General features: G+C 39.8%; 102 protein-coding genes (2 of these 102 running past the window's edge). 55 read left to right on the forward strand and 47 right to left on the reverse strand.

All coding sequences use genetic code 11. The features are described 5' to 3' along the window. The 3 genes in view from EHO58_RS00610 to EHO58_RS00620 are tightly spaced (at most 57 nt apart) and all read left to right on the forward strand, a layout consistent with a single transcriptional unit that may run on beyond the window. Positions 1-1,338: the 3' portion of a BatD family protein gene (locus tag EHO58_RS00610; protein WP_135677998.1), read on the forward strand. It extends 258 nt beyond the left edge of the window; the window shows 1,338 of its 1,596 coding nt (coding positions 259-1,596); its start codon lies beyond the left edge, outside the window; the stop codon is at positions 1,336-1,338. Continuing rightward, positions 1,335-3,164, forward strand: coding sequence for a molecular chaperone HtpG (gene htpG / locus EHO58_RS00615; RefSeq protein WP_135626884.1), 1,830 nt, complete (start codon positions 1,335-1,337; stop codon positions 3,162-3,164). The genes EHO58_RS00610 and htpG overlap by 4 nt, the downstream gene beginning before the upstream one ends. Before the next feature lie 57 nt (positions 3,165-3,221). Further along, positions 3,222-3,743, forward strand: a complete 522-nt coding sequence (locus tag EHO58_RS00620; RefSeq protein ID WP_135678000.1) for a hypothetical protein — start codon at positions 3,222-3,224, stop codon at positions 3,741-3,743. Here the strand turns inward: EHO58_RS00620 and EHO58_RS00625 are convergent. After that, positions 3,724-4,218 carry a hypothetical protein gene (locus tag EHO58_RS00625; protein ID WP_135626882.1) on the reverse strand — a complete coding sequence of 165 codons (495 nt, stop codon included), beginning with the start codon at positions 4,216-4,218 and terminating at the stop codon, positions 3,724-3,726. The two genes, EHO58_RS00620 and EHO58_RS00625, sit on opposite strands and share 20 nt — an antisense overlap. Before the next feature lie 109 nt (positions 4,219-4,327). Here EHO58_RS00625 and EHO58_RS00630 point away from each other — a divergent pair, with 109 nt between their 5' ends. Then, positions 4,328-5,998, forward strand: a complete 1,671-nt coding sequence (locus tag EHO58_RS00630; RefSeq protein WP_135678002.1) for a PhoX family protein — start codon at positions 4,328-4,330, stop codon at positions 5,996-5,998. Here EHO58_RS00630 and EHO58_RS00635 read toward each other — a convergent pair. From EHO58_RS00635 to EHO58_RS00645, 3 genes are read right to left on the reverse strand one after another with little or no spacing between them, the layout of a single operon-like run. Further along, positions 5,995-6,342 carry an STAS domain-containing protein gene (locus EHO58_RS00635; protein WP_086445757.1) on the reverse strand — a complete coding sequence of 116 codons (348 nt, stop codon included), beginning with the start codon at positions 6,340-6,342 and terminating at the stop codon, positions 5,995-5,997. The genes EHO58_RS00630 and EHO58_RS00635 overlap by 4 nt on opposite strands. Beyond that, positions 6,335-7,237 (reverse strand): diacylglycerol kinase catalytic domain-containing protein, encoded by a 903-nt coding sequence (locus tag EHO58_RS00640; protein ID WP_135678004.1) that lies wholly within the window; start codon positions 7,235-7,237, stop codon positions 6,335-6,337. Before EHO58_RS00640 ends, EHO58_RS00635 begins: the two co-directional genes overlap by 8 nt. 47 nt (positions 7,238-7,284) lie before the next feature. Then, positions 7,285-9,666, reverse strand: a complete 2,382-nt coding sequence (locus tag EHO58_RS00645) for a SpoIIE family protein phosphatase (protein WP_135626879.1) — start codon at positions 9,664-9,666, stop codon at positions 7,285-7,287. A 221-nt stretch (positions 9,667-9,887) separates the two neighbouring features. On the opposite strand from EHO58_RS00645, the gene EHO58_RS00650 reads away from it, so the two are divergent. Beyond that, on the forward strand, positions 9,888-10,367 hold the full coding sequence (locus EHO58_RS00650) for a hypothetical protein (protein WP_135626878.1): 480 nt from the start codon (positions 9,888-9,890) through the stop codon (positions 10,365-10,367). Positions 10,368-10,418: 51 nt separating this feature from the next. Here the strand turns inward: EHO58_RS00650 and EHO58_RS00655 are convergent, their stop codons facing one another. From EHO58_RS00655 to EHO58_RS00675, 5 genes are all read right to left on the reverse strand, one after another. Continuing rightward, positions 10,419-11,225, reverse strand: a complete 807-nt coding sequence (locus EHO58_RS00655) for an acyl-CoA desaturase (RefSeq protein WP_135626877.1) — start codon at positions 11,223-11,225, stop codon at positions 10,419-10,421. Between the two features lie 179 nt (positions 11,226-11,404). Next, a complete protein-coding gene (locus EHO58_RS00660; protein ID WP_135678007.1) occupies positions 11,405-12,637 on the reverse strand; it encodes an ankyrin repeat domain-containing protein in 1,233 nt (410 codons plus the stop codon). Positions 12,638-12,714: 77 nt separating this feature from the next. Further along, positions 12,715-14,421, reverse strand: a complete 1,707-nt coding sequence (locus EHO58_RS00665) for a hypothetical protein (protein WP_135678009.1) — start codon at positions 14,419-14,421, stop codon at positions 12,715-12,717. 48 nt (positions 14,422-14,469) lie between these two features. Further along, the gene (locus EHO58_RS00670) at positions 14,470-15,423 is read right to left on the reverse strand and encodes a P-loop NTPase family protein (RefSeq protein ID WP_135678011.1); all 954 of its coding nucleotides are present in this window, start codon (positions 15,421-15,423) and stop codon (positions 14,470-14,472) included. Between the two features lie 2 nt (positions 15,424-15,425). Beyond that, positions 15,426-17,441 carry a protein meaA gene (locus EHO58_RS00675; RefSeq protein ID WP_135626873.1) on the reverse strand — a complete coding sequence of 672 codons (2,016 nt, stop codon included), beginning with the start codon at positions 17,439-17,441 and terminating at the stop codon, positions 15,426-15,428. A gap of 108 nt (positions 17,442-17,549) precedes the next feature. On the opposite strand from EHO58_RS00675, the gene EHO58_RS00680 reads away from it, so the two are divergent. From EHO58_RS00680 to EHO58_RS00700, 5 genes are all read left to right on the forward strand, one after another. Continuing rightward, positions 17,550-18,881, forward strand: coding sequence for a hypothetical protein (locus EHO58_RS00680; protein WP_135678013.1), 1,332 nt, complete (start codon positions 17,550-17,552; stop codon positions 18,879-18,881). Then, positions 18,878-19,558: a class I SAM-dependent methyltransferase gene (locus EHO58_RS00685; protein ID WP_135626871.1), complete on the forward strand. Its 681-nt coding sequence runs from the start codon at positions 18,878-18,880 to the stop codon at positions 19,556-19,558. Before EHO58_RS00680 ends, EHO58_RS00685 begins: the two co-directional genes overlap by 4 nt. Positions 19,559-19,666: 108 nt before the next feature. Continuing rightward, a complete protein-coding gene (locus EHO58_RS00690) occupies positions 19,667-20,194 on the forward strand; it encodes a hypothetical protein (protein WP_135626870.1) in 528 nt (175 codons plus the stop codon). A 302-nt stretch (positions 20,195-20,496) separates the two neighbouring features. Beyond that, a complete protein-coding gene (locus EHO58_RS00695) occupies positions 20,497-21,681 on the forward strand; it encodes a sensor histidine kinase (RefSeq protein WP_244241022.1) in 1,185 nt (394 codons plus the stop codon). 3 nt (positions 21,682-21,684) lie between these two features. Further along, positions 21,685-22,296, forward strand: a complete 612-nt coding sequence (locus tag EHO58_RS00700) for a LuxR C-terminal-related transcriptional regulator (protein WP_135678017.1) — start codon at positions 21,685-21,687, stop codon at positions 22,294-22,296. Position 22,297: 1 nt separating this feature from the next. On the opposite strand, the gene EHO58_RS00705 is transcribed toward EHO58_RS00700, so the two are convergent. Further along, positions 22,298-23,425, reverse strand: a complete 1,128-nt coding sequence (locus EHO58_RS00705) for an MBL fold metallo-hydrolase (RefSeq protein WP_135678019.1) — start codon at positions 23,423-23,425, stop codon at positions 22,298-22,300. A 162-nt stretch (positions 23,426-23,587) separates the two neighbouring features. Here EHO58_RS00705 and EHO58_RS00710 point away from each other — a divergent pair, with 162 nt between their 5' ends. Next, the gene (locus EHO58_RS00710) at positions 23,588-24,487 is read left to right on the forward strand and encodes a haloalkane dehalogenase (protein ID WP_135678021.1); all 900 of its coding nucleotides are present in this window, start codon (positions 23,588-23,590) and stop codon (positions 24,485-24,487) included. Between the two features lie 2 nt (positions 24,488-24,489). Here the strand turns inward: EHO58_RS00710 and EHO58_RS00715 are convergent, their stop codons facing one another. Then, the gene (locus EHO58_RS00715; protein ID WP_135678023.1) at positions 24,490-25,242 is read right to left on the reverse strand and encodes an enoyl-CoA hydratase/isomerase family protein; all 753 of its coding nucleotides are present in this window, start codon (positions 25,240-25,242) and stop codon (positions 24,490-24,492) included. 119 nt (positions 25,243-25,361) lie between these two features. On the opposite strand from EHO58_RS00715, the gene EHO58_RS00720 reads away from it, so the two are divergent. Beyond that, complete coding sequence (locus tag EHO58_RS00720; RefSeq protein ID WP_135678025.1) at positions 25,362-25,838, forward strand: hypothetical protein; 477 nt, start codon at positions 25,362-25,364, stop codon at positions 25,836-25,838. Here the strand turns inward: EHO58_RS00720 and EHO58_RS00725 are convergent. Continuing rightward, on the reverse strand, positions 25,835-27,223 hold the full coding sequence (locus tag EHO58_RS00725; protein WP_135626863.1) for an OmpP1/FadL family transporter: 1,389 nt from the start codon (positions 27,221-27,223) through the stop codon (positions 25,835-25,837). The genes EHO58_RS00720 and EHO58_RS00725 overlap by 4 nt on opposite strands. A gap of 98 nt (positions 27,224-27,321) precedes the next feature. Between EHO58_RS00725 and EHO58_RS00730 the strand changes: the two genes are divergently transcribed. The 4 genes from EHO58_RS00730 to EHO58_RS00745 all read left to right on the forward strand — a co-directional run bounded on the left by EHO58_RS00730 (position 27,322) and on the right by EHO58_RS00745 (position 35,974). After that, on the forward strand, positions 27,322-28,446 hold the full coding sequence (locus tag EHO58_RS00730) for an oxygenase MpaB family protein (protein WP_100723797.1): 1,125 nt from the start codon (positions 27,322-27,324) through the stop codon (positions 28,444-28,446). Positions 28,447-28,449: 3 nt separating this feature from the next. Beyond that, on the forward strand, positions 28,450-29,130 hold the full coding sequence (locus tag EHO58_RS00735) for a transmembrane-type terpene cyclase (RefSeq protein ID WP_135626862.1): 681 nt from the start codon (positions 28,450-28,452) through the stop codon (positions 29,128-29,130). Positions 29,131-29,189: 59 nt separating this feature from the next. Next, positions 29,190-34,466, forward strand: a complete 5,277-nt coding sequence (locus EHO58_RS00740; RefSeq protein ID WP_135678027.1) for a trifunctional serine/threonine-protein kinase/ATP-binding protein/SpoIIE family protein phosphatase — start codon at positions 29,190-29,192, stop codon at positions 34,464-34,466. An 83-nt stretch (positions 34,467-34,549) separates the two neighbouring features. Further along, positions 34,550-35,974: a high affinity choline transporter 1 gene (locus EHO58_RS00745; protein WP_135678029.1), complete on the forward strand. Its 1,425-nt coding sequence runs from the start codon at positions 34,550-34,552 to the stop codon at positions 35,972-35,974. Here EHO58_RS00745 and EHO58_RS00750 read toward each other — a convergent pair. After that, positions 35,939-37,054, reverse strand: coding sequence for a GGDEF domain-containing protein (locus EHO58_RS00750; protein ID WP_135626859.1), 1,116 nt, complete (start codon positions 37,052-37,054; stop codon positions 35,939-35,941). The genes EHO58_RS00745 and EHO58_RS00750 overlap by 36 nt on opposite strands. Before the next feature lie 271 nt (positions 37,055-37,325). Here EHO58_RS00750 and EHO58_RS00755 point away from each other — a divergent pair, with 271 nt between their 5' ends. The 4 genes from EHO58_RS00755 (at position 37,326) to EHO58_RS00770 (ending at position 42,311) form a co-directional block, all read left to right on the forward strand. Beyond that, positions 37,326-38,546, forward strand: a complete 1,221-nt coding sequence (locus tag EHO58_RS00755) for an MFS transporter (protein ID WP_135678031.1) — start codon at positions 37,326-37,328, stop codon at positions 38,544-38,546. Positions 38,547-39,087: 541 nt separating this feature from the next. Further along, positions 39,088-39,972, forward strand: coding sequence for a patatin-like phospholipase family protein (locus EHO58_RS00760; RefSeq protein WP_100710752.1), 885 nt, complete (start codon positions 39,088-39,090; stop codon positions 39,970-39,972). A 6-nt stretch (positions 39,973-39,978) separates the two neighbouring features. Next, positions 39,979-41,880, forward strand: a complete 1,902-nt coding sequence (locus EHO58_RS00765) for a glycoside hydrolase family 5 protein (RefSeq protein WP_135678033.1) — start codon at positions 39,979-39,981, stop codon at positions 41,878-41,880. 152 nt (positions 41,881-42,032) lie between these two features. Continuing rightward, positions 42,033-42,311, forward strand: coding sequence for a TIGR04454 family lipoprotein (locus EHO58_RS00770; protein ID WP_100723791.1), 279 nt, complete (start codon positions 42,033-42,035; stop codon positions 42,309-42,311). 46 nt (positions 42,312-42,357) lie between these two features. Here the strand turns inward: EHO58_RS00770 and EHO58_RS00775 are convergent, their stop codons facing one another. Beyond that, positions 42,358-42,666, reverse strand: coding sequence for a hypothetical protein (locus tag EHO58_RS00775; protein ID WP_135678035.1), 309 nt, complete (start codon positions 42,664-42,666; stop codon positions 42,358-42,360). Positions 42,667-43,101: 435 nt separating this feature from the next. Between EHO58_RS00775 and EHO58_RS00780 the strand changes: the two genes are divergently transcribed. From EHO58_RS00780 to EHO58_RS00830, 11 genes are all read left to right on the forward strand, one after another. After that, on the forward strand, positions 43,102-43,626 hold the full coding sequence (locus EHO58_RS00780; protein ID WP_135626855.1) for an RNA polymerase sigma factor: 525 nt from the start codon (positions 43,102-43,104) through the stop codon (positions 43,624-43,626). Positions 43,627-43,652: 26 nt separating this feature from the next. Continuing rightward, on the forward strand, positions 43,653-44,681 hold the full coding sequence (locus EHO58_RS00785) for a FecR domain-containing protein (protein WP_208728662.1): 1,029 nt from the start codon (positions 43,653-43,655) through the stop codon (positions 44,679-44,681). A 63-nt stretch (positions 44,682-44,744) separates the two neighbouring features. Further along, positions 44,745-45,308 (forward strand): hypothetical protein, encoded by a 564-nt coding sequence (locus EHO58_RS00790; protein ID WP_135616228.1) that lies wholly within the window; start codon positions 44,745-44,747, stop codon positions 45,306-45,308. Between the two features lie 101 nt (positions 45,309-45,409). Beyond that, on the forward strand, positions 45,410-46,492 hold the full coding sequence (locus EHO58_RS00795) for a DNA-methyltransferase (protein WP_135678038.1): 1,083 nt from the start codon (positions 45,410-45,412) through the stop codon (positions 46,490-46,492). Between the two features lie 85 nt (positions 46,493-46,577). After that, positions 46,578-47,312 carry a FecR family protein gene (locus tag EHO58_RS00800; protein ID WP_135678039.1) on the forward strand — a complete coding sequence of 245 codons (735 nt, stop codon included), beginning with the start codon at positions 46,578-46,580 and terminating at the stop codon, positions 47,310-47,312. A gap of 82 nt (positions 47,313-47,394) precedes the next feature. Next, positions 47,395-47,925 carry a DUF1564 family protein gene (locus EHO58_RS00805; RefSeq protein WP_135678040.1) on the forward strand — a complete coding sequence of 177 codons (531 nt, stop codon included), beginning with the start codon at positions 47,395-47,397 and terminating at the stop codon, positions 47,923-47,925. Between the two features lie 110 nt (positions 47,926-48,035). Next, positions 48,036-49,076 (forward strand): ArsR/SmtB family transcription factor, encoded by a 1,041-nt coding sequence (locus EHO58_RS00810; protein WP_135678041.1) that lies wholly within the window; start codon positions 48,036-48,038, stop codon positions 49,074-49,076. Further along, the gene (gene ahcY, locus EHO58_RS00815) at positions 49,076-50,389 is read left to right on the forward strand and encodes an adenosylhomocysteinase (RefSeq protein ID WP_135678042.1); all 1,314 of its coding nucleotides are present in this window, start codon (positions 49,076-49,078) and stop codon (positions 50,387-50,389) included. The genes EHO58_RS00810 and ahcY overlap by 1 nt, the downstream gene beginning before the upstream one ends. 17 nt (positions 50,390-50,406) lie before the next feature. After that, positions 50,407-50,706 (forward strand): DUF362 domain-containing protein, encoded by a 300-nt coding sequence (locus EHO58_RS00820; protein ID WP_135626845.1) that lies wholly within the window; start codon positions 50,407-50,409, stop codon positions 50,704-50,706. After that, complete coding sequence (metH, locus tag EHO58_RS00825) at positions 50,703-54,440, forward strand: methionine synthase (protein WP_135678044.1); 3,738 nt, start codon at positions 50,703-50,705, stop codon at positions 54,438-54,440. The genes EHO58_RS00820 and metH overlap by 4 nt, the downstream gene beginning before the upstream one ends. Before the next feature lie 6 nt (positions 54,441-54,446). Continuing rightward, positions 54,447-54,761: a hypothetical protein gene (locus EHO58_RS00830; protein ID WP_135678045.1), complete on the forward strand. Its 315-nt coding sequence runs from the start codon at positions 54,447-54,449 to the stop codon at positions 54,759-54,761. 70 nt (positions 54,762-54,831) lie between these two features. On the opposite strand, the gene EHO58_RS00835 is transcribed toward EHO58_RS00830, so the two are convergent. Both EHO58_RS00835 and EHO58_RS00840 read right to left on the reverse strand, forming a co-directional pair. Continuing rightward, positions 54,832-55,455, reverse strand: a complete 624-nt coding sequence (locus tag EHO58_RS00835) for a hypothetical protein (protein ID WP_135678046.1) — start codon at positions 55,453-55,455, stop codon at positions 54,832-54,834. A 67-nt stretch (positions 55,456-55,522) separates the two neighbouring features. Further along, positions 55,523-56,461, reverse strand: a complete 939-nt coding sequence (locus tag EHO58_RS00840) for an LIC_20087 family outer membrane protein (RefSeq protein WP_244241023.1) — start codon at positions 56,459-56,461, stop codon at positions 55,523-55,525. A 219-nt stretch (positions 56,462-56,680) separates the two neighbouring features. On the opposite strand from EHO58_RS00840, the gene EHO58_RS00845 reads away from it, so the two are divergent. Then, positions 56,681-57,976, forward strand: a complete 1,296-nt coding sequence (locus tag EHO58_RS00845; protein ID WP_135678048.1) for an ATP-dependent 6-phosphofructokinase — start codon at positions 56,681-56,683, stop codon at positions 57,974-57,976. 60 nt (positions 57,977-58,036) lie between these two features. On the opposite strand, the gene EHO58_RS00850 is transcribed toward EHO58_RS00845, so the two are convergent. After that, positions 58,037-59,785: a GAF domain-containing SpoIIE family protein phosphatase gene (locus EHO58_RS00850; protein ID WP_135678049.1), complete on the reverse strand. Its 1,749-nt coding sequence runs from the start codon at positions 59,783-59,785 to the stop codon at positions 58,037-58,039. Positions 59,786-59,883: 98 nt separating this feature from the next. Further along, the gene (gene argB, locus EHO58_RS00855) at positions 59,884-60,756 is read right to left on the reverse strand and encodes an acetylglutamate kinase (RefSeq protein ID WP_135626838.1); all 873 of its coding nucleotides are present in this window, start codon (positions 60,754-60,756) and stop codon (positions 59,884-59,886) included. 43 nt (positions 60,757-60,799) lie between these two features. Between argB and EHO58_RS00860 the strand changes: the two genes are divergently transcribed. Then, complete coding sequence (locus EHO58_RS00860; RefSeq protein ID WP_135678051.1) at positions 60,800-61,516, forward strand: SDR family NAD(P)-dependent oxidoreductase; 717 nt, start codon at positions 60,800-60,802, stop codon at positions 61,514-61,516. On the opposite strand, the gene EHO58_RS00865 is transcribed toward EHO58_RS00860, so the two are convergent. Both EHO58_RS00865 and EHO58_RS00870 read right to left on the reverse strand, forming a co-directional pair. Then, positions 61,503-63,269: a M61 family metallopeptidase gene (locus tag EHO58_RS00865; RefSeq protein WP_135678052.1), complete on the reverse strand. Its 1,767-nt coding sequence runs from the start codon at positions 63,267-63,269 to the stop codon at positions 61,503-61,505. The two genes, EHO58_RS00860 and EHO58_RS00865, sit on opposite strands and share 14 nt — an antisense overlap. Before the next feature lie 3 nt (positions 63,270-63,272). After that, positions 63,273-63,752, reverse strand: coding sequence for a peroxiredoxin (locus tag EHO58_RS00870; RefSeq protein WP_100723773.1), 480 nt, complete (start codon positions 63,750-63,752; stop codon positions 63,273-63,275). Between the two features lie 128 nt (positions 63,753-63,880). On the opposite strand from EHO58_RS00870, the gene EHO58_RS00875 reads away from it, so the two are divergent. From EHO58_RS00875 to EHO58_RS00905, 7 genes are all read left to right on the forward strand, one after another. Then, the gene (locus tag EHO58_RS00875) at positions 63,881-66,148 is read left to right on the forward strand and encodes an adenylate/guanylate cyclase domain-containing protein (protein ID WP_135678053.1); all 2,268 of its coding nucleotides are present in this window, start codon (positions 63,881-63,883) and stop codon (positions 66,146-66,148) included. A gap of 52 nt (positions 66,149-66,200) precedes the next feature. Beyond that, positions 66,201-66,569 carry a hypothetical protein gene (locus EHO58_RS00880; protein ID WP_135626833.1) on the forward strand — a complete coding sequence of 123 codons (369 nt, stop codon included), beginning with the start codon at positions 66,201-66,203 and terminating at the stop codon, positions 66,567-66,569. Positions 66,570-66,652: 83 nt separating this feature from the next. Next, a complete protein-coding gene (locus EHO58_RS00885) occupies positions 66,653-67,759 on the forward strand; it encodes an MBL fold metallo-hydrolase (protein ID WP_135678054.1) in 1,107 nt (368 codons plus the stop codon). 9 nt (positions 67,760-67,768) lie between these two features. Further along, on the forward strand, positions 67,769-68,575 hold the full coding sequence (locus EHO58_RS00890; protein WP_135678055.1) for an SDR family oxidoreductase: 807 nt from the start codon (positions 67,769-67,771) through the stop codon (positions 68,573-68,575). Between the two features lies 1 nt (position 68,576). Further along, the gene (locus tag EHO58_RS00895; protein ID WP_135678057.1) at positions 68,577-69,197 is read left to right on the forward strand and encodes a trimeric intracellular cation channel family protein; all 621 of its coding nucleotides are present in this window, start codon (positions 68,577-68,579) and stop codon (positions 69,195-69,197) included. A gap of 46 nt (positions 69,198-69,243) precedes the next feature. Next, the gene (locus tag EHO58_RS00900; RefSeq protein ID WP_135678058.1) at positions 69,244-70,533 is read left to right on the forward strand and encodes an alanine racemase; all 1,290 of its coding nucleotides are present in this window, start codon (positions 69,244-69,246) and stop codon (positions 70,531-70,533) included. A gap of 45 nt (positions 70,534-70,578) precedes the next feature. Beyond that, entirely contained in the window at positions 70,579-71,991 is a 1,413-nt protein-coding gene (locus EHO58_RS00905) for an MFS transporter (RefSeq protein ID WP_135678059.1), read from the forward strand. 4 nt (positions 71,992-71,995) lie between these two features. Here EHO58_RS00905 and EHO58_RS00910 read toward each other — a convergent pair whose 3' ends face one another. The 4 genes from EHO58_RS00910 to EHO58_RS00925 all read right to left on the reverse strand — a co-directional run bounded on the left by EHO58_RS00910 (position 71,996) and on the right by EHO58_RS00925 (position 75,029). Next, the gene (locus EHO58_RS00910) at positions 71,996-72,889 is read right to left on the reverse strand and encodes a tyrosine-type recombinase/integrase (protein ID WP_135626827.1); all 894 of its coding nucleotides are present in this window, start codon (positions 72,887-72,889) and stop codon (positions 71,996-71,998) included. A 241-nt stretch (positions 72,890-73,130) separates the two neighbouring features. After that, positions 73,131-73,670 (reverse strand): shikimate kinase, encoded by a 540-nt coding sequence (locus EHO58_RS00915; RefSeq protein WP_135626826.1) that lies wholly within the window; start codon positions 73,668-73,670, stop codon positions 73,131-73,133. Further along, positions 73,667-74,518 carry an HDOD domain-containing protein gene (locus tag EHO58_RS00920; RefSeq protein WP_135626825.1) on the reverse strand — a complete coding sequence of 284 codons (852 nt, stop codon included), beginning with the start codon at positions 74,516-74,518 and terminating at the stop codon, positions 73,667-73,669. The genes EHO58_RS00915 and EHO58_RS00920 overlap by 4 nt, the downstream gene beginning before the upstream one ends. A gap of 4 nt (positions 74,519-74,522) precedes the next feature. Further along, on the reverse strand, positions 74,523-75,029 hold the full coding sequence (locus EHO58_RS00925) for a chemotaxis protein CheD (RefSeq protein WP_135626823.1): 507 nt from the start codon (positions 75,027-75,029) through the stop codon (positions 74,523-74,525). A 211-nt stretch (positions 75,030-75,240) separates the two neighbouring features. Between EHO58_RS00925 and EHO58_RS00930 the strand changes: the two genes are divergently transcribed. The 6 genes from EHO58_RS00930 (at position 75,241) to EHO58_RS00955 (ending at position 82,461) form a co-directional block, all read left to right on the forward strand. Further along, positions 75,241-76,437 carry a TraB/GumN family protein gene (locus EHO58_RS00930; protein WP_135626822.1) on the forward strand — a complete coding sequence of 399 codons (1,197 nt, stop codon included), beginning with the start codon at positions 75,241-75,243 and terminating at the stop codon, positions 76,435-76,437. A 23-nt stretch (positions 76,438-76,460) separates the two neighbouring features. Further along, positions 76,461-78,599 (forward strand): 7TM diverse intracellular signaling domain-containing protein, encoded by a 2,139-nt coding sequence (locus tag EHO58_RS00935; protein WP_135678060.1) that lies wholly within the window; start codon positions 76,461-76,463, stop codon positions 78,597-78,599. Positions 78,600-78,612: 13 nt separating this feature from the next. Beyond that, positions 78,613-79,158: a CsgG/HfaB family protein gene (locus tag EHO58_RS00940; RefSeq protein WP_135678062.1), complete on the forward strand. Its 546-nt coding sequence runs from the start codon at positions 78,613-78,615 to the stop codon at positions 79,156-79,158. Between the two features lie 48 nt (positions 79,159-79,206). Next, positions 79,207-79,614, forward strand: coding sequence for a hypothetical protein (locus EHO58_RS00945; protein WP_135678063.1), 408 nt, complete (start codon positions 79,207-79,209; stop codon positions 79,612-79,614). Beyond that, the gene (locus EHO58_RS00950) at positions 79,602-81,032 is read left to right on the forward strand and encodes a UTP--glucose-1-phosphate uridylyltransferase (protein WP_135678064.1); all 1,431 of its coding nucleotides are present in this window, start codon (positions 79,602-79,604) and stop codon (positions 81,030-81,032) included. Before EHO58_RS00945 ends, EHO58_RS00950 begins: the two co-directional genes overlap by 13 nt. Positions 81,033-81,111: 79 nt before the next feature. Then, entirely contained in the window at positions 81,112-82,461 is a 1,350-nt protein-coding gene (locus tag EHO58_RS00955; RefSeq protein WP_135626996.1) for an EAL domain-containing protein, read from the forward strand. Between the two features lie 169 nt (positions 82,462-82,630). Here the strand turns inward: EHO58_RS00955 and EHO58_RS00960 are convergent, their stop codons facing one another. The 15 genes from EHO58_RS00960 to EHO58_RS01030 all read right to left on the reverse strand — a co-directional run bounded on the left by EHO58_RS00960 (position 82,631) and on the right by EHO58_RS01030 (position 98,660). Then, a complete protein-coding gene (locus tag EHO58_RS00960) occupies positions 82,631-85,030 on the reverse strand; it encodes a C1 family peptidase (RefSeq protein WP_135678065.1) in 2,400 nt (799 codons plus the stop codon). Between the two features lie 11 nt (positions 85,031-85,041). After that, positions 85,042-85,494 (reverse strand): LIC_20196 family exoprotein, encoded by a 453-nt coding sequence (locus EHO58_RS00965; RefSeq protein WP_135626816.1) that lies wholly within the window; start codon positions 85,492-85,494, stop codon positions 85,042-85,044. A 127-nt stretch (positions 85,495-85,621) separates the two neighbouring features. Then, complete coding sequence (locus EHO58_RS00970) at positions 85,622-86,173, reverse strand: SCO family protein (RefSeq protein ID WP_244241024.1); 552 nt, start codon at positions 86,171-86,173, stop codon at positions 85,622-85,624. 171 nt (positions 86,174-86,344) lie between these two features. Then, positions 86,345-87,001, reverse strand: coding sequence for an energy transducer TonB (locus EHO58_RS00975; protein ID WP_135678067.1), 657 nt, complete (start codon positions 86,999-87,001; stop codon positions 86,345-86,347). 9 nt (positions 87,002-87,010) lie between these two features. Next, the gene (locus EHO58_RS00980) at positions 87,011-87,415 is read right to left on the reverse strand and encodes an ExbD/TolR family protein (protein WP_135626813.1); all 405 of its coding nucleotides are present in this window, start codon (positions 87,413-87,415) and stop codon (positions 87,011-87,013) included. Positions 87,416-87,442: 27 nt separating this feature from the next. Next, positions 87,443-88,060 (reverse strand): MotA/TolQ/ExbB proton channel family protein, encoded by a 618-nt coding sequence (locus EHO58_RS00985; protein WP_135626812.1) that lies wholly within the window; start codon positions 88,058-88,060, stop codon positions 87,443-87,445. A gap of 78 nt (positions 88,061-88,138) precedes the next feature. Next, on the reverse strand, positions 88,139-88,636 hold the full coding sequence (locus EHO58_RS00990; RefSeq protein WP_135678068.1) for a hypothetical protein: 498 nt from the start codon (positions 88,634-88,636) through the stop codon (positions 88,139-88,141). After that, positions 88,636-91,182: a TonB-dependent receptor plug domain-containing protein gene (locus EHO58_RS00995; RefSeq protein ID WP_135626810.1), complete on the reverse strand. Its 2,547-nt coding sequence runs from the start codon at positions 91,180-91,182 to the stop codon at positions 88,636-88,638. The genes EHO58_RS00990 and EHO58_RS00995 overlap by 1 nt, the downstream gene beginning before the upstream one ends. Continuing rightward, positions 91,179-91,520 (reverse strand): hypothetical protein, encoded by a 342-nt coding sequence (locus EHO58_RS01000; protein ID WP_135626809.1) that lies wholly within the window; start codon positions 91,518-91,520, stop codon positions 91,179-91,181. Before EHO58_RS01000 ends, EHO58_RS00995 begins: the two co-directional genes overlap by 4 nt. After that, the gene (locus tag EHO58_RS01005; RefSeq protein WP_135626808.1) at positions 91,517-91,927 is read right to left on the reverse strand and encodes a hypothetical protein; all 411 of its coding nucleotides are present in this window, start codon (positions 91,925-91,927) and stop codon (positions 91,517-91,519) included. Before EHO58_RS01005 ends, EHO58_RS01000 begins: the two co-directional genes overlap by 4 nt. Positions 91,928-91,939: 12 nt before the next feature. Then, positions 91,940-92,320 carry an LIC20211 family lipoprotein gene (locus EHO58_RS01010; protein ID WP_135626807.1) on the reverse strand — a complete coding sequence of 127 codons (381 nt, stop codon included), beginning with the start codon at positions 92,318-92,320 and terminating at the stop codon, positions 91,940-91,942. Positions 92,321-92,553: 233 nt separating this feature from the next. Next, positions 92,554-93,597 (reverse strand): methylmalonyl Co-A mutase-associated GTPase MeaB, encoded by a 1,044-nt coding sequence (gene meaB, locus EHO58_RS01015; RefSeq protein WP_135678070.1) that lies wholly within the window; start codon positions 93,595-93,597, stop codon positions 92,554-92,556. A gap of 7 nt (positions 93,598-93,604) precedes the next feature. Further along, positions 93,605-95,782, reverse strand: a complete 2,178-nt coding sequence (scpA, locus tag EHO58_RS01020) for a methylmalonyl-CoA mutase (RefSeq protein ID WP_135678071.1) — start codon at positions 95,780-95,782, stop codon at positions 93,605-93,607. Continuing rightward, on the reverse strand, positions 95,779-97,656 hold the full coding sequence (locus EHO58_RS01025; RefSeq protein WP_135678072.1) for a methylmalonyl-CoA mutase family protein: 1,878 nt from the start codon (positions 97,654-97,656) through the stop codon (positions 95,779-95,781). Before EHO58_RS01025 ends, scpA begins: the two co-directional genes overlap by 4 nt. A gap of 11 nt (positions 97,657-97,667) precedes the next feature. Then, on the reverse strand, positions 97,668-98,660 hold the full coding sequence (locus EHO58_RS01030) for a TerC/Alx family metal homeostasis membrane protein (protein WP_135678073.1): 993 nt from the start codon (positions 98,658-98,660) through the stop codon (positions 97,668-97,670). Positions 98,661-98,763: 103 nt separating this feature from the next. Here EHO58_RS01030 and EHO58_RS01035 point away from each other — a divergent pair, with 103 nt between their 5' ends. The 7 genes from EHO58_RS01035 (at position 98,764) to EHO58_RS01065 (ending at position 105,306) form a co-directional block, all read left to right on the forward strand. Continuing rightward, the gene (locus EHO58_RS01035; protein WP_135678074.1) at positions 98,764-99,393 is read left to right on the forward strand and encodes a lysoplasmalogenase; all 630 of its coding nucleotides are present in this window, start codon (positions 98,764-98,766) and stop codon (positions 99,391-99,393) included. A gap of 66 nt (positions 99,394-99,459) precedes the next feature. Then, on the forward strand, positions 99,460-100,197 hold the full coding sequence (locus tag EHO58_RS01040; protein ID WP_135678076.1) for a ferritin-like domain-containing protein: 738 nt from the start codon (positions 99,460-99,462) through the stop codon (positions 100,195-100,197). 128 nt (positions 100,198-100,325) lie between these two features. Beyond that, complete coding sequence (locus EHO58_RS01045) at positions 100,326-101,471, forward strand: aminotransferase class V-fold PLP-dependent enzyme (RefSeq protein ID WP_135678077.1); 1,146 nt, start codon at positions 100,326-100,328, stop codon at positions 101,469-101,471. Between the two features lie 4 nt (positions 101,472-101,475). After that, positions 101,476-102,441 carry a bile acid:sodium symporter family protein gene (locus EHO58_RS01050; protein WP_135678078.1) on the forward strand — a complete coding sequence of 322 codons (966 nt, stop codon included), beginning with the start codon at positions 101,476-101,478 and terminating at the stop codon, positions 102,439-102,441. A gap of 125 nt (positions 102,442-102,566) precedes the next feature. Further along, the gene (gene rpmG, locus EHO58_RS01055; RefSeq protein WP_010514486.1) at positions 102,567-102,719 is read left to right on the forward strand and encodes a 50S ribosomal protein L33; all 153 of its coding nucleotides are present in this window, start codon (positions 102,567-102,569) and stop codon (positions 102,717-102,719) included. Between the two features lie 12 nt (positions 102,720-102,731). Next, on the forward strand, positions 102,732-103,184 hold the full coding sequence (locus EHO58_RS01060) for a TraR/DksA family transcriptional regulator (protein WP_086445833.1): 453 nt from the start codon (positions 102,732-102,734) through the stop codon (positions 103,182-103,184). Between the two features lie 154 nt (positions 103,185-103,338). Continuing rightward, positions 103,339-105,306, forward strand: coding sequence for an O-antigen ligase family protein (locus EHO58_RS01065; protein ID WP_135678187.1), 1,968 nt, complete (start codon positions 103,339-103,341; stop codon positions 105,304-105,306). Here EHO58_RS01065 and EHO58_RS01070 read toward each other — a convergent pair. From EHO58_RS01070 to EHO58_RS01080, 3 genes are all read right to left on the reverse strand, one after another. Further along, positions 105,303-106,643, reverse strand: coding sequence for a PrsW family glutamic-type intramembrane protease (locus EHO58_RS01070; RefSeq protein WP_135678079.1), 1,341 nt, complete (start codon positions 106,641-106,643; stop codon positions 105,303-105,305). The genes EHO58_RS01065 and EHO58_RS01070 overlap by 4 nt on opposite strands. A gap of 83 nt (positions 106,644-106,726) precedes the next feature. Further along, on the reverse strand, positions 106,727-108,718 hold the full coding sequence (locus tag EHO58_RS01075; RefSeq protein ID WP_135678081.1) for an LruC domain-containing protein: 1,992 nt from the start codon (positions 108,716-108,718) through the stop codon (positions 106,727-106,729). 58 nt (positions 108,719-108,776) lie between these two features. Beyond that, positions 108,777-109,523: a ubiquinone/menaquinone biosynthesis methyltransferase gene (locus EHO58_RS01080; RefSeq protein WP_135626796.1), complete on the reverse strand. Its 747-nt coding sequence runs from the start codon at positions 109,521-109,523 to the stop codon at positions 108,777-108,779. Positions 109,524-109,619: 96 nt separating this feature from the next. On the opposite strand from EHO58_RS01080, the gene EHO58_RS01085 reads away from it, so the two are divergent. Together EHO58_RS01085 and EHO58_RS01090 are read left to right on the forward strand one after the other, a co-directional pair. Further along, positions 109,620-110,096, forward strand: coding sequence for a MotA/TolQ/ExbB proton channel family protein (locus tag EHO58_RS01085; protein ID WP_135626795.1), 477 nt, complete (start codon positions 109,620-109,622; stop codon positions 110,094-110,096). Between the two features lie 11 nt (positions 110,097-110,107). After that, a complete protein-coding gene (locus tag EHO58_RS01090; protein WP_135678083.1) occupies positions 110,108-110,506 on the forward strand; it encodes an ExbD/TolR family protein in 399 nt (132 codons plus the stop codon). A 4-nt stretch (positions 110,507-110,510) separates the two neighbouring features. On the opposite strand, the gene EHO58_RS01095 is transcribed toward EHO58_RS01090, so the two are convergent. The 5 genes in view from EHO58_RS01095 to EHO58_RS01115 are tightly spaced (at most 7 nt apart) and all read right to left on the reverse strand, a layout consistent with a single transcriptional unit that may run on beyond the window. Then, entirely contained in the window at positions 110,511-110,843 is a 333-nt protein-coding gene (locus EHO58_RS01095) for a nucleotide pyrophosphohydrolase (RefSeq protein ID WP_100710813.1), read from the reverse strand. Continuing rightward, the gene (locus tag EHO58_RS01100; protein ID WP_135678085.1) at positions 110,840-111,910 is read right to left on the reverse strand and encodes a DUF1574 family protein; all 1,071 of its coding nucleotides are present in this window, start codon (positions 111,908-111,910) and stop codon (positions 110,840-110,842) included. Before EHO58_RS01100 ends, EHO58_RS01095 begins: the two co-directional genes overlap by 4 nt. Positions 111,911-111,913: 3 nt before the next feature. Further along, positions 111,914-113,311, reverse strand: coding sequence for an MBOAT family O-acyltransferase (locus EHO58_RS01105; protein WP_135678087.1), 1,398 nt, complete (start codon positions 113,309-113,311; stop codon positions 111,914-111,916). Positions 113,312-113,313: 2 nt separating this feature from the next. Further along, entirely contained in the window at positions 113,314-114,471 is a 1,158-nt protein-coding gene (locus EHO58_RS01110) for an SGNH/GDSL hydrolase family protein (RefSeq protein WP_135678089.1), read from the reverse strand. A 7-nt stretch (positions 114,472-114,478) separates the two neighbouring features. After that, positions 114,479-115,343, reverse strand: the 3' portion of a protein-coding gene (locus tag EHO58_RS01115; RefSeq protein ID WP_135678091.1) for an MBOAT family O-acyltransferase. Its footprint extends 644 nt past the window's final position; only the last 865 of its 1,509 coding nucleotides appear in the window; its start codon lies off the right edge, out of view; its stop codon occupies positions 114,479-114,481.

A 115,343-nucleotide genomic window follows, 5' to 3' on the forward strand; every position in this document is an offset into this window, starting at 1 on the left:
CTAACAGTTTCTGCTCCAGGACGCTTTTCAGTTCCGGAAATAGAGATAGAAGTAGACGGACAAAAAGTAGAGTCAGGAATGATGGCCTTGGAAATTTCTCCCAGAAGTTCCACGGCTAACAAGTCTTCCGGATTTTTTTCCAATCGTTACTTTTTCAGCGAAGAAACGGAAGGACCTGAAGATGGAGACTTAAAGGTATTATTCAGGACAAACAAAGACCAGGTCTGGGTAGGGGAGCCAATTTTAGGATTTTTCACTCTATATTACAGAAACGCGATACGTCCTTATATAGACCGGGATTTTTCCAGCTCTATCGAATTTCCTTATTTCAGGAGTGAGGCCCTTTCAGGGATCAATCTTTTGATACCGGAACAGGTGATTTACGAAGGATTAGAATTCGAGACTGCGGTTTATAATAAGGAAACCTTTATCCTGACACCATTGAGAAAAGGGGAGTATTCTTTAGGCTCTACCGTATTTCATTTGGAAGGAAGACAACAATCGTTCTTTCATATGAGAAGTATTAAGACTGTCCCGAGTAAAATTTTCGTAAAGGATCTACCTTCTCCTTCTCCCTCCGAGTTTAAAGGTGCGATCGGTAATTTTAAAATAGGTTTAGAAGAATACCCAAAGGCCGCATTTTTAGGGGAACCGTTCCAGTTTAAGCTCACTATTTCAGGGAATGGAAATTTATCTTCTATTAAAGATCCTTTATTAAGTGTATGCGATCCTAGTTGTTATCCCGAGATTACATATTTGCAAACAAGACAGCAAAGAGATTTCAGGGAGCTTGGTCCGGGAGAATTCGGATTTTATCTAAATCATTCTTATCATTATTCTGTTCTTCCTAAAAAAGAAGGTGTCTGGAAACCGGAAGATCTGAAATTTACTTTTTTTAATCCGGGTTCCGGAAGATATGAATCGGTTTCTCTTCGTTTTCCAGGCTTGGAAATTGGACCTCCTAGACCGAAACAGGAGATAACCGCAGAAGATACCGGAAACAAGGGAGGACCTTTTCTATTAGTTTCCATTCTTCTTTCTTTCGTATTTATTGGAACCGGTGCATTTACTGTTTTGACACTGCGTAAGAAGTATCAAGCTGAAGCAATATTGAAACGGCTTGACCTCTGGATAGGTTCCAAAAGAGGTTTTGTTTTGAAACATTCTATGATGACCAAGGGATTACCCGAGGAAGAAGCAAGTCTTCTCGCAGGTTGGAAGTCCGACACGGCCCCATTGACCGAAACCTATAAAAGTTTGGGACCTTCTTCCAAGGCTACTCTAATTAGGATCTCGAATTGGTTGTCTGATAAATTGAAAGAGGAGGGATCCGAATGAGCGAAGAAGTAAAAGGTAGGATTTCCGTAGAAACGGAAAATATTTTCCCTATCATTAAAAAATGGTTATATTCTGAAAAAGATATATTTTTGAGAGAGTTGGTTTCCAACGCGTGTGATGCGATCGCTAAACTTAGAAAAATCTCCTTGAATGAAGAATTCGAAGGTGGGACCGACTATCGGATCGATTTGGACTTCGACCAAGAAGCCAGGATCTTAACAATTCAAGATAACGGGATCGGGATGACCGACGAAGAAGTGAACCGTTATATCAACCAGATCGCATTTTCCGGTGCAGAAGAATTCGTAAAAAAATACCAATCGGAAGGGGATAAACCTGAGATCATAGGCCATTTCGGTTTAGGGTTCTATTCCAGCTTTATGGTTTCTTCTAAGGTAAAAATAGAAACCAAATCGTATAAGAAGGGAAGTGTTCCCGTCGTTTGGGAAAGTGAATCGGGTACTGAGTTTTCCCTAAAACAGGGTGATAGATCCGAAAGAGGGACCAAGATCAGTTTGTATTTGGACGGAGACTCCGGAGAATATTTAGATTCTTGGAAACTGAAAGAGTTGGTTCGTAAATATTGCGACTTTCTACCTGTTCCGATTTATGTAAAAGAGGAAAAGGCGAATAAGCAGACCCCATTATGGAGTGAACAACCTTCTTCCGTAAAAAAAGAACAGTATGATGAGTTCTATCAGTATCTATTTCCTTTTGCAGGAGAACCACTGTTTCATGTTCACTTAAATGTGGATTATCCTTTTAGACTACAAGGGATCCTGTATTTTCCAAGACTCAAACATGAGTTAGATGCGAATCGAATGGGGATCAAACTCTATTGTAATCATGTGTTTGTATCGGATGAAGCTAAAGAGTTAGTTCCTCAATTTTTAACCGTTCTTCAGGGAACTCTGGACATCCCGGATCTTCCTCTGAATGTTTCCAGATCTTATCTACAAAATGATCCTTTGGTAAAAAAGATCTCTTCTCATATCGTCAAAAAAGTTTCGGACAAACTACAAGAAGAATGGACCAAAAACCCCGAAGAATTCCGTAAGAACTGGGATGAAATCTCCCTATTCGTTAAGTACGGAATGATGACGGATGAGAAATTTTACGAGTCCGCAAAAGATCTGATCTTTTTCCGATCATCTAACGGTGATTTAACGAAACTGGAAGAATATGTAGAAAGAAATAAAGAAAAGAACTCAGGCAAAGTATATTATGCGGGAGAAGCTGAACTTTCTTCCGTGTATATGGACCTTCTTAAATCCCAGGGACTGGAAGCTTTACTTGTAGATTCCCGTATAGACAATCATTTCCTGCAGTTTTTAGAAGGCAAAAATCCGGATTGGAAATTCCAAAGAGTGGATTCTGAACTGGCCGATCAAGTTTTAGATAAGGATGCAAGTCCCGATCTTGCGGACCAAGATAACAAAACTACTGAAGATAGACTTAAGGAAATTTTCACTAAGGCCATTGCTAGAGAAGGTGTGGAGATCAAAACGGAGGCGTTAAAATCCGAGGATATTCCTTCGGTGATTTTATTGCCCGAACACCTGAGACGTTTGGCGGAGATGGGCCAGATGTACGGCCAAAAGCCCGGGGATTTCCTGAAGAATCATACTCTTCTTCTGAACCGCCAATCTAAATTGGTCAAAAACATACTTGGTCTTTCTAAAAGTATTCATCCGGAGAAGGCGGAAAAATTGGCCCGTTCTGTGTACGATCTGGCTTTGTTAGGTGCTAAGCTGGTTGGGGAAGATGAATTGAGCGATCTGATCCGCCGCCAAAGGGATCTACTGGAAGATCTTTCCTCGGATTAATCCCGAAAAAAAAGGGGGGAAATCGGGTATCGTACCGATATCTTTATTGGTACCGGTATGCGGACACCGATTTTCCCGATTTTAATTATTTCTGTTTTATCGTCTTTTGGCGATTTGTATTCGCAAGATGCGGGGAAAGGGAAACCTGTCGAAACGGACGGAGAAGTCCATAACGATCTAAAGTCCTTGGACAAGGAATATTACGAATATTATTTCAAAACTCTCCCAAATACGGATATTATCGAAAAAGAGAAATTAGAATATAATTTGATCCGTTCTCTAAAATTCGAACTAAGAAAGATCGATCCGGAAAAGATGAGTCCGGAAGAATTGAAAAAGGTTAATTCGAGTTCGGTGCGTTATGAAAGGGTGTTTGAGGATTCTATTTGGATGCGCGGTATACGCAAACAAATGGGGTTTATACGTTTTAGAGAATATATGTACGTGATCGTGTATGACAAATACTATTGTTTTATTTCTTATGAGATGAACCCTTCCAGATATATCCAAACTCCGTTCCAAGTTCAATTGATCTTTAAAAGAGATAGTAATTATAATACTACTCTACCTCAGCCTTAAACGTTCTGAAATATAGACTGACTAAAACCAGTCCGAAAGAGAACAAGATCCCGAATAATAAAAAGTTCTGCATAAAGCCGAAGCCGGGAGGCGGGGCAGTGTTCCCTACAATCCTGCCTAGGATCTTTGTTTTTCCGAAACTATTCCAAACTAAGGTGCGGACCTGAACCGTATCTCCCACTCTCATTCTTCTGTTGGTGGTTTGATCTACTTCTTCAGTCACCTCGTGTTTTTTACCTTGTTCGTCGGGTACCAAGTAAGTGTACACGTTTACGGTTCTGCCTAACTTATTGAGCTTTGTATTTTCCACCAAAACACCGAACTCTTTGTTTCCGGGAAGAGATAAGTTCTTATAGATCGATTCTAAACTTTTGTTTTCCCAATAAACTGCGACCGAAAGAGGAAGAAAGAACGCAAGAGAAATCCAGCCCATGATAAAAAGGATTTTATAGAATGGGGTAGAGTTCGTTTTCATTCTCAGGCTTTATCATCTTTTTTGATAGGGATTATTACAACCAAGTTTCCTTTTTCTGTAGGAAGAAAAAACGAATGGTCCAAAGAGTCAGGTGCATTATTTTTAGGATATGAAGGTATCTAGATCCGACTTTTTGAAATATATGGGAAAAGGAATGCTTGCTTTGACTGCAGTCCGGACTTTGGATCTGTTCTCGGAACCGACAAAACAACCTTCTAAAAAAGTTCATTCTACACATACTACTTCTCCAAAAACAAAAAAGGAGATTTCTTCCAAAATCCCAGGAAGTAATTTTAAACCTCTAAAACCTAACACTCAGGACGATCTGATCTTAGCGGCCGGTTTTACATACGATCTTATCGCAGTCTATGGAGATAAGATCAATTCTAAGGGAGATACTTTCGGTTACGCCGCTGATTTTAACTGCTTCTTCCAATTCCCGAATGATCCAAACTCGGCTCTCCTTTGGACCAATCACGAGTATTTAAACGAATTAGAATATTATGTAACCGGTTATGATTATAACCAAAAAGGTCCGAATAATAGAACACCCGAACAGATCGAAAAATATCTATACTCGTTAGGCGGTTCAGTGATCGGACTACATAAATCTAAGGGGACTTGGGTATTAGATCCGGAATCTAAATACGGAAGAAGGATAAACGGAAGGTCGGAATTCCAACTTAAAGGCCCTGTGGCAGGCTCTGAAGCTATCTCGGGTAAAACAAAAGTGTATGGGACATTTGCAAATTGTTCCGGTGGGCAAACATTATGGAATACTGTCCTTTCCTGCGAAGAAAATTATGAAATGGTGGTAGAAGACTGTAAGCTGGAAGACTCTAAAGAATACGGTTGGATCATAGAAATAGATCCTTTTGATCCTTCTTCCACACCGATAAAACATACTGCACTCGGAAGATTTTCACATGAGAATGCAGCATTAACTCTTTCTCCTTCCGGAAAGTTAGTCGTGTATATGGGAGACGATTCCAAGGATCAATGTGTTTATAAATTTGTCTCCGACAAAAATTACGATCCTAAAAAAGGAAAATCGAATTCAGAACTTTTGGATGAAGGGACTTTATACGTAGGTAATTTCGAAAAATGTGTATGGGTTCCATTAGATCTGGAAAAAAATCCGAATCTTAAAAATGCAAAAGATAAAGAAGGAAATCCTAAATTTAAGACCCAAGCGGATATCTTGGTATCATGTAGAGATGCTGCAAAAACCGCAGGCGGGACCCCGATGGATAGACCGGAAGATCTGGAAGTCCATCCATTAGATAAATCTGTTTTTGTATCTTTTACCAATAATGATTCTCATGGGAATTTTTACGGGCAGATAGTTCGTATCAAAGAAGAAAATTCCGATGCCGAATCTGTTCGTTTCGAGTTCGAAGTTTTTGTCGCTGGGGGAGGGAAGAGTGGATTTTCTTCTCCCGATAATTTGGCTTTTGATTCTTCCGGAAATCTATGGATGGTGACCGATATGACAACTCGTTTGCTTGGTAAATCCATCTTCAAAAAATTCGGGAATAACGGTATGTTCTTTATACCTACAAGCGGAGAAGATTCTGGAAAAGCATTCCAATTTGCTTCTGCCCCGATCGGAGCCGAGCTCACTGGGCCATGGTTTACACCCGACGAAGAATTTTTATTCTTATCCGTGCAACATCCAGGAGAAGATACCAGAGATTATGATCTTCCTACAAGCCGTTGGCCTGGAAGAACGAAGGGTGATATGCCTAGACCAGGAGTGGTCTCGATTAGGAGAGCTTAGTTTTTAAGACAAGCAGCGATTGCGTCTTCTTCTTTTTCGAAATGTGCAAAAGGTTTCCAAAGACCTAATAGATTAAAGATCTGTATAACCTTCTCTCCTGCTTCGGTAAGTAGAAGTTTTTTGCCTTCGCTAGTAAGTCTGTTCTTTAATTCGAAGATTGCACGAATTCCGGAACTGGAAACATATTTAAGATCGGATAAGTTCAGGACAGTATTGTTTGCATGACTTACATCCAATACTTTTTCCTTAAATAGAGGGAAGGTGGATTCGTCTAGTCGGCCGGAAACCAAATACACTCTGATCTCTTTGCCGGCATCCTGTTCTAGAATTTTCAAACTATCCATGTTTTTGCACCACCACCCGCAATCTTTCCGGAGAAACGGAAAAGTCCGCTTTGGCCCCGGGAGGGAAATCGTAAATACGTTCCGCCAAGGAATCGATTGAGATCCCCCCGCGCATTTCGGATATCAGACGGAAAGAGTTGTGAACGGTGAAGTGATCCAGCTTGTACTGGAAACTTTCCTTCTTACGCAACTCTCTACAGTACACTTTGAAATAAGGCTCCTGCTTGTCAAAGCTTACGTCTTTATTTTCGCAAGACATAACCCAACCGGTAGAACCCGCTCCGGTATATACCAGAAGGCCCGAACATTTCTGTTCTTCCGAGACTTGCTCGTGAGAGATCAGAAATCTACTCGTTAAGTCTGGGCTATTATTACGGATAGAAATCTCGCTGATCCCTTGGAATGTTTCGATGGCTTGGCCATTCGGGTATTCGATCCTAACATTGATCCTGGGCCATTCTTCTATGATTATGTTTTCCCAATTAAGAGAAACTGCCTTTGAGATATCGGATGTATGAAAGGATAGAAGGGCGCCTACCGAAGTTTCGGGATCCGAATTACAACCTAGAACTAAATTGTCCAAGGCATGATGTGCAACGTAAGTGAAATGATTATCTCCACCTAACGCGATCACCAGATCGTAATCTGCAATATTTATATTTTCTAATTCTTCTCGGAAGATAAACTTTCCATTCGGGAAAGTAAGTTTCAATTCTTCTCTGCTTTGGACTTGTCTGAGATGGGAATTATAGATCCGAGAGAAGGAATCGTTTTGGATCTCCGCTACTCTTTTGAATTCATCCAGAGAGCCGTAACTCTCCAGATCTAATTCGTATTTTGTTCTTTTGATGACTACCAGAACAGATTCGATTTTTTTTCGCTTTTCCGCCGACATGGATTACCAATTTGGACGGATCTAGGTCTCCTAGAAAACGAAAAAAATCAAACCAATGCGGGTTCCGAAGAATTATTTGCCTTAGGATCCGAGTCTGCCAGGATCAATTTTAGAACGGACATAGTAGCCCTAAACTTCATTCGATTTCCGGTAAGTCTGTAAAGAGCCACTAAATGTTTTAGATTCCTAATATTTTCAGGCTCTCTCGATCTAAGTTTTTCTGCGAATTCCAAAGACTTCCAATAATCTTTGGTTTTTCTAAGACAATAGGAAAGATAGAAGATATACTCGTTGTCGAACGGGATCTTAGAAAGATAAGCCTCGGTATATTTTGCACCTTCTTCGAATTCTTTCGCGTTGATACATATCCTGGCCATCTGTTTATAAAGAGCAGGATCTGAATCGTCTATTGCTAATGCTTGTGCAAAAACTTCCTTAGTCTTTTCGGTATTTCCCTTTTTGTATTCTTTGATACCGATCTGTAGAAGCCTATTGTATTCTTCCGAAATTGCTTTTGTGCGAGAAGAAGAAACTTCTGCTTCTTTATAACCGATGCTTAAAAGACTTAGATCGTCTGAAATTTCTCCGGCAGCGCTGATCAATCTTTCTAGATCTTCCAGATTTCCACCGGAAAGTTCTACAAATCTTAAGAATAAGAACTCATCTTCGTTCATCACAGGCTCGGGAGAATTCGGATCATAAAGTAGAATATCATCTCTACCGTCGGATCCTAAGAAGATCTTATCTCCAGCTTCTAGTTTATCCACTCTTACCAATGGTTCTGTGGTGTTTTCTGAGAAACCTAATTTGCGGATAGGGAAGTCGGAATCTAAGAAGCCCGCTTTTGCATCCCTATATAATACCATATTAGGATGTTCTGCATTAATAGAATATAATGCTCCTGTTTCTTCATCCAGAAGGCAAAGTAATGCGGAAACAAGCATCGTACCGTCGAATGTAACGAATACGTTTTGTAATTCCGTATAGCAGTCTTTCAGCCATTTTTCAGGAGTTTTTTTCTGGTTACTTCTGGAGAGTTGGGTCCTTGTTACGATTGCCTTGAATACTGTTCCCATAACAAGTGCACCGCCGGCTCCTTGTATGGATTTACCCATCGCGTCCGAGTTCATGATACTCAGATATTTTTTGCCGTACAATGTGATCTCGCTGATGGAAACTAAGTCTCCACCGATATCCGCTTCTCTCTTTCTAAATACGAAGGTTTTCTTTTGTCTTAAAATACCGCTGATCTTAGTATTTGGACTTTCATATTTAGTAGTAGCAAGAGGACGAAGTAATAGGGAGGTTAGATAATAATCCCCGTCTTGTTTTTCTTTTAACGCTCGAAGATCATCCAGAGTTTCCTGCAATTCTTTAGTCTTCTCTTCCACCTTCTTTTCCAAGAACATTTGGTGGTCTAAAAGATCCTTTTTCATTTCGATAAAAACTTCCGCCATCTCTCCCAATTCGTCGGAACGATTTAAATCCACAATTTTGGATTCGTCCTCGTTCGGGTTTTGCATTGCGAAATTAAGTGCCTTAACTGCGTCTATAATATCCCTGGAAAATCTATAAGATGCGAATAAGATCCCGCCGAAAACCGCGAGGGCGATTAACCCGCAATACAACCAAAGGTTCCTAGTGGATTCGTAAAGTTCGGTTTCATCTATCAAAAGAACGAAATCTAATTTAAGATTACTTAATCCTTGGTTTTCGTAAGGGACCTGAGTGAGATAATAATGTCTTCCTTCCAAAGTGAATCTGGAAATTCCCGATAGGTCCTTCGGCTTTCTATCTCCTAAATATTTGGAGATTGTAGCGTCTGAAAATGAGATCAGTTTATCTTTTTCATAAATGGCAAGATGAACATCTTCTGAACCAGTGATAGTTTGGATAAACTTATCATCCACTACCTGGCCCACCATCATGATCCCGCCGTTTTTCAGTGGGGCAGTGACCCTAAGACCAAGGCCGCTATGACCGATCTCTAAGGTAGAAGCAATTCTACCTTGCAGAGCTTCTTGTACGATCTTCTGCCCGGATTTATCGTCTCCATAATCTGCCGGTCTATGAAATCTAAAGTAAACATGTCCAGTCTTATCATGGATCTCGAAGATAGAAAGACCATACTGAGTCATGATCCCTTTGATATATTCCAGGTTCCCCTGGAGGATACCTCTGTTTCCCAAACCGTTTTCTAAAATGGAAAGAGTCTTTTGGTTTCTTTCAATTTCTTTGAGAAGAAGTCGGATCACTTCTTCCTTATGTTTGAGTTCCTTCCTGAACTCCAGGGAGCGGTCTAATGCTCTTTTGTCCTGAGGTTCATTTTTAACTTGGTCGATCATTTGGATGAATGTGATCGCAAGAATGAGTACTAATAGAAGCTGACTTGCTCCCAGAATGAGAAAAATTTTTTGTCTAAAGCTCATAAATTGTTCCGGAAATGGAATCTCCCTAGATCGGGAAGGCGCGCTTTGTATTTTTAGCCTTTTTCTCTTCTTTAAAAAAGAGACCCAAAACTTACACTGGGAAGATCCCATTCGTACTAAGGTTTCGTGAAATTCAGGTTACAAAAATGTTCGCCTAATGAGTAGTTAGCCGGTTGTTCTCTCTGCTTGACCGGAATACGGTCGGTGGAGACCCTAACAAGATGGAAGATCAGGAACCTAAAAAACAGGGATTTCCGTTTCACCCTCTGGAAGACTTCGTATTAGGAGAGGTCCTTGGTCGGACCTTAGTCAAATTAGGACATTCTAAAGAAGACATTGATAAGGCGATTTTATCTCATTTGCCTGTCGGGCAGTCCGAATTCCTTTTTACCCCGAACGCAAAAAAACAACTTCTATTACAAAGTATGCCGGTCGAACTCAGAAGTTTTCTGGAAGCAGGAAAAGAAAAAGAAGTTTTGGACATCTTCCGCAAAACAATCCAGGCAGAAGGTAGACTGGACCTGGCATTGGAACTTTTAGAGTGGATCTTTACGGGTTTTGATAAACAGGAACTAGTCCGTTCCTTATTTTCCTTAGTCTTAAATAATAAAATAGAATTAAGCCCGGAATTTTATCCTCTCTTAATGGAAGAATACGACAAAGAGATGAGAGGGGACTTGGACAGGATTCGAGAAGAATAAAAAAGCCGCCTGTTTCCAAGCGGCTTACAAAACTCACTAAGTTAAAAAATCTTAAGCTACATCAGCCAAAGGAGAAGGTGCCGTACCGGAAAGTTCTTTTCTTCCTTTCTCGGTCCATACCGCTCTCTGGATGGTGATGATTCCCATAAAATGTAGTACCTTCATCACTTGGTAAGTAAGATCCAACTCGAACCAACGGAACGCGAAGTTTGGAGAGTTCGGGTGAGCGTGGTGATTGTTTTGGTATAATTCTCCCATGATCAAGAAGTCCACAGGAAGAGTATTTTTGGAATTGTCCGGATTTTTTGCGTGGTTGCGGTAACCATACATATGTCCACACCAGTTTACCACTGCACCATGAGTTGGTCCCATTAGATAATGGATTGGTAATAAAGCATATAACCAAACTGCGTCTGCAGGAACGAAAGCCATATAGAATAGAGTATAGCCGGTTCCAAAGAATAAACGAATAAACCAAGAATCAGCGAAACGATCGAACCAAGGGATTTCCGGATAATTTCCTTTGAACTCCTTCTCCACTTCTTCTTTACGATCTAAAATGTTTTCATAAACGACTGCGGTGGTCCACATCATATCTAAAAATCCTTTAGAAGCTACAGGAGAATGAGGATCTTTTGCGGTGTCACTGTAAGCATGGTGTCTTCTGTGAAGAATTGCATACGCTCTCGGATTCAAGAATGAAGAACCTTGCACAACAAAAGTAAAGAAATAGAAGAACTTTTCCCAGAAACGGTTCAGTTTGAACATCTGGTGAGCAGAATAACGATGTAAGTAGAACGATTGAACGAAAGCGGCTAAAATCCAGTGTGCCGCAAAAAAACTTAGAATGATTGCCATGGAGGGCTCCCTTTTTTTCTAAATGATACGAGTCATTTTGGGAGGGTAGGTTGCAAAAAATGTGAGGGGGAATTTGAGATTTATAGGCGATTATGGTCTCATTAGAGGGATCCCCCCGCAAAAAAGGCAGATTTTGAGCGACGCCTGCCCGGGACCGGGCGGCTATAATGTAGTACCTTCTACTTTTTTAAATTCGGGATATTCGGTTTCTTAAATGCGGCCCTACTTCTGGTTCCGCCTTCTTTTTCCAAAAACTCAGCGATTTCTTTACGTTCATAAGCGAGAGCCATGGACAGAGGAGTGTAACTTTCTGCCTGAGCATTAATAGATGCCTTTTTACGGACGAGTTCTTTCACTACATTCGGAAGATCGAATACGATCGCAAGATGGATAGGCTTCCATCCTAAATAATCTGCATTTGGATCTGCACCTTTTTCGAGAGACTCCAAGGATTTGTTTTCATTCTTATCATATAGGCTCGAGATCAAGATACGATTTTGTTTTAGTCTCTCTTCTTCTGTTATTTTAGTTTCAGTATCAGTGTTAGAATTTTCGGATCTTAAAATATTAGAAGGATTTCCCGCGAAAGCATAATCATAAACAGGTTTAGAAGCGGGAGGTTTAGTGTGATAATATAAAGAAGATCCGGAAGAACTAGGATGAGAAATTTTAGTCACTTCCTGAGGATTGGTCTGACTGAAATAAACATCCCCATAGTTTTTATTCGTAAATAATAAAGCTAGAATTGTCTGAGCCGTCCAAGGTGCCCAGGTAGCATAATAACCTTTGAATCCTGTCTCCAGAAAAGGAGAAGAATACATAGAGATCCTTTTTTTAGTTTCTTCGTCTCGGATCACTCCCATATCGTAGGCCATATTTCCTGCAGTAAAACAAGCACCTAAAAATAGGACGATTGCACCTGGCGCAGGTTTAAGTCCCGAAGAAATTTGTTCATTGGAAACGAATTCTTTTCCTAAATAAAATCCACCCACCGATCTTTGGTCGTAAGGAGGTTGGTCCAAATTGGTTCCAACTCCATGTCCGGCATATAAAACTATATTCACATTTTGTGATGCTTCTTTAATTCCGGACCATGGATTATTAGGAGGATAAAATTCACTGACAGAGACCCCTCTGTCTTTTAAAACTTTTACAAGACCTTTGATATTATTTACATATTCTCTGGTTTTTGGGCCTTCGTTCCCGTCCACTTCTCCAACTATGGCTACCGCTTTTAAACCTGAACCGGAAATAGTAGGGGAGGGGAGTTCCGCTCTTTTTTTGATCCCGGAGAGATTTTCACCGATTGCGGTTTTTGGATGCGCTTGTTGTGCTGAGAGAGGTTGTAGATTGAAAGAAAATAATAAAAGGACTGAACATCTTAATAGATAGGTTTTATCAATAAATTTCATTCGCAAAACCCTATATGGATTTTACCGGATGTCAAGACAGAAGTAGTAAATATTATGATGAAAATTATAAAGAGAATTTAATCTAAAATCCGGATCGCAGGCAAATTACCGATTTTAAATCTTTCTTTTTCATTCTTGGAAATGAAAGTTTCTAAACGATCTAAAACTTTCAAATTACACATCTCGGAAAAATTCTCGATTTCACCTTCGAAAACTATATATTTGATCTTATATTTTAGAATGTTCTCAATCATCCTAGATTGAAATACTTCATGATGTTCTTTAAATTTATCGGACGGGATTGTAAGGTCGGTGTGAAACCAAAGAGCAGGAAAGAAGGATTGTTTTCCTGATAAGCCCAAGAGGATAGTCATATCACCCAGGTATAAAATATTGTCCGGATTTTTTCGGGAAAAATTTAAAAAAGAATTATAGTCGGAGTATGAGATTTTTTTCTCATAGATAGTCGGTAATTTCCATTTAAGATCAAGATATCCTAAAGAGATCTTTGTCTCCGAATGTTCGTACATCATATCATTTGCCATACGGGTACGATTTACATTAGAATGGAATTCACGGGCTATTAAGAGGGCGAAAATTAGGAATATAAAATAGAAAGGATACTTTGAAGTATTTGTATTTGCCAAACAAATAAATGCAAAGAAAAAGAAGAATTGAATAAATCCGATTTGTGGTTGGTTCTTGCTGACCATTGAATAGAAAATCGCAGAAAAAAAGAACAAACCTCCTAAAACTATTTGAGATAAATATTTTTTCGTATTTATCTGCTCGTTTCTTGCCTTCCAAGCTGTATAAAGAATTACACATACGGAAATTATTAGAAGGTAAAACAGTTTTACCGAATATTTAGAAGGATCGAAGATCAAAATATAATCGAAAAGGAATTTTAGTATAAAAAGTAAAGAGCTTAGGTTTATACCTGCACCTCCATTCGATTGAGAAAGCGCTTGGATCCCTGAAAATCTATCTTGGCCCGTACCTAAAGTGATTTGGAATAAATAGAAGAACTCTTCTTTCCAATCTATTCCGAAAATTAAGTTTATTAAAAGAACAAATGCAAAAATACCGATGATTGTCGCTACGCTATAAAGTAAGAATTTTTTAAGATCCTTCCTTTGTAAGCGGGTCATCAATATAGGAATGCCGAATATAAGCAATGCGGTTGGTATTTGTTTGCTTAAAAACCCTAAAAAGAATGAAACAAAAATCCCAACGATATAGATCCATCTAACGTTTTGTACCGCTAAACTTGTTAGAAATAATGCTAATATCGAAAAGAAAAAAGAATGAGTTTCAATAAACGGAAAACCGACAGGCGGATAAAATAAAATAACGGATAATAAAGAAAGTAGAGTTGATAATAATACATTACCTCCTTCTTTTCGGAACCAGATATAAGAAATCGCTCCTAACAGTCCGTTAAATAAAGAAGAGTGAATTAAATAAGAAATCCAATTCACCCCGAAAATTGAAAAAAAGAAAGCCTGGATTAACGAAGGTGTCGTTCCCGCAGGAGCAGAAAAATCTTTAAAGGGTATTTGCCCGTTTAATATTCTCCATCCGCCATCGAATACTATGGAACCATCCAAAGGTTGAAATCCGATCAAAGCAAAATATAAATTATAAAAAAAACCGAATATAAGGATAAAACATGGAATAAGTATATTTGAAAAGGGAGGGTTCCAGGATTCGATACTAGTATTTGTTTGAAATAATTTCTCTTTTAGAAAATCGATTCGGCTTTGTGCCCAAGAACTCGTCATTTACACTTTTCCTTTGAAATAATCGTATTATCCGGAGGATTGAGAGGATTATTTATAATTTTTTTCGATTTCGATTTTAGCTGATGCTTCTACTTCTTCGAAAGATCCCTTTGGATCGAAATGAGTTTGAGATAGGATATTTAGTCCGAAATTCCCATACTCGGTCTTGATCCATTTTTCGATCTGGACTTTGGTTTCCCCAGATCTTTTAGTATGAGGTTTACTCTTCAAAACAAAATCTAATAGTTCTTGGATCCCTTTTTTGGTTTTTACGCTGGTCAGAAAAATAGGGGGGATACTTCCTCCAGGGACAATATCTCGTAAAAACTCTAGAGTAGTAGAAAGAGTATGGTAACTTGCTCTGGCAAGATTTTCTTCATCACATTTGTTTAATATGAATGCATCGGGGACTTCCATAATCCCACTTTTCATGAATTGGATCTGGTCTCCGCCTAAAGGAACCATGACTAAAAAGGAAAGATCTGCCAGTTTGGAAACTTCTATCTCATTTTGGCCGATCCCTACTGTTTCTACGAATATAAGATCGAAAAAACAACGTAGTAATCGGATCACATGATATGTATAAGGATTCAAACCTCCCAGCTCCAATTGGCTTGGTTGGGATCTGAAAAAAATCCTCTTCTCTCTTACCGGTAGAGAAAGTCTGGTTCTATCTCCGAGTAAAGATCCTCCGCTGATATGACTGGAAGGATCTATGGCGACTACAGCCATTTTTTTGTCAGGTACTGTTTGTAAGAAGTTTGTGGAGATCTCTCCTAAAAGGGAGGATTTTCCTGCTCCGGGAGTTCCTGTAAATCCGATGGTGACTGATTTGTCTCCATTGAAGCCGGAGTTTTCTAACTGTTTGAATAGAACTTTACGAAATTCGAATGAATCCGGTTTTTCCAGTTCGCTGATCAGCTTCGCAAGAGGATATTTTTCCCCTTGGGAAGCTTCTTGGATCAGTTCTTTGAGTTCCTTTTCTGCAAACCGTACGGTCATGCCTAAACGGAAGCTGGGATCTTCGCGGATACGATGTCTATGATACGATCCATTACATCCATTAGATCATAATCTTTAGGTGTGAAAATAGCTTTCACTCCGATGGAATGTAGTTTTTCGAAATCAGGCTGAGGGATAATTCCTCCGAAGACCACAGGTATATCTGCTTTATAATGTTTTAATTCTGCGAATATTTGTTCTGCAAGCTCCACATGGGATCCGGAAAGTATGGATACTCCGATCACATTTGCGTTTTCTTCCACAGCGGATTGTACGATCTCTTCTGGAGTGAGTCTGATCCCTGAATAGATCACATCGAATCCTGCATGTTTTGCGGATACTGCGATCATTTCTGCGCCGTTTGAATGGCCGTCTAACCCAGGTTTACCGACTACTATCTTAGGTCTTGCACCGGTTGCTTTTTGGAATTTCTCTACTTTAGTTCTGACATTAGCAACTTTGTCGGATTCCAAATTGAGTTTTTGTCCTTCTACTCCGGTAGATGGACGATATTCTCCGAATATTTTTCTGAGTGTATCTGCCCATTCTCCAGTAGTCACAAGAGCCTTAGCACATTCTACGGAAGCGAACATCAGGTTCTTTCCGTTTTTAGCGTCGTCTTCCAATCTTGCTAGAGTTTCCGCGACCTTCTTCGCATCTCTTCTTGCTTTTACATCGGAGAGTACTTTGAGAGTTTGTTCTGCGGATTTAGGATCTACTTTGAAAATCCCTCCGTCAGGATCGTTGGTAAGAGGGGAAGGGATCCCGTCTTTCCATTTGTTTTTTCCTACGATGATTAATTCGTCGTTATTGATCTTAGCGAGTCTTTCTGCCTGGGATTTTACGAGTTGGGCTTTCATGTAACCGTTCTCGATCGCTTTAATAGCTCCGCCCATTTCTTTGATCTTTTGGATCTCTTTATTTGCGTTCTCGATCAGATCTTTTACTTTACTTTCTACAACTCTGGAACCTTCGAATAGGTCCGGATATTCGAGTAAGTCTGTTTCGTAAGCGAGTACTTGTTGTAAACGAAGTGACCATTGTTGGTCCCATGGGCGAGGAAGTGAAAGTGCCTCGTTCCAAGCCGGAAGTTGGAGTGCTCTACATCTTGCATCTCTACTTAAGGTGACTCCTAAAGCTTCGATCAAAATTCTCCATGCGTTGTTTTCAGGTTGTTCTTCCGTTAATCCGAGTGAGTTTACTTGGACTCCATAACGGAATCTGCGGTATTTTTCGTTTTTAACCTGATAGATCCCTACAGTGATCTCTTCCCACATATCGGAGAAGGCACGCATCTTGCACATTTCTTCGATGAATCGGATACCTGCGTTTACGAAGAAGGAGATCCTACCAACACATTGTTCGAATTCTTCGTGAGTAAAACAGTTTCTTTCTTTCACTGCATCTAAGATTGCCATCCCTGTTGCGAGTGCGAATGCTAGTTCCTGGACAGGAGTAGCTCCTGCTTCTTGTAAATGGTAAGAACAAATATTGGATGGGTTCCATTTCGGAATTCTTTTCAAACAATATTCATACATATCCACGATGATACGGATAGAATGTTCAGGAGGGAAAATATAGGTCCCGCGAGCCAGATATTCTTTGATTATGTCGTTTTGAGTGGTCCCTTGGAGTTTAGAAACGTCTTCTCCTCTTTCTTCCGCCAAAGCCACATATAGCGAAAGTAACCACATGGAAGTGCCATTGATGGTCATTGAAGTGTTCATTTCTTCGATCGGAATCTGATCGAAGAGGATCCGGAAGTCCTCGAGAGTGTTGATTGGAACTCCTACTTTTCCGATTTCCGGCCTAGCAATTGCGTGATCTGAGCTATAACCGCATTGTGTGGGAAGATCAAAGGCGATGGAAAGGCCTGTTTGACCCTTTGCCAGGTTTTTTCTAAAGAGTTCGTTGGACTCCTTTGCGTTTGTATGACCCGCGTAAGTTCTGAAAATCCAAGCCGGCTCTTTGCTAGGATTTCCGGTCTTATCGTAAAGGATATGGTCTTTTTTTTCCATCTTCTTGCCCTCGGAATATGCCTCTTAGTTTAGTTCAAAATGTGTTGGTATAATTTCACCTAAATTTTTAACGTAGCTCCGAAATACGTAGGAGAAGAATTCCGCCGCATGGACTTGGAAAGAAACAGAAAAGCAAACCCCGCGCTCATTTCACTCTCGACGCTGTTTCTCACCGGTCTTCTGACCCTTCTCTATTCCTGGCACGGCGACCCGTCCAACGGAGAAAGTTTCCGGACATTGGCAGAATTACGTTCTCTTTCGGAGGACGGAAAATTTTTCTCCTTCACCGAACCTCTTCCATTTTTGCTTTTATCTTTTTGGAAATCCGTTTTTGGTTTAAATTATATACCTGCTTATCTCTCTTTTGCGGCATTTGCCTTAAGTTTAGGGATCCATCTTTGCGCATATATCATGGAAAGAGAAACCTGGAAGCTGAATCATTATCTGTTCTGTTATTTAGCTGCGATCAATCCATTCTCCTATTTAGTTCCTTTGAATATGTTGGGAGAATTAGTTAGCTTTGCGTTTTTATTAGTGTTATTTCTTTCCTTCCGAATGGAAACAGTGGTGGATCTTTTGATCTTAGTCTCCTGCACTGTCCTTGGGTTTTTCTCTCATTTCACTTTTTTCCTGATCGGATTTACAATTTTTGTGATCAAGGCTGGAACAGTAGGAATAAGAGAGAAGAAAAAACAACAGTCCGTATTCTTCAAACGAAGAAACCTTCCTAAACTTTTCCTATTCGGGTATCTTTCCGTTCTTGTGCTCGGAATTATTTTATTAGGAAATCTTAATTTTTACGGAGCCCATTCTTTCGGATATATGGGTGGGGCTGTTTGGAGATATCTTTTAGGTTTCGGCTCTTTTATTTTAATTTTGTTTATAGCGAATTTTTTACTACGTTCCGAGAAAGAATTAAATTCTCTTCCTGCTTCTATCGGGATATTTGCGTTAATTGCAGTTTCCGGTTATTTTACGATCCGTCCTATTTTAGGAGTGGATAAAATAAAGTTAAACTCTCTTGCTAAAGACGTAACATCTTTAAAAGGAAGATTGATCGTAGATCAGGACGAAAGGATTTATGTTTCTCCTGAAACTTCCGCCTATCTATATTTTGTTTCTAAACAAAAGACTCATTTTACTTCTTATCCTGAAATAAGAGAGAAAGATTATATTCTTTTATCTGAAGTTTGGGCAGTAGACAGAAAACTTTTACAAAGAGAAGTAAAAGCGAAGAATACTCCTTACCTGTTTTTATCCGGAGAAAGAGTGTTGATCAATGGATTCTTATGGAAAAGAATACAAACGGATCCTAGTTTAAAAACTCTAAAGGCCAGATCCATCGAAGCTAAGTCCGAACTTTCCGACCAAAAAGGTTATGATGATCTGAAAGCATTCTTTATATCTTGGCTCTCTTCTTCCAAGGCTCCTGATGTATGAGTAAAAAACCGCAAGACTCCGATTATATCGCTTACGGAGCTAACGGTCTACCATTCGAAACTTCCTATTGGGACGAAATTTATGGAAGCGGGAAGGACGTAGATGCTTCTTTCAACGCGAAAGAACATGCAAAATATATAAAATCTGTTTTTGATCTAATGCAGGTCCATCCTAGGAGTATTGCAGATTTCGGTTTTGGGAAGGCTCTACTTTTAAAAGAATTTGTAAAAATATTCCAGCCAAATCGCGTATTTGCAGTAGATCCTTCTGAAGATATGATAGATGCCATTGCAAAACAAAAATGGATCCGTTCTTATAATCTTTCTTTTTTACATTCTACTATCCAGGATCTGGAGTTGAAACATATTCATCTTCCTCCATTCACTCTGGGTATTTGTAATTCGGTAGTTCAGTATATTGAAGATAAACATCTTCCTAAGGTTTTTGAAAAACTACATAAGATCACGAATTATCTCTATTTTACGGTTCCTACCAAAAATGATTACACAAGAATGAAGAAGGAAATCTATTTTACGGATCCTTATGCCCATCAAAGATCCAAAAAGTATTACGAAAAACTAATTCGTCCTTATTACAGAAGAGTTGCCTTCAATCTTCTGGAGAGTAGGATCACGAAAGATAGCCCGTTTTGTGACGAGCTGTTCGTGGATGATTGAATTTACTTATAGGCCTAACGTTACATCTGATTATATTCTAAAATACGGATTTATTTTCATTGAAAAAAGAGTTTTCCGAGTGAGCGAGCATATAGTAATTTGCTCTCTATGAAATCCAAAATCTCTGATTATAGATTGTTCTATAATTTTTTTATCATTATTTCTTTTTTAGTTTTATTTTCCTGTAAAACAGCGGATACGAAGCAAGGTCGCTTCAAAAACCTTCCTCCTGATGTTAGTCCTGATAGTCCTGTGAGTTTGCAATATAATGAAGAGCTGGAATCCGACAGTCAATTTCGTTATGTTACTGTTAAAGGCAAAACGTACATGGTAGGTAGCCGAATCCCTACAAATCTGGACGGAGTGAAATTTATCTGTCCGAGATACAATATGGTGATTCCGTTTATAACGGAGCTAAATGAGTTATTTGAAGCAGGAGAATTTAAAGAGGATCATTATAAACTTCCAAATTCACAGGTATGGACTGCTCATAAGCCTACAAAAGAGACCGGCTATTTCCATTTTATCACTTCTAATGGAGGGATTAGCCAATTGGATACCCCTTTAGCGCGAGTGTATTTCGTTTGTGTGAAAGTGGCTCCTAAAGACCTCTTTCCCCAAAATCGACTTAAATAATATAATTTATTCACGAAAGACAGCCCATTTTGTGACGAGCTGTTCGTGGATGATTAGATTCTTGCTCTCTTTGAATATTAAGTTTCGATTATATACTTTTCTTTCGAAAGAAATACACTTCTCCCTTTCGAGACCCTAAAAAGAAAAAAATATCGACGTATGACTTAAGTGCTAAACCAAAAATCGGATTATATGTCGCTAAAACCCTGTAAGAGGTAAATATTCGAATAGAGTTTTATTCTTCGATGGATACCATGTGCCAAAAGATGTCTGCAAATTAGCCCGGAACGAATATAGAAATTGTGAAAGAAAATGAAATAGATAGATTTGTAAGGGAAGAATTCTACTCCCAAAATTATAGGATAGCCTCATATTTTTTCGGGATCGTATGCGCGATCACCATCTGGGGAGCGATCCTGGAATATGTTCGATCCAATTTCCTTCTACTCTATTTGGATCTGATTTCCGCCTTTATCTGTTTGTTCAGTCTAGGAGTGATACGGTTTTACTCCGAAAATTTCTTTAGAAAGAACCTAATCGTATTCGGTGGACTTTTTATTCTATTAGTTTTAGAAGTAGAAACACAGTTCCACGACAACGAATATTATTTTTATGATAATAATATGTGGATCACCAACCAAGTGATCCTGTTTTTGGTAAGCCTGTTCTTTAACGGAAGACCGATCTTCTATACGATCTATTCTTTTTCTGTAGTTGCATTTTATATTCTTAGGATCTTTCCGGAAGGAAGCGGATATTTTTCCGATCGAACTCTGTGGGTGCAGATCAGCAATATGAGCGCACTACAATTGTTTATTTGTTTATGTAATACTTGGTGGTACGGCTATAGAATTGAACATCTGAAGAAGACCAAAAAACTTCAGGAAAGATTATACGACGAAAGAGAGGCGATCACTAGGGACCTTCATGATTACCTAGGAGCAAAAGTAACCGATCTGAATCTTTTAGTTCGTTCTATCCAAGGTTATAAAGACGGAGATACGGATGCGCTTCTCCAGCTAGAAAAATTATCCGAAGATATTTTTAAAGGGATCAGAGAGATCACTGCAAGTATCGCAGATGTTAAGCTGATCTCAGAAGATATCTGGAGTGGGATCAGGGTATTATTATTGAGAAGGTACGGTAACGCGGGAAGAAAAGTTAGATTCACTAGAGAAGGAGAAGAAGATTTCCATATAGATACTGAAAAGGCAGAACAAATATTAGGGATAGTAACGGAGATATGTTCTAACGACCTAAAATACGGTTCGGGCACTTCTCATTGGATCTTTTCTCCTAAAAAAGATTCTATAGAGATATCAATTCGAACCCGCACAAATTTCCAAGAAATGAGAATAGGCTCCAAGGGAAATAAAACCATCCAATTCAGGACCTCTGCTATCGACGGAGAATGGAAAGAAAATTTAGAAAATCGGGATTTTAAAGGATTTCTGGAGATCCCGATCCGTCAATTGCGGAGAATTTGATTCGTGAAATTATACAAAATTGCGATCTTAGAAGACGACCCTGCATTTGCGAGTCAGTGCAAAGAAAGATTAAAAAAAATGAATAGAGTTACTAAGGTAGAAGTTTATAATTCTGCCGAGGAGTTTCCTAATGAGGGAGATGCTCCTTATGACTTAGTGTTCGTAGATGTAGATCTTCCTGGCAAAAGTGGCTTGGATTTTATTTTAGAAAGACACTCGACCGATTCCAAAACAAATTATGCGATTTTATCCGCATTTGAATCCGAAGAAGCATTATTCAAGGCTCTAAAAGCGGGAGCAATAGGATATATATTAAAAAAAGATGTAGGAGATATCCAAGAAAAAGCGGAGATACTTTTAGAAGGGGGAGGGATACTTTCTCCAGGGCTTGCTGCAAGAGTCATCCATTCCTTCCGTAAAACTTCCCAAAAAGAAGTGGAGATATTATCCAATCGAGAAAAGAAAGTGTTGGATATGATCGTAGACGGCAAAAAAACCAAGGAAATTGCGACTTTCTTGGGTACTAAAGAAGGGACAGTAAGAGTCCAGATCAAAAGTATATTCAGAAAATTGCATGTTAATTCCAGATTGGAATTAGTTAGAAAATTTTCTTAAACTATTTTACTTTTTCCCACCAAGATTCGGAAATTAGATCCTTTTGTAAATCCAGCCATTCTCCCGGTTTAGGCGTTGCTAAACGGACCCCATTTTGATCCGCTCCTTGTTTTGTTCTTAAAATAGGTTCATCCCAAGAGTGAATTGCAAGATTGAAAGTTGCCCAATGTACAGGGAGCATCGTTTTGCCTTTTAGATCTAAATGAGCTTGGACTGCACTTTCAGGATTCATATGAATTCCTTCCCAGGTCCAATCATAAGCTCCCACTTTTATAGAAGTCAGATCGAAAGGTCCTAATTTTTTGCCTATCTCGGTGAAATGAGGGGAATAACCTGTATCCCCGCTGTGAAAAAATTTATGTTTAGGTCCGATCAGGCTCCATGAAGACCAGAGTGTGGACTTACCGTTGAAAATACCTCGTCCGGAATAATGAACTGCGGGTGTACAGACAATTTCAATATTCTTAATATTTCCTTTCTCCCACCAATCCAATTCTATGATCTGGTTTTCCGGAATTCCCCAAGATTCCAAATGAGCGCCGATACCTAAGGGCACGAAATATTTTGTACCCTTCTTCGCTAAAAATTGAGCAACACTCATATCTAGATGATCATAATGATCGTGTGAGATTACAACTGCATCTATATTAGGAAGTTCTGATAGTTCTAATGGTAAAGGAAAAAGTCTTCCGGGTCCGATACTTTCGAAAGGAGAAACTTTTCCGGAAAAAACAGGATCGGTGAAGATGCGTATCCCGTCTATTTCAACCAATACGGAAGAATGTCCAAACCAAATCGCTCTTAGTCCGGGTGATACAGGATCTGAAAAAGTTTTTAAGTCGGGTTTTTGAACGGGAATAGGAGCAGGGGGGGTCCTTACCTCCGAACCGAAAAATTGTCTTTTTAAAACTCCTATATAATCTCCGGAGCTAAGCATAGGAACGAACGGATCATTTTCGAACTTACCATCATGGAACATCTTAGAAGTTTTCATTCTTTCCAGTCTAGTTCCGCTAGGGCTTCCTCCGAAGGAACTCAGACAAGCTGTTTGGCATAAAACCAATAAGAATAAACCGAATAGAACGAAAGAAGTGTAAATCGTGACTTTCCGTGCTTTTTTTCCGAACATATAACTCTCTCTGTAGGAGGTCCTACAAGATCTTATTTTCTAATTTTTTAAAATCAGAAAATTTGAGTTAGCCGACTTTTTTGGGAAGAAGTTTGACAAGATTTTTAGAGAAACTATGATCTGGGCCCTTGTATAAATTACATCAGCTCCGGTAGATTTGGTATGCAAACTTATTTAGAAACCCCTTCCGAATGTTTTTCCGACCTAAAGGATTATCCTTTTTCTCCTAATTATATTTCCATAGGGGAATTCAAAATGCATTATGTGGATGAAGGTCCTAAGAATGCAAAAGAAACGCTTTTATTATTACATGGAGAACCGAGTTGGTCTTATCTTTATAGAAAGATGATCCGTCCTTTATCAGAAAAAGGTTATAGAGTGATTGCACCTGATCTGATCGGTTTTGGAAAATCGGATAAGCCTACGGATCTAGAAACTTATACTTATAAAAACCATGTAGACTGGCTTAAAAATTTTATTATCGGTTTAGATTTACAAAATATTACTCTCTTCTGCCAAGATTGGGGAGGTTTATTAGGTTTAAGAGCGGTAGCGGAATTGGATTCTCGGTTTGCAAGAGTATGTGCTGCGAATACTTTTTTACCTACCGGTGATATTCCTCCTAAAGAGGATTTTTTTAAATGGCTTCGTTTTTCCCAAGAAGTCAGTAAACTTCCGGTAGGAAAGATAATCCAAAACGGATGTGTGAGTAAATTGAGTCCTGATATTATTCATGCTTATGATTCTCCTTATCCGGATGAATCTTATAAAGCGGGGGCTCGAAAATTTCCGACTCTTGTTCCTATATCTCCTGATAATCCTGAAACGGAAAGGAATCGTCAGGCTTGGATGTTTTATAAAAATTTCAAAAAACCTTTTATTACAATGTTTAGTGATGGTGATCCTATCACAAAAGGTGGAGATATATTTTTTAGAAGGACCATCCCGGGAGCAAAAGGACAGAAGCATACGGTGATCCAAGGTGCAGGTCATTTCCTTCAGGAAGAGAAGGGTGAATTACTTGCAGAACTTCTCTCTGAATTTATCCGTGACAATCCCTAGATTCAGGCTTTCTGTTTAATCGATTTTGCATATTCCGTAACTATTTTTAAGAAGTTCGGATTTTCTAAAAATTCTTTGAATAGATCGAATTCCTTTTTTAAATTTTCATAAAGATTGCCCTGAAAAAAATTATTCGAGATCTCTTTTTCGGCTCGGATTAGTTTTGGATCCCACTGAGAGAGCTTTTCCAATACTTTTAAACCTTTTGCGATTGGATCGCCTTCCGTTACGATTTCATCTATGATTCCTAATTTTAATGCGTCTTGGGAACGTAGAGGTTCTCCAAGTAATGTAAGAGATAATGCTTTTGTAGGACCAACTTTTCGAGCCAGAGTGGTGATCAAAGGTGGACCTCCGAATCGAATTTCTGGTCGGAATAGGAATGTTTTCTTTTCTGAAAGAATATAATCTCCTGAAAGTGCCAGATCAAAACCTCCAGCAGAACAAAAACCCTTTAATACGCAGACTAGGGGTTTTGGAAAAGAATAAAGCCTATAATGATATTCTAAAATACGGTGTCTGAAAGAACCTAGTTTTGTTTCGACTACTTCTTCTAAATCATAGCCGCTACAGAAGTTTTTGCCGTTTGCTCCTAAAAGTATTCCTCTGATCTTAGGATCTTTTTTAGATTCCGAAAAGACGTTTTCTAATTCGTCTCTAATCCTTATATTCAGCGCATTATTGGATTCAGGACGGTTTAATAATACGATCAGCAATCCATCCTTGTTTTCTACACTCAGATGTTTATAATCCATAGTGAGCTTTGATAAGACTTATTTCTAAAAATTCAAATGAAAATGGATCCTTTTTTTACATAAATTCGGTAACCTTTTTGGTTCGGAGTAGAAACTAAAGGAAATGAAAGGAGCCTGCTATGTTATCTAAGATCCGATTTTTTGCTTTAATTTTAGCCGCACTGACCCTTGGAATGAGATTTGCACATGTGATGGAAGCTGCACCCAAATTGCATTGGGAAGCTGAATTATATTTTCAAGTGCAGACTAGTTTGTATAAATATTTTGCGATCGTTGGTCCTATTGTGCAGATAGGTTCTATTCTTCTTATTTTTACGATTGCTTATCTTTCTAAAGGTACGAAGTCTTTTCGTTATACGATTTTGAGTGCATTCTCCTTTATTTTTTCTTTAGGAGTTTGGTTCTTTTTTGTGGCACCTGCTGCTTCTCAAATCAAAGAATGGACCGTTACTAATACGATCCCGGAACATTGGAATAGTATAAGATCCGCATGGCAATTCGGGCAAGTAGGAGCATTCAGCTTTGATCTGATCGCATTTTGTCTTCTGGTAAGTTCCGTCCTTTTTACAAAAGAAGACTCTATTCAAAAATCTTAATCAAAGGAATAGCTAGCTCCTAATAATATCGCAGGGATATCCGATCTTAATGAATGTTTGAATTCATTTACTCGGATATCATCTTTGGAAAAGACGGCATGGTTGAAGTTCCAATCTGCCGAACCTCCATTATAAACTCTTACCGGAAGATAATATAAAAGTGTAAAATCGAATTTCCATTTTCCGGTAGAATATCCGAATCCACCGGAGACCAGATCTTGGACCATGATACCTGCTTGGAGTGCATTTGTCCCTTCTGATCTTAAAACTCCAGAGTTATGCCTTGCACCTAATCTATAGGTCCAATCGTTTACGATCCATTCTCCTCCGATTCCTAACGCCCAAGAATCATGATAACTTAAATTTTGAGGGATCACATTCGTTTGCCCGAATGCGGTCGGGAAAATTGGAGCGGCCAATGTTTGTTTATAGGTAGAAGTATAAGAAGCATAATTATAATATAATGCATCTACTCCGATCTTGAACGTATCTGTTCCATAAGAAAAACCTAAACCATGTCTTTCTGGGACCGCAAATGTTGCAGAAACTCCGGTACGGCTCGGATAAGAACCGACTTGCATACTTCCGTCCAAGGGAATTTTTGCAGAAGTTTGGTAAGAATAAGCAATTTTTAATGTATCAGTGATCTGATAAGTAGTTCCGAAAATGCCGCCTAGTGCATATGCATTTTTACTTTTATAATCGAAACCTTGGCCGGGAACTTCGATATTTCCCGTAATATCATGAAACTTTTGGTAAGCGATCTGCCTAGAATAAATTCCTTCTATTCCTAGAGCTATTGAAAGTCCGCCGATCTTATAAGAGAGTGCATGTGTGGATTTGACTAGATAAAAAGTAGAAGAATAACTTTCCTGTATTCTTCTGGAATCTCCTATAGGACTAGGGAGTTTCATCCCTGACCAATCGTTCAAACTTTGGCCGTTTGGTGTGATCCTTGTGAGTCCGGAAACTTCTCCATTTCCGCCGCCCGGTATATAAATCCCTCCTCCATATGTCCATTTTTCGCTGATTGGAATTCGGATCGCGAAATAGGGAAGTGGGGCGAGCACGTTATAGGATTCGGAGTTTTCATAAGAAAGATTTGGGTCCGGATCTGAGAACTTGTCTTTGTATACTGTACGGATGTACGGTAAAGAAATTCCGAATTCCAACTCTTTTCGATTTTTGAGACTTAAGTTAGCCGGATTCGTCCCTATGTCCATAGGAGATCCTCCAATTGCTAAATTTACTCCTCCCATACCGCCGTATCTCGCATTATGTGAAGGTTGAAAAAGTCCAACTGCCTCTAGCTTAGGAGTCAGGAAAGAAATTATAGCTAAAAAAAATAAGGAGAATTTTTTACGAACTCTAGATCCAAAAAGCATGTTTCAAGGAATTCGTTACGGTTTTTTTTACAAGTGCTTTCTTTTTAAAATTCAAAATATAAAACTGGCGCATTCCTGAGACAAGGTTAGGCTTTAGAATGAATTCGAGCGAGTTACGCGCATTACGAAAAGAAACTGATCCATTGGCGGATGAAATAGTCACAAAATATTTTACCGAATCCGCTTTTGATCGAGAAAAAACGATGCTATTTTTCGATGCGCTTTCCAGGAATTCGGATCCAATTCCCGCCGGTCTGCCGGACTATCTTGAAAAATATTTTTATGAGACGGAAGACCTTCCTTCTTGGGCGGATAAAAGTAAGATCGCAAAAGGAGAGCAGCTATTCACCCTTTATGGTCCTCAGATCTTAATGATGCTTTGTGTTAAGTCTCTTCCCATGGCGTACTCTTGCGGTGATGGGGCACAGGTACTTTACAAAACTGGAAGATTAATAGAACAGAATGGTGTAATAGACGGAGTTAATCGAAGACTGATGGAAACAACTCAGTTCGTCATCTCTGTTGCTCAAGAAAACGGATTGGGGCCTCAAGGGAAAGGGATCCGCACCGCTCAAAAAGTAAGATTAATGCATGCATCCATAAGATATTTTCTTGGAAAAGGAAAAGATTGGGATCCTGCTTGGGGACAACCGATCAACCAAGAAGATATGGCAGGAACTCTACAGTCTTTTTCAAGTTTAGTGGTAGAAGGTCTTGGTCAGTCCTCTTTAAAACTCAGCCAGGAAGAAAAAGACGCATACATTCATCTATGGAGAGTAGTGGGACATTTTATAGGAGTAAAACCTGAACTTTGTCCGGAAGGATACGATGTCGCCCATTCTTTAGGCGAATCGATATTTAATGATCAACAAAAACCCTCGGATGCAGGCAAGATACTTGCAAAATCTCTGTTGGACTTTATGGAGTATATGCTCCCGGGGAACTTATTCGATAATCTTCCATTATTTTTTCTGCAAACATATATGGGACAAAAAACAAGTGAAGTACTTGGATTAGGATGGCCTCCTAAAAATCCTTTGGGTTATTTTATGGAAAAGATCTTTAAGGATATAGATTCCCATGTAGATGATGATGAAGGTTTCGGAAAGTTAGTCGCTTATTTTGCTTCCAAACTTCTTTTTTCTATGGATCATTTCTATTACGGCGGAAAAAAAGCCAGATTCTGGATCCCGCCTTCATTAAGAGAGAATTGGAGACTATAAAGGATGAGTTTTTGGCAGACTTTAGCAACGGATCCGGAGTATTTCGGACGTTATACGCTTATTGAGAATATTTTCCTGCTATTAGGTGTGGTTTTCTGGGCCTATATGTATGCAGTTCTTCTAATAGAGCCATTTAAGAAAAAATTCGTCGAGATGCCCGTTTTTATCGCCTGCGGGAACATTATTTGGGAATTATTATGGGGCTTCTGCTTTAAAGAGCCTATGGGTGCGATATTACTTTGGGGCTATAGACTCGGATTCGTATTGGACATAGTGATTTTCTATCAAGTGATTCGATTCGGTAAAAAACAAATTTCCTTGCCAATGTCGGACAAGGGATATAAATTCCTTTTGGGCATTTTGGTGGTGTCTTGGGGATTATTGATCTATACTTTCTATAAGGGAGGGTATGATCTTTTTACCGGATCTAATTCTGCTTATATCTTGAGTTTGATCATTTCGGTAATGTATCCGATCCTTTTCTTAAAAACTGGAGATCCGAACATGTTCTCTTATTCGGTTTCTTGGGCTAAATTTTTAGGTAACGGATTTTTTACGATCTTCATCTTTCTATACTTTCCGGATAAGTACTTTGTTCAAGTACTGAGTGGGCTCGGAACAATAGCAGACATTTATTATGTTTGGATCTTTACCCGCCAAAAGTATTCGCCCTCTAAAGTGTGAACTTTAAAAATTAGTTCGGGTGAGGTTTCGGGACCGTATAGGTCTCGAAAAAGATAAAATTGGAAACTACTCAGGATTTGTCCACAGACAGAGTTCCTTATGAATTAGGGGAATTATTGTACGAGGACAGTTTTTCTCAAACATATAGAGGAAAATTCGGTAGGACCAGAGAACCAAAGATCATTCGAGTACAAAGACCGGAGGGGAAAGAAACCTCTTCGGTGTATTTTCTGAATGAATTCGAATTGGGTAAACTGGTTAGTGATCCTGGCATTCTTAAGCCGGAAGATATGTTCGAAAATTCGGATGGTATCTGTTTGGTGTACGAAAATATTCCTTCTAAACTTCTTCATCAAAGTTTGGGAGGATCAATTTCTCTAGAAACTTTTTTAGAGATAGCGTTAGCAATCACGGAGAATCTCGCAAAATTACATTCTTTCGGAATAGTTCATAATCAAATTTCTCCAAGGGCATTTTTTTATAATCCGGATACTGGAGAAACTAAACTTGCTTGGTTGGGTGGAGCTTCTCTTCTTCTTTCCGAAAAGGGAAGTTATGCGCCTCTTAGATATACATTCGATATTCTACCATATTGTTCTCCTGAGAATACCGGAAGGTTGAATCGTCCTGTCGATTTCAGATCCGACGCATATTCTTTAGGAGCTTTGTTCTATAAGATGATCTCCGGAACTCCTCCATTTGAAACGGAAGATCCATTGGAGATGGTCCATTATCATATCGCAAGATCTCCCGTTTCCCTAGTGAAGAAGAGGGAAGATGTTCCTACTGCGATCTCTACTTTGGTAGACAAATTGCTCTCTAAGATGCCGGAAGAGAGATACTTCTCTTTGGAAAATCTGATACACGATCTAAAGAGCATTAAGGATTCTTTAAAGTCCAAACGTAAATTGTCCGAGTTTGTTCCTGGAGTTTATGAAAGAAAGGTAGGGTTTCGGGATTCTCCTCGTATCTATGATAGGGATAGAGAGAGAAAAGAGATCGAATCCGGAATAGTGAATGTAACTAACGGAAGAAGGTCCGCTATATTCATCGGAGGCAAATCTGGCACGGGAAAAACCGCTCTAGTAGAAGATGCGATCACGTACCTTGATATTTATTCGGTAGTTCTATTACGTGGGAAGTTCGAAGAAGATAAAAAAGAGATTCCATATTACGCATTTCGCCAGATCATGGATGATCTTTTAAGAAGGATCCTTCAGAAAAAAGAAGAAGAGATCATTCTACTTAAGAATTTTATAAAGGAAACTCTAGGAGATAATATAGAGATCCTAACACAATTCCTACCTGACCTGGGAAAAACATTAGGAATAGAAATACCGGCAAAAACGAATAAAAGGCAGAAGGATGAAAAGATCCTATTTGCAGTCGCGCTTAGATTTTTAACACTTTGTTTTGATCGAAAAAATCCGGCTATCATTTTAGTGGATGATCTACAATGGGCGGATTCCGCTTCTATTGCATTACTCGAATTCATATTAAGCAGCGAGGATTGGGAAGGATTATTATTCGTTCTTACCAGTCGTTCGGAAGATGCGGACTTCTTCCCGAATGTGAATGTAAAACAAGGCTCTCCTGGTTTAGATCTGAAAGAGATACGCCTTTCTCCCTTAAATAGGCATAGCGTTTTTAAATATGTGTCTGATAGTATCCATGTTTCCGCAGAGGATGCGAACAGGCTTGCGGAAGTTCTGGTTTCTAAAACCGGAGGGAATCCTTTATTTTTACATCAATTCTTGAGGTCCTTATATGAAGAAGGATGTCTGAGTTTTGATCCTAAAACAGCTTATCATAAAGTGGATTGGGATAGGCTTTTACAAAGGACAGTTACGGATAACGTTCTAGATCTATTTTTAGACAAGGTCGGTAAACTTCCGGATGAAACCTTGGAGGTTTTGAGGGTAGGGGCCTGTATCGGTGCAAAATTCGATCTGAAAGATATGTACGATTTTTTCAAGGCCAGACCCGGAGTTTTGTCTAGAGGAATTCGAGAAGCAGTCAGAGAGGGGATCGTATTCTATAGAGAATCCGGGAATATGTTATTCCCGGCCTTGCAGTATATTTCTCAAAGAAAGATAGAAGAGTCCGGAATGTATTCCTCTCTTTCGAATGTGCAGTTCCATTTTTCTCATGATAGGATGATCCAAAGTATTTTGGATGCAACAGACTCCGCAGAAAAAGCAAGGATCCATAATACACTTGCAAAATTATTAATAGAGCGCGAAAAATTTTCAGGCGGGTCCGAACAGATTTTAGATATTGCAAATCATCTTTTGCGTTCCAGGGAATTGTATACGAATGGGCGGGAGAATGAGGACTTCTTCCATTATACGATACTTGCGGGAAACTCCGCAAAATCCGGCGCAGCTTACGAATCTTCTTATTCTTTTTTCAGCCTGCTTGCTTCTCAACTTAAGGACTCTTATTGGCAGAAGGATAGAAAGAATGCGATCCATATCTTAAAGTCCCTGGCGGAATCCGCATATTATTTATCCAGAAGAGAAGAAGCGGAGAAGATAGTATCCGATCTGCTTTCCAAGCTCAATACACCATCCGAAAAGGCGGATGTTTATCTGATGCAACTGGAAGTGATGAACGTTTATAACGATTTGGATTCTGCGTCCAAAATCGGGATCAAAGCATTACAATCTCTTGGAATAGGTTTCAAAGAGAAGCCTGGGTTTTTGGCGGTATTCGGCGAAGTGCTCAAGATGGTCTTTTATAGTAGAGGAAGATCTCCTGAAAAATTAGTAAATGCAAAAGATAGTAAAGATCCATATAAAACGGAAGCCTTAAACATTTTAGTCAATCTTCTGAATTACGGAAAACATATGGATATGAAGGTGATGGCTTATATTTATTTAAAGCTGATCAACCTTACCTTAAAAGAAGGAAATGCTCCATTTAGCTTTTTCGGCTACGCAGGATTCGGCTCTATTCTTCTTTCCATCAACGGAAACTTCCAGCAATCCATGAGATATTGGACACTGGCGGAAAAGATATTAAAAAAGTTTAAATCAGATGAACTTTACGGAAGATTTGTGTTCGGCCGAACAATTCTTCTGGATTATTTTATGTATCCTTTCCGTTCCATAGTGGACTATACAGAAGAAGCATTTCATAAATGTATGCAGTATGGGGATTATCTTTGGGCTGCGTTCGCGCTTTTTTCCCAGAATACAAACCAATTATACTCCGCAGAAAATTCGATTTCCTATAGGGAAAAGATCAGGGAAAATTTAGAAAGGGGATCTAAGCTAAATTACGATATTCTGATGGTCATGCTTCATTCTTCCGATTCTTATCTGGATCGTTTAGAAGGGAAATCCACCGAAACAGTAAGATATAAGGACAACTTATTTGCGGATCAGGAATTTGAATCCAGGGTTTTGGAGTCTGCAGGAAATGGGACTGCTAATTCTTGGTATGCAACTTTGTTCGGATCATTGGCGTATCTGTCGGGTTATTATTTAGAAACTGAGAGAATTTTTAAAAAGTATCATCCTGATCTTGAGAAATCCAGGATAATGTTCATTTATTCGGAATACAGATTTTATAGATCTTTAGGGCTTTTAAAATTACGTAAGAAGAAGTTAAAGATAACTGAAAAATTTTTCTTTAGATATTCTTTATATTTATTTAAACTTTGGTCACGGATCTATCCACCTAGTTTCCAATTATTCTATTTTGTATTAGCCGGACTCTACGAAGATTATGCAGGAAGAAATGAGAATGCATCCAAATACTTCGACATGGCAATGCAGCAGGTAGAGTCAGAACCTAATGATTTTAGAAAAGCAGTTGTATACCAACATGTGGCAGAATGGAGTTTAGCGCAGGGTAGGACCTCCTACGGGAAGTTTTTAATGCAGAATGCTGTTCGACTCTATGGATCTTGGGGAGCCAAGTCTATCGTAAACTTACTCAGGGACGAACACGGAGAATTACTTCGTCCTCAAGGGACCCCAAAACGTTCTGTGGAAAAAATTCTAGCGGATTCTATGCTTTCCACATCTTTCAGTTTGGATTTAAGAACCGTACTTAAGGCTTCTCAAAGTATCTCAGGAGTGATCGAACTAGGTGAATTATTACGACAACTTATTCGTACTATCATGGAGAATGCGGCGGCTACCAGAGGTTTCTTAATCCTTCCTCAAAACAAAGAACTGTTTTTGATGGCGGGTTCAGATATAGAAGAACCTGGATTTTTACCTAAACCGATCTCACTAGATGAGGCGGGGCATCTTCTTCCGTTAGAAGTTGTGTATTTCTGTTTCCGTTCAGGACAAAAGGTTTTGATCTCGGATGCAGCGAAGGATTCTTTTTATTCCGTAAATCCTTATATTAAAAGAAGTAAACCCAAATCTTTATTATGTATGCCGATCACAAAACAAGGAAGAACATTATGTGTTCTTTATTTAGAAAATCGACTTACTGCAGGGATCTTTGATGAACATAGATTGGAAATTCTGGAGATACTCTCTGCTCAGGCGGCAATTTCATTAGAGAATGCGAAATTGTACGAGGATATCACTCGTATGAACTCCGAGCTGGAAAGAAAAGTAAACGAAAGAACAGAGGAATTAGCCAGATCCCTCTCCATCATCCGAAAGGATATGTTGTATTCCCAAAAGATCCAGAGAAGTATTCTCCCTGAATTGAAAAGTATACCGGGAATGAGATATTCTGTCAATTATCTGCCAATGGATGAAGTAGGAGGGGACTTCTATGATATATGCAAATTAAGCAATGGAAGATATAGATTTTTCTTAGCGGATGCGACGGGTCACGGAGTTCAGGCGGCACTTGTTACGATGGCAATCAAGGGGGAATATGAAAGTTTAAAATCCTCTTTGGAAAAGCCGGGAGAAATACTTTCCGGGTTAAATAACTCTATTTTAAATAAATATAAAACACTCTATTTTACCGGAGCGATCTGCGACGTGGATCTATCCGAGAAAAAAGTATATTTTGCCTCTGCAGGTCATATCTCTCAATTTTTAGTACGCTCTTATCAAACGGAGGAAATGCCTAAGACAGGAGCTATTTTAGGCTTTGTAAAAGATTATCCATATAGAACCGAAGAATATAAAATAGAATCAGGAGCTAGGATCTTTCTTTTTTCAGATGGGATTTACGAACAGTTCGACGAGGACAAATTAGAATACGGAGAGGAAAGGTTTTTACATTCGATTCGATCCAATGCTCAATTCGAGCCTCAGATCCAGGCAGAACGGATACTTTCCGATCTCCAAAATTTCATTTCCAAAAGCTCGATCCAGGATGATATCACTCTTTTGATCTTGGATATAGATTGATCATCTTTCCTATTATCGCTTGCGTTTTGATTCTCTGAATTTCAAGTTCACAATTAAGAAGTTTTTCGCTAGGACATTCTGAGTTGCTCGGCCTTTTCGTAATTCTATATATCTGTGTTACCATTCTAATCGGGGCATTTGCGTCTAGATATATCAATAGTTCCCAAGACTATGTTTTAGCGGGAAGAAGACTTCCCCTCGTGCTCGCATCTTCCGCTTTATTTGCTACTTGGTTCGGGTCGGAAACTTTGATGGGAGCTTCTTCCAAGTTTGTAGATGGAGGGATCTTAGCCGTGATCGAAGATCCTTTCGGGGCGGCACTTTGCCTTTTCTTAGTTGGAATATTCTTCGCTAAGCCATTGTATCGGATGAATATTCTTACCTTCGGTGACTTATATAAAAATCGTTTTGGTCGAAAGGTAGAATTTCTTTCCGCATTATTTATGATCCCTTCTTATTTCGGTTGGATTGCTGCTCAGCTCGTCGCAATGGGGATAGTTATCCATTCTTTATTCGGGTTTGATATGTATGTAGGAATACTATTGGCATCTGTCGTTGTATTGATCTACACATACATTGGAGGAATGTGGGCAATCTCCATTACGGATTTCTTACAGACCATTTTGATCATAGTGGGACTTTTAGTTTTAGTTTGGGATCTACAGGGTAAGGCGGGTGGATTTCAAACCGTGATTGCAACTGCGAAGCCTGGGTTTTTTTCCTTCTTCCCTCCATTAGAAACAGAAGCGATTCTCGCATACATTGCAGCTTGGATGACAATAGGATTGGGTTCTATTCCGCAACAGGATATTTTCCAAAGAGTGATGTCTTCGAAATCTGAAAAGGTAGCAGTATATTCTTCTTTTTTGGGTGGAGGAATGTATCTAACTGTTGCATTTCTTCCATTGCTCGCAGGATATTTTGCAAGAAGAGTATATCCTGAGATCGCTGCCGGCGATAATCAGATGATACTCCCGCATGTTGTACTCGTACATTCTACTTTATTTATACAGATCTTATTTTTTGGAGCCTTACTTTCCGCAATCTTAAGCACTGCTTCCGGTGCAATTTTGGCTCCTGCTTCCGTTTTAGGGGAGAATTTGATCCGTCCTACTCTGAAAAACCCTTCTGAGAAGCTGCTGTTAAGAGTAATGCGTTCTTCCGTATTGATCGTAACAATTGTTTCTACCGGAATGGCATTGAGTGAAACGAATATTTATCAGTTAGTCGCTGATTCTTCTTCCATCAGTTTAGTTTCTCTTTTTGTTCCTTTGATTGCTGCCATTTTCTGGAAAGAGGCAAATGCAACCGGTGCGGTTTATGCTATGTTCTCCGGGATGATCGTTTGGTTGGGTTTGAAATTTTTCGGGCCGACATGGCTACCACCGACTATTCCGGCTTTAGGGGTTAGCTTTTTAGGTCAATATTTGGGAAAATACATTAAGATTTCTTTATTTGAATCAGAACCGGAATTAAGCGGAGACTCTGTTCCTTCCGGCGGCCTTTGATTCGTATAATTTCTTATCCGCCGCTTTTAGGAAATCTTCCGGCGTCTCGTCGGTCTCTCTTGCAGCGACACCGATACTTACAGTAATTGTCCAAGGAATTTCTTCGAAGGTTTCGGTTTCGATTCTAGCGCGGATCCTTTCAGCTACGAATTTGGCTCCTTCTACATTCGTATTAGAGAGTACTACGCAGAATTCTTCGCCACCATAACGTGCAGCTACATCACAATCTCTTACTAACCCGGATAATAATCTTCCGATTGTTGCTAGTAATTTATCTCCTACTTGGTGCCCTAAAGAATCGTTTGCCTTTTTAAAATGGTCTAAATCGAGTAGAAGGACAGACAAAGGAAAATCATATCTTTTAGAAGCCGCCAGAAGAGTGCTTAAGGATTCCATTAAGTGTCTTCTATTAAAAAGGCCTGTTAGGGAATCCTTATGAGATAATTCTTTTAGATTTTTATTGGATTCTTCCAGCTGTAATTGTAGAAGATTACTTTTTAATCTGGTACCTTCTACATTGATCGCTGCTCCCATACTTGCAACGGAAAATGCAATGATTGGAGTTGCAACCGCCGAGCTAAGTTCTCTTTCGATCATATAAGAATATCCTAACGAAAAGAAGAGAACGTTTATGGAGATAATAGCAAGATACGTCACAAAACTTGCTCTTAAAAATAAAGGAAGTAGAAGTAATCCAAAACAAAAAGCTGAATAATCTGAAGTATGATACTGATCCACCAGGGTTGCAAAAGTAGTGGTGGCTGTTAGAATTCCCACATAACCTATCATCGCAAAATAGGAAAGTTTTTTGCCTTTTATGTCTTTTAAGGCTAAAACTGCCAGCATCAAACTGGAGAATAATGCGGAACTTCCGAAGCTCAAACCATATAAAAGTTGAAGATGCCCGCCGATAGGTGTTCCCGGAGAAAGAGTATTCTGCGCTAAAAGAATACAGGAAATGAAAAGTGAAAAAATGCTAAGAATTCTGACGGACTTGTCATTATCTAGGGTTCGAAGTTTGCGGATTTCTCCCGATTTCGAATAAGAAAAGTCTTCCGAAAGATATCTTCTGAATTTCATAGTGATACTCAGATAGACGGAAGAAGATTTAGGTTTATACACTTCTGAGAAAGGAAGTGAAAAATCCGAGTAACGAAAATCGGAAAATTATTTATCTAGTGCAGAAATAAACTTGGGTGTCGATTCGTCATCCAACCGGCATTAAATCGTATTTATATAATTTTGGAAATTTCTTGAACTAAGTTCTAGATGATCGCACAAATCCATTTAGTCTCCAAACTTTGTAAAAATTTATCTCTTTATAACTTACCTAAAAAACCTTGGTAAGTATATGGAATCCGTAGCTTCACTTCCTAAAACAAAAATAGTCCGTCATGAATTGTTCCTGATTCTGCTTCTTGCGAGTATTCAATTCACGAACATCATGGATTTTATGATCATGTTCCCGCTTCAGGATTATTTTTTGAAACAATTCCAGATCGACACGGCGATGTTTTCCTTAGTCCTTTCTTCTTATTCATTTGCCGCAGCAATTGCCGCTTTGATCGGAGCTAACTTTATAGATCGTTTTAATCGTAAGTCTGCTGCCATCTTTTTATATGTAGGGTTTTTGGTAGGAACTGCGCTTTGTGCGGTCGCTAATACGTATTCATTTCTTCTTTTTGCAAGGATCACTGCAGGGATTTTCGGCGGAATGATCAGTGGAGTCATTCTCTCTATCATAGGTGATGTTTTCCCGATGGAAAAGAGAGGGAAGGCTATGGGAGGGGTGATGGGTGCATTCTCTGCCGCTTCCGTTTTGGGAGTTCCTTCAGGTATTCGAATAGCGATGACCTCAGGTTGGAATTATACGTTCGCATTTATCGTGGTATTAGGCCTTCCGATCCTGGTTCTTGCCATTCTATATTTGCCTAGCCTTCCTTCTAAAATGGAAAAGCAGAAGGTGGCGGATTTCAGCCAACTGATCAATGTACTTTCGAAAAGGGATCATTTGATCGCTCTGGCATTTTTTATGAGCGTGATCTTGGGTGGATTTACTGTCGTAACTTCGATAGCTGTTTTTATGGAAAGGAATATGGGTTTCTCCAAGACCCAGGTTAGCCATATCTATGAGATCGGAGGGATCTGTACTTTTGTTTCTTCTTGGATCGTAGGGTTCTTGTCGGATAAGTTCGGCAAACATAAGGTTTTTCTGATCCTAGTTCTTCTTGCTTTACTTCCTATTCTTGCAATTACCCATTTGCCTAAGGATTTGCCGGTGTACATGGCGCTCGGAGTTACGACAGTTTTCATGGTCCTAGTATCCGGTCGGGTTATTCCTTCTATGGCGATGTTAACTTCCGCCATTCGACCTGAGGTTAGGGGAAGTTTCATGTCAGTGAACTCTAGCCTACAGAGTGTGGCTACAGGTATAGGAGCGCTTCTTGCTGGAGCGATCTTGATCCAATTGCCGAATGGAACTTTCGAAAGATTTGATATAGTAGGGTATTTCGCGGTCGGTTTTAATCTTCTTGCTCTCTATCTATCCAGAAAGGTGAAAATAGTTTCCTAAGTTACGTTTAGGAAACTTGTTTCTGAAATCCGTAAAAAAATACGGACATTTCTTGACTTTTTAATGCGACAGAATATGGTCTGGCCACACGTTAAAGGAGGTGGTTTAGTTGAGTAGCGACAGTTGCAGCAAGAAAATGACCTGTGAGGTGGCTGAGCAATAGCCCAGGCCCCTGCAAAATGGCCCTCTTGGACCTATTGCAATACCATCAGACCACTGGCCTTTCTGAGTTCCGAGAATTGGTCACTTTCGGGCATTTAGCATAGCTAGACGCAGACACTCAGAAGGTTTTAATTTCTTCCTTTTTAGATATTGCTGAAGGTTCGGGGAAATCCCTGTGCGAAATCTGTAGTAACTTCGACAGCAATTCCAAGATCCCCAGTCCTTTCTCTCAAATCCCAAGCCTATACTAGCTATTGATATCCACTCTAAGACGAACTCGTGTGAAATCGTCGAAGATACTACAAACTTCCAAATCAATATTCCGTCTTGAAATTTACCTGAGGAACCTAAGACTGACTTCGGCAGGATCATATTTGGAATGAAGCGAGCTTTAGTATTATCCGGTGGAGGCGCTCGAGGCGCATATCATGCCGGGGTCCTAAAATATTTGGAAGAAATCGGATTCAAACCGGATGTAGTCTGCGGAACTTCCGTGGGTGCGATCACAGCCTCCGCATTAGGCTGCGGAATGAATGCTGCTAGGATCATAGACCTTTGGAAATCCATCGAGATCCAGAAGGTGATGAAATATTCCATCTGGAACGATTTCCTGGATCTTATATTTCGCAGATTTTCTCCATTAGCGGACACAACTCCTTTAAAATATTTACTCTATTCTCAATTAGATTTTCGTAATATGAGAAAGAACCCGATGGAGATCATCATCACAGCGGTAAATATACTGACCGCAGAACTTGTTTTTTTCGGGAACAAAGATATAGATATAGAACATGTGATGGCTTCTTCTGCCATACCTTTAATCTTTCCTTGGCAATATGTGGATGGGAAACCACATTGGGATGGGGGAGTGATGGCCAATGTTCCGATCCTCCCAGCGGTAGAAAGAGGCGCAAAAGAGATAGTAGTAGTATTGTTGTCTCCTGTGGGAGGAGTGAATATGGGGCTCCCACGGAATAGAAGGGACGGTTTAGAAAGAGTGTTCGAACTTTCTTTGATCGGGTCCTTCCAAACTATTATGGCAAACTTACAATACCAAAAGAAACAAAAGGATAATAAGAAGAAGGGATTTACCAAGTCATTATTATCCTTTTCCGAACCCGAAAAAACGGATTATAAGATTAGAGTGATCGGGCCGAGGACTTCTCTCGGTTTCGGAAGTATATTAAATTTTTCTCAAGTGCAAGCGGACTATCTGATCAGCCGCGGATACGAAGACGCTAAAATCCAATTCGGGGAAGATTAAGATCCAATGCTGGAAATCAAAGCAGAAGACGGAAATTTTATAGATTCAGAAGGATATATTCTTCAGTTAAGAGGAGTGAATCTTTCCGGGAGTTCAAAACTTCCATTCAAACCGGATGGAACTACACATTTCGATCAGTCTTTAACGTTTCACGATCATAGAAAAGTTTCCTTCGTAGGGAGGCCTTTAGAAGAGAAGGAAGCCGCAGAACATTTAGATCGACTAAAGAAATGGGGATTTAACTTTCTTCGTTTTCTAGTTACTTGGGAAGCAGTGGAACATTTAGGTCCGGGAAAATACGACCAAGCATATTTAGATTATATCGAAAGAATGGTGGCACTCGCTGACAAAAAAGGGTTCTACGTTTTTATAGATCCTCACCAAGATGTTTGGTCCAGATTTACAGGAGGGGATGGCGCTCCGGGGTGGACTTTGGAAGAAGTCGGAATGAATATAGGGAATATTAAAGATTCCGATACTGCAATCGTTCATCATTTTCAAGGTAGGAATTATAGAAGAATGTCCTGGCCTTTAAACTATCAGAAGTATGCTTGCGCAACTATGTTCTCTTTATTCTTCGGCGGAAAAACATTCGCGCCTAAATTATCTATTCATGGGAAGAATGTAGAAACCTTTTTACAAGATCATTATATAGAAGCTATGTGTAGAATTGCGAAGAAGGTCGCTAAATACAAAAACGTATTAGGATTCGATTCTTTGAACGAACCTTCTCCCGGTTGGATAGGTAAAAAGAATATAGGAGAATTTTCCGGACTTGGTTTTGGTAAGGTTCTGACTACTTCTCCATTCCAAGAAATGTTTTTGTCTGAGGGAAGAACCGTTAGAGCAAATAATGCTTATATGCTTGGGTTTACGGGATTCAATTTAGGAAAAACCAAATTAAATACTAAGTCGGTTCCTCTTTGGCAGGAAGGAAAACATTGTATTTGGAGACAACATGGAGTTTGGGATTACGATCCGAATGGCGCTCCAATGTTACTTCGTCCTGATTATTTTAATAAGTATAGAGGAAGAAAGGTGGAATTCTATCCCGAATTCATGCTTCCTTTTATCAAAAGATTCAAAACTAGAATTCAATCCGTTCAGAAAAAATTCTCCATCTTCGTGGAATCGGATCCAGGAAGTTTAGAATTGGATTGGGACGAAAAACCAAAAAAGGGAGAAGGGACTGTAATCAACGCGACTCATTGGTACGATGTTTCCGTTTTGATGTTCAAACGTTTTATTCCTTGGTTCGGAGTTCATATCTTCAAACAAATCCCAATATTCGGAAAGAAGAATGTAGAGAAGGCCTATGAAGACACGATCAGAATGATCAAAGAAGTTTCTATCAAAAAGATGAATAATAGTCCTACAGTAATCGGAGAAACCGGGATCCCAATGGACATGAACGGACGTTTGGCATTCCGAACAAAAGATTATTCTCACTTGGAGGCTTCTCTAGATCGTATTATAACTTCTATCGAAAAAAATTTCGTACATTATACACTTTGGAATTATACTCCTGATAATACTCACAGTTTAGGAGATAGATGGAATGAAGAAGACCTTTCTCTTTATTCTTTGGACACTCCAAAAAGTATAGATGAAGATGGAGGAAGAGCAGTCAGAGCCTTCTCCAGACCTTATCCGATCCGAACCAAAGGAAATCCGGAAGCGATCAGTTTTGATATGGAAAAATCCATGTTCAAATATTCCTTCAGAAAAGAAGGAGATGAAATCCCAATAGCAGAAATTTTTCTTCCTGAAATACATTACGGAAAGGGATTTGATGTACTGGTAAACGCAGGAAGCTGGAAGTTCGACTCCAAAAAAAGAATACTGACCTTCAAGGGTGAAAAGTCAGTTTCCTATTACGGCATAACTATTTTCCCGACTAAAAAATAACTTTTCTATAGAATGGGAATCGTTAGAATGGCCTTCGTCGTTAAACTGTCGGAATTCTCCAAGGTTTTGGAAATTTTCGATTTAATCTAGTTAGAGATTCGACTCGGGCTAATATTAGCGACATAGAATTAAAAATTCGCAGAGGTCTTTGCATGAAAAACACGTTTTTTTCGATCCTTACGATTCTAATTTTTGCAGGTCTTATTTCTTGCGGCGGAGCGAAAGTAAGCCAAGCAGAATGTGATCCAGTTGTAAACGAATTGATTTCCAATCTTGCTGTTGGTCAAACTCCTGAGCAAGCAGAGAAACTAAAAGCTATGCAAGGTCAAATTTCCGGCCACCTACTCAAAGAGTGTATGACTGGAAAATACGATCTTACTTGTTTAAAATCTTCTAAATCACTTGCGGCTCTTGCTACTTGTAAGAAGTAACTTCTAATAATAAAGGGCCGGAATACTCCGGCTCTTTATCATCTTCTTAATCTTCTTTTATCAAAAAGAAACCTTTCTCCTCAGAATAACATCCATGTTCCCTATACAGCCCAGAAGGATAAAAATGTATCCTTTGAGCATATCTGTATCTACTCGAAACACATCGAAGGCAAACATCCCAGCGAATTGCCCAGTCGCATTCTTCTTTCCGGAAAGCAGGGAGAACTCTTAAAAGGGGTTTTGATTCGGGGATTTCATTTGGGAAGGAGACCTCCGGGGATGGATGAAGGAGGGGGGTGTATAGGATGGTCGAAGTTACTACAAAAAAGGCTAAGACTTGAAGGGCACGACTCATTCTAAACTGGATTCTCTGGTAGATACGAATTCTATCGGTTCGTTTGAGAAGGATCTGGAGTGTTTGAAGGATCGAAATTATGTCACATTGTTAATCTATGAATTTAAGGAAATGTAGTAGCTTCGACAGATAAAGAGGAACAATTCTCCTCTTGTCGAAGTGACTACAAAACTCCTATCTCCTATCCCACGTGCAAAAACCATTTCCCAGAATTCGGTTCGATCTACATTCGGAGCTCTCCTTCTTCTCCATTTCCAAATTAGGAGAGGAGAAAAAATGTAAACCTTCCTACAAATTTTTCTCCTTCATGTAAAAAAGTCTGATTCGATATGTTATCAATATCAAAGCCCATTCGCGAAGAGGAGAAAGGGTATAGTTTAGAACAGCCGCCGGAAATTACTTGAATTAAGCGTTTCGAGTTGGAATCTTTGTGTAATGGCATCCCGAAAAGATTTTATGGAAACCCTGTATCGGGAATCCAACGGGAGAATTTTTGATTTCTTGTATAAGTATACCGGAAATCCAGAAACTGCCTCTGACCTCATGCAGGACACTTTTCTTAATTTTTTTAAGAAGTATTCCAATTCCGACTTAAACAAAGAACAAGCCCTAAAGCTGTTATATACGATCGCGAGAAATAGATCGATTAACTATGCCAAGAAGTTCTCCACGGTGAAAGAATCCGGAACGGACGATATGGGAACTTATAGAGAAGAAGGACAAAGTTTCGAAAGAAAAACGGAACTTTCCGATTTGGAATCCAGATTGATGGATTGTTTGGGCGAATTAGAAGAAGGAGAAAGATACGCTTTAGTATTAAAGAATATAGAAAAATACACGTTGGCTGATATTGCGGATATCATGGGGATCTCGATTGCTACTGCATCCAGATTGGTCGTGAAGGCGACCGGAAAGCTCCTAGAGATCGCAAAAAACAAACAAATTCTGCCGATGGAATAATACAGAGAAGGCTGTTGAAGGGAAGAATGGACGAGAATTTCGAACATAAAATAAGGAAGGCGATCGAAGGCGAGAAGAACGAGTTCAGTTCTTCTATCGATAAATTGTCCGATATGCTTTCCAAATCCTGGGCTCCTTCTCCTCCAAATATCTCTTTCCAAGAAATTTACGAAAAGGCCCAAGCTTCTAAAGTTATCAGCTTTAAAAAACCTTTATTATATACTATTGCTTCTGCAGCTGCGATTTTGATCGGAGCATTTGGTTTTCTTATTTTACAAAATCCTAAAGTTACTCCGGTTACGAATGAACTTGGAATATCGGTGACTAAAATTGTCGGAAAAGGATATCTATTCTCTTCCGATTCCGAAAAACTTTTGGCCTTAAACGAAGGTGAATCTGTGGGTTCGGGTCAGATCTTAAGGACCGAACCTGGATCTAAACTTTTCCTAAGCATCGCAAAGGGAGAAGGTATGATCTTGGAAGAATCCACGGAGCTCGAGATCATGAAAGAAGGAAAACAATCTTTCCGACTTCGTAATGGAAGTATCTTAGTTCATCTACACAAGAATCTCAAAAAAGATGAGTTCCGGATCGTAACCCAAACCGGCTTGGTAGAAGTTAGAGGAACAAAATTCGAAGTACGAGAAAGTTTGAAAGAAGGAACTATAGTCTCCGTGTTAGAGGGCAGGGTAGCTGCAAAGAGTATCAGCGAACCAAACCGTGGGGAGCAAGTTTTACAGCCAGGCCAAAAGATCCGTTTGGAGACGAAGGGTTTTCAACGAACTTTCCTTTCTTCAGAAGAGCAAAAGGACCTTGGGTCTAAATTTTCAGAACTTCATGTGGATGAGATTGCAAGAAGTTCTGAAAAATCTTTCTCCAATAAAGACGATCTGTTTAACGAATACCAAAGATTGGAGAGGGTCTTACTTTCCAATGGCGAGACGTTAGAAGGCGTGATCGTCGACATGGACGAAAATTTTATGTATTTGCAAACTCTTGAGAAGGAAATAAAGATCCAAAGAGATTCAGTTATGGAGGTGATTCAACTTCGTTAAAATTGAAATATTTTTGACATGTGGAGAATTTTAAAGAAATTCTACCAAAGAAGGCTAATTCCCATGTCTGAAGAAACTGCAAACCCCTCCGCAAAGACCCCTCGTTATAAAAGACATCTTGCCAATTATCTGATCGATAAGGACTTTCAATTAAGATTCTTCTTAAATTTCTCTTTATTGTTTATCTTCGGGTTACTTCTTACTCTCGGATTTTTATTTTGGATCCATTCTACCAAGTACGACAAAGGAGTCGTTTTCAGGCTTCGCCAAGACACCGTTAAAGTATATCAAAAGGGATTTGAGATCGTTAACGGAGAAGAGAAAGACAAGTTCGTGGAGAAGGAACTTGCTCTTCCGGACTATGATCACGGTTTAGATCTTTTTTCGATCCAATTTAAAGGAATTCTACTATTCTCTATGTTGTATCTTCTGCTTTCCGCGATCTTTGTCTTGGTTTATTCCCATAAGATGGCCGGGCCGATCTATAATATTAAGAAGAATTTAAAATTGCTGCTGGAAGGCAAAGACGTAGATAAGATCCGGATTCGAAGTGGTGACGAGTTTCAGGATCTTGCAGATCTTCTAAATGAGTTGATCGACAAAAAGATCCACGGTAAGAAGAATTAATAATGGGGATTTTGTAGTATCTTCGACTATCCTTCTTCATATCTTCGTTTTCTAAATTTGAATAGCCAATTTAGAGTGCTCTTGAAACATGCGGAACGTGTATGAAGGAAATACTCGTTCCGGAAACTTCTCATATATTATATAATTCCGATTCGAGAAAAATGGATAAGCTTTCGGACGAAAGCGTTAATCTCGTATTAACCTCACCTCCTTATCCCATGGTAGAAATGTGGGATGATCTCTTTAAAAGTTGGGACAAAAATACCAAGAATGCTCTTGCTAAGAACTTAGGGAGCGAAGCCTTCGAGGCAATGCATTTGCAATTGGACAAGGTCTGGAGAGAATGTTTTCGAGTTTTGAAGGAGGGCGGAACCCTACTCGTCAATATAGGAGATGCTACTCGAAGTATTGGGGGAGAATTCAGTTTATTTTCGAACCACTCTCGGATTTTGCAGGCTTGTCGTAACTTCGGCTTCACTTCTTTACCGGATATTCTTTGGAGAAAACAAACTAATTCCCCAACTAAGTTTATGGGTTCTGGGATGTATCCAGTAGGCGCCTATGTTACCTATGAGCATGAGTATATTCTAATCTTTCGGAAAGGGGGACTGAGGAAGTATTCTAAATCTGAGACGGAGATCCGACGAAATAGCGCCTTTTTCTGGGAAGAAAGAAATGTTTGGTTTTCAGATGTCTGGGACTTAAAGGGGGAAAGACAGATTTTTAAAGATGTCGGAGCTTCCCGGGAACGGACTGCGGCATTCCCTTTGGATTTTGCCTATCGATTGGTGAATATGTTTTCCATAAAGGGTGATACAGTCTTAGACCCATTTTTGGGAACGGGTACCACATCATTAGCGGCTCTTCTTTCTTCTAGAAATAGCGTCGGATACGATGTAGATCAGGGAATTCTTGAAATTGCGAGAAAGAAGCTGCTTGCTGCAGTGAATGTTTCGTCGAAGATACTACAAAATAGACTACAAAGTCATCTTGATTTCATTTCGGATAGGAAAAAACAGAAGAAAGAAATTTCACATAAAAATAAATATTATGGATTTCCAGTAATTACTTCTCAGGAGACAGAATTGACCTTTGAATCAGTAGATTCTTCATTTGAAAGTGAACATTTTTCCTTGAAAGCTCGTTATTCTCAATATAATCTGCAAAATTCTTCCAAAAAGTAAGTTTCAAATTGTTGCTATTCTAATGGATCTATTAGATCTTATTACAACTTTATAGAATAAATTAGTGTGATAGGAAAACCCTCTTATGAAAAACCGAGCACTTGTATTTGCCTTCATCATTTTTGCTACTTTAATTTCTTCGCCCTCTTCTTTATTCGCTGAAGAAGAAATTGCGATCGTGCTTTTCATCGTGGGAGACGTTTCCGGCATTCAAGATGGAAAAAAGATAAGTCTCAAGAAAAATTCGATCTTAAAAAAGCAGGATGAACTTGAAACGAAAGAGGGGAAAGTCGATCTTCAGATTGGTCCTTCCGTTGTTGTTCGCATCGCTGCTTTCACGAAAGTTAAAATTGCTGAGCTGAGTTCCGACAAAAAGTCGAATAAATCAAAATTAGAACTCGTTTCCGGCAAGGTATTTGCTCGAGTAGATAAAGGATCTAAGAAAGAAGATTTTACAATCACTGCACCTTCTTACAACGCCGGTGTTCGAGGAACACAGTTTGTAGTTTGCGAAGAGAATGAAGTTCAGCGTAAAGAAAATCCTGATCACGAAGATTCCGATGTGCCAAATGGAATCTTTGTGAAAGAAGGGGAAGTCGGAGTTACTACAGAAAATGGAAAGAATTTTCCGCTAAAACGGGATGAAGAAGCTGTCGTATCTCCTCAAGGTCTTCTGAAGCAGCCTTTGGAAGAATTTATGCGTGAGAAAATGAAGATTTTAGATGGCTTTAAAAAGATTATGGAAGAGAATTACAAAATTCTTCGCGACCAAAAACTTCAGAATCAAGAATTATTAAATCAAACTAAGCAGGATATATAATTTGTCCTGCTGTAGTAACTTCGAAAAATAAGAAAAATAAAAATCCTCACGCACTAACTCAAATTTTGGAAACGGGAAGAGTATGAATTCTACCGTTTTCCAAAATGAGAAACTTAAACGAAAGGCAAAGATTGTTAAGAATCCTTATCCTTCTACGGCATTGATTCCAGAAAGGTTGTGGAGAAAAGTGCCCGTCGATTGCAGACGAAACTTTCCTCGATACTTGCAGCGTTTGCAGGAAAAGTATGGTTTATTGCTTCAGTCTCAGAGATATATGGGAAGAAATCCGCTCAGAACCTCTTTTCAGGCGAAAGGCCAAAATCTAGTTCGCCACAGTTATCGTCCGAAAGAAGAAAATTACCAAGAACTAAGAAATGTGGCTCTCGCGCACGGCGTTTCAATGAATTATATAATCGTGTTAATGATTCATTGGGAATCACTTGAAGTAGATGAGAGAATTCTTTCTCACTTTTGGCGAAATCGAAAACCGCCCACTTCAAGGATTTTAGATATTCGTCGTATTTTAAATTTAGAAACCAAAGAGGTCCGAATCATTTTAGTGGGATGGCCTCGGAAATTTACCCTCGAACGAGGATCTCCGCAGTGGAGTTAGTTTTGGTATCTTCTGACCTTGATATATAGGACATAATTATCAGGGGAATAGTGATGATTTTTGCTTGAAGAAATCAAGATATCTTGATATCTTGTGAGAAGGCTTTGAAAATGTCGCTAAAGGATATGTCTTTAGAAAGAGAATCTGTCGAAACTTACGCAGATTCAATACTTGTTCCGCCTTCTTCAGTAAAGGGGGCTTTTCAGGATCGAGATATTCTGCTCGCGATAAAGGCATTATCTGATGAAACCCGCATTCGGGTTCTTCGAATACTCTCCATTGCACCTCTCAACGTCCAAGAGATAACAGAAGTTCTGGATATGGGCCAATCCAGGATCTCTCGACATTTAAAGATATTGGCAGATGCCGGATTTTTGACATCCCAACGCGAAGGCTCTTGGGTATATTACAGTCCTAAGGTTTCGAATGATGACTCGCAGGATTTTTCAGCGAGATTTCATACACTTCTTCTGGATTTTGAAAAGAACCTTCCTTATTCAGAACAAGATTTAGTTAAGACGAAAGATATTCTCAAACAGAGAGACCTGAAAAGATCAAAATACTTCGATGATGTGGCCCAAAATTGGGAAAGCATTCAAAGCGATGTTTTGGATCCAGTTCTATATCGGAATAAGATCCTAGATTTACTTCCGGAGCATTCTAGTCGGATCTTAGACCTTGGATGTGGTCCTGGTGGTTTAATTCCTTATTTATTAATGAAGAGCCAGGAAGTTATTGGGATCGATTCTTCTGAAAAAATGATTAAAGAGGCGAAGAGTTCCTTTTTAAATAACTCCCAAGTCCATTTGCTTACGTCCGAGATTGAAACTCTGCCTGAAAATTTGATCCAGTCTGCTGATTCTGTCGTAGCTTCGATGGTCCTACACCACCTTTCCAATCCGCCTCAGGCTATGAAAGAAATACATAAAGTTCTAAAGGACGATGGCACTTTCATTATCGTAGACCTGAAGAAACATAACCAAGAAATCATGCGCGATAATTTCGCCGACCTATGGCTCGGATTCGAGTCGGAACTTCTCACAGATTGGCTGAACCACACCGGCTTCAGCCTTGAATCCATCGAAGAAGTGGAATCTCAGAAATACTTCAAAGTATTAATAATTAAAGCTAAGAAAAGAGGAGGACTTTAATGTCCGCTACAATACAAGAAAAAGGTTTAAAATATAAGGTTAAAGACATTTCTCTCGCGGACTGGGGTCGCGAAGAAATCATTCTGGCTGAAAAAGAAATGCCGGGTCTGATGTCCCTACGCAAAGAATATAAGGGGAAACAACCTCTGAAAGGCGCGCGTATCGCTGGTTCCCTTCACATGACTATCCAAACTGCAGTTCTGATCGAAACTCTAACTGAGCTTGGAGCAGAAGTTCGTTGGTCTTCTTGTAATATCTTCTCCACTCAAGACCATGCAGCAGCTGCTATCGCAAAAACTGGAGTTCCTGTGTTTGCTTGGAAAGGCGAAACTGAAGAAGAATACTGGTGGTGTGTAGAACAAACTATCTTCTTCGACGGTGGAAAAGGTCCGAACATGATCTTGGACGACGGTGGCGACCTAACCATGTATGTTCATGAGAAATATCCTCAACTTCTCGCGGAGATCAAAGGAGTTTCTGAAGAAACTACTACAGGAGTAAAAGGTCTCGAAAAACTCCTCAAAAAAGGAGAATTGAAACTTCCTGCGATCAACGTGAACGATTCCGTTACTAAATCCAAATTCGACAACTTATACGGTTGTAGAGAATCATTAGCAGACGGTATCAAACGTGCAACTGACGTGATGCTTGCTGGAAAAGTGGCTCTTGTTTGTGGATACGGAGACGTTGGAAAGGGTTCTGCTGCTTCTTTACGCAATTTTGGTGCTCGCGTGATTGTTACTGAGATCGACCCAATTTGTGCTCTTCAAGCAGTAATGGAAGGATACCAAGTTCTAAGGGTAGAAGACGCGATCGAATTTACTGATATTGTAGTAACTGCGACCGGAAACGACGACATTATTTCCCTTGAACACATGAAAGCCATGAAAGACGGCGCGATCCTTTGCAATATTGGACACTTCGACACTGAGATCCAAATGTCTAGATTGAACGGTGAGAAGGGCGTAGTTAAGAAGGAAATCAAACCTCAGGTGGACAAATATACTTTCGAGAATGGTAGATCTATTATCGTTCTTGCAGAGGGTCGTTTAGTGAACCTGGGTTGCGCAACTGGTCACCCATCTTTCGTAATGTCCTGTTCTTTCACGAACCAAGTATTGGCTCAGATCGAACTTTGGAACAATAAGTACGAGATCGGTGTCTATAGATTACCTAAACAATTAGATGAGAAAGTTGCAGCGTTACATTTGGAGCAATTAGGAGTTCGCCTAACCACATTAAACGCTAAACAAGCTGAGTATATCGGAGTACCGGTAGAAGGTCCGTATAAACCGGAACACTACCGCTATTAATTGATAAAGGAGAGGTCGTGGCATACGTAGTAACTGAACCCTGCGTAGGGTGTAAAATTACTTACTGTGCCGCTTCCTGTCCTGTGGAAGCTTTCCGAGAAGGAAAGGACTACTTAGTTATAGATCCGGACATTTGCATCAATTGTAATGATTGTTTGAGAGAATGTCCGGTGAATGCCATCTTTCCGGAGGATGAGGTGCCGGTGATATGGAAAGATTGGATCGTTTTGAACGCAAAAGAATCGAAAACGTTACCGATGATCAATGATCTTAAAAAACCTCTTTTAGATAAAAACTGCAATATTAAAGAATTATGAAACATAAATTTCCCACATATACAAACCCGAAAGCGCAAGAACTTCTAAAGTTATTAGAAGAAAGAATACTAGTTCTTGATGGTGCAATGGGGACTATGATCCAAAGATATGGTCTGGGGGAAGAAGACTTCCGAGATGAACGCCTCAAAGATCATCCTTCCGCGTTGAAGGGAAATAATGATCTACTTGTAATCACTAAACCTGAGGTGATTGAAGAAATACATTATAAATTTTTAGAAGCAGGGGCAAATATTTTAGAAACAAATACGTTTAGCTCCAATCGAATTTCTCAAGCCGATTATAACGCGGAAGCATACGTTGATGAGCTAAATAGAAAAGCGGTAAAAGTTGCTCGTGCTGCAATGGAAAAGTTCTCTAAAGCTCATCCTGACCAGCCATTATTCCTTGCAGGATCTATAGGGCCTACAACCAGAACGGCTTCTCTTTCTCCGGATGTGAATAATCCTGCATTCCGTGCAGTAACCTTTGACGAATTAGTGGAAACATTCTACGAACAAGTGAGAGCACTTGTGGAAGAAGGAGTCGATATTCTTCTTTCCGAAACCAATATCGATACTTTAAATTTAAAAGCGATCATCGTTGCTATTGAGAACGTATTCAAAGATTTGAATGTAAGGATTCCTGTTTCTCTTTCTGTTACGATCACTGACGCTTCCGGAAGGACATTGTCAGGACAGACGATCGAGGCATTCTACAACTCCATCTATCATGCAAATCCTCTTTCTGTAGGGATCAACTGTGCTTTAGGTGCAGGTGAGATGAGGCCTTATATAGAAGAATTATCTAGAATCTCAGGTTGTTATATTAGTTGTTATCCTAATGCAGGTTTGCCTAACGCGTTTGGTGGATATGACCAAACTCCAGAAGAATTTGGAAACTTCTTGGATGATTTTTCCAATCAAGGTTGGTTAAATATTGCGGGAGGATGTTGTGGAACTACTCCAGCTCATATTAAAGAAGGTGCCAAAGCCGTCCAAGGTAAAAAGCCTAGAATCATACCGGAGATAGAAGGAAAAACTAGGCTATCCGGATTAGAACCTTTGAATATAGATGAAACAACAGGTTTCGTATTAATAGGAGAAAGAACTAACGTAACAGGTTCTCCTAAATTCAAAAAACTGATCTTAGAAGGAAACTTTGAAGAAGCAGTGTCAGTCGCTTTACAGCAGGTAGAAGCAGGTGCAAACGTTATCGATATAAACTTCGACGAAGCTCTTTTAGATGGAGAAGCCTCCATGAAAGAGTTCTTAAACTTGATCGCAGTTGAACCCGATATTGCGAAAGTTCCTTTCATGGTGGACAGTTCCAAATGGTCCGTTTTGGAAACTGGATTAAAATGTATCCAAGGAAAACCGATCGTAAACTCCATCTCCTTAAAAGAAGGAGAAGAGAAGTTTTTACAACAGGCAAAAATAGTTAAGATGTACGGTGCTTCCGTCATCGTAATGGCTTTCGACGAACAAGGCCAAGCTGCTACTAAAGATGACAAAGTTCGAATTTGTAAAAGAGCTTATGATCTATTAGTGGAAAAGGCTGACTTCTCTCCGTTTGATATCATCTTTGATCCGAACATTCTCACTGTCGGAACTGGAATAGATGAGCATAATAACTATGCAGTCGATTTTATAGAAGCGATCAAAGAAATCAAAGTTGTTTGCCCAGGCGCGAAAATCAGCGGTGGTTTGAGTAATATCTCCTTCTCTTTCCGTGGAAATAACCCAGTAAGAGAAGCAATGCACTCCGCATTTTTATTTTACGCGATCAAGGCCGGAATGGATATGGCGATCGTAAATGCAGGTATGCTTGCAGTTTATGAAGAAATTCCTAAAGATCTTTTAGAAAGAGTAGAGGACGTTCTCCTGAATAGAAGACCGGATGCTACCGAAAGATTAATCGATTTTGCTGAATCAGTTAAGTCGGGTGAGAAGGCTGAGAAAAAAGAAGAAGCCTGGAGAGAAGGGACAGTAGAGCAAAGATTAGAATATTCTTTAGTAAAAGGAATCGTAGAATATATAGACCAAGATACCGAAGAAGCAAGGCTTAAATATGATCGACCTCTTCAGGTGATCGAAGGTCCTTTAATGGACGGAATGAGAGTAGTGGGAGATCTGTTCGGATCCGGAAAAATGTTCCTTCCTCAAGTTGTCAAAAGTGCAAGGGTGATGAAAAAATCGGTGTCTTATCTTCTCCCTTTCATGGAAGAAGATAACAGCAAAGATGCTCAGGCTTCTACAAAACAAAAATTCCTGATAGCCACAGTGAAAGGTGACGTTCATGATATCGGTAAAAATATCGTGGCCGTTGTGCTTGCTTGTAATAACTATGAAGTGATCGACCTTGGAGTGATGGTCCCTTGTGAGAAAATTCTGGAAGAAGCGAGAAAAGAGAAAGTAGATATCATTGGATTGTCCGGTCTCATTACTCCTTCTCTAGATGAGATGGTTCATGTCGCGTCTGAAATGAAAAGGACAGGTTTCGATATTCCTCTGTTGATTGGAGGAGCTACTACAAGTTCAGCTCATACCTCCGTAAAAATTTCTGAAAAATATGATCAACCTGTGGTCCACGTAATTGATGCTTCCAGAGTCGTGAACGTAGTCGCAAAACTTTTGAGTCCTTCTTTAAAACCAGATTATATAAAACAGATTAAAGAAGAACAAAAGATCCAAAGGGAAATTTATTTTAATACTAGAAGCGATCGTAAACTTGTTTCTATCGAAGATGCCAGAGAAAATAAATACGTTACCGATTGGAATGTTACTAAGGTAACTAAACCGAATTTTGTAGGAGTTCGAGTTTTTGATAACGAGATCTCTTTGGAAGAATTGGTTCCTTATATTGACTGGTCTCCATTCTTCCAAGCTTGGGAATTAAAAGGACGTTATCCTTCTATTCTTGAAAGTGAAACTTACGGTAAACAAGCCAAAGAATTATTCAAAGACGCTCAAAAATTATTAGAAGATATCATTTCTAATAAAAGATATACAACCCGAGGAGTGATCGGTGTCTTCCCCGCGAATAGTGTAGGCGACGATATTGAAGTTTACGAGGACGAAACGAGAACAAAAGTGAAAACCGTTTTTCACACTCTTCGCCAACAGATCAGCAAAGAAGAAAAAGACGAACCTAATTATTGTTTGGCGGACTATATAGCTCCTAAAGAAAACGGAGTCGCGGATTATATCGGCGGTTTTGCAGTGACTGCGGGTCATGGAGTAGAGGCGTTTGCTTCTATCTTCGACTCTAACCTCGATGACTATAATTCCATCATGGCAAAGGCCTTGGGCGATCGTTTTGCAGAAGCTTTTGCCGAATATATGCACCTTAAGATCCGAAAAGAGATTTGGGGTTATGTTGCCGATGAAAATCTTTCTACGGAAGAATTGATCCGGGAACGTTATCAGGGAATTCGTCCTGCGGCCGGTTATCCTGCAAGTCCGGACCATACCGAAAAGAGAACCTTATTCGATCTATTAGATGTGGAGAAGAATACAGGGATCACTCTCACGGAACATTTTGCGATGATGCCTGCAAGTTCGGTGAGCGGTTTATATTTCGCTCATCCGGATGCTAAATATTTTGCGGTGGCGAAGATCAACAAGGACCAGATCCAGGATTATGCAAATAGGAAAGGAATGGCCGTTTCCGAGGTGGAAAAATGGCTTTCTCCGAATTTGGCTTATGACCCCCAAGAGGCGGTTTCCAGAGTCTAATCTTTAATGAAACGATTTGTCGAAGTTACTACAAATCCGGTTCATTCTGAATACCAGGATGAATCGGAGCCTGGAACGGAGTTTCCATTCCATCCTTGGTTGGCATCTAAGATTAGGGAGAAGCTGGGAAGGGAAGATCTACGCTTGAAGCTGAGTGAGATCAGCTGCGAGGAAGTAGCCTGCCCAGTAATGGAGACTAGGATCGAAGTCGTAGATACTACATCCGGTAAAACTACTACTTTATTGAGATTTGGCAGAAAGAAAGAGCAAATCAACAAACTGGATCTGCAGCTTTCGTTCCAGAAAATGCAAATTCTGTAGTAACTTCGACTAAATCTATACCTGAATCCTGATTCCAGACCCAAATTCCTGTCGAAGATACTACAAACCCCTAATTCAAAACAAATCCAGAGATTATCTTCTCAAAGTTTGCCTTCTCTTTCTCGAACTGACTTTCCAGAGTAAAGGTGGAAAACTGAACGGAACCAAAATTACCGCTAGCTAGAAAGGAATAAAAAATAAATCTAAGACCTTTGATCTGAGCAGTATAAGTGACGATCTTTCCCGCGACTCCGTTTACGGAACAATCTTCAATATTAATGATCCTTGCATCCGGATCCGTTTTAACTACATTCAATAAAACTAATTCAGGAAATGACTCTAATGGAATTTCTAAACCTTCATAGATCACCATTGCGTTTCCGGTTCTCGCCTGGTTTATAAAATGAAATTCTGCGAATTCATGGCTTTCAGTCACGCTTGTCCATAGAGTGGAGTTATAATAAACGGAATATATTCCTGATTTACTTTTGATCAGGCTTGTTTGGTCGGTTCCTTTTAGAATAGATCTACCTATATCCGATTTTTTAGCAGGATCTTTTTTCGGCTCAGGTGCGTATTGCCATGTGAAGTTTTCTTTGAGAACTATCTTCTTTCCTGTTTTAGTATAAACTACTTCGTCGGCGAATGTAGCGGTGGCGGCACAGAATAAGATTAGAAACTTGATTTTTTCCATAGGACTTTCTCCTGTTTTTGAAAAATTTACTGAGGATAGGCGAGATTATATTAGGAAAACTTGATCTTTATTTTTGTAAACTTGGGGAACTATCCGAAAATTTGTATTTCACCCCAAGCATACCTTGGATTTCCGGAGTGAGTAATCCATCTGTATTTGGGAACGGTTGATGAAGAGGTAAACGTACTAAACCTTCGAAACTTAAGTTTTTCGTGGAGATGGAAAATCCAGGATTTACATAATACTCATAACCTTGTTGCCATCCTTTGAAGGCCTGAGGGGTTTCGATCTGCAAAAGACTTCTATCATTAAATCTTTTGATTCCGGAAACTTGCAGAAAAAAATCCATCTTATTCAAGTTACTGGAATTCGAGATCAACGAGTAACTGATACCGATGGATGATTTTGCAGACTCAGGGATCGCCAAACCTACGTTATTCCCGGCCATTCTCCAGCCTAAATCCATTTGGATCCCAGCTCTTCCGAGCAAATATCCGAAGAGTAAATTCCCTGCTTGGTTGTCTAAACCTCTGGAAAGATTGGAACCTAAACCAGGCATAACAGAAGAAGTGGCTCTTACATCTGTCAAACCATCGAACGCTCTTCTTTCAGTATTAGCTCCTATATAGGCCTCGGATTTATTGTCCTTGCTCTGGCCCATGCTCATTGCCATTACAAAAACTTCTTCTCTTCCGAGTGAAGGATATAGAGCGAAAAATTCTCTCTTTTGTAAAAGTATTCTAGGTTGGTTAGGTAATTTATTAGGAAGTCCAGGAATAGAATTGAAAGATGCGGATGTGGATTCGGTCGGAATATATTCCTGGAACACTTTCATTTCATAAGGATATTTGAATGTAAGAGAAGAGAAAAATTGGACCTTATGTTCTTCCTTCTCTACTTTGTCCCCGGATGTTTCCTTTTGGGAAAATAGGGTCGTATTTTTGGAAAAGTTGTCGAAAGAATCCCAGAAAAAAGTAGAACTGTTTTCTCCGTATATTACGGACAAGCTCGCTACAAAAGGAAAAATCACCTGTAAGAGGGAAGGGAAGGTCTTTCTAAGGAGCGAGCGCTTACGTTTAGGAAGAGATTTGGAATCATATGTCATCTTCTCGGTTCTCATCCTATATTTATTGATATATGACGGAATATTCTTCCTTGCCAATGAAAATTCCGTCATATTTACCAAAAAATAAGACCTTCTATAATTTACTTGGAATCGGTAAAAATGAACACAAAGATCAGAAATTTCGGACCTTGCAAAATTGAAAGTCCAGCCGCTTATGAATATTACACCGGAGACGAATCCAAGGTGGTTTTCAAGACAGTATTCGAAACGGAAGAAAGCTGGAAGGAATATATAGGAGAAGGTGCCGAATTTTTCGAACAAGCGGGTCCCAGAAAGAAGATCTACTTCGACCCAAAGGAAGTGACTGCCGGGATTGTAACCTGCGGTGGGCTTTGTCCTGGGATCAATGACGTGATCCGAGGGATCGTAATGGAATTAAATTATAGATACGGGGTCAAACGTATCCTTGGATTCCCTTATGGCTATCAGGGCCTTGTAAAAAAATTCGATCACAAGCCAATCGAGCTGAATCCGGAAAACGTTGCCCATATAGGAAGAGACGGAGGAACCATTCTCGCATCTTCCAGAGGGAACCAAAATGCTTCTGACATGGTAGATAGGCTGTCTTTGTACGGAGTTAAGATGTTATTCTGTATCGGAGGAGATGGGACCTTAAGAGGAGCCAAAGAGATTGTAAGCGAGATAGACAGAAGGGGAGAAGAGATCTCTGTTATTGGAGTTCCTAAAACAATAGATAACGATATCAACTATGTTCAAAAAACTTTCGGATTTTCCACCGCCTTCTCCAAAGCGATGGAAGCTGTAGAATGTGCGCATGTGGAAGCAAAAGGTGCGCCGAACGGTATCGGCGTAGTAAAGTTAATGGGAAGACATTCGGGTTTTATCGCTGTGAATGCGGCTCTTGCATCCCAAAACGTGAACTATTGTTTAATCCCTGAAGTGGACTTCGATCTGAAAGGAAAAGGCTCCTTCTTAGATGTTTTGAAAAATAGGATCTTAACCAGAGAACATGCGGTGATCATCGTAGCAGAAGGAGCAGGACAAAAGTTTTTCGGTAAAACGGAAGAAAGAGACGCATCCGGAAATCTTAAGTTAGGTGATATAGGTGTTTATCTTAAAAATTCCATCCAAGACTTTTTCAAAGCGGAGAAAATAGAAGTGAATGTAAAATATATAGATCCGAGCTATATTATTCGTTCCATTCCTGCAAATCCTGAGGATTCTATTTTCTGTGGATTTTTGGCCCAAAATGCGGTACATGCTGCAATGGCAGGTAAGACTGATATAGTGATCGGAATGTGGAATAATGTGTTTACTCATCTTCCGATCGATATTGCTATCCAAGAAAGAAAAGTGCTTCAACCTACTAAAAGTACTTTATGGAGAACGTTACTAGCTTCTACAGGACAGCCTGCTCATATGGTGGCAGAATAGTATTATAGTCGGAGAAGTTCCGAGATCAAATAGATATCAGGATGATCGGATTATAAAATCCTAATTGAGTCGGACCATTACTAAAGTGTAATCGTCATGAGGATCCGCTTCTCCTCTGAATGCATCAGTAGTGTCTAAGATCAGTTCTTTTAGATTTTCCACGGGCATATCCCCGTTTCTTTCTATTAGTTTTGCGAGATTTTCCAAAGAATACATTTCTCCGTCTTTGTTCGTGGTCTCGCTTACTCCGTCAGTGTATAGAACTAGAAGATCTCCAGGTTGGTATTCTACTTCATGCTCTTCTATCTCTGACTCTTTGATACCTAGAGGCATTCCTTTTCCGGAGAGAAGTAATACCTTCTTCTCCTTGGCCTTATATAATAATTGCTCATTATGGCCCGCACTAGAATAACGAATTCTTTTTTTGAGCATATTGATACGGGTCAACATCACAGTAACGAACATAAAATAACCGGACTTCTCTTGGATGATCCGATTCGCTCCCATGAGGCTGATGCTTGTGGAAGAGTTACGCGCTACTTCCCCCGCTATAATCGTCTTGGAAAATTCCATAAAGAGTGCGGCCGCGATCCCTTTTCCGGAAACGTCCGCGATTAAGATACTTACTTCATCAGGATTATGATAGATAAGATCATAAAAGTCCCCACCGATCTCCTTGGATGCGGTGTAAGAAGTTTCGATCTCCAAAAGATGCATCTTTTTAGGGATATTAGGCAAAGAGTTGATCTGTATCTGAGAAGCAATTTGCATATCTCTTCGGATAGAGGTTAACTTCTCTTTTTGGTTTTTTGCCAAAAGACTATTATAAGCCTCTGCGATCTGGTTGGAGATCGTGCTTAAAATAGAAAGATCCTGGTGAGAAAAACTATCCCCACTCATCTTATCTGCAGCATTCAAAACGCCTATGATTGTCCCATCCTGACGGATCGGAACAGAGACGAATGATCTGGTCTTATAACGATTCGGCGTAAGAAGGTCCGGATTAATATCCGTTTGTCCTTGTACTAAGATTGCTTTTCCTAGGGACAAAATTTCATTCAAGATCCCCCGGGATTCATCTACCAAATGGGATTCTTCTTCTAAGCTAAAACCGATAGATTTAGAAAGTTCGAATGCTTTTGTTCTAGGGTTTTGGAAGATTAAAGAAACTCTTTCTGCACCTAAAACATCGGATATAGAGTTTACTGTAAGATTTAGAAACTGATCTAATTCGCTGATATTAGAAATCGCCTGACTGATCTGATAAAGACAATCTAGTTCTCTTGCTCGGTCTTTTAAGTCGCGGATTAACCTTCTGTTCCTGATCGCGATCGCTGCAAGGTCGGAAAGATATTCTAATATTTTAATATCTTTATTTGTGAATTCGGGCCTTTCTAATGAGTTAACCGCTTCCAGAACCCCTTGGATCTCTCCTTGAGCCTTCATTGGAACGCAGATCAGGTTCTTTGTGGTGAATCCTACTGCATCGTCTATGTTTCTATAAATCCTTGGATCGTTTGCCGCATCGTTTACGATGACAGGTTCCAGACTTTCCAGTACCATTCCAGCGATCCCTTTTCCTCTAGGGACTTTTAATTCAGTGAGGGATTCTCCCTTATCACCTTTTGCAACTTGGAATACTAGACAATCTTCTTCCGGATCATAGAGTAGAAGGGAACATCCTTCCGTATTGAGTACATCTTTTGTGGTCTCTATGATAATTCCCAAAAGTTCTTCCAGATCGTCCGTGGAGTTGATCCTGGCGGTAATGTCTGAAATAAGAGCTAAGGAGAGCTGTTTGAAACTCATTTGGTCCGGGAATACTTCTTTTTTTGAGAGATTTTCAAATCGGGAGGGCTTATTCCAGCCCAAATCCAACTCCTGTCAAGGAGATTCGGAATTTCCTTTTATTCGATCAAGGAACCGATCCCTTGATCAGTAAAGATTTCGATCAGGATAGAATGGGGAACTCTTCCGTCAATAATATGAGTCCTTCTCACTCCTTGGTCGATCGCGGAAAGACAACATTCTACTTTAGGGATCATTCCTCCGGTGATATCTCCTTTTCGAATATAATCTTTTACTAAGGCCCGGTTCAGACCTGTTACAAGTTTTCCGTCGATCAGGATCCCGCTCGTGTCCGTAAGAAGGATCAGCTTCTCTGCTTTAAGAGCTCCTGCCAATTCACCTGCAAAAGTATCTGCATTGATATTTAATGATTCTCCAGATTCGGATTCGGCTACTGGAGAAATTACCGGGATAAAACCTTTTTCTTGCAGAGATAGAATGACCGTAGGATCTATTTTATCGATCTTACCTACAAGACCAACATCTACTAGTTCGGATTTTTTTCCTTCTACATCGATTTCTATCTTTGTCTTGGAAGCGACTGCCAGGTTTCCGTCTTTTCCGGAAAGTCCTACTGCGTTTCCACCTTCTTTATTGATCATGGAAACGATCTGTTTATTTACTTTTCCTGTGAGAACCATTTCCACAACGTCCATGGTCTCTTCGTTTGTGACTCTATGTCCGTGAACGAACTCGGTTGGAATATTCAAACTATCTAAGAGTCTATTGATCTCAGGCCCGCCTCCGTGAACGATAACCGGATGGATGCCTACGTATTTTAGAAGAACTATATCTTTTGCAAAAGATTCCTTTAAGTCTGCCTTAGCCATCGCGGCCCCACCATACTTGATGACCACAGTTTTCCCGGAGTATTTTGTAATATAGGGAAGGGCCTCCAGAATATTGTTGACCCTCTCAAAGGAATGTTCCATACCAAACAGAGAAATCGTTCCCCACTTGTACGTCGATTCAGAAATGTTTACAATTTTAATCACTGGAGGAAGTGGAGGTCTTGGCCGAGCTCTTGTTTCCGAATTAGGAAATTCCGGATATAAGATCTTAAATTGGGATCTGGTTTCTCCTGATAAACTTCATCCAAACGAAATATTCCAAAAAGTAGATCTGACTTCTTCCGATGAATTGGAGAATGCCTGCAATAGTTTGAAGTCTGAAACTTCTTCTCCAATCCGCGGATTTATACATTGTGCGGGTTATGGAGGTCCTTATCATAAGATCACCCAAGTTTCTTTGGAAGAATGGGACAGGATCTTTTCCATCAATCTTCGCTCCGCTTTTCAGATTACAAAATTTTTACTTCCGATTTTCAGTACACAAGAATTCGGAAGATTTGTTTATATAGCTTCTTCTTTGTCTGTACAAGGAAGCGCATTATCTGTGGCTTATTCTTCTTCTAAACATGGGATCATAGGTTTTATGAAATCTATCGCTGCTGAATGGGGAGAGAAGGGAATTACTTCTAACGCGGTGAGTCCGGGTTATATGGAAACCAAAATGGGCATCCAGGAAGATCAGGTTGACGATCATCGTAAAAAGATAATAGAGATGACTCCTGTTAAGAAGATCGCTTCTCCGGAAGAGATTGCAAGAGTGGTTACTTTTTTAATTTCTTCCGAGTCCGGTTATATCAACGGTGCGAACTGGACTGTGGACGGAGGAATTACTTCGATTTAGTCTTTTTGGAAGAAGGTTTCGAAGTTTTAGGTTCTTTCCCCAAATTCAAAAATACTTCTCTCAATTCTTTAATAGAATCTTTTGCCTTTTCATCAATCCATAATTCGTTTCCGGATGGAGAAGAGTCAAATTTGATCTTTCTTTTTAAGATCTTACCTCTTCTGGAGAGAAGAAGGTCCGCTTTTTTCCCGGGTTGGTATTGATTTAATAATTCTTTAAAGTTACCTGGAAGAATTCTTTTATCATCCAAGGCGATCCATTCATCACCTAGATTTATATCCGTTTCTTTTACTGATTTAGAAAGAAGGATTTTACTTACGATCATTCTTCCTCTTTCTTCCTTTACTCTAAATCCAGGTTCTATTTTAGGTTTAGAAGCAGTTCTTTCCACACCGATCAAATGTAGATAATTTTCAATCGGGATCCGTTTTGGTTCCGTGATATAGGAATCGAATTCTAGTTTTAGATCCAGTCCAGTGATCTTCTTCGCAGTTTGGAAAAATTCAGCTTTAGTGAAGCCTCTTTTTTTCTCCTGATGATACTGCTTATTCAAGGCGATCATAATATCCACCAAGGATTTTTTGCCCTCGGTTTCTTTTAGGATATAAAGGTTCATACTTAAGGATAAAATTGCACCTTTCGTATAATAAGAGATCCCGGTATTCGAAAAATTCGGATCGAATGGGCGATTATAATATTTGGTCCAAGCGGTAAAACTGGAATCTTCCAGACTCATCCAGGATTCGCCTAAAGATTCTTCCAGCTCTTGTATATCTTTCCAAAGTTTATTTATATATTGTTGGGGGGAATAAGTTCCGCAAAGAAGTAGAAAATATGCATCGAAGAAGCTTGTAATCCCTTCCGCGATCCATAATTCTTTTGTTAAGTTCGGTTTTTGGTAATCGAAAGGACCAAGCGCGATCGGGCGGATTCTTTTCACATTCCAATGATGGAAATATTCATGAGATAAAAGTTCTAAAAGAGTTCTATAATTATCGGGATTAGACCATCCGTTCGGATCGAATTGATTGATACTACAATTGAGATGTTCCAATCCTCCATAAAGATTATCGCTCATATCCAGGACGAATAAATAATATTTATTCTCCGTCCCAGCCATAAGTTTGATCTGGGTTTCTACGATGGTAGCCAGATCCTTGGAGATCTTCTTCTTATCTTTTGTTTCGATATCTCCCAGGATAACTAGATCGAATTCACATCCTTCCACATTAAAACTGATCTGTTTTTCATTAGTCAGTAGAATAGGGCAGTCGAAAAATTCATCAAAGTTCTTTGCTTTCCAGGTTTGTTTGGAGCCTTCCTTCTTCTTTAATCCTGTATAACAAAAACGAAAAGGTGATAAATTCTTCCAAGTTAACTCGGGCTCCAGATCTAAACGATCCTTCGGATATAAAAATGTAGCGGGAGGATGGACTAAAATAAAATCGCTAGTGAAATAATTGGTTCTTACTGTATGTTCAAACCCATATACTATATAAGAAATTTTGAATGTTTCTCCCTTAGAGGAGACTTTCCAAGTATCTAGATCGGTTTGTTCTATACTCCAGCCCGGTTTGGACTGAGTAAATTGGACTTGATGAATGGATTTGGAATAATCTCGGATCTTATAAGAGCCAGGGGACCAATTCGGAATACAAAGAAATGTTTCCTGTTTGTCAGGGCGGACTTCCATTTCCACCTTTAATAAATGTCTTTGAGGTTGGTATGTATCTAGAGTATATTTTACGATCACGCCTTAGGCACCGGCCTCTTTTAAGATCTCCTCTAAAGTCTCTGCGACAGTTTTAGTGGGATCCACTTTTCTCCATACTTTGCGAATGGTTCCATCAGGTCCTACCAAAAAGCTATCTCTGGAAAGTCCCTTGAATACTCTACCTTGCCATTCTTGATCACCATAAACTCCAAGAGGGCCACTTAGGGTTTGTTTCGGATCGGATAGAAGAGGGAAACTCAAATTGAATTTGTCAATAAATTGCTTATGACTATCCAAAGAATCGGAGCTGATGCCGTAGACCTTCGCTCCAGCCTGTGTGAACTTTTCCAGATTGTCTCTATAAGAGCAGGCTTGTTTTGTGCAACCCGGGGTATCGTCTTTTGGATAAAAATACAATAAGGTCCAAGAACCGCTTGAGTCTTTCGGTAGATTTACGGTGTTTCCTGCAGAGCTAGATAAACTTACTTCCGGTAATTTTTTGCCTTCCCATGAGTCGGACATAAAGTTTTCCTCCTATTTTCCCTTCCGGATAGTTTCTACCGAAAACATTTTTGGGAAAAGGAAAAAATCCTTTAAAAAAGTTGAAATCTCGCAGTTTTTCTCATCCAATTACTGCTGTCGAATAACGCATGGTGCAAAAACAAAAATTTCCGGCTTTACCTTTCAAATCTCTAATCTTCATTTCTTTTTTCTTATTCTCTTTTTACTCTCTGGGTTCTCAGGAAAAAGAACCTATCCCGGGTTGGAAGGACCTGGATCTAAAAAGATTAGAATGGGAATCCGTACAAGGATTTAAACCCGAATTCAAATCCGGCTTCGAATCTAGCGAACCAGGATATTTAAAAATAGAAAAATTCCCGATCGTTCTAAACCAACTCTATAAAACTCCGGTATCCGACAAGGTTCAGGAGTTTACTATCCAGACAAAGTTCAATTTAAGTTTCGATCCTAAGGCCCAGGTTTTCTTGAGTCCGATCCGACTTTACTTAAATTTTATAGGAGAGAACTGGGAAATTTACCTAAACGGCCATCTTCTCCAAAAAGAGATCCATTTGGATCCGAATGGGAAAATGCAGATCCGAAAAACTCTCCGAGATATGGAAGTGCAGGTTGACTCCAGTATTCTACAAGCAGGAGAAAACAGATTGGTATTCCGTATGTTGGGAGATGCACCGGCGCTTCATCTTTCGGAAGAAGAATATCCTACACTTTCTCCCGTGTTCACACCTACGAATGTGGATCTTGGATTTTATTTGGATGGAGATTATACTCTAGGAGTTGAATACGATTTTTCCAAAAAGATAGGGGTCTTACTTAATTTAAGTTTAAATACGATCTATATATTTTTCGGATTATATCATCTTCTCATTTTTTCTAAAAGAAGAACGGACAAATATAATCTGTATTTCGGGATCTTTTCCATCTCGATGGCGATTTACTCTTTGAGTAGATCCACGATTATTTTTGATTTTATACAAGATAGTACTTGGATTACAAGAATTGAATACGGTTCCGTATCCTTGCTCGCCCCCTTGTTCTTATTATTTCTGCATGATTATTTTTATGGATCCACTTTGCCGAATAAGGCGATACTTGCGATCTCGGGATGGAGTTTTGTCATCTTCTTCTTTTCTTTCTTTGCTCCATTCCAATATTTAATGATCAGTTTAAGAGCATGGCAGATCTCTATTCTACCTTCTCTTATATATCTATTGTATTTCATGGGAAAGGCCGTTTATCTCCGGAAAAAAGACGCTTCTCTTATGGCGATCAGTATGTTCATCATAGTATTCATCTCCGGCTATGATGTATTGGATTCTATGTTCTTCCAATCAGGGATCAGATTTACACAGTTTGCATATCTTTTATTCGTGATTTCTTTAACCACTATACTTGCAAACAGGTTCATAGATCTATATAAACAATCCGAAGAATTGAACATTGAACTTAGCCATCAAAAGTTGGAACTGGCAAGACAGAAGAATGCATTCTTCCGATTTGTTCCGATGCAATTCTTAAGTGTGCTTGGAAAAGATTCAGCCGTAGATGTAAACTTAGGCGATTCTGCATTGAGAGAGATGAGCGTTCTGTTCACGGACATTCGATCTTTCACTACCATCTCGGAGAAGATGACTCCTGAGGAAAATTTCAGGTTTATCAATGGTTATCTCGCTAAGATGGAACCTCTTATCCAAAAGTACGAAGGTTTCGTGGATAAGTTTATGGGAGATGCGATCCTTGCATTATTCTCCGCAGAAAGAGTAATGATCCATGCCGAAAACAATTGGGAAGGTAAGTCCGCCGCGGATAGGGCAGTTCTTGCGGCAATTGATATGAGAAGAAGGGTCCGAGAACTCGAAGAAGAAGTTAAGGGCAATCATGGACATGTAAAAGGTGTTCGGATCGGTATCGGAATTAATACCGGAAGTCTGATGCTTGGAACCGTAGGATCTTCTCATAGACTGGATACAACTGTAATAGGGGACACTGTAAACGTTGCATCTCGTTTGGAAAGTCTCACGAATTTGTATAAGGCGGATATACTAATCACTCAAAATACTTTATCTAGTCTTACGATCGCTGACGAACTTGCGATCAGAGAAGTGGACTCGGTTGTGGTCAAAGGAAAAAGCCAACCGATTATCATTTACGAAATTTATGAATCAGACGATCCTCATATTCGCAAACTGAAAGATGCGACTCTAGCTTTGATCTCCAGAGGAATTATCCTGTATAAGGTAGGAAATTTTAAAGAAGCTCTTCAGAATTTCGAACAAGCCTTAAAAGTTTATCCGGAAGATATAGTTGCGATTTTATATAGAAAACGTTGCCAGGAATATATAGAAGCTCCGCCTGTCGGGAATTGGGTCGGAGTACAACACCTTTTGGAAAAGTAGAAGATCGTTTTTCGCTTCCCATAAGACCAAAGGATCTTAAGAATGATCACCTATGATTTCTTATCCGGTGTACAAACTCATTCATATCCTCGGTATTTTATTCTTATTCTCCGCGTACGGTGGTCTAGCGCTTCACGTATTAGGAGGAGGCACAAAAGAGAACGCTCCTAAAAAGCTGATCGCTTCCGCTCATGGAATCGGTATGACACTCATACTTTTGGGCGGCTTTGGAATGCTTGCGAGAATCGGACTGTTGACCAGTTTTCCTGGTTGGGTGATAGCTAAAATTGTGGTCTGGTTGATCTTTGGCGGACTATTGACTGCTTATTATAAAAAGCCTGAATTCGCAAAAATACTTTGGTTCGGTCTTCCAGTGCTTGGTACATTCTCCGCTTATTTAGCATTGTATAAACCGTTTTAAATTTTTATAAAAAAGTTTTATCAGATAATCCCGTTTTCATTTTTTGAGAATGGGAACAAAAATAAATGTGAAGGGATGAACTTATGGCAAAGGTAAATGTTTCCAAGTCAGTCAAAAAACCATCTTCAAAAAAAGATACTAGCATAAAACCGATCAAAGATTTTTTAGGATCTCGCAGCCTTCCCGCACCTGTAGATCGTTTGGAAGATGTTCGTAAAAGAGCGAGAAGATTCAGAGATAAATTTTTATCCGGGCCCCAGGTAGTATATTATAAATCCTTTGATTTGGTCCGAGTTCCTTATCCTACTAAATACGCGTTATTGAATGCTTTTAGTCTTCCTACACCATTTCTGCATATCATCAATCGACTGTTCATCATCCAATACAAAACATCTGAAGGGATTAAAACTCTACTTTTCTCTCCTTCCGATGTGGATGCAAATGCGGAGACTCCTTTTTTCAAAAGGCTTTCCCAAAGTTTTGGACCTTTCCAAAATATTGGAAAAAAGATCATGGCTCCTACCTTGAATACTGTAGAAGAATGTTTGAAACAAGTAGGACTTCCTCCGGAGAAGGTGGACTATATTTCCTTCGATCATTTGCATACTCAGGATCTGCGTAAATGGTTGGGAGCGAATGGCCAGCCTGGATATTTTCCAAATGCAAAACTGTTGATCATGAAAGAGGAATGGGATTCTGTCCAAGGACTTCTTCCTCCTCAATCGGATTGGTATTGTCCAAATGGTTCCGGCGGAATTTCTATGGATCGAGTTATTCTTTTAGATTCGGATACTGAACTGGGCGGGGGAGTTGCTTTGATCAAAACTCCTGGGCATACGTATGGAAACCATAGTTTGGTAGCAAATACTCCGGAAGGAATTTTTGTAACTAGCGAAAATGGAGTGAGTGCGGATAATTATAATCCACTCAAGTCTAATATCCCTGGTGTGCGCAAATATGCTAAAAACACCGGAATGGAAGTCATCTTAAACGGAAATACTTTGGAGATAGGTCTTGATCAATATATATCCATGGTTTTAGAAAAAGAGATTGCTGGTCCTTCTTTGCGAAATCCCGAATTTTATAACGTAATGCCTTCTTCCGAGATGAGTGGGTTCTGGCTTTTTCCTGGAACAAGTCCAACATTCTCATTCGGACAATTACAATTCGGTAATATAATTACCCATTAGGAAATATACATGAACATACTCATCACTGGTGCAAGCGGCGGCTTAGGTAAAAATATTGCGGAAAAAGCTTATGCTTTAGGCCATAATATACTTCTTACCAATCTGAATGAAAAAGCTCTGAAAGATTATATTATTAAACAAAAGTTTGATAAGAATAGAGTTTTGATCTCAAAGTTAGACATCACTTCTCCTTCCGATTGGAAGAAGGTAATGGATCTTGCTTATAAAAAATGGGGCAAACTGGATATTCTAATGAATGTGGCCGGGTACCTTCTCCCTGGTTATATTGAGAATGTAAGTCCAAAGGATATAGACAGACATATAGATATCAACGCCAAAGGTTTGATGTATGGGACTAGAGAAGCTTCTATCCGAATGATAGCACAAGGTGGAGGGCATATTATAAATATTGCATCTTTAGCAGGCGTGGCTCCTATTCCTGGGATCTCTCTTTATTCTACTTCTAAATTTGCAGTCAGAGGATTTTCCTTGGCAGTTGCCCAAGAATTAAGACCCAAAAAAGTATTTGTAAGTGTGGTTTGTCCGGACGCGATCCAAACTCCGATGCTTGATCTTCAAAAAGATTATGAAGAAGCTTCCATGACATTCTCCGGAAATAGATATCTAAAAACGGAAGAAGTAACTGATATTATTTTTAATAAAGTGATCCCAAACAAACCTATGGAAGTTTTGATCCCCGGCTCCAGAGGATTTTTGGCAAAGATCGGAAGTTTTCTCCCTGGTCTGAATGCGTTACTCAGTCCTTCTCTCATGGGTAAGGGAAAAAAGAAGCAGAAGGTTTACAAAAAGAATTAAGGTGGACCTTTCTTATTTTTTCAATTTGGCCGGGGTCACCGTGTTTGCGGTGTCTGGAGCCTTGGCCGCTGCGGAAAAAAAGACCTACCATGCTGACGCATTCAGCGTATTCTTTACTGGATTTATTACCGCGATCGGTGGCGGAACCTTAAGAGATATTACACTCGGAAATTATCCGGTCTCTTGGGTTTCCGATTCAAATGTTCTTTGGGCGATATTTGCAGGTTTTGCGATCACATTTATATTTCCTAGACTTTTGATCCGAATGAAAACCGGGATTTTCTTTTTTGATACGGTCGGGATCGGGATCTATACTGTGATCGGAACTAGGATCTCATTACTCAGTGGAGTAAATCCATTTGCAGCTGCGATACTCGGAATGGTATCTGCGGTTTTTGGTGGAGTGATCCGAGATACTCTAATCAACGAAGTTCCAATGATCTTCAGAAGAGAAATTTATGCGACTGCCTGTTTGGTGGGAGCTATCTTATACATTATACTGGATAAATTCGAAGTGAACGGAAGTTTAAACACTGCTGTCTCCGCCTTACTTGTGATCATAGTTCGAATGATCGCAGTACGATTTAATCTATCTCTTCCTAAATTCCGTTTGCCTGAATAGTCTAATATTCTAAAATCCGATCTGTTTTTTCGGAGGAGAATCTAAGATGTATAGAAAAGGGTCTAATCATGGATTACTTTGGATTTTTGCAGTCGCACTTTTATTAATCGTTTATATAAAACCGAAAGACAATGGTGCTACTTATACGTCTTATTTTAAAGATCTGAATACGGAACTCAAACAAAATGGTCCAGGAAAGCCGATCGTCCTTCTGGATTTGGATCGTTTGGATTCTAATCTAAAACTTCTAAAAGAAAAGATTAGGACCCCTTTATCATATAGAGTAGTGGTAAAATCTCTTCCTTCTTTGGATTTACTGAAATATATCGTAAACGCAACAGGTTCGAAAAGATTAATGGTATTCCATTCAGGAGATATCATTATGTTATTGAATGATCCAGAATTCCAAAAATTTGATATTCTTTTAGGAAAACCGATGCCGATTGCAGCTTTGGAAAATATATATTCTAAAACTAAAAAAGAAAATTTTCAAAATGTACAATGGTTAGTGGATACTTCCGATCGTGCCGTGCAATACTTAGATTTTGCAAAGAAGAAGGATCTAAAATTAAAACTAAGTTTAGAGATCGATATAGGACTGCATAGAGGAGGTTTTTCTAAACCGGAATATTCTTTGGCAGTGTTAGAACTCCTACAAACGAATCCTAAAAACCTGGAACTTTCCGGATACATGGGATACGAACCACATGTTGCTTCCGTTCCTGTTATCTTCGGGGATAAGATCTCTGCTATGGAAAAATCCCTGAAAAATTCTTTAGATACATATTCTAATTTTATAAACTTAGGAAAGGAGAAGTTCCCGAATTTATTCCGAAAAGAACTAGTATTCAATGGGGGAGGAAGTAAAACTTATAGCTTCTATCAAAAGAACTCCGGGGTAGTCAATGATGTATCTTTGGGATCCGCTCTAGTGAAACCCACAGACTTTGATGTGGAAAGTTTGGAAGAACATAGTCCTGCAGTGTTTATCGCTACTCCAGTCTTGAAAAAACTAGAAGGAACCAAAATCCCATTTTTAGAATCATTATCTTTCCTATTCCCACTTTGGAATCCGAACCAAGAAGTGACTTACTTTATCTATGGCGGTGCATTCTCCGCTAAAAAGGAATCTCCTAAAGGACTCGACGATAATTCTCTATTCGGTACAAGTACGAACCAAAGTATTCTAAACGGATCCAAAGCGACTGCATTGGAACCTGATGATCATGTGTTTTTTAGACCTACTCAAAGTGAAAAGGTAATGGCAGAGATGGGAGAAATTCATTTGGTTCGTTCTGGCAAATTGATCGGTACCTGGAAAACTTTTATCAATTAAGATAAACCCTTTTATAAAGTAGAGCTGGAAAGAATTCCAAATTTAATGAAAGAACATACTCTTTCGAATCGTAGCATGGCAGGTTATGCTTCCGCAGAAGTGGGGATCACTGCAGTGGAAACCATGGCCCAGATCTATCTTCTGGATTTTTATGTTTCTATAGTTGGATTAAAACCTTCTTTATTCGGTTTGGCTATGCTTATCGCGATTTTATGGGATGCGATCAGTGATCCTATTATGGGATATATCTCGGATCGAACCGGTTTCACAAATGGAAGAAGAAGGCCCTATATTTTAATCGGTGGATTTTTGCTTGGGTTAGGGACTACCTTTCTTTTCTCTCCTCCCGAGTTAGAAACACAGGGTCTTAAGTTTTTATATCTAGTAATCGCTTATTTTCTCACGAATACGTTTATGACAATGATCGCAGTTCCTCATATTAGTTTGGGAGGTGAGATCAGTCATACACCTGGAGAAAGGAATAAAGTTTTCGGTTGGAGATTATTTTTTGCGAATATAGGTCTTTTAGCTGGGTTACTTCTTCCTGCGATTTGGGTTTCTTTAGGAAAAGATGGATTTAGTTCCAGGAGTTTTTCTTCCGCGAGTATTTGGGTTATATTATGCTTTGTATCTTATTTTTCTTACACTTTTACTAAGGGCAAAGATTTCCCTTACCAAAGATCCGGTCCAAAATCGAATTCTGTAGGAGAAAATATTTTATCCTTTTTGAAATCGGCCGGATTCATATTAAAAAACCGTTATTTTCTTCCTTTACTCTTTGCATTTATAGTGGCGACTGCTGCAAGAACTCTAAATTCTTCCTTAGGGCTTTTGTATTATAAGGAAAGGTTATTATTAGAAGACTCTCAAGTGGTGGTACGTATCCTTCTTCCTTTCGTATTTTTTCTTACAATATCTATTCCGCTATGGGTATATTTAGCGAAAAGATTCGGCAAAAAACTACCTGCGTTTTGGGGAAGTTTTTTGTTGGGAGTTATGACGATCATCTTGTATCCGATCTTGCCCCAAGGATCATACGAGACTCCGTTGATAGCAGCATTTTTGGGAGGAATATTTGCAGGATCCATTCTTCTTTTCGATTCCTTAGTGGCGGATGTAGTGGATTATGATGAACTTCTCACTGGAGAAAAGAGAGAAGGTGCCTATTTCGGATTTTGGAAGATGGCGACCAAGATCATCCGTGCGATCGGTTTTGCATTTTTAGGATTTCTATTGGAAACAATCGGTTACAAAGCAGGAGCACAAACACAGGACCCTGAGCTTGGCTGGAGATTAACTTTGATATTCGGGCCTATTGTTGGAAGTTTATTCGTTCTAGCTTCTTTGATCTTTACTAGAATGGGTCTGACTTCAGAAGTTCATGCAAAAATACAGGAACTTCTATCAAGAAAAAAGAATATTCAAAAAAGAAGAAGTTCCGGCACTCCGGCCGGATAAGTCTTTAATACTTGTACTTCTTCTTAATTTCTTTTAAAGCGTCTTGGATATGTTTTTGTCTGACCTGAGGCCTTAGGTTCTTACGGATCGGAAGATAACTTTCCGTGGTCGCAAGGCTTTTATGACCTAAAAACTCTCTGATATCTTCTAAACTTTTACCTTCCGCCAATTGGTGGATTGCTCTACTATGTCTGAGAGTGAACAAGGTGACTTGGGCTTTGATCCCTGCATACTTTGCAAGATCCCCGACTAAACGTTCTACGTTTCTGGAAGTCAAATGAGTTCCTTGGTATTTACCCGGGAACAAATAAGAACTTTTTTCGGTTCCAACTTCCTTTTCGAACTTCTTCAAGATCTTTTGTAATTCTCCATCCATCAAAACCGTTCTGTTTTGAGTAGGGATAGGAGAGTCCACTTTGATCGACTTTTTAGAAAGATCGAATTGTCCCCATTTCAAACGAATGATCTCTCCCACTCGCAAGCCTGCATAATAGGCTAACGCGCAGAGAAGATGGGATCTAGGAGACTCAGATGCGGTCTCCAAAAGAAGTGAAATCTCTTTTTGGTTGAGGACCTTAGGGGTTTTATATTCCCTTGCAGGTCTTCTGAAGTCTTCGAATACGTTCATATCCAGAACTTCTTCAAAAAACATTTTTAAAGAACTGATGTTTATCTGGATTGTGGAAGAGGAAACCTTCTTCTTCCTTAAATATTCTATGTACTTTTCGATATCCTTTGTAACTACTTTTTCCGCGGGTTTGTCCGCGAACAAAAGAAAGTCCAAATTATATCTTAGGTAAGTGTATTCGGTCGCCTTTTTATAATTTCTTTGCCGAATTACCTTTACTAGTTTCTCGAAGGAAGACTTATTCTTCTTCGGGACCTCCGTATCTATCATCTCGGACCTCTAGTGCTAACTGTATCATTTTTATATTTTGTTTATCCGGATGTTCTAAAAGTCCAAATATCGCGATTTGTTGGAGTTCCAACATCGCATTTGAACTATTTAGAATAATATTTTTGTTATCCGGTTATAACGAAGATTCTAATTTCATTAGAAAGTCGTAAAGATATTTATGATTTTCATAATATCTTATAAATTTGGACGTTTAAGGAAAGGGCAGAACGCCCTATTTGTATTAGGCCCAGCCGGATCTGCGTAGGATTTCCTCGCAAACTTCTTCAGTACTGCGGTCATCTAAGGCAATCTGGATATCTGAATGAGCTCTGTACTGAGGTAGCCTGGATTCCAAAATTGTTTTATAAGAAAGAACGCTACTTAAAGGAGGACGAGTGGGATCATTCTGGATTTTTTCCACCAAGTATTCGGATTTTCTGGAAAGAGAGATCACAAATGCGGTTTCTTTCAGTATATTCGTCTTTCTTTCACTTACAATCTCCTTACCTGATTCGTCTTGGTCGAATAAGATCCCACCACCGCAATCCAAGATCAGATTTTGAGAACTTGAAACTTGTTTTAAGATTTGGAATTCTAGGTCACGGAAAGGTTTCCAATTTCCTGAATGTGATTTTACGAAGTCTGGAATAGACACTCCACCTGTCAGGTAGACAGCTATCATGTCTGTAGAGATTACCGGTTTGCCGGTGAGTTTGGAAAGTTTACGGGAGATTTTAGATTTTCCGACACCTCGAGGGCCGATCAGGGCGATGTTTTTCAAACCGAGATCAACTCTTCGATATGTTTAGCCATCTCCGGTAAAAGAGTGTAGTACATTTGCAGATCTCCCTCTGTCACACCTACGTTTTGTAAGGCTTTAGAAGAGAGTGGAATTTTCAAACCGCCTATGTCAATTCCCATTCCACCTAGGATCACGATACAATTTGCGATATGTATGGTAGAAACTAATTCGGGGAACTGAGTGGCCTTTTCAGGTTCGGTATAATATCTGGCTACTTCTATCAATTCCTCAGGAAAATTCCATTTTGCTAAAAGTTTTGCCCCTGCTTCCTGGTGAGTGTATCCGAAAAACTTAGCTTCCAAGTCTGTATAAGGTCCTTGGTAGGTTTGTAATTCGGTTCTGAATTGCATGAGTATTGTAGGAAAGAAATCAGCGAGTATTACTTTTCCGATATTATGAAGAAGTCCCGCAGTAAATACTACGTCCTTATCTACTTTTAGTTTTTTCTGGACCGCGATCCTTTTTGCAAGTTCAGCCACGATCAAAGAGTGGATCCAGTTGGATTCTCCATCTACCTGATAACCTTTCAGTTCTTTTTTTAGAATACCTTTGGTTTCGTTTAGAAGAATGATTTCCTGCACCGTTTTAATTCCAAGAGTCATCAAGGATTCTTGTACGGTTTTTACGGGTTTAGCAGGACGGAAATATGCAGAGTTGGAAAGTTTGATCACTGCGGCTGTAAGTCCAGGATCTTTAGAAATTTCCTTGGCAAGGTCTGCGATTACTACATCCGGTTTTCCTGCCATCTCCATTACTTTACTTACTACGGAGGAGATTTTAGGAAGCTGGGCTTCGTTTTCAAAAAGTTGATCTATCTTTTCTTTCATTCCGTTACCTGACCTTATAAAGGTACTTTTCGAATCCGCCCTTCTTTAGAAGGATCCTGCCATCATCCAAATAGAGACTGATCGTCCTGCCTTCATGGCCACCGACGTCTTCCACTAGTAACGTTATTTTTTCTTTATCTAAAAATTCTTTTGCGACACTTACGTTCAAGTCACCGATGTTCTGCAGGAAACTTGAGTTCATTCCTTTGAACATGGAAGCTCCTCCGAATAGACGAGCGTAATATTCTCCCTTACTGCAACCTAGCTCCGTCATTCTTTTTACCAATTCCGGAAGAGCGGTGTCCGCGTACTTGTGAGGGTTTTTAGCTGAATCTTTTCCGGAGGGGTCTTTGGCCAGCATGATATGGGCCATAGCTCCTACCTTCTTTTCCGGAGAATAAAAAACGACCCCGATACAGGAACCTAATGTGGTGCGGATCATGGAAGGGGACTGGCCTCCTTGGATATCCGCGATCCCGACGTTTATAGTTTTTACGTCTTTATTGAGCATACTTTCTGTCAGTAATAACCGGGTAGTATTTTAGGATCATCCAAGTTCCTTCAAATCTTTTTTCCTAGAAATTTTTCCGGACCGGAATCGAATTATGTGACGATTTAACATTCTAAAAATCTCGTGGGAATTCCCACTCTTTTTGGAAAAATAGAGTTTCATATCATCCTGCTTAAAGGAAACTGTATGTAAAGAAAGGAAATCGACCCTCTTGCAAACAATCGCCTCCTCAGAACCGATCCGCACCTTGGAATTAAACGGTTCCCAGATCACTATTTTGGGAACGGCTCATATCAGCCAAAAAAGTATAGATGAAGTTTCCAGAATTATCCAAGAAGAAAAACCGGACACGGTCTGTGTGGAACTTTGTGCTTCCAGAATGAGATCCGTTCAGGATCCGGATCATTGGAAAAAATTAGATATTTTCAAAGTGTTTAAGGAAAGAAAGATGTGGCTCCTTCTTTCCAGCCTAATCCTTTCTTCTTTTCAGAAAAAGTTAGGCTACGGAAACATTCGTCCCGGTGACGAAATGAGAAAAGCGATTGAAGAAGGAAATAAGATCCACGCTAAGATCGTACCGGTTGACCGCGAGATCTCCACTACTCTAAAAAGAGCATGGTGGAATGTGGGCTTCTGGAGTAGGATGATGTTATTTTCCACTTTGGTAAGTTCGCTTATCGTTAAGGAAGAGATCTCTCCTGAAAAAATAGAAGAGATGAAATCTGACGATGTTCTTAAGGATCTATTTTCCCAACTTCCTTCCAGATACCAATCCGTTAAAAATGTGATTATAGACGAAAGAGACGCCTACCTAGCGCAAAGGATCAGACAACAAGCAGCAGTAGGTAAGAAAATTTTCGCAGTAGTAGGTGCTGGGCATTTAGAAGGTATCGTAAAACATATCGTAGAAGATAAGGATATCGATCATTTGGATGTCCAACCTGTAAAAGGTTTCTGGGATAGAGTCCGACCTTTATTATTTCCTGCGATCATTATCTCTGCATTCACTGCACTTTATTGGTTCGGTGGAAAAGAAGAAGGCCAGGAATTTTTAATCAGATGGATCTTGGTTAAGGGAACACTTGCTGCAATCGGTGCGATCATCGCACTTGCACATCCGGTTTCCATTCTTCTTGCATTTATCGCAGCTCCAATCGGGAATTTTAATCCGATCATCAAGCCGGGTTGGGTAGCGGCTTTATCCGAATCCTGGTTTAGAAAACCATTGGTGGAAGATTTCGAAAAATTGGGAGAAGATACCGAAACTTTCAGCGGATATTGGAAAAATAAAGTAACTCGTATCTTTTTAGTATTTATGCTCCCTCAGATCGGAAGCAGCATCGGAACATTTATAGTGTCTAAACAGATTTTTGATAAAATGTTAAAATTTGTAGGCGCTTTTTTCTAAAATTTGCATACGATTTGTAGCCCATGCGAAAGGAAATCAAGACTCGATCTATAATCTTCTCTAGTTTTCTTTTGATGATCTTCTCTTTTCCAATTTGGGGAGAAGGTCCGGTCTATGAAAAAAAAGACCGATTCTTCTTGGAAGAGAAGATGGATGGCTCTTCTCTTCTTCCTTATCTTTCCGTTTACCAAGACGAGACCGGTAAAAAGTCTTTCAAAGAAGTATTAAAAATATTCGACCAAGGTGGGTCGGAGAAAATTTTCCAAAACAGTTTAGGATATTCTAAATCTGCGATCTGGGTTCGTCTTCGCACGGAGAACCAAACCGAAAAACTTGTAGATTGGATCTTAGAAATAGATTATGCCCTTTTAGATTTTGTGGATCTTTATGCAGGGAGAGCCTCCGATTCCGCGGTCAATCATTCAGGAGATCTAAGGGAATTCGGCACTCGTCCTATTGATCATAGAAATTTTGCTTATCCTTTTTCGGATGAGCCCGGTTCCAAAAGAGAGATCTATTTTAGGATCGCAAGTTCTAGTTCTGTTCTGCTACCTTTTTTGGCATTTTCCAAAAATGAATTTATAGAACATACATCCACAGAACAGCTCGCGCTCGGGTTGTATTACGGCTCCATGTTGATCATGGTGGTTTATAATCTATTTCTGTTATTTTCCACCAAAGATAAAAGTTATCTATATTATGTTATTTATATATTAACTTATATACTCTTTCAGTTTACATTGAACGGACTCTCTTTCCAATATTTGTGGAGAAGTTCCGTTTTGTGGGCGAATTACAGTCTGCCGTTTTCCATTTTTTCGGTGATCTTGACTGCAGGAGCATTCAGTAGATCCTTTTTGAATGCTCCTGAATATACTCCTAAAACCTCCAAATTGTATTATCTACTTTTTGCTCTCAGTTTTGCGGGAATGATCTCCACATTATTCATTTGGGAATATAGAACTGCGATCATGAGCAGTTTAGTTCTAATGTTCTTTACATTAGGATTTTTAATTTCCAACGGGATCCAATGTTTGCTCGCAGGGAGAAGAGAGGCAAAATACTTCTTATTCGCTTGGTCTTCCTTTTTATTCTTCAGCTTTTTATTCGGCCTAAAATCTTTCGGGATACTTCCGAATAATTTTTTCACTTTGTGGGGAATACAAGTAGGTTCCGTGATGGAAGTAAGCCTTCTATCCTTGGGGCTCGCTGATAGGATCAAAAGATTATCCGATCAATTAAAACAAAGAGTAGAAGAACTCGGAAATATCCGGAACTACGCAGAAGAGTCGGAAGCAAAATACAGAAGTTTATTCGAAGTAGAAGAGGACTTCCTATTTTCCCTAGACCAAAACTGGAATATTCTCGCAGCGAACAGATCGGTCTCAAAACATATAGGATTCAAACCGCAAGAAGTGATCGGCAAAAACTTTATGGAGCTGATCTATAAGGCGGGAGAATTACAAGACGCATACAAGAAACTATATGTATTAGAAAAATTGGAAGAACTTGCATCTGAAGGAAAACCTGTTCGATTCTTAGGGGAATTCCTACAAAAATATTTAAGAGAACCTAAAGAGTTGCAGGTCCAATTCCAGATCTTGGAATATGAGGGTCAAAGAGAAATTTTGGGAAGAGCGTTCGAGCCTGACCAAGACTTAATGTCTCGGTATGTGGATGACGAGAAAACAGTTTACACCGCGAATAATTATCTGCAAAACGCAGAACTTTTAAGCCAAAGAATGACTGCAAATTTATACAGATTTGTGGACCCAAGCTCGATTACTGCGATGAGAAATTGTCTTAGAGAGATGATCATCAATGCGATTGAACATGGGAATCTAAACATCAGTTTTGAAGAAAAAACCAGGGCAATGTCGGAAGGAAATTATTTCAGATTCGTTCAGGAAAGGCAAAAAGACCCTTATTATAAATCCAAAAAAGTAAAAGTGGAATATTCTCTTTCCAGAGACAGGATAGGTATCAGGATCACCGACGAAGGAAAAGGATTCAACCATGCTAGATTGCAAAAAAGTAGTATGGAAAAACTGAATTCGGAAGGGATCACTCATGGAAGAGGACTTACACTTACTTTAGCAACATTCGATCTGGTGAAATTTAATAGCACCGGAAACCAAGTTACATTAGTTAAATATTTTTAATATAGGCGGGAAAATGAAAATTCGGATCTTCCTATTTACAGTTATAATATTATTAGGCTCCTGCGTTTCTTCGGGAGAAGTTAAAAAGAAGGCGAAAGATCCGAATGCGGGAGTCGCAACTATAGCCTCCGAACTTAGATACCAATTTTTGTCTTCTCTCAAAGCGCAAGGTGGGAAACTTCCTGCAAGACTTGCTATAATGAATATAATCAACGAAGACGGCACTAATTCTCAGTTAGGAAGACTAGTCACTGATAGACTCGGAAAAGAATTATTCGATCCTAAAACATTCCAATTATTGGAAAGAGATAGATTAAATCGTGTCATAGGAGAGCAGGATTTTCAAGCAAGCGGGTTAGTGCTAAATGATCAGATTGTTTCTATAGGTAAACTTGCCGGAGCGGAATATTTAGCTTTGGGTCAGTTGGTTTTCCAAGATCAGGAATTTTTACTGAATATCAGGATCGTTTCGCTGGGCGGAGTGATCTGTGCCACTGCGGATATCGTGTTTGATTCGGATAACGAGACCTATTCCAAATATAAGGAATCCGTTAAATAAGTAATTACTTGAAGAATACTTACTGGTTCTTAATCTGTCTGTAAGTTTATGAAAGAAATCTTTCGTTTCCTGTTATTAGGCATTTTTCTTTTTTCCGTAACCAATTTGTATTCGGAGGTGCCTAAACATTCCGACATGGACAAGACACTCCTTACCACTTGGAATAAGACTTTTCCGGTGCCTTATACGAAGATCCTAAAACGAGATCTTGCCGAAAAAGGGGTCTTGTATTATAGAAAAAATTCTAAAAGATCTGTGTACATTTATTCTTATTCCGTGTTCCTTCCTCTGTATGCTGAGCAAAATGAGAAACCTGTAAAAAAGGATGATAACGGAAGGGAAGTAAAATTAAAACTGATCTATGATCCTTCTTCTAAAGACGAAAAATATACAATTGAATTGGGTGAGTTTGACGAAATGTACGATGCGAAAGGAATTATAAGATGGATCCGATGATTGCAGAATCTGAAAAATTAGTCAGAGAAAAAATGTTGGGAGAAGGACTCTCTCAAGAGTTTATTTCCGATTTTATTTCCAAGATCCAAGAAGTTCGAAATGGTGAAACCGGGATCGTAAAATGGGAAGAAGTAGGGGACCTAGATTCCAACAAAGACGAAATCTCTTTAGAAAAGATAGAATCGGAATATCCAGGTGATCCTAAATTTTTAAAAGAATTAGTAGTAATTAAATTGAACGGAGGCCTTGGGACTAGCATGGGGCTTTCCGGACCGAAATCCTTGATAGAGATCAAGGATGGAATGAGCTTCTTAGAAATAGTTTGCAAGCAGATTGAATACATTCGACAAAAATATAATTTAGAAGTTCCACTCATTCTGATGGATAGTTTCAGCACCCAAGATGAAAGCCAAGCTGAACTTAAAAAGATCAAATTTTCTCAAAATTATCCTACAAGTTTCTTACAACATAAGGTACCAAGACTAGTCGTTCCGGAACTGAAACCTTTGGAAATTTCTAAAGGAAATTCGGAAGAATGGTGTCCTCCGGGCCATGGAGATATTTGGTTCACACTTTTAGAAACAGGACTATTAGATCGGCTTTTAGAAAATGGATACAAGGTAGCATTCGTTTCTAACGGAGACAATCTAGGTGCGACTGTTCATCCTGGAATATTAGAATATATTCTGAAAGAAAATCTGGACTTCTGCATGGAGATGACTCCTAAAACACTCGCTGATAAAAAAGGTGGAGCGATTTTTAGAAGGGTTGTAGGCGGCGAAAAGAAAAACTTACAATTATTAGAGACCGCGCAGGTGCCTTCCGATCATATGCATGAGTTCGAGGGCCTGGGTAAATTTAGAACATTCTCCACTAATAATCTATGGATCAGATTAGATGTATTAAAAGAAAAATTACTCGAAGGTTCTTTCAAACTATCATTGATCGTAAATCCTAAAAAGGTAGAAGGTAAGGAGGTCCTACAGTTAGAGACCGCGATGGGATCTGCCATCCAAAACTTCTCCAATACAAAAGGTCTCATCATTCCAAGAGATCGTTTTGCTCCCGTAAAAAAATGTGAAGACTATCTAGTCAGACGTTCTGATGCATATTCTTTAAATCCGGATTTCTCAGTGACTATGTCGGAAGAAAGAAAGAAGTCAGGACTCGGAGAATTAGTTATCTCCTTAGATGAAACATATTATAAGAAAGTAAGAGATTTTACTGATCGTTTACAAGCCATTCCTTCTTTAGTGCGCTGCACCTCCTTGAAAGTAGAAGGAGATATTTTGTTTGATAAGAAAGTAATTATAGAAGGAGATGTTATATTGATAAACCCCGGACCAGGACAAAGAAAATTGTCCGAATTAGGTGTGGACCGAATCTCGAACGATAGTTTACGTTTCCGCTTTACATAAAACAACAGTCGTTTAAAATCCAGTCCACGGGCTTTTGAGTTTATAAGCCCACCCTATGCCGATTAATGTCGCAAACGAAATGACCGATGCTTATAACTTAAAATTAAGATCCTTCGATATGGGGGATCTAGAACAATTTAAGACAGTATTCATCAATGAAAACCGAGGAAAGCCAATCTTCCTCCTCAGATTTCAAAATATTTCCACAGTTTCCTTAGTTGAATTCATACAATTGATCCCTCAGAGAATCTCTGATATAGAGCCTTCTCACCGAGAACTATTTCGTTATTATGCCTATGGTGATAAAAAGAACCTACTGATAGGAGTAGCACCTTTAGACAATTCAGGGCCTGTCAGTCTTGCCAATTTTGATGCAGCCATGGGAAGATTCCATGACCAAGCAATCCGAACCGGAGCTCTTAATTTTGATTTCGGGATCGGAAGAACTCAGTGTAATTTTATTTCCTACGTAGAAGAGATCTTCAGAGAGCTGGAAACTTCTTCTTTAAAAAATCTGAAAGATAATTTGGTTCGTTGGAGTTGGACTTATCTAAATCGTGTAAACGATTATTTCGCAAGTGAACGTGCTGACGCGGTTATCCAGCCGATCATTCATTATAATCATAGGGACCATACATTCTCCATGAAAGGTGGAGAAGTTTTCGTGGGCGGAGAGGCATACGCAGGTTACGCGGATCTTATCCGAGACATTCCTCACGATCAGGATCTTAACAGGATAGAACTTCTGATCTTAGAGAAGCTGATCATGTCCTGCAATGGTTCTCCCGGTCTTCTGAAATTCAATATTTCTCCTCAAACTTTAATCGATACATTCGATACGGATGAGAAGGTTACACGTTTTCATGAACTTCTTCTGAAACAAAACCTAAACCCTCAAAATGTTCGTATGGAATTGATCGAAAAACCTTACGAAGAAGGGGAGGCAACTCTCAAATCCGTTTGTAGAAGGTTCTGGAATTTCGGGATCAGTTTCGCTGCGGACGACTTCGGTGTAAAAAGCCAAAGTCACCAAGTTGTTTTAGACTTAGGGGAGATGATCAAAGAATTTAAACTGGATCCGATTAGTTTCAAATTTAAAGCAGACCAAGATTTAACTAAGTTCTTGGACAACCTCGCATTCATAGATTATTGCAGAAGACTTTCGGATAACAGAGAAGCTATCATCACTGCGGAAGCATTAGAAGATATTGATTCCTTAAACTTCCTAATCACTCACCAAGTGTATTATTTCCAAGCCAATCTATTCTGTAAAAAGATCTGGATCCAAGATTACCAAGAACGTTTTAAAGAAATGCAAAAACTTCCTGAGACCGCGGTCACTAAGGTTTTGAGTTCTCCCGAGCTTACCCAAAGATTAAAAGAAGTCGGGAATATTTTCGTTCTAGCTAAAGAAGTAGATCTGTTTTAATTGTAGGAATTCCAACAGGGGACGAGGTTTCCCCACCCTTGTTCTGGGTGGGGGCTGGCCGGCGGTACCCGCTTCAACAAAATCCTCCATATCACAAAATCGATAGTTGATCAAGCTGATCTTTTCTCGATTTCGCGTGTAGGAGTTCCTACACGCATACCACTGATCGCTATTCCTTCAAGAAGTTCAAAGTTGCCTTCTGGTTGATAATCCCGTTATCTTTCAGAGTTACCTGCAGAGCATCTCCCGCATTTTCGATCTCAATTCGGAACTTACCTTCCTTGTCGATGATCGGGCTATTCTCCACATATCTTCCTTCGAAAATTTTCTGCTTATTGAACTTCACCACATAGTTTACATTGTCTTGGCTTTCAATTTCGAGAAGAACTTGGTTCACACCTTTGGAACCGTCCCAAGACATCGCGGTCCAAGGTCCTTTAAATTTTTCTAAACTAGAGTCTCCACCGAAGGAGCGCATTACCTTTGCAGGCTTTGCTTGGGAAAGAACCGCAGAGACCGGAGTGGCCTTATCACTTTCTCCTCCCAAATCCGTTTTGGAAGTTACCGAGTATAGATACAAAATTTCTTTTTCAGGAACATCTGCAGTGAAGTTTGTAGTCTTCTCATTTGTTCCGGAAACGAAATCCCAAGAAGAAGCTCCTCTTTTTTTACGATATACATAGTATTCGTTGGCTCCCTTTACGGAGTCCCATTTCAGGGAAATTTTTCCAGTTTTGGAATCGAGTGTTCCTTTAAAATTTGCAGGGGTAGGAAGTTTTGTAGCTCTATGTTTGTTCGGATCTATGTATCCGTAAGCGTAATCGGAGAATGGTCCGGATTGTCCGTCCTTATTCACTGCCGCAACAGCATAGAATGCATACTGGCCATTGAGTTTTTCGTCAATGAAAGCCTCTTTTGCTTCTTCTCCAATTTTTGACCAAGCGCCTCCTCCGAATAATCCGCTCACATCGTAACGATAGACCAGATATTTAGAAGCACCTGAAACCTTCTGCCATTGTACTTCTATTTTACTATTATATAATCCTTTTGTGGCGGTAAGCCCGAAAGGTTTAGAAGGTTTCGCCTCTGCTTTCATAGTAAATCCTGAAACTGCGTCGGAAGCATCTCCGGTTTTACCATTACTAATGCCGGCGATCACATAAAACTCAGTCACTCCGTTTTTAGCGGCAGCATTATCAGTGTAGTTTGTATTTTTTACTCTTCCAACGGAGAGATATTTTTTCTGGTTGGAGTTCCACTTATATACGTAGTAATCGGAAACTCCGCTGATGGATTCCCAAACTAGATCGATCTTATTTGGGAACTGACCTTGGCTTGCTTTGACTCCTACAACTTTAGGAGGAGCTTTAGCTTCTTCCGTTTTTGCATAACCGATCGCTTCTCCATCGGATAGATCGGAAGAGTCAGTATCGGTTAAGGTAGCGACCTTATAAGAATAAGCGATATCCTTTTGGACTCCATCATCCGTGAATCCATTCGTTTGAGAAAGTCCCACCTTAGAAAAAGAAGAATCTCCCGGACCCTTTCTGTGGATTTCGTATCCAATCGCAAGTGGAACGGATGCCCAAGTCAAAAGTACTTTGTCCGAAAAAGAACCTTGGGTAGCCGCAATCTCTTTCGGAGCTATTGGTTTTACTTTTTCAGGTGGAACCGGTTTTACATCTGTTGAAGGTGTAGTAGTCGTAGTGTTTGTGGTGGTTGCAGGTGCAACATCATCCACAAGAACGAAAGCGGATTGGCAAACCTTAGTGAACCATCTATAATCGATATAGCCGTAACCATTATCTCCCCATTGAGTGGACCAAGAGTTGATGAACTTGAATGCTCCCTTGGAATCATCATAACCTACGATCGCAATCGCATGTCCTCCGTATGTTTTGCCTACTCCTTCTTTATAAATTTCTTTTCCTTTTAAATTCATAAAGTTTTCGTAAACTATGATACCGGCGACAACAGGTCTTCCTAAAGCGAGTTGGTTTTTCAATTCATTCGGATCCGTTTGTCTGATCCTTAAGAATTCTTTTGCTTTATAGGAAGAAGCCGTATTAAAAGCGTCTTGAGGAGGGCGTGTTAGATAGTCTCTTTCGTTATAAGGCATGGAAGACCAAGGAGCCGCCCCTTTTTCCACAACTATACGCATTGCATCTGAGATCAAAGAACCGTTGTCTCTTCCGCCATTGATCTGATTATAAATAAACGCAGGTGAAAAAATATTGGAGTAGTTCGGACTTCCGGAAGAATCGCTTAGCTTCCAACCTCTGTCCTTTCTTTCCATATATTCTTGGAAAGATTTGGTAGCATAGGCAGTGGACCAAGCCACGCAAGAACTCTGTTGTCCTTGGTCACCCACGGGAGGCATATACTGGGATAAATCCACGGAAGAAGAAAGTCCTCTGTGAGAGATCCTATTCGGATTAGCTTCTTTAAAAGATGCTAAAAGTTCCGCAGGTTCTTGTTTCATTCCCAGGCCAGGAGGAGTCTGGGAGAATAACCCGGCGGAGGAGAGTAAAAGTAGTAGAGCGGATAATAAACGTAAATTCAGTTTCATCTATTTGTCCTTTAGTTCTTAGTTAAAGATAAAATATTTTCTTCTAGTTGTTTGTTGTATTCACGGAATGCGTAAGGATGCGGTTCATACAGGCTGATCACTTCGGATTCAACTCCTTTGCTATCCTTTACTTTTTTCTTAATTAAAAAAAGTATATAGTCCCCTTCTTGAGGAGCAGCTTTAAGCCATTTCCCGAATAGTTCGGGAAATATTAAGAAGGCGATATCGAATTTTTGTGGGAGTTCCTTCCCGCCCTTTAAGGATTTTAAAATTTCCACATTTGCCGTAACGGAAATGGAATTAGAGGAGATCTTACTTTCTTTCACATTGGAAAGTTTCGCCAAAGCGATAAAGTTAGAAGAATTCACCTGAGATTCCAGACTGGGTGGTGGTGTTAATGCCGAAATCGGTGAGAAAAATAATAGAATCAGTACAAATAGGACCGATACGAAACGTTTTTGCATTTGGAATAACTCCGGAAACAATTTGTTAACGCGGCTTTCCACTCTACTTCGTAACCGGGACCTTTTTCAAGAATTTTCCTTTGGAAAATAATTTATGGGAAATGATATTTTTAACGAGTTCGGGAACTTATTTCGCTCGGACGAGCAAGGAAGGCAAATCTATCGAATCCGGTTTTTCAGGAATTTTAGGAAAGATACCTCTGATCTTAGGAGAATCATCCACCCAGATGAGTGCAGTCTTATATTTCATATCTCCACTATCAGGCTGGATATATGCTTGGACTCCGAATGATCTGGCTAGTTCCAATGCGGCACTTGAGTTAGCAGGTTTGAGCAAAATTACCTTCTCACTTAGTTTGCCGAATCTATCTTTTAGATCTTTGTATCCGTCTTTTTCCGGAGTTAAACTGATAAATACAAATTGAGAATCAATAGGTGCCGATTTATCGAACCAGTTTAGGAATATCTCCACTTCATCCAAATTGTTTTTAGAAGAGTCTAAAAATCCGAAATATAAGAAGGTTTGTTTGCCTGAGAAAACGGACTTTAGGGGAATATTCTCTTGTTTATCCGTAAGGATTACTGTTTCTTCCGGGACGTCTTTCTCCGCTTGGATCATTCCAGGATCGGAATGAGAAAAGAAGAACACGATGATCAGACTGGCAATTACACCAGTCATAAAAAATTTCCAGGCCCCGGATTCCATCTCTAGTTACAATGGACGAAAACTAAGCGGAAATCCGCAGCCATATTCTTAGAATATAGCTTTGAATATATAAGGAATCTTATTCAGAAAAATATTTCCTTTGTGTAAAATATGGAAATATTTAGGCGGTTTAGATCGTCGGGATTAGTTATCGTCCAGTTCGAAATGGACTGGGACCCTATGATTCATACGAGTGGGTCTTCCTTTTGCGTAACCTGGGCTCCAACGAGCCAATCGAATAACCTTAACTGCAGCATCTTCGAAACCGTATCCACGGACAGAAGACTTGATCACCTTTGCATTGATCAAATTTCCTTTTTCATCTACTTGTACTTCCAAATAGATCATTGCGTCCGAGATACCTTGTGCTCTTGCATTCTCCGGAAAATAATCTCTCAAAGAAAAATCAATGATCGGAGTAGGGGCCTTGTCTCCATAAAAAGCGAATAAGAATCCGTCTTTATCCGTACCTTCTCCGCTAATATCGTTCTCTTTGATATCGTTCGGGTCTGGATCTTTTCCTTCTTCGTTGGCACCTTCTACCCATTCGTTCGGATCTTTATGAGTTGGAGAAGTTTCTCCTCCGAGCAATTCGGGAGGAATATCTTGGATATCAACTTCTACATTCATCTCCAATTGTTCGGAATCCACGAATTCCTTTTCTTTGTGAGTGATGTAGTAATAAGTTAAGAATAAAAATAGGTGAAAAGCAAGTGATCCGTAAACACAAATCTCCCAAAGAGAAAGTTCTTTGAGTTTTTGGATTACATCAGTCTTTACTTTTTCCAGAGTCGGATTCATCGATCTAGTTTACCTTTTTACAGATAATGCGATTTGATGCACGCCTGCTTTTTTGATCTTTCCCATCGTTTCTGCAATTTTGCCGTATGGGATGGAAGCATCAGCAGAAAGGGTGATCCTCATATTAACGCGATACGCGGATTCTCTCTTTAAATGAGCTTCCAATCTTTCAATATCAGTCTCACTTCCTTCTAAAAATATCTTTCCATCTTTGGACATTGCCACCTGAACGGTTTTGGCAAGATTTGCATCCACCGCGTCCGCTTTAGGAAGATTGATATTGATGGATTCTTTTTTTAAGAAGTTCGCGGTAACCATAAAGATCACCAAAAGAACCAAAATTACGTCCACCATCGGAGTAATATTAATACTGCCGATTTCTTCTCCGTCTCCGGAAGAACTTTGACCTGCCATAAATTCTCCTTTCTAGAAATCCTCGGTTTAACCTTTCCGAGACAGGCTTGCTAAAAATTCTTTGGAAAGAATTTCCAGATTGGATTGGATGATTTTCAATTTTCTAGTGAAGTAGTTATTCGCCATTACTACCGGGATCGCGACAGCAAGACCGACTGCAGTTGCGAGTAGGGCTTGTGAAATTGTTCTCATTACCACTTCTCCCGCTGCGTTCCCCAGTGTTCCTAATTTATAGAATGCGCTGATTACTCCGAATACTGTTCCTAATAGTCCGATAAATGGAGCGTTGTTTCCTAATGTATTAAGAATAGAAAGTCTTGTTTCGAAACCGACTCTTTCTCCGATCATTTTTCCTTCCATCAATTCGCCCAGGCTTTCTTTTCCACCTTTGGAATGTTCGGAGGAGAAGTCCGCAAATCTTGCGTAAACATTCTCCGGATAATTTTCTGAAAATTTAGGAGCTCCGGAAAGGTCTCCCTTTCTTGCGGTTTGGATGATTTCAGGTAATACGAAGGCGGAGTCTTTCGTATTTTTAACGAATATGATCGCTCTTTCTACTACAACGGCTACTGCAAGAACACTCGCGATCGCCATGATCACAAAGATCGCCGTTTCCATGTACCCGATAGCAATTTCAAAACTCATTTTATAGTTCCTTCTTAATTTCTGTTTTTTTGTCTGATACGATCCCAGTCATTCTGTTTTTGTTCCGAAATTTCGGACTTAAAGTTCTGGTTCTGGCGAATAAAGTTCTTTGCAATTTCTAACACAGCCGAGGGTTTCAATCCCGGAATTAGAAATGATTTCGGAACCTTCTCCGCTGCAATCGTTTTCAGATCCGACCCTGGACCAATAGGCTTCGTTACAATTAAAAATACATTCTTGGACTTTGGAATTTAATCCAGACATCTGTTGTTGGGTCAATAATTGACTACAATACGATTCATAATTCTTAGCAGTTCCTCCGGAGAATAATCCGGAAATTTCAGTCTCTCCAATTCCTTTTAAATCTTGGGAAGTTGTTAAACAATCTTCCGCTTCTTGCATGGAAGACTTACAAGCTGCAGACGGATTTGCGGAATAATTTAAGAGAGATTGTAGGACGAGCGTGCTTTCGTTAGTGGCCTCCGGAGAATATTGAGAACAGTATGAGAATACAACTAGGGCGGAGAATAATCCGAACCAATGTGTATATACTTTTCCTAAACTCCGGACCTGCATTAGAACTTAACCTCGATACCTACGTTAAAGAATGGAATGATCACACCGCCTGGCAAAGGAATTGTTCCAAATGTCGGGCTAGGGCTTGGGTTCGTTTTGGAATAAGGTTTCGTATTATCGAAATCTTCTCCACCCACGTTCTCTCTTAGGTATACGTTTACTATCTCCAGGAAGGTATTTACATACCCCCATTCATAATTGAAAAATCTATCGAAACGGATGTCAAGTCGATGATAAGGCTTTAATCTTCGACTATTGATATATTCTCCAAGGGCCGGGTTATTAGCGTATTGAGGCACCCAATAGGTTTGGCCGTTTGCCGGGTTACTGAACCTTCCCCCGTCATCCCCTACAATAGGAGTAAACGGCCTACTTGTCAGGTAGGACCATCTGGCCCCGAACTGCCACTCTTGGCTCCATCTCCAGCCAAAGACCATATTGATCACATGGGTCCTATCATAGTCGTATAATGTCTCTTTAGAATTCTTATAAAACTCTGCGGCGATTTGGGTCTCTTGAGCGTTTAAAGGAGCGGAGCCCGGGTCAGGGGTGAATATATTATTATTTCTGAATGTTTGGGACCAAGTGTAGGTAATCCAACCAAACCAGTTCCTTGTGCCTGGGCGTGAGTTCTTACGAAGTACTAATTCGTAACCTCTGGACCAACCGGTTCCACTATTGGAGTAGTTCAACTTTTTGTTTGCGATAAAAGGTTGAGCGATCCTAGAATATGGATCCGGATTTGTTCCGATAGGCTCGGTGATATAAGGGTCATCCACGATCAAGCTGGAGTATTCTTGTTTAAAGATCTCTCCTTTGATCTGATAATCACCTTCTAATAATTGTTCTATCCCCCCACCGTACTTGAATACCTTTTCGAAATCCAAATGAGGGTTTCCACTATCCTTATTAAATCTAGTGTCCAGAGGGAAGCGGAAGAAATTACCCCCACCTCCAAAGATAGTAGTTCCTTTTCCTATACCTTCAAACTTATAAGATGCCTGAGCTCTAGGACCGAATGCACTATTATTTACATACGGAATATAATCGTAACGTGCTCCCGGTTCTATATGTAAATTTCCTAAACGGATCTTGGTGGTTAGATAACCGTTATAGTAAGCTCCCTTTGCGGTGATATTCGTAGGGATAGTAGTGAAATCAGGGCTCTGAGTATCATAAGGGTTCGGACTTAAATTGTTCGGGTCTGATTGTATGATACTGGAACCAGTAGAATAATAATTTAATAATCTATATTCTGTTCCGAACTCAGCTGTAAAATATTTGCTCGGATCCCAGAAAGCATCCTGGCGTATACCGTTATACGCACCGCTTGCTCTATTCTTTCCTTGGATAGAACCAAAAGATACGTTAAAGTCGGTGAATGGATCATAACTGATCAGTGTTACACGATTGGAGAATGTATCTATCGGTTTCCAAGTATAGCGTAATGCCTGGGTCCTAAATCCCTGCCCTGAGGAAATACTTGCTCCTGCAAATGCAGCAGTAGAATCATTTGCAGGATCATTCTGGTATTTAGCAGGAAGGTTGGCTGCAAAATCATCTTTAGAATAGAAGGAGTGAAAAGATACTTGGTGATGTTCGTTAAAATTATGAACAAACTTAACCTGAGAGTCTACGAATCTTGGAAGTCTTAAACCTTCCGGAAAATCTGCGCCCAAAGCAGAAGTCAGACCCTGCACAAATCTATCCAAATACCCTACGCGAGCGGAAGCGATCAAATAACCTTTCCCACCGAAAGTAGGGCTCATATAACTGATACTACTGGACCAAGCGGAGATGATCAGATTCTTCTGAGATTTATCCACCTTATCCACTGTATCGATATGAATGACCCCGCCCAACGCGTTATTGAAGTTTGCTGGGAATACACCCGTATAAACGTCAATGGACTTGATCAGGTTTGCGTTTACTACGGCGCTCAATCCATCAAAGTGGAATGGATAAAGTATAGGAAGATCATCCACTAAATATAAGTTCGAGTTCGGATCGGAACCCCGGATCACGTAGTTGTTTGCTCCACCACCGAATGCTGCAGAAGGAACCACTCCTGGAATTGTTTCCAATGCACGTAATGGTTCTCCAAAGGTTCCAGGCATCCTCTTGATCTCTTCGTATTTGATCGTGGTTCTGGAAAGAATAGGTTTATCTCTTTCTGCAGCAACTGTGATCGTACCCTTAGGGACCTTTGCTTTAGGAGATCCTACAGATGCATCAGAACCTCCATCCGTATAAAGAGTAACTGTTTGGCCGGAAGTTTCGACGTTACCTTTGATATCCTGCATATCTTCTACTTTTAAGATACGGAATGTATAAATTCCTGGAGAAGGTACTACAGCATCGAAATAACCTTCTGCATCTGTTCTATAGATCTTTTTGGTTTCGAAAAGTAAAACCTGTGTTTTAGCCTCTCCTTGGTTTTTTTGTCTCGAGAATAACCTGGCTTTAAAAGTTACTTCTGCAAATAAATCCAACGGAGCGATTGCCGCGAGAAAAGCGATTTTGATCAGGACTTTTTTTAACTTCATGGCAATTTAGGATCCACAAATACATCTTTAAAATTCAAATACCAAGGGATCTCTCCCGCAGGTTTATCATAATAGATCCAAAGACAGACTGCCGGATAGGATATGAAAGGGCAGTCCGCTTTTGTGATCGCGATACTACAAAGATCTAGATTCCTTTTTTGTACATCTCCAATCGCAACTGGAAAATGTGGCGGAATAGGATCTCCGCATTTTTTGGAAAGAAATTCTGCTGCAGCATAAATTTGGCTGTTTGCATCTCCCTGAGGAACAGTATCTTCCCGAACACAATCTACCAATAGAATACAAAAGAAACTGAAAGCGAATACACGGGTTTTCATCTTTTACCCGCCTCGTTCGGAGTTACAGGAGAAGGAGATCCGATCACAGTACCTTTTACTTTTAGGACACTGATTGTACCGACTGGGAAAAATAGGTGAGTCTCCTGCCAGTATTTTACCTTGATCAAACTTTTCCCTCCCGGGATCTTTTGAACCGCTTCGCTAAGTGCATAATCCATATTTAATGGATTGGTAACAGGGATGAGTCCGAATAAAAAGAAAACGGAACTTTCTCCGCTAGAAACCCCTAATTCCATATAATCTTTGGAACGAATGATACTAGCAGAGTCAATGAGCTGAGTACTCGTTACTCTGCCGCCCACATCTGCTCTATTAAAAGAACCTGAGCATGAGTACATCGTAAAAAATAAAAAACAAAACAGAATGATAGATCTGAGAAGAATCATGTCGTTTTAGAATTAACGGGTTTTCTTTCTAGGATCCGGGATCTCGTCTTCGAATTTGATCGCTTCTGCAGAGATATGAAGACGGTTTACAGTTAAGAATACAAAGATGGATTTGTCTGTCCAATAGCGGACATTGATTAGAGCATCTGCCTCTTTTTCCTTAGTCAATTCTTCCAATAGTCGATCAATAGGAGGTTCTCCTAGAGGAATTCCAATGATTGCGATATCAAAGGTATACCAGTATTTTGTTCCTTCAACCGGAGAGATCACTTTATACTTTTTATCAGCAACCGGAACAGTGCTAGTTGCAAGTCCAGCGCTAGAAGTAGCACAAGAGATGATAGAAGCGGCTAACAGAAGAGACAAGACTAGTCCGGAAATGCGAGATTTCATATTTTTTCCTTTTCCAATACCGACTCCGGTCTAGGTCAATTTCTTGCTAAAACAGGAGACGTTTCGCGATTGAGGTTCAATCTTTTGTATCCACCATCAATCTCCCAAAAGACATATTTTCCAAGAAAAAAAATTCCATTCGGAACCGGAATCACTATGATGTGGTCGGGACAAATATAGTTTAAGAAGGAGAATATATTACAAAACCGTGATTCTTTGGTTTCGTTGAATGTTTAAATTTGGCTATCTTCGTTCTTATAATACTTCACAAGTTTACGAGCAGTTTGGTAAGAACCTGCCAGTCCTTGGGTTACAAGTTCTTCCGCCTTATGGAAATCATTTCCTAACTTAGAAAAGAAATCATCTAATAACATGGATTGAACTGATTCATGTAACCAATGTTTGGCTTGTTCTTTTCTTTTTTTATCTAAGTAACCTTTGTCTTTGATAGCTTGTATAAAGTCTAAAATTTCAGTCCAGATCTCGGAGATACCTTCTCCAGTAACTGCCGAGCATGTTCTAACTTCGGTTTTCATTCCTGATTCATGAGAAGGCAGAAAATGGACTGCGGAAATTGTTTCTGCTTTTGCACGATTTGCTCTAGCGGTATTTTCTCCATCCGCTTTTGTGATCGCGATTAGGTCCGCCATTTCCATAATCCCACGTTTGATCCCTTGCAATTCATCTCCTGCTCCGGCTATTAAAAGAAGAAGGAATATATCCACCATGGAATTGACTGCGGTTTCCGATTGTCCAACTCCAACAGTTTCTACAAGGATAGTATCAAAGCCTGCCGCCTCGCAAAGAAAAATTGTTTCTCTAGTTTTACGTGCAACTCCACCTAAGGAATCTCCGGAAGGAGAAGGGCGGATGAATGCTTCTTTTTTACGGGAGAGAATTTCCATTCTGGTCTTGTCTCCCAAAATGGATCCTTTAGATAATTGTGATGTGGGATCTACTGCAAGTACTGCGATCTTTCTACCTTGTTCAATCAGATGATTTCCGAAAGATTCTATAAATGTACTTTTACCTACACCCGGGATCCCGGTAATCCCCACCCGGATACTTTTGCCGGAATGAGGTAAACATTTTTCTAATATAGCTTCCGCAAGTTCTTGGTGAGAAGGGAGGGTACTTTCTACTAAAGTGATCGCTCTACTTAATAAAACTATATCTCCAGAGAGAATTCCTTGGGAAAAAGTTTCCGCATCCGGAAGGCTCTTCTTCTTGATAGAGCCTCGGATTTGGGCCTCTTCTTTTCCCTCGGTCTCGGGCATAATAAGATTAGCCTTCTACACTCTTGATCAGAAGTTCTAGGATCTCTGCACCTGCTTTGGAGATCTTTGTTCCAGGTCCGAAAATACCATTCACTCCGGACTTATACAAGAAATCATAATCCTGCTGAGGGATCACTCCACCTGCGATGACTAGGATATCTTCTCTTCCTAGTTTTTTGAGTTCTTGGATCACCTGAGGAACTAAAGTTTTATGACCTGCAGCAAGGCTTGAAACTCCAAGAACATGCACGTCGTTTTCGATGGCTTGTTTTGCTGCTTCTCCAGGAGTTTGGAATAGAGGACCTATATCGACGTCGAATCCCATATCCGCAAAACTTGTGGAAATTACTTTTGCACCTCTATCATGTCCGTCCTGTCCCATCTTGGCGACCATGATCCTAGGTTGTCTTCCTTCTAACTTTGCGAATTTTGCGGAGAGTTCTTTTGCCTTTTTGAAATCCGGATCATCCATGATTTCCTCCGAGTACACTCCTTTGATCATATGAGTGACGGATTTATATCTGCCGAATATTTTCTCCATAGCGAAAGAGATCTCGCCAAGAGTTGCTCTTTTTCTAGCCGCATCTACGGCAAGTGCAAGCAGGTTTCCGGTTCCTGTTTTTGCGGATTCGGTGATTGCGTCCAATGCAGCTGTAACCGCTGCGTTATTACGGTTCTTTTTAAGTTCGTTTAGTCTGCGGATTTGTGATTCTCTCACCGCAGTATTATCGATATCCAGAATATCCAAAGGATTTTCTTTAGAAGGGCGATAACGATTGATACCTACGATCACATCTCTGCCCGAGTCGATCCTTGCTTGTTTACGTGCAGCGGCTTCTTCTATCCTCATTTTAGGAATTCCGGTCTCGATTGCTTTTGCAATACCACCTAGTTGTTCCACTTCTTGGATCAATTCCCAAGCTCTTTCAGCGAGCTGAGAAGTTAAAGATTCAATATAGAAGGAACCACCCCAAGGATCCACAACTCTGTGGATATTTGTTTCTTCTTGTATATAGATCTGGGTATTTCTTGCGATCCTTGCGGAGAAGTCAGTGGGAAGTGCGATCGCTTCGTCGAGTGCGTTCGTATGCAAAGACTGAGTGTGGCCGAGTGCCGCAGCCAAAGCTTCTATACAAGTTCTTCCTACGTTATTGAATGGATCCTGCTCTGTTAAACTCCAACCGGAAGTTTGGCAATGAGTTCTAAGAGCTAAGGATTTGTTATTCTTAGGATTAAACGTTTTAACAAGTTTTGCCCAGAGAAGTCTTCCTGCTCTCATCTTAGCAATTTCCATAAAATGGTTCATACCGATCGCCCAGAAGAAGGAAAGACGAGGTGCAAAACTGTCCACATCCATTCCAGCCTTGATACCTGTGCGTAGATATTCCAACCCGTCAGCCAAAGTATAGGCAAGTTCTATATCCGCTGTTGCTCCTGCTTCCTGCATATGATAGCCGGAGATGGAGATAGAATTGAACTTAGGCATGAAGTCAGTGGTATATTTGAAAATATCCGCGATAATCCTCATAGAAGGTTCTGGAGGATAGATATAGGTGTTACGTACCATGAACTCTTTTAAGATATCATTTTGGATGGTACCTGAAAGTTGTTCCGGTTTTACACCTTGCTCTTCAGCAGCTACAATATAAAAAGCAAGTGTCGGGATAACGGCGCCGTTCATCGTCATGGAAACCGACATCTGATCTAAAGGGATCTGGTCGAAGAGTATCTTCATATCCAGAACCGAATCGATTGCCACTCCCGCTTTTCCTACGTCTCCTAGAACTCTTTCATGATCAGAATCATATCCTCTGTGAGTTGCTAAGTCGAATGCAACTGAAAGACCTTTTTGTCCTGCTGCTAAATTCCTACGATAGAAAGCATTGGATTCTTCGGCGGTGGAAAAGCCTGCGTATTGACGGATGGTCCAAGGTTGTTGGACATACATTGTGGAGTAGGGTCCTCTTAAAAAAGGAGGAATTCCTGCTGCGTAGTCCAGATGCTCCAAGGATTCCACATCTTTAGGAACGTACACCGGTTTGACCGGGACTTTTTCTGGAGTATTCCAAATTGTTTCTTCTAATTTAGAAAGTCCTAATTCATCCAAGGCCTCTTTAGACCAGGATTCGAATTTAGTATCTCCTGTTACTGGAGTTCTGTTAGGGGAGAATGTAGGTCTTTTCATTGGATTCCCATCCTTTTTTGAAGATCGGAAAGTGTTTCTAATAGATTGGATCGAACATGGATGAATCCGTTAACACCTGCAGATTCCAGTTCTGAAAGGATTTCTTTCGGATAACCAGCCACATAAACGAGAGGCTTAGATTTTAGTTTAGGAAGGATTTCCTTCACATACGATGTTACTTCTTCGTCGGAACTACAAAAGACTAGCATCTGAGGATTTTCTTTTTGGATACCTGAAATCGCTTCTTCGGAAGTTTCGTAACTTCCTGGATCGATTACATTAAATCCTGCACATCCTAAAAAGTTCAAAGAAAAGATCGCTCTTGCCTTTTTCATCTTTAGGTCGCCTAAAGGAAGAAGCAGAACTTTTACTGAAGTTTTGTTTTTAGTTTCGTAGTCTTCCGTTTTCATCCGGATCTCTTCGATTGCATCTCCTGCAAAAAATTCAGGAAGAGCTGAAACTTTGAGTTCGTTTGCCGAGGAGGCAATTCCGGAAGATTTGATATTTTTATTTAGGTCTTTGTTTTGGATCTTATCTTTAGAATTCGGATATTGGTTTGTTCCAAGAAAGATCTCTTTACGAGTAGAATAATTCTCTTCCTTCTTCTTTCTGGATTCTAAGATAGAAGTTTGGATCTTTCCGGATTTCAGGCATTCTAAGAATCCGCCGTCCTTCTCCACTTCAGTAAATAATTTCCAAGCTTGTTCGGTGATTTGATCCGTAATCGTTTCTATATAATAGGAACCGGAAGAAGGATCGGCCACCTTATCCAAATAAGATTCGTGCTTTAATAGTAACTGCACATTTCTTGCGATCCTAAGAGAGAAAGAGTCCGCAGGTTGTAATAGATGATCGAATGGAAGAACATTGATTATTTCCGCACCGCCGATCGCGGCAGAAATTGCCTCAGTAGTTCCTCTCAAAATATTATTATGAAGATCATAGATCCCGTAATTATACCTTGCGGTTTCTGCTTCGATGAATGGAAGAGAAGCTTCTCCCTTATCAGAAGAATAAGAAGAGAAAATTTCTGCCCATAAAGTCCTTGCCGCTCTGAACTTTGCGATCTCTAAGAAATAATCAGGACCGATCGTAAATTGGAAAATCGTCTGAGAATTTACTACTTCCGGAGAAACACCTAGTTCTCCTAAACGAAATAAGTATTCGGAACCAAGTGCGAGAGTATAAGCAAGCTCTTGGACAATTGTAGAACCGCTGTCTCTAAATGTAGAAGAATGAACTGTAAGTGCTCTGAAATTTTTCCATTTGCCTGCAAGTTCTGTCAGGATCGGTTTTAAAGTTTCCGGGCTATGTCCGCCTGAATGACCTTGTCTTACGAGAATTCTGTAAGGATCGTAACCGAGTCCACCCACAAGAGTTTTGTTTCTAGGAAGCCAGGAATAAAGTTCGGGAGATTTTTCTTCTGCTACAAAATGAAGAGTGATTTCGTTTAGAGGCAAGCCTTCCAATAAGAATGCCAGATCCTTTTCATTCTTAATTTGGATCCCTTTTCTTCCGGAACCAACATCTGCGAGCACCAAACCTAATGCAGAAACTCCATTGCCGATTGCTTCTACAGCTAATTCTTTTGCGGTTTTTAGATCGGGAGTATCGATGTCTTGTCGGATACTCCAATCATTTGTAAGTTTACGGGTAGATCTAAGATAAGGAAATTTTCCGGGAAGATTGGAAAGGAGCCATTCCTTTCCTTTTAGATTTTCTTTTCTATAAAACGGCTGGATCTTAAATCCTTCTTGGGTTTCCCAAACCAGTTTTTTTTCGAAGTCCGCACCTTTTAAATCTTTCTGGATTAGGTTCGTCCATTCTTCGGTGGAAACCGGTGGAAATTCGGAGAAAAGTTTTTCTGATGCCATTCGATTTGCCGTCAGGCTCCTTCTTTTTTCGTTTTAAGATAATGAGGAATAGAAGCGAGTATGGAAAGTGTAAGAGTTCCTATGATCACCACCAAAGAGATCTCGATAGATACATGGATCACTCTTCCGAAAACATAACCTGAAAACGCAGGAAGAAGAAGTTTTACTCCCACAAATGCGAGAAGTAGAGAGACTCCTTTTTTCAAATACACAAACAGTTCCATTACCCCGCCGAGTAGGAAGAATAAAGATCTGAGTCCTAATATCGCGAATACGTTAGAAGTATAGATAATAAAACTATCTTGTGTAATGGAGAATATCGCAGGGATAGAATCGATTGCGAAAAGAATATCGCTGAATTCCACGACGATCAAAATCAAGAATGTGGAAGTAAAAAGAGTTTTTCCATGTTCTTTTACCAAAAACTTTTCCGGATGGAATGTTTTGGACATCGGAAGGATTTTACGGGCATACTTCAAAAGTTTCATTTCTTCCGGATCGAAATCTTCCTCTTCGTCATGGAAGAACATTTTCCAAGCAGAATAAAGAAGTAAGAATCCGAAGATATAAAGTATCCATTCGAATCTGGAAACAAGTTCCGCACCTGAAAAGATCATCGCTGCTCTGAAGATCAATGCACCTATGATTCCCCATTTTAGGATCATTGGCTGGTACTGGGATTGTATCCTGAACTTTCCAAAGATCATGATGAATACAAAAAGATTATCCACGGAAAGTGAATATTCCAGAAGGTATCCCGCTAAGAATTCCAGGGTTTTTTGTTTTGCGAGTCCCGGGTTCGTCGGGTCTTCGTGAAAGATATAAACTAAAAGAGAAAAACTAACTGCAAGAGTTACCCAGAACAAAGTCCAGTATCCCGACTCTCTGAGAGAGAGTTTATGGGCTCTTTTATTCATTACGAATAGGTCCAAATAAATCAAAAGGCCTACTACAACGGAAAAAATAAGAAAAAGTGTAGAATCTTTTTGGCTAAACGAGATCATCGCAGCTTCCGAGGCCCTATTTGGGCCTTTGAAAGACAGGTTCCTCGGTTTGGTCTGGAAGACAATCCCAAATCACCGGGTGTTTAGAGATTAGGAGCTCTTAATGATTTATATTATATTCCCGATTTTGGCCCTTGTTCATTTGGGAGTTCTATTTTTAGGTTCGGACATATTTTTAGTTCGTTTGATTTCCAAAATTGTTCCCATTCTATATTTAATCGCGTTAAGTGTGGGAGAAGGAAGATGGAAAACCCGTGCAGGAATTTGGCTCGGGATAGGTCTCGTATTTTCACTCGGAGGAGATACTATCCTAGCTTTTCCGGACAAATATTTTGTTTTCGGTTTGGGTAGTTTCTTGATCGCCCAGGTAGCATATTCCGTTAGCTTTTCTTGGGGAAATCCGGTACATTTCTTAAGATTAATCCCGTATGTGATTTTTGGTGCTTCTTATTTTTATTGGCTTCTTCCCGGGATCGCTCCTGCGTTAACCATTCCGGTCGCGGTTTACGTTTCCGCAATTTGTGTGATGGGTTGGAGATCCGCAGCGAGAGAAGTTTCTTCCAGAGACAGATGGCTTGGAATTTTAGGAGCGATCAGTTTTATAATTTCCGATTCAATCATCGCACTCGGACAATTCACTCCGAACAAACTTCCTTTCCACGGAGTTTGGGTGATGTCTACTTACTATTTAGCTCAATTTTTAATCTATCTTTCTCAGGAAGAAGAGGAATAAAATAGAAAAAATATTATTGAACCGACTTGAAAATCCCCTAGAATTGTCGCGACCGGAGTATGCAGAATGAGTATTAAACCTTTAAAAGAAACTACATTTTTGGAAGCTGTTGCAGCTGCGATCCAGCATGAGAAGGACTACTTCGAATTTTACATGGATACGTACGAAAAACTTCCTCCGGGAAGAACTAGGGAATTATTCGAAAGACTCGCAGAGGAAGTGGATGAACATATCAAATTCATCACTGAAATTTATAAAGTAGCGGAAGGAGCCGAACTTCCTAACTTAAAACAATTAGCTGCTATTCATAAATTCCACCAGAGTACTCTCCAAAAGATCATGAATAAGGTGGAGCGAACTATCACCGGTTCCGGTTCTAAAGACGCTCACGAGGCGCTGGAACTCGCAATCAGAGAAGCTGAGAATTCTGTGGCTTTCTACGAAAAGCTCACTACTAAATTCGAAGATTCGAATATTAAACTATTGTTTTCTAAACTAATGGATTATAGCCATAATTACCAATCTTTGTTAGAGGCCGAATTGAATTCATTCGACCAGACTCGTTCCGCAGGCGGAGCATACTTCTGGGACGAACAAGCGGAAGAAGTAGTCAAGGCAGTAGGAAATTCTAAACCGAGCGGCAAGAGTTCTAAAGGTTTAAAACCTTCTAAACCTGTCAAAAAAGCCGCGGCCAAAAAAGTAGTGAAGAAGGCTGCTCCTAAAAAAGCAAAGGCAGTAGCTAAGAAAAAACCTGCCGCCAAAAAAGCTTCTCCTAAGAAAAAGGCAGCCAAAAAGAAAAAGTAAGAACTAGAAAACCGGGAAACATTCGATTCCCGGTTTTGATTTCACGGTCCTAAGAGTTTAAACCTTTTGGAAGAAGTTCTTAAAAAAGAAGTTTTCCCTCCTAAGGATAGATCCAATCTGGCCTCGAGATGAAAACGAATCCTAGTCCGGATTGGACCAAACTACAACATTTGTACCCGGTAAACCGGGAAATGATCTGGTTAAACAATTGTGGGACCACTCCTGCAAACACGGACACCTTACATGCGGTCAATGAATACTTGCAAGGTTACGCTGCCAGAGGCGGTAGTACGGAAGTACGCAAATACCCGACTGTTAAAAAAGTAATCCGCACCATTCTGGCAGAACTATTAGGTGTAGAAGCGGAAGAACTTTCTTTAATTCATCATACAAACGAAGGGATCGGATTTATATCCCTGGGTCTTAAGCTCAAAGCAGGGGATCGTATCCTTCTTCTGGAAAACGAATATCCTTCTAATATTTATCCTTGGGAGCATTGGAAAGAAAAAGGGGTCTCTATTTCTTTTGTGCCAATGGCGGAAACTCCGGACGGATTTTTGGAAAACTTAAAATCTTCTATCACTCCTGATGTAAAAGTAGTGAGTCTTTCTGCAGTGCATTGGTGCACAGGAATGCCTTTCCCATTAGAAGAGATTGGAAGTTTTCTGGCCGAAAAAGGGATTGAGTTCGTTTTGGACGGAGCCCAAGGTGTGGGACTTCTTCCTGTAAGACCTAGAGAAATGGGAATTTCTTATATGGCTTTCCCTGCTTGGAAATGGTTACTAGGACCTTTAGGACTTGGAGTTTTATACATTGCTAAAGAGAAATTGGAGGGCCTAAATTTTCCGTTCAAGGGCACAGGTTCCGTAGTAAACGACGAGGTCTATTTACCTTATAGAGAAGAGTTAAAAGGCACGGATCGTTACGAAATTTCTACAGTGAATTTTATAGATTGGGTCTATTTCCAATCCACATTAGAAATGCTTCATAAAGTAGGTTTCCATAATTCTATGGAAAGGATTTATGAACTCGCGGACTATCTTTCTGACAAACTGAGAGATGCAGGTTGGAAACTTGCTTCCGACCATTTCCCGGATTTTAAAACCGGGATCGTTGTCGCAGAAAAAGAAGGACTCTCCATGGAGAACGTAGTTTCCAATCTCAAAAAAAACGAGGTAATGTGCGCACTTCGTTTGGGAAGAGTCCGTTTTTCTCCTCATATCTATCTGGCCAAAGAACAATTGGACAGGGTAGTGGATCTAGTTTCGAGATAAGAACTTGGCTTCTCTTTTTGAAAAGGCAGCTTTATTATTTCCACTCTGGGTCATTTGTGGTGTGACATTCAGTTGGTTTTTTCCATCCGTTCTTCACGGATTTAAGGGACCTTGGATCACTTACAGTCTAGGACTTACGATGCTTGGAATGGGGATCAGCCTAAGGGCAGAAGATTTTACCAGAGTATTCAAGGCTCCTAAACCAATCTTAATTGGTGTGATCGGTCAATATACGATTATGCCTTTGACCGGTTGGTTTTTGGGGAACTTCTTCCAACTTCCTGCTCCTTTAGCAGTCGGCATCATAGTAGTTTCCTGTTGCCCAGGCGGGGTTGCTTCTAATGTAGTTTCCTTTTTGGCAAGAGGTGACCTGGCGCTGTCAGTTACAATGACTGCGATTTCCACGGTTTTATCCGTAATCATGACTCCTCTTCTCACATTATTTTTAGTGGGGAATAGTGTGGGAGCAAATGCTTCCGGTTTGTTTTTTGATACGGTCCAAGTAGTGATCCTTCCGGTGATACTTGGAATTTTATTAAATCGTTATACTCCTAAATTTGCGGAGAAGGTGAAAATCGTTTCTCCTTTGATCGCAGTTATCCTTATTACTTTGATCGTTGCCTCCATTATAGGCTCCGGAAAAGAAGCGGTAATCAGTTCAGGACTTCATTTAATTTCTTCCGTGTTTTTGCTCCATATCTCCGGATATTTTTTCGGGTATTGGGCGGCATATTTTGGGACCAAATCTTTTGTAGTAGCTCGCACAGTTTCTATAGAAGTGGGGATGCAAAACAGCGGATTGGGAGCTGTTCTTTCTCGGAACAATTTTTCAGACCCTTTGGTGGCGATTCCGGCAGCAATTTCCAGTTTCGTGCATTCTTTGATCGGAAGTGTTCTCGCGGGTATTTGGAGAAGGTCCATTCCGCAGGAAGAAGGGGAAAAATCGCTAATTTCGACCGATCTTCCTTGATTTTTGGTCGTTCTTTTTTTTTATAGCATAATCAGTCCGAATAGTGTAAACTGAGCGGCCATTATTTTGGCCTAAACTCGGTAAATTCCTGTTTAGACCAATCTTAGCTAAGAGTATCATCCGTCATGAGAGAGATCATTAAGCTTTCTTGCCAAGTTTGTAAGAAAAATTCTTACTTCCAAACCAAGAACAAAAAGGCGAAATCCGAGAAATTGGTAACGAAAAAATTCTGTAAATTTTGCCGTGCCCACGTCGAACATAAGGAATCTAAGGTATAATTCCGAATCCAGATGGTGACTAAAAAAGCTGCATACGATAAAAAGGTCCTGAGTGAAATATCGGACCTTCTTTTGGAGAGAAAAAACTCTCTATTGGAGAAGTATGCGAAGTGGGAAGATAATAGCAAACCTTCCGGCCTGAAAGAAATGGGAGATATCGCAGATATCGCATCGGAAATCAATGAAGAGATGTTGAGTTCTGTTTTAACCGAGTCAGAGATCGAGACCATCCGAGAAATCGACGTGGCTCTCGAGAAAATCGAGGACGGTTCCTATGGCATTTGCGAAGGGACCGGCAAAAAAATTCCTTTAGCCAGACTAAAGGCAATTCCTTGGACTCGTTATACTGTAGAATACGCCGAGGCTGTTTCCAAACACAAGGCTTCCGGCAAAAAAGGTCCACTTTCGGCTACATTGACCGGGACCTATAAAATTCCGTCCGATCCAGATTCTCTGGACGATTAATTCTCCGCGCCTCATCCGACCTATTTTTTTAGATTGAAATCTACTCGTTTTCGGCGAGCATTTCCAATTCGTGCCAAATCTTTTCGCCCGATTGAGGCCTCTTAAAACTCCTACCTTTCTTACACTGATCTTAACAGTGATCTTGTCCTACCTATTGCTACGCTGGACACTTGTAGTAAGAGATCCGGATGGGAATCTTGGAATTGTATGGATCCAGTTCCTGGCTGGATTACTTCCCAATCTTCATCATAGAAAGTCGGGTAGAATGTTCACTGCGGCATTCGCGTTACTTTCTCCCGGATTATTGCTCTATGGAGAAGGTGGATATTTATACTTATCCGCTTTATTTGCCGGGGCGATTTTTGGGATTTTCCTGAGACAATATATCTCCACTTTTTACGGTCATCCTGCAAATGACGACGACCCAGTATTAAGATATTTTTATATAAACCGTCCTTATAAGAATTCTCTCGAATTCACAAAAAATCCTAGAACCGCGTTTTTGATCTTAGCGGTATTTTTGCTTTTGGATAGGCTACTTGCGTATTTTGGAACGGATCCTTTGACTTCTTGGATCTTGCAGGATACTGAATATTCTTCCGGGATCTCTTCGAAGTATGCGTTCGCATTGAGCTTGGACAGTATAGGCTCATGGTTGTCCGCATTCTTATATTTCTTTGCAGAAGAAACAAGTTCTCATGATACAGATCCTCCTGGAAAACATTGGAGAACAGGGATCACTGCAGGTTTTACTGGAAATTTAATTTTAGGTGCGATCCAAGGACTTGCTCCTTCTACTGATTTTCCTTTTACCGCAGGGAATGCGGAAACATTCGGAGTCTCCGCATTTTTTCCGGACGCTGCTTCTTTTGGAATAGGGATGCCGATATTATTCGGATTTTTCTTCTATCAGATCCATAGTAGAAACTGGAGAATCTCTTCCAGAGTTCTATTAAGTCTAGCGGTATTCATTGCACTTGGGCTTGCTGGAAAATACCAAAGCTCGGGTTATTGGCTTCTGATCATTTTCCAAACCGCATTAGTGATTGGACTTACTTACCAAAGAGGATTCAGAAATCCGATCTGGAAATATTCTTTTATTCCATTTGTCGTACTCGGGACAATCTCCGTTTTGGTTGGGGTATTTTTTATAGGTGGGATGGACTGGTCCTTCACTCCTTGGCAATTGATTCGCGAAGATGCGTCTAACGCATGGACCAAGGGAAAAACATTCTCCAAAATGTTGGAAATTTTCTGGAAGGATGGTTGGATCCAGACCTTATCCGCATGGAATTGGTTTAAAGAAGCTCCAGTATTCGGACAGGGATTCGGCGGATTTGCACTTCATTGGATCGAATCTGGACCTAGAGGAGCTTATCCTCCAAACGGAACCCAGGACTTTGCATTAAGTTCTTGGGTTTTCCTTCTTTCAGAAGGTGGGATCCTGTTCTTCCTTTTGTTCTTTGTATGGATCGGTCTGGAATCGTTTACTAGAACTTCTTATTGGTTTTTGCCACTTCTATTCTTTCCAGTTACTTTCTATGAACCTTGGACAAGCGGCGCAGGTATATTAGGTTTTCTTATAATATGGTTATTAAGCGCTTCCGGACCTTCTACCCGAACCCTGCCTAAATGGTGGATGGTTCCTGCATTCAATTTGGTTTGTTTATTATTCGGTTTGGGATTAACTGCAAAAGCATTCATCCGACAATCTTCCCAATCGCAAGGGCCTGAATTCAGATACGAAGAAAGAAAGACCTACCAACTTTCCGCAAAGGCAAAATTCCAGGAGAAGGCCGGGGGAAGATATCATTCTTTCCGTTCCGGGACTTCTTGGATATTGGGTGATAAAGGGAATATCAGTATTCGAATCGCTTTGGACGAAGCTCCTAAGGCAGGAAAGCCGGTATATATCCGTTGGATCTTCTCCGACCAGAATGGCGTGGAATTACAATCCAGAAGCACTCCTTTGAATACTACAGTGAACCAAGTAGGTTTAGGAGTTCCTGCAGGAGCCAAAACTTTAACTGCAAAGGTGATGAGGATTTCTTGGTACCAAGCGGGTCCGTCTGAGTTCTATATTGGGACCGACGATTTTGACGGTTTGAATCGGATTCGTTAAGAAAACGCATCTAATGTATTTCTATACTGTTGTTTTATTCTGATAAACCATCTCCAGGCTAGAAGTCCCCATGGAATCCTTGGAAATCTATACAGCGCACCACTTTCGTGGTTTGGATCTTCCGGTCTGAAATTTTTCCAGACTGGAACAACGGGAATCTTCTCGAAATTTTTCCCGGCTATATAAAAGGAAACTGTGGTTTCTTTATTTAGCTCCGGCTCTCGGATCACTGGAGAATAAAAACCTTTTCTGGAAAGTGAATAGGCAAGACTCGGTTCTTCATCTCCTTCCGGTCCCAAGTTTACGGAAAGGAATAAAGGAATTTTTAAAATTCTCTCTCGGAAAAAAGAAGGATTGATCATACCTCTAAGTAGAAATAAAAATCCAAGCCAAGCAGGATATTCCATGAATAACGTGATAAATTCTAAAGTGCTGATGTTCGCTAAATAGTACGGTATCCATTCAGGAACGAATAGATAAAAGTTCAGACAGAAGATAGGAACTCCAAAAAGTAAAACTGAGATAAACGATCGAATCGTAGAAAGGTTCCGTAATAAAGGGATTTCTTTTATACTCTCTTTAGATTGGGCAGCTCTTAACCAAGAATCATATCTGGAAAATTTACGGATCATGGAATAATCATCCACATATAGATTTTCTGCCTGTAATAACTCGAACGGAAGAGTCACTTCTGCTTGGACTACGAGTAATTCTAAGGTCAAAAAAGAAAGCCCTAGAATTAAAGGGATATAAACTGTACCTAGTCCTCCTTGTATGAGTAAGAAGTTATAAAACCCGTGAAGAATTACTAAAAAGGAGAATGCAGATATCAAATCTAAACCTGAAAAATTTCCTTTTCTAGATTGTAGAAATTTTAATATAAAAAAACCTAATATACCTCCTGAAAAAGTGTGGAATGGCAAAGAAGTCCCGGATCTGAGTAGGCCTTGCCAAAAATCCAGTTTAAAAGAATAGAATACATTCTCTATACAACCGAAGGAAGCTCCTAAAGTCAGACCGAAATATAATCCATCCGCAAGATTGGAGGAATTTTTCATCTGCTTTAAGAATAGAAAGATTAGGATTGCTTTGGAAGTTTCTTCCGGAATAGCTCCTGAGAACATTGCTTTGGAGAATGAGGAATAATTCTCGAATAAATCGAATACTCCTACTTCCCAAGCAAGAGCGATCCCAGTTGCGATCATTCCATAAAAGAATGCAAATGTTGTGAATGTATTTCCTTGTCCGGAGTAATAGGTTTTACGGTAAAAGTCCCAATAAAACCAGGCAGCGAGAATCGCAGAGATCGGTTTGCCTAAATATATCCAATTTTCCATTCGCTTTAATAAAAAAGGCGTCGCCCGACAATTTTAAGCGACGCCTTTCAATCCGCAATATTTGTTAAGCGGGTGTTTGTGTTTTACACGACTAAACTTTGTTTTTTTCTCAGGAAATAAACTGCAATTCCACCTGCGATCACTAATCCAAGTGCATAGAAGATCGCAAATTTTTTCACAGATAGAAATAAATAACCTAATAAACTACTATCGCTTGGAACAGGGAATACCTTGGACTCGTTGGTCACATCATAGTACCAAGTTTTGTATTCTTTTCCACCGGAAGATACCCAAAGATTGAACTCAGAATATCCCGTTTCGGAAGGTTTTCTAATATCGTAATTTTCATACGGGTATTTCCAAGCTCCCGGAACCAAAATCGCCCAAGGAAATCCTGTGATGTCCAGATATTTGTCCGTTCCATTATTGTTTTTATACAATCCAGGGAAATGGATCTCTTGTTTAGTATTGATCACATATGCATACAGATCGTAAGGGAAGGATCCTAATTTAGATCTTTCTACAGGAGCATTGAATACGATCTCCACAGTTGCGATAAATCCAGGTTTGAATACATCACCAGGGTGGGCGTTCTGTCCACGAATGGTTTTGTTGGAATCTTCAAAGATCTGATAACCTGATTTTAGGCTGGCAGCAGTGACGTTTACTGTGTTAGTTGCAACTTCTACTTTTCCGTTAGCTTGGGTCAGATTATAAGTGATAGAAGCACCTACATCCACAGGCAATTTGATATACAATTGGTGTTTGTAGCCTGCACCTTTAGCAACGTGTTGGTATTTTCCCCTGAGTCTTACGATTTTTCCGGAAGAGTTTAGATCTTCTTCATTTTTGAATTGGATCACATAATCGTTAAAATCTGCATCGCCTGGGGAAGGATATAAATCCTCATAAGCAACGGTGAATACTCCCTCTGCAGGATAAGTAATTTCTGTGGAACGGGTCGCATCGTTCGGATAGATATCAGTATTATCAGGTACTCCATCTCCGTCAGTATCTGTTATTTGAACTGTAGGAAGATTTACTTCATATCTAATCGTTCTGTTGATCCCAAGAACGGATTGTAAGCTGATATATTGGGAAATAGATTCTCCGCCTATCGAAATATCTACAGTGATATTTCCTACGGAAGTCGGAACAGTTAATGTTCCGGTCACTTTTCCGGAAGAGTCGGAAACACCTTGGAATAGTATATTATTATTTTCATCATATACTAGAACAGTAGCTCCGGAAACCACATTAGACTTATTATCCAATACGGTAAGATTCAAAGGGATATTGATCGTAGTATTATAGTTAAAACTAGGTTCCCCTTTCGGATCTTCTACCACCACTACAGCTACTGTAGGTGTTCCTGAAGAATCGGTGGATCCTGATCCACTATTGGAACCGTTTCCTGAATTGGAATTAGAACCTGTGTTTGAATTATCGGAAGAAGATCCTGAGTTTCCGTTATTAGAGGACCCATTGGATGTATTGGAATCTCCGGAGGAAGAATTCGAAGAGCCGCTAGAATTATTGTTGGAAGAAGTATTATCTCCAGAACCGGAGTTAGAAGAAGAACCGGAACCTGAATCGGTAGATCCAGAACCAGAGTTGTTTCCACTCGCAGTATCAGAAGGAGAAGAACTAGATCCAGAATTGGAATCATTAGAACTTCCTGAATTTCCGGAAGAAGAAGATCCGGACGTATTAGAAGAATCTGAAGTATTCGAATTGTTTGTATTGGAAGAAGTTTGATCGGAAGAACCGCTATTGGAACCGGATGACCCAGAACCACTATTTGAATTTCCGCTTCCTGAATTAGAATTGGAATCTGATGGGGTAGTGGTGGAACCTCCGCTATTATTAGTATTGTCTGCAGGCGGGGTTACGGGATTTCCGGAACCATCTCCCGGAACAAATACTACTCCAGGACTACCACTGTTTCCCGGAACTCCTCCGTTTGTGGTATGTTGGCTACCTAAGAAAAAAAACGGCAGTAATAGGCCATTTTTCTTATGGCCACAGTTATAAATGAACCCGGCAATCATCGCCAAGGCTAGGAACTTTTTCATGAAGGGTCTCCCCACTCTAATCTCTTTACCTTAGGAGACGGGGTGAAAAGGATTGGTACTACGGTCTATTAGGTTTTTTTCCTATATGAAGAACGCTATTCCCGAATACAAAATTGGTATATCTAACTTTCTCAAAACCTGTTTGTTCCAATTTGGATTTTAAACCTTCTTGGTCCGGGTAATAAAGAGAAGAGACCGGCAAATAATCGAACATTTCGTTTTTACCTCCCCAGAGTACATAACCGAAAAGAGGAACGATCCTGAAAAAATAAAAATCAGCAAATGCTTTTATAAAAGGATTTTTAACCTTTCCCACGTCCAGGTTTGCGAATACTCCGCCGGGTTTGAGAACTCTATAAATTTCTGATAAAGCCTTATCTAGATCGTTCACATTTCTTAAACCGAAACCGATGCTGACTGCATCCAGGCTTTCACTTTTGATCTGAGAAAGATTTGTGGCATCTCCCCATTCTATCTTGACTCTGCCTTGATTGATCGGTCTTTCAAGTCTGGTCTTCGCGACTTCTAACATGTTTTCGGAGAAGTCCAGGCTCAATAAAGATTCCACTCTTTGGGATCTTTCTAGACGGATGGAGATATCTCCAGTTCCGCAACATAAATCTAAAACTCGAATTGGCCCTTTGGTCTCAGCTTCGATCTCTTCTACCAGTCTATTCTTCCAAGATCTATGTAAGAAGAAACTACTACAATCGTTGAAACGATCGTACTTGGAAGCGATCCTGTTAAAATTTACTCGAACGAAATCCGCCTTCGTATCTGAAGAAGGCATTTGAAAAGAGGCCATTTCCCTTAGGATTTTGACGAATCTCTAGGGTGCAAGAGCGATTTGGATTTTTGTTCGGATGACAGAAAGTAGAAGTTCCCGTATTTTGGAGAAACGATGAAAGACCTAGGCTTTCTACAAGGATTGGATTGGGTTTCCAGCCTTATCATCCTTCTTTCCGTTTGGAATCTCGGAACCTTTATCCATGTATGGAGTATTCTTCCCAAAAGAAAAGAATCCTTAAAACAAAACTTCTTAACTGAAAACAATCCTTCCATATGGGAAGAAAAACTTTCAGAAGTATTATTTCCAATTGAGACCAAACTTTCCTGGATGAAACATCTGGCAGGAATTTCTACAATGTTAGGGCTTTTAGGAACTGTGCTCGGGATTTCAGAAGCATTCTCTTCTTTGCAAGAAGCGGGAACAGTGAGCTTGGATGCATTTGCAGGTGGGATCAAACTTGCACTTGTGACAACAATTTTGGGGTTGTTCGTGGCAATTCCTTCCTTATTCGGATTCCAATTCCTAAAACATAGATTGCTGGATTTGGAAAGAGAGGCCTTGTCCTGGTTAAAGATCCCTCCTAGATAAATAAAATACGAATGAGAAAGTCGATTTTAAAGGAAGAAGATCCAGGAATAGACCTGACCAGTTTTATAGATGTAGTATTTATACTTCTGGTTTTCGTGATGTTAGCCGTCAGCTTTCGAAAAGAGATCAGATCTATTCCATTAGAACTTCCTAAAGTAGGGCAGGGAGAAGACCCGAAAGGAGAAAGGGTAGAATTTGCACTTTTACAAGACGGTTCCTATAGGATCGGAGAAGAAAAAGTCCAAAAAGCGGTATTAGAAGAGAAATTAAGGCAAGGGCTTGTGAAAGAGAAAGAAGTCCGGTTTTTTGCAGATAAAACTGCAAACTATGAAGAGATTGTAAAATTACTAGATCTATTAAGTAGATCAGGGGCTTCTTCCCTGGAGCTTGCCGTTCAAGGGCAAAAATAATATATTAAAGATCTTTTAACTTAGGATTGTTCTTATGACGATCCTTGTCTCTGGTGGAGTTCTTTTCCAAGGTGGCCTTAAAAGCTTCTTCCATTGAAATTCCCATTTGATTTGCCAAACAGGTTAGAACGAAAAGTATATCTCCTAGCTCCTTGGATAAGCCTTCCGGATCTTCTCCCTTTTTGAAAGATTGGTCGCCGTATTTTCTAGCTACAAGTCTTGAAAATTCTCCTACTTCTTCCATTAGGATTGCTAGGTTTGTAAGTTCAGAAAAATATTTAACCCCGATGGTTTTGATCCAATCGTCTACCGTCTTTTGGGCTTCGTCGAAGTTCATTTTGTTTTAGGAAGGTTTCCCTTTTCCTGCAAAAATTCCACCAGAAATCTAGTAGGCTCTGCGTAACATCCGCCGCTTAGATGGTGTGGATCTATAAACTTTTGGCATTTCATTCTGGAACGATAGTCTTCCATATCTAGTACCAAAGTTTCCGGGTATTCTTGGATAAGTTTATTTCTTAAATCTATCCACTCTTGGAAGAATGGAGCCGATCTGACTTTTTCGGAGAATGTGGAATACAATAGAGGAGTCCATAATACTACTTTAATATGATTCTCTCTTGCGGTATTTAGGAAATTCCTAAGAAAGTATTCTTGCACTTTAGAACTTTTGAAATTTTTGTAAGACTCGTTAAAAATTCTCTCCGACTCCGATCCTAATTTATCTTCAGGGGTATTTGCCAGAAGTCCGTTAGGAATCCCACCTTTAAATTTATCCGATTCATTGATCAGAATATCTCGAATGAATACAAGTTGTTGTACTTCGCTCGGATTTTTGATCCTGGAAAAAGCTTCTTTAAATCTTGGAGGAAATACCGAAGTTCGGAATACTTTTGCTTTTAAAAAACTATCCCATTCATTCGTGGAGAATATATTCCAATATCTTAAAAAAAACGGAAAATCATAAGAATAACGTAATGGATATCTATTTGCGAAGTCAGTTCCCGAATCAGGATAATATTCTAAAATTGCATAGTCCAAAGGGATTTTTCTAGAAAGAAGTTTTTCCAAAGTAAAATTATGGAAAGAATAAGGGGCAGAAGGTCCCGAAAGATTGTATACGATCAGACCTGGGCTTTCTTTCTCAAATTCTTCGAGTGAAAATTCTCCCATATGAGAGGTCCCGAAAAATGTGAGCACCTTTTGGGCTTCCGTTTTGGAATCGGTTTCTTTCTTCATGGTAGAAAGAACCTTGTCTTTCATATTATAAAAATAATATTCAGCTCCCGTTTCCGTATAAGGTCTGATCTTCTCCGAAGAAAGGAGTCGATCCCAGACTAGGAGTAGTGCGGCAATCCCAAGAGGGATCCAAAGAATTTTGCGATGTAACAAAGGAATTCTTTTCATAATCTAAAATGCAAAGTAGATAAAGTCTTGTCCCTTGCCCGCGTAATTTCCGAAAATCAAAGCTCCGATCAAAAGGAAGGCAAGTAAAAGTTTGGTTCTATTTCTTTGGAACCAAAGAGGATAATGTGTTGGAGCTTCCGCAGAATGGAAAATAAATCCACCTATAATATAAGGAATTACTAAATTGAAAGATAGGGTATTTGCCTGTTCCGGGCGAATATGGTAGAACCAACTTTCGAAAAAGTAAAAAGAATCACTTATATTAATAGTTCGGAAGAATACACCTGCAAGCGTAAATAATGAATAGGTCCAAAAGATCCGAATTCCTGTGAAAAATTTTCCCGTTTCAGGTAGGATCTTAATACCTTTTCTTTCAAAGGTTCTTTCCACAAATAAGAACAGTCCATGAGAAAGTCCCCAAGCTAAGAAAGTCCAATTGGCTCCATGCCATAGTCCACCCAAAGCAAATGTGATTGTTTGGTTGATATTCGTTCTGGCTTCAGAGCCTCTGCTTCCACCTAGAGGAATATAGATATAATCCTTGAGCCAGGTTCCAAGGGTAATATGCCATTTTCTCCAAAGCTCATGGATATTTTTACTGAAGAATGGAGCGTTGAAGTTTCTCGGAATATTAAATCCAAATAATAAAGCACAACCTTTAGCTACATCCGTGTAACCCGAGAAGTCCGAATATACTTGCCAAGTGAAACCGATTGTAGCCAAGAGTAAGGATCCACTTCCATATTCCCTGGGTCTTAAGAATACTGGATCGATCAAACCGCCTAAATTATCCGCGATTAGGATCTTCTTACATGCACCGAGTCCAATTAGGAATAGTCCAGTAAAAATCGCAGTTTTATGAATTCTTAAATTTTCCAATCTTGGGAAAAAATCTTTAGCCCTCATGATAGGTCCCGCAACCAATTGAGGGAAAAATAATAAGAACAAAGTAAAATGGAAGAAGTTAGGAAGTTCCTCTACTTTTCCACGATACACATCTATCACGAAAGCCATTACTTGGAATGTATAAAAGCTGATCGCTAAAGGAAGGATGATCCTAAAAGAGAATGTACTCGTATTAAACAGGGATAAGTTTGTGGCGTAGAAAAGATTGTCCGAAACAAAATAAAAATATTTGAATATTCCTAAATTGATCAGGTCAATCAAGACTATGATCGTAAGTAGTTTTTTACTTTTTGTTCTAGCAATCGGCTTTAGGAAAAGATAATTTAAGAATACGATCCCTAATAGATGTAAAAGAAAGGGAGGATTCCAAGAAGCATAGAATACTAAGGATGCAATTAATAGGATCCATTCTCTGTACTTGCGGCTATCCCAAGACCAGTACAGAACATAAACAATCAGGAAGAATACGAAAAATAAAGTGGAGGTAAAGATCATCTTTATTTCCGGCTTAGTCCGAGAATAGAAGGTAAGTCAGCGGAGAATATCGCGGAAAACTTTTCCATTCCGGCTTTATTCAAGTGGATCAGATCGTAATAATAATCTCCGTTATTCTGACCGTCTAAGCTAGCTTGGTAATCTAGTAGAGGAGTGGTCGGATCGATCTTTCGGATCTCTTCTTCCCAGATACGATTTCTGTCCGGACTTCTCCAATTTTTAATGATCTCACTATAAGGTGCGATCACTCCGATGATCTTGATCTTGTGCCCATTCTCCAAACCGACTTGGCGAATATCATTATGCAGGATTTTTAATCTATGAAAGTAGTTATATACTTCTTTAGTCTTTTCTACTTTAACCGGAGTCCTTTCTCCTAAAGCGCAGGTGTCCCAGATCGCTTTTTTGTGAAATTGGTCCGAACCTTGGGGAGCAGCGATACCATTTCCAGGATTGGTGATCTTCATGCAGGATTTGATATCCGTTACCTCCGGGAACATGCTGATACTCGGAAGATTTGTATTCTCATGAGGCCAAGGAGTGAGTTTGGCTTCTTTTTTCCTTCTGCTAATATCTTTGAGTCGTTTGGAAGGATCCAGAATAAAGTCACGGATATCTCTTCTATATGCGATACTCTTGAAAGTTAAAAATCCAAGATCATCATAACGCACATTATAATTGAATTCGTAAATTAAAGGGAATGCCAACCTTCTATCCAACTCTCCTAACATCGCAAGAGTGTGGATCTGTAGATCTGCTTGGTCTACCCAAGGTGTAGAGATCTCGAGTATATGTAAAACGGTATGTACTTTAGGGAATTTGGGTAGAAGGTTACGTACAAGCGCATCTTGGACTACTAACTCGGTTCCTTCCATTGCGATGGATTGGATCTTTTCTCCATAAGGTTCCAAAGTTTCGTTTAAAGTTTTGAGAGAAAGCCCTTGGTAAGCAACAGAAGTCCCAAGAAGTAGTATTGTAGGTTCGAATTCAGCCTTCTTTTCCAAAACATAATCTGTGTTTCGGATAACGTTTGCTGCAAAGGATCCTTTTTTAAGATAAGGCCTATAAACTCCCGTTTGCAGGCATAGATCGAATAAGGCCAATACTAAAATTGGGATCCAAAAACTTCTCTGACGGATCAAACTGATATACGGATTCATATTTGCCTCAGAAATCGAAATACAGGAAGTTTTGGCCTCCTGCTCCGAAGAACAGAATGATAAATAGATTTGCTGTAACGAATACCCCGAACTTTTTCTTGTTTTCCACGATGGTTTCTATCGGGTTTCGGGAGAAATAATAGGAAAGAACGAAACAGATCACGAGTAATATCCCGTAATCATAATTTACGAATGTTTTAACTGAAAATACCCCGCCAGGAACGGCAAATACAAGAGACTTCATCATTTCCCAGGAAGCCTGCATTGTTTTTGCTCTGAACAAAATGAATCCGAAAGAAAGGCAGAACATTGTGAAAATCCGCGCACCTATATCGTAACTCAAGCCGCCTTTTTCGTTCAGCCAGATAGCAATCTTGGTTTTGGAATATTCTCTATGAATTCCTAACATTACACCTTGCCATAATCCCCATCCTACGAAGTGGTAAGCCGCTCCGTGCCAGATACCTGCGAATAACCAGGTAATAAAAAGGTTTCTGTATCCTTTTAAAACTCCTACTCTAGAACCACCGAGAGGAATATAAATATAGTCCCTGATCCAAGTGGAGAAGGAGATATGCCAACGAGACCAATGGTCCGCGATATTTCTGGCAACCATCGGGAAGTTGAAGTTCGGATCGAATTTATAGCCGAAAAGTCTTGCAGTTCCGATAGCGATATCGGTATAACCTGCAAAGTCGAAATAGATCTGCCAGCCGAAAGCCATCGCTCCCACCCAGATCTCAGCAGGGTTTAGGATTTTATAATTATTGAATGTAAAGTCTACTACCTTTGCTAGGTTGTCTGCGAATACTATCTTTCTAGTAAATCCCATTAAGATCTGAGCGAAAGCGATCTGCACGTCTTCTGCAGTA

The organism is Leptospira selangorensis (assembly GCF_004769405.1).
GTDB classification, from domain to species: domain Bacteria; phylum Spirochaetota; class Leptospiria; order Leptospirales; family Leptospiraceae; genus Leptospira_B; species Leptospira_B selangorensis.

What these genes read in the sequence shown, in the direction of transcription:
- EHO58_RS00780 (WP_135626855.1), top strand. Translation starts at nt 43,102, where the DNA reads ATGGCATCCCGAAAAGATTTTATGGAAACCCTGTATCGGGAATCCAAC.
- EHO58_RS00955 (WP_135626996.1), top strand. Translation starts at nt 81,112, where the DNA reads ATGACCGATGCTTATAACTTAAAATTAAGATCCTTCGATATGGGGGAT.
- EHO58_RS00810 (WP_135678041.1), top strand. Translation starts at nt 48,036, where the DNA reads ATGTCGCTAAAGGATATGTCTTTAGAAAGAGAATCTGTCGAAACTTAC.
- EHO58_RS00805 (WP_135678040.1), top strand. Translation starts at nt 47,395, where the DNA reads ATGAATTCTACCGTTTTCCAAAATGAGAAACTTAAACGAAAGGCAAAG.
- EHO58_RS00935 (WP_135678060.1), top strand. Translation starts at nt 76,461, where the DNA reads ATGCGAAAGGAAATCAAGACTCGATCTATAATCTTCTCTAGTTTTCTT.
- EHO58_RS01035 (WP_135678074.1), top strand. Translation starts at nt 98,764, where the DNA reads ATGATTTATATTATATTCCCGATTTTGGCCCTTGTTCATTTGGGAGTT.
- EHO58_RS01045 (WP_135678077.1), top strand. Translation starts at nt 100,326, where the DNA reads ATGAAAACGAATCCTAGTCCGGATTGGACCAAACTACAACATTTGTAC.
- EHO58_RS00900 (WP_135678058.1), top strand. Translation starts at nt 69,244, where the DNA reads ATGTATAGAAAAGGGTCTAATCATGGATTACTTTGGATTTTTGCAGTC.
- EHO58_RS00655 (WP_135626877.1), bottom strand. Translation starts at nt 11,225, where the DNA reads ATGGCAATCATTCTAAGTTTTTTTGCGGCACACTGGATTTTAGCCGCT.
- EHO58_RS00705 (WP_135678019.1), bottom strand. Translation starts at nt 23,425, where the DNA reads ATGTTCGGAAAAAAAGCACGGAAAGTCACGATTTACACTTCTTTCGTT.
- htpG (WP_135626884.1), top strand. Translation starts at nt 1,335, where the DNA reads ATGAGCGAAGAAGTAAAAGGTAGGATTTCCGTAGAAACGGAAAATATT.
- rpmG (WP_010514486.1), top strand. Translation starts at nt 102,567, where the DNA reads ATGAGAGAGATCATTAAGCTTTCTTGCCAAGTTTGTAAGAAAAATTCT.
- EHO58_RS00850 (WP_135678049.1), bottom strand. Translation starts at nt 59,785, where the DNA reads ATGAGTTTCAAACAGCTCTCCTTAGCTCTTATTTCAGACATTACCGCC.
- EHO58_RS01095 (WP_100710813.1), bottom strand. Translation starts at nt 110,843, where the DNA reads ATGAACTTCGACGAAGCCCAAAAGACGGTAGACGATTGGATCAAAACC.
- EHO58_RS00620 (WP_135678000.1), top strand. Translation starts at nt 3,222, where the DNA reads ATGCGGACACCGATTTTCCCGATTTTAATTATTTCTGTTTTATCGTCT.
- EHO58_RS00725 (WP_135626863.1), bottom strand. Translation starts at nt 27,223, where the DNA reads ATGCTTTTTGGATCTAGAGTTCGTAAAAAATTCTCCTTATTTTTTTTA.
- EHO58_RS00630 (WP_135678002.1), top strand. Translation starts at nt 4,328, where the DNA reads ATGAAGGTATCTAGATCCGACTTTTTGAAATATATGGGAAAAGGAATG.
- EHO58_RS00635 (WP_086445757.1), bottom strand. Translation starts at nt 6,342, where the DNA reads ATGGATAGTTTGAAAATTCTAGAACAGGATGCCGGCAAAGAGATCAGA.
- EHO58_RS00870 (WP_100723773.1), bottom strand. Translation starts at nt 63,752, where the DNA reads ATGTCCGACTCATGGGAAGGCAAAAAATTACCGGAAGTAAGTTTATCT.
- EHO58_RS00730 (WP_100723797.1), top strand. Translation starts at nt 27,322, where the DNA reads ATGAATTCGAGCGAGTTACGCGCATTACGAAAAGAAACTGATCCATTG.
- EHO58_RS00670 (WP_135678011.1), bottom strand. Translation starts at nt 15,423, where the DNA reads ATGACCGTACGGTTTGCAGAAAAGGAACTCAAAGAACTGATCCAAGAA.
- EHO58_RS00735 (WP_135626862.1), top strand. Translation starts at nt 28,450, where the DNA reads ATGAGTTTTTGGCAGACTTTAGCAACGGATCCGGAGTATTTCGGACGT.
- EHO58_RS00925 (WP_135626823.1), bottom strand. Translation starts at nt 75,029, where the DNA reads ATGCTCAATAAAGACGTAAAAACTATAAACGTCGGGATCGCGGATATC.
- EHO58_RS00920 (WP_135626825.1), bottom strand. Translation starts at nt 74,518, where the DNA reads ATGAAAGAAAAGATAGATCAACTTTTTGAAAACGAAGCCCAGCTTCCT.
- EHO58_RS00975 (WP_135678067.1), bottom strand. Translation starts at nt 87,001, where the DNA reads ATGAATCCGACTCTGGAAAAAGTAAAGACTGATGTAATCCAAAAACTC.
- EHO58_RS00625 (WP_135626882.1), bottom strand. Translation starts at nt 4,218, where the DNA reads ATGAAAACGAACTCTACCCCATTCTATAAAATCCTTTTTATCATGGGC.
- scpA (WP_135678071.1), bottom strand. Translation starts at nt 95,782, where the DNA reads ATGAAAAGACCTACATTCTCCCCTAACAGAACTCCAGTAACAGGAGAT.
- EHO58_RS01040 (WP_135678076.1), top strand. Translation starts at nt 99,460, where the DNA reads ATGAGTATTAAACCTTTAAAAGAAACTACATTTTTGGAAGCTGTTGCA.
- EHO58_RS01070 (WP_135678079.1), bottom strand. Translation starts at nt 106,643, where the DNA reads ATGGAAAATTGGATATATTTAGGCAAACCGATCTCTGCGATTCTCGCT.
- EHO58_RS00715 (WP_135678023.1), bottom strand. Translation starts at nt 25,242, where the DNA reads ATGGATTATAAACATCTGAGTGTAGAAAACAAGGATGGATTGCTGATC.
- EHO58_RS00710 (WP_135678021.1), top strand. Translation starts at nt 23,588, where the DNA reads ATGCAAACTTATTTAGAAACCCCTTCCGAATGTTTTTCCGACCTAAAG.
- EHO58_RS00720 (WP_135678025.1), top strand. Translation starts at nt 25,362, where the DNA reads ATGTTATCTAAGATCCGATTTTTTGCTTTAATTTTAGCCGCACTGACC.
- EHO58_RS00965 (WP_135626816.1), bottom strand. Translation starts at nt 85,494, where the DNA reads ATGCAAAAACGTTTCGTATCGGTCCTATTTGTACTGATTCTATTATTT.
- EHO58_RS00885 (WP_135678054.1), top strand. Translation starts at nt 66,653, where the DNA reads ATGGCAAAGGTAAATGTTTCCAAGTCAGTCAAAAAACCATCTTCAAAA.
- EHO58_RS01090 (WP_135678083.1), top strand. Translation starts at nt 110,108, where the DNA reads ATGAGAAAGTCGATTTTAAAGGAAGAAGATCCAGGAATAGACCTGACC.
- EHO58_RS00860 (WP_135678051.1), top strand. Translation starts at nt 60,800, where the DNA reads ATGTTTACAATTTTAATCACTGGAGGAAGTGGAGGTCTTGGCCGAGCT.
- EHO58_RS00665 (WP_135678009.1), bottom strand. Translation starts at nt 14,421, where the DNA reads ATGACGAGTTCTTGGGCACAAAGCCGAATCGATTTTCTAAAAGAGAAA.
- EHO58_RS00910 (WP_135626827.1), bottom strand. Translation starts at nt 72,889, where the DNA reads ATGATAGATACGGAGGTCCCGAAGAAGAATAAGTCTTCCTTCGAGAAA.
- EHO58_RS00685 (WP_135626871.1), top strand. Translation starts at nt 18,878, where the DNA reads ATGAGTAAAAAACCGCAAGACTCCGATTATATCGCTTACGGAGCTAAC.
- EHO58_RS00775 (WP_135678035.1), bottom strand. Translation starts at nt 42,666, where the DNA reads ATGAGTCGTGCCCTTCAAGTCTTAGCCTTTTTTGTAGTAACTTCGACC.
- EHO58_RS01105 (WP_135678087.1), bottom strand. Translation starts at nt 113,311, where the DNA reads ATGATCTTTACCTCCACTTTATTTTTCGTATTCTTCCTGATTGTTTAT.
- EHO58_RS01000 (WP_135626809.1), bottom strand. Translation starts at nt 91,520, where the DNA reads ATGAAAACCCGTGTATTCGCTTTCAGTTTCTTTTGTATTCTATTGGTA.
- EHO58_RS01060 (WP_086445833.1), top strand. Translation starts at nt 102,732, where the DNA reads ATGGTGACTAAAAAAGCTGCATACGATAAAAAGGTCCTGAGTGAAATA.
- EHO58_RS00875 (WP_135678053.1), top strand. Translation starts at nt 63,881, where the DNA reads ATGGTGCAAAAACAAAAATTTCCGGCTTTACCTTTCAAATCTCTAATC.
- EHO58_RS00800 (WP_135678039.1), top strand. Translation starts at nt 46,578, where the DNA reads ATGAAAAACCGAGCACTTGTATTTGCCTTCATCATTTTTGCTACTTTA.
- EHO58_RS01030 (WP_135678073.1), bottom strand. Translation starts at nt 98,660, where the DNA reads ATGATCTCGTTTAGCCAAAAAGATTCTACACTTTTTCTTATTTTTTCC.
- EHO58_RS00750 (WP_135626859.1), bottom strand. Translation starts at nt 37,054, where the DNA reads ATGAAATTCAGAAGATATCTTTCGGAAGACTTTTCTTATTCGAAATCG.
- EHO58_RS01005 (WP_135626808.1), bottom strand. Translation starts at nt 91,927, where the DNA reads ATGATTCTTCTCAGATCTATCATTCTGTTTTGTTTTTTATTTTTTACG.
- EHO58_RS00770 (WP_100723791.1), top strand. Translation starts at nt 42,033, where the DNA reads ATGAAAAACACGTTTTTTTCGATCCTTACGATTCTAATTTTTGCAGGT.
- EHO58_RS00760 (WP_100710752.1), top strand. Translation starts at nt 39,088, where the DNA reads ATGAAGCGAGCTTTAGTATTATCCGGTGGAGGCGCTCGAGGCGCATAT.
- EHO58_RS00645 (WP_135626879.1), bottom strand. Translation starts at nt 9,666, where the DNA reads ATGAGCTTTAGACAAAAAATTTTTCTCATTCTGGGAGCAAGTCAGCTT.
- metH (WP_135678044.1), top strand. Translation starts at nt 50,703, where the DNA reads ATGAAACATAAATTTCCCACATATACAAACCCGAAAGCGCAAGAACTT.
- EHO58_RS00990 (WP_135678068.1), bottom strand. Translation starts at nt 88,636, where the DNA reads ATGCAGGTCCGGAGTTTAGGAAAAGTATATACACATTGGTTCGGATTA.
- EHO58_RS00950 (WP_135678064.1), top strand. Translation starts at nt 79,602, where the DNA reads ATGGATCCGATGATTGCAGAATCTGAAAAATTAGTCAGAGAAAAAATG.
- EHO58_RS00790 (WP_135616228.1), top strand. Translation starts at nt 44,745, where the DNA reads ATGTCTGAAGAAACTGCAAACCCCTCCGCAAAGACCCCTCGTTATAAA.
- meaB (WP_135678070.1), bottom strand. Translation starts at nt 93,597, where the DNA reads ATGCCCGAGACCGAGGGAAAAGAAGAGGCCCAAATCCGAGGCTCTATC.
- EHO58_RS00890 (WP_135678055.1), top strand. Translation starts at nt 67,769, where the DNA reads ATGAACATACTCATCACTGGTGCAAGCGGCGGCTTAGGTAAAAATATT.
- EHO58_RS01080 (WP_135626796.1), bottom strand. Translation starts at nt 109,523, where the DNA reads ATGGCCTCTTTTCAAATGCCTTCTTCAGATACGAAGGCGGATTTCGTT.
- ahcY (WP_135678042.1), top strand. Translation starts at nt 49,076, where the DNA reads ATGTCCGCTACAATACAAGAAAAAGGTTTAAAATATAAGGTTAAAGAC.
- EHO58_RS00755 (WP_135678031.1), top strand. Translation starts at nt 37,326, where the DNA reads ATGGAATCCGTAGCTTCACTTCCTAAAACAAAAATAGTCCGTCATGAA.
- EHO58_RS00640 (WP_135678004.1), bottom strand. Translation starts at nt 7,237, where the DNA reads ATGTCGGCGGAAAAGCGAAAAAAAATCGAATCTGTTCTGGTAGTCATC.
- EHO58_RS00830 (WP_135678045.1), top strand. Translation starts at nt 54,447, where the DNA reads ATGAAACGATTTGTCGAAGTTACTACAAATCCGGTTCATTCTGAATAC.
- EHO58_RS01110 (WP_135678089.1), bottom strand. Translation starts at nt 114,471, where the DNA reads ATGAATCCGTATATCAGTTTGATCCGTCAGAGAAGTTTTTGGATCCCA.
- EHO58_RS00880 (WP_135626833.1), top strand. Translation starts at nt 66,201, where the DNA reads ATGATTTCTTATCCGGTGTACAAACTCATTCATATCCTCGGTATTTTA.
- EHO58_RS00940 (WP_135678062.1), top strand. Translation starts at nt 78,613, where the DNA reads ATGAAAATTCGGATCTTCCTATTTACAGTTATAATATTATTAGGCTCC.
- EHO58_RS00835 (WP_135678046.1), bottom strand. Translation starts at nt 55,455, where the DNA reads ATGGAAAAAATCAAGTTTCTAATCTTATTCTGTGCCGCCACCGCTACA.
- EHO58_RS00945 (WP_135678063.1), top strand. Translation starts at nt 79,207, where the DNA reads ATGAAAGAAATCTTTCGTTTCCTGTTATTAGGCATTTTTCTTTTTTCC.
- EHO58_RS00660 (WP_135678007.1), bottom strand. Translation starts at nt 12,637, where the DNA reads ATGAAATTTATTGATAAAACCTATCTATTAAGATGTTCAGTCCTTTTA.
- argB (WP_135626838.1), bottom strand. Translation starts at nt 60,756, where the DNA reads ATGGAACATTCCTTTGAGAGGGTCAACAATATTCTGGAGGCCCTTCCC.
- EHO58_RS00905 (WP_135678059.1), top strand. Translation starts at nt 70,579, where the DNA reads ATGAAAGAACATACTCTTTCGAATCGTAGCATGGCAGGTTATGCTTCC.
- EHO58_RS00845 (WP_135678048.1), top strand. Translation starts at nt 56,681, where the DNA reads ATGAACACAAAGATCAGAAATTTCGGACCTTGCAAAATTGAAAGTCCA.
- EHO58_RS00690 (WP_135626870.1), top strand. Translation starts at nt 19,667, where the DNA reads ATGAAATCCAAAATCTCTGATTATAGATTGTTCTATAATTTTTTTATC.
- EHO58_RS00960 (WP_135678065.1), bottom strand. Translation starts at nt 85,030, where the DNA reads ATGAAACTGAATTTACGTTTATTATCCGCTCTACTACTTTTACTCTCC.
- EHO58_RS00675 (WP_135626873.1), bottom strand. Translation starts at nt 17,441, where the DNA reads ATGGAAAAAAAAGACCATATCCTTTACGATAAGACCGGAAATCCTAGC.
- EHO58_RS01085 (WP_135626795.1), top strand. Translation starts at nt 109,620, where the DNA reads ATGAAAGACCTAGGCTTTCTACAAGGATTGGATTGGGTTTCCAGCCTT.
- EHO58_RS00795 (WP_135678038.1), top strand. Translation starts at nt 45,410, where the DNA reads ATGAAGGAAATACTCGTTCCGGAAACTTCTCATATATTATATAATTCC.
- EHO58_RS00970 (WP_244241024.1), bottom strand. Translation starts at nt 86,173, where the DNA reads ATGACTGGTGTAATTGCCAGTCTGATCATCGTGTTCTTCTTTTCTCAT.
- EHO58_RS00650 (WP_135626878.1), top strand. Translation starts at nt 9,888, where the DNA reads ATGGAAGATCAGGAACCTAAAAAACAGGGATTTCCGTTTCACCCTCTG.
- EHO58_RS00995 (WP_135626810.1), bottom strand. Translation starts at nt 91,182, where the DNA reads ATGAAGTTAAAAAAAGTCCTGATCAAAATCGCTTTTCTCGCGGCAATC.
- EHO58_RS01075 (WP_135678081.1), bottom strand. Translation starts at nt 108,718, where the DNA reads ATGAAAAAGTTCCTAGCCTTGGCGATGATTGCCGGGTTCATTTATAAC.
- EHO58_RS00765 (WP_135678033.1), top strand. Translation starts at nt 39,979, where the DNA reads ATGCTGGAAATCAAAGCAGAAGACGGAAATTTTATAGATTCAGAAGGA.
- EHO58_RS00985 (WP_135626812.1), bottom strand. Translation starts at nt 88,060, where the DNA reads ATGAGTTTTGAAATTGCTATCGGGTACATGGAAACGGCGATCTTTGTG.
- EHO58_RS01025 (WP_135678072.1), bottom strand. Translation starts at nt 97,656, where the DNA reads ATGGCATCAGAAAAACTTTTCTCCGAATTTCCACCGGTTTCCACCGAA.
- EHO58_RS01100 (WP_135678085.1), bottom strand. Translation starts at nt 111,910, where the DNA reads ATGAAAAGAATTCCTTTGTTACATCGCAAAATTCTTTGGATCCCTCTT.
- EHO58_RS00785 (WP_208728662.1), top strand. Translation starts at nt 43,653, where the DNA reads ATGGACGAGAATTTCGAACATAAAATAAGGAAGGCGATCGAAGGCGAG.
- EHO58_RS00680 (WP_135678013.1), top strand. Translation starts at nt 17,550, where the DNA reads ATGGACTTGGAAAGAAACAGAAAAGCAAACCCCGCGCTCATTTCACTC.
- EHO58_RS00980 (WP_135626813.1), bottom strand. Translation starts at nt 87,415, where the DNA reads ATGGCAGGTCAAAGTTCTTCCGGAGACGGAGAAGAAATCGGCAGTATT.
- EHO58_RS01010 (WP_135626807.1), bottom strand. Translation starts at nt 92,320, where the DNA reads ATGAAATCTCGCATTTCCGGACTAGTCTTGTCTCTTCTGTTAGCCGCT.